This window comes from Kitasatospora sp. NPDC040550, assembly GCF_055594965.1.
Genome location: NZ_JBVIWC010000004.1, coordinates 265,195 through 380,537, shown reverse-complemented (window position 1 = coordinate 380,537; position 115,343 = coordinate 265,195). Strand labels below are relative to the sequence as shown.

74 protein-coding genes and 3 pseudogenes (2 of these 77 only partly in view) are annotated in these 115,343 nt (G+C 74.2%); 31 read left to right on the top strand and 46 right to left on the bottom strand.

Annotated elements, in window-relative coordinates; genetic code table 11:
* The 3 genes in view from ACZ58X_RS09340 to ACZ58X_RS09330 are tightly spaced (at most 49 nt apart) and all read right to left on the bottom strand, a layout consistent with a single transcriptional unit that may run on beyond the window.
* Positions 1-534, bottom strand: partial view of a GntG family PLP-dependent aldolase gene (locus tag ACZ58X_RS09340; protein ID WP_470333106.1) — the 5' portion only. 507 nt of this gene lie to the left of the window's left edge; 534 of the gene's 1,041 nt are visible here — the first part of the coding sequence; the start codon lies at positions 532-534; the stop codon falls past the left edge of the window.
* A gap of 49 nt (positions 535-583) precedes the next feature.
* On the bottom strand, positions 584-1,867 hold the full coding sequence (locus ACZ58X_RS09335) for a cytochrome P450 (protein ID WP_470333038.1): 1,284 nt from the start codon (positions 1,865-1,867) through the stop codon (positions 584-586).
* Complete coding sequence (locus tag ACZ58X_RS09330) at positions 1,864-3,807, bottom strand: non-ribosomal peptide synthetase (RefSeq protein WP_470333037.1); 1,944 nt, start codon at positions 3,805-3,807, stop codon at positions 1,864-1,866. The genes ACZ58X_RS09335 and ACZ58X_RS09330 overlap by 4 nt, the downstream gene beginning before the upstream one ends.
* 416 nt (positions 3,808-4,223) lie before the next feature.
* Between ACZ58X_RS09330 and ACZ58X_RS09325 the strand changes: the two genes are divergently transcribed.
* Positions 4,224-5,501 carry a lysine N(6)-hydroxylase/L-ornithine N(5)-oxygenase family protein gene (locus tag ACZ58X_RS09325; protein ID WP_470333036.1) on the top strand — a complete coding sequence of 426 codons (1,278 nt, stop codon included), beginning with the start codon at positions 4,224-4,226 and terminating at the stop codon, positions 5,499-5,501.
* A 108-nt stretch (positions 5,502-5,609) separates the two neighbouring features.
* Complete coding sequence (locus ACZ58X_RS09320; RefSeq protein WP_470333035.1) at positions 5,610-6,263, top strand: FMN-binding negative transcriptional regulator; 654 nt, start codon at positions 5,610-5,612, stop codon at positions 6,261-6,263.
* An 83-nt stretch (positions 6,264-6,346) separates the two neighbouring features.
* Here the strand turns inward: ACZ58X_RS09320 and ACZ58X_RS09315 are convergent, their stop codons facing one another.
* Genes ACZ58X_RS09315 through ACZ58X_RS09305 form a run of 3 tightly spaced genes read right to left on the bottom strand, consistent with a single transcriptional unit; the run spans position 6,347 to position 10,397 of the window.
* Positions 6,347-6,559 (bottom strand): MbtH family protein, encoded by a 213-nt coding sequence (locus tag ACZ58X_RS09315; RefSeq protein WP_470333034.1) that lies wholly within the window; start codon positions 6,557-6,559, stop codon positions 6,347-6,349.
* A 32-nt stretch (positions 6,560-6,591) separates the two neighbouring features.
* Positions 6,592-7,980: a serine hydroxymethyltransferase gene (locus tag ACZ58X_RS09310; protein ID WP_470333033.1), complete on the bottom strand. Its 1,389-nt coding sequence runs from the start codon at positions 7,978-7,980 to the stop codon at positions 6,592-6,594.
* Between the two features lie 14 nt (positions 7,981-7,994).
* A complete protein-coding gene (locus tag ACZ58X_RS09305) occupies positions 7,995-10,397 on the bottom strand; it encodes a non-ribosomal peptide synthetase (protein ID WP_470333032.1) in 2,403 nt (800 codons plus the stop codon).
* A 298-nt stretch (positions 10,398-10,695) separates the two neighbouring features.
* Here ACZ58X_RS09305 and ACZ58X_RS09300 point away from each other — a divergent pair, with 298 nt between their 5' ends.
* Both ACZ58X_RS09300 and ACZ58X_RS09295 read left to right on the top strand, forming a co-directional pair.
* Positions 10,696-12,069 (top strand): condensation domain-containing protein, encoded by a 1,374-nt coding sequence (locus ACZ58X_RS09300; protein ID WP_470333031.1) that lies wholly within the window; start codon positions 10,696-10,698, stop codon positions 12,067-12,069.
* On the top strand, positions 12,066-14,447 hold the full coding sequence (locus ACZ58X_RS09295; RefSeq protein WP_470333030.1) for a non-ribosomal peptide synthetase: 2,382 nt from the start codon (positions 12,066-12,068) through the stop codon (positions 14,445-14,447). The genes ACZ58X_RS09300 and ACZ58X_RS09295 overlap by 4 nt, the downstream gene beginning before the upstream one ends.
* A gap of 82 nt (positions 14,448-14,529) precedes the next feature.
* Here ACZ58X_RS09295 and ACZ58X_RS09290 read toward each other — a convergent pair whose 3' ends face one another.
* From ACZ58X_RS09290 to ACZ58X_RS09280, 3 genes are read right to left on the bottom strand one after another with little or no spacing between them, the layout of a single operon-like run.
* Positions 14,530-16,068 (bottom strand): AMP-binding protein, encoded by a 1,539-nt coding sequence (locus tag ACZ58X_RS09290; RefSeq protein WP_470333029.1) that lies wholly within the window; start codon positions 16,066-16,068, stop codon positions 14,530-14,532.
* 29 nt (positions 16,069-16,097) lie between these two features.
* Positions 16,098-17,345 (bottom strand): NAD(P)/FAD-dependent oxidoreductase, encoded by a 1,248-nt coding sequence (locus tag ACZ58X_RS09285; RefSeq protein ID WP_470333028.1) that lies wholly within the window; start codon positions 17,343-17,345, stop codon positions 16,098-16,100.
* Complete coding sequence (locus ACZ58X_RS09280; RefSeq protein ID WP_470333027.1) at positions 17,342-20,644, bottom strand: non-ribosomal peptide synthetase; 3,303 nt, start codon at positions 20,642-20,644, stop codon at positions 17,342-17,344. Before ACZ58X_RS09280 ends, ACZ58X_RS09285 begins: the two co-directional genes overlap by 4 nt.
* A 194-nt stretch (positions 20,645-20,838) precedes the next feature.
* Here ACZ58X_RS09280 and ACZ58X_RS09275 point away from each other — a divergent pair, with 194 nt between their 5' ends.
* The 4 genes from ACZ58X_RS09275 to ACZ58X_RS09260 all read left to right on the top strand — a co-directional run bounded on the left by ACZ58X_RS09275 (position 20,839) and on the right by ACZ58X_RS09260 (position 33,746).
* Entirely contained in the window at positions 20,839-26,418 is a 5,580-nt protein-coding gene (locus tag ACZ58X_RS09275) for an amino acid adenylation domain-containing protein (protein WP_470333026.1), read from the top strand.
* A 64-nt stretch (positions 26,419-26,482) separates the two neighbouring features.
* A complete protein-coding gene (locus ACZ58X_RS09270) occupies positions 26,483-27,235 on the top strand; it encodes a thioesterase II family protein (protein WP_470333025.1) in 753 nt (250 codons plus the stop codon).
* Positions 27,232-28,506, top strand: coding sequence for an MFS transporter (locus tag ACZ58X_RS09265; RefSeq protein ID WP_470333024.1), 1,275 nt, complete (start codon positions 27,232-27,234; stop codon positions 28,504-28,506). Before ACZ58X_RS09270 ends, ACZ58X_RS09265 begins: the two co-directional genes overlap by 4 nt.
* Positions 28,507-28,580: 74 nt before the next feature.
* The gene (locus tag ACZ58X_RS09260; RefSeq protein WP_470333023.1) at positions 28,581-33,746 is read left to right on the top strand and encodes an amino acid adenylation domain-containing protein; all 5,166 of its coding nucleotides are present in this window, start codon (positions 28,581-28,583) and stop codon (positions 33,744-33,746) included.
* Positions 33,747-33,822: 76 nt separating this feature from the next.
* Here the strand turns inward: ACZ58X_RS09260 and ACZ58X_RS09255 are convergent, their stop codons facing one another.
* The 8 genes and pseudogenes from ACZ58X_RS09255 to ACZ58X_RS09220 form a co-directional block, all read right to left on the bottom strand.
* Complete coding sequence (locus tag ACZ58X_RS09255) at positions 33,823-36,141, bottom strand: pyridoxal-phosphate dependent enzyme (RefSeq protein ID WP_470333022.1); 2,319 nt, start codon at positions 36,139-36,141, stop codon at positions 33,823-33,825.
* Positions 36,131-37,120: a GHMP family kinase ATP-binding protein gene (locus ACZ58X_RS09250; protein ID WP_470333021.1), complete on the bottom strand. Its 990-nt coding sequence runs from the start codon at positions 37,118-37,120 to the stop codon at positions 36,131-36,133. Before ACZ58X_RS09250 ends, ACZ58X_RS09255 begins: the two co-directional genes overlap by 11 nt.
* Positions 37,117-38,616 (bottom strand): lyase family protein, encoded by a 1,500-nt coding sequence (locus ACZ58X_RS09245; protein ID WP_470333020.1) that lies wholly within the window; start codon positions 38,614-38,616, stop codon positions 37,117-37,119. The genes ACZ58X_RS09250 and ACZ58X_RS09245 overlap by 4 nt, the downstream gene beginning before the upstream one ends.
* Positions 38,613-40,109 (bottom strand): condensation domain-containing protein, encoded by a 1,497-nt coding sequence (locus tag ACZ58X_RS09240; RefSeq protein ID WP_470333019.1) that lies wholly within the window; start codon positions 40,107-40,109, stop codon positions 38,613-38,615. The genes ACZ58X_RS09245 and ACZ58X_RS09240 overlap by 4 nt, the downstream gene beginning before the upstream one ends.
* Before the next feature lie 80 nt (positions 40,110-40,189).
* Entirely contained in the window at positions 40,190-40,948 is a 759-nt protein-coding gene (locus ACZ58X_RS09235; protein ID WP_470333018.1) for a thioesterase II family protein, read from the bottom strand.
* Positions 40,949-41,471: 523 nt separating this feature from the next.
* Positions 41,472-41,612 carry a hypothetical protein gene (locus ACZ58X_RS09230; protein WP_470333017.1) on the bottom strand — a complete coding sequence of 47 codons (141 nt, stop codon included), beginning with the start codon at positions 41,610-41,612 and terminating at the stop codon, positions 41,472-41,474.
* A 98-nt stretch (positions 41,613-41,710) separates the two neighbouring features.
* Positions 41,711-42,160, bottom strand: a pseudogene (locus ACZ58X_RS09225) (AAA family ATPase); the annotation flags it as partial.
* A 107-nt stretch (positions 42,161-42,267) separates the two neighbouring features.
* Positions 42,268-43,950, bottom strand: coding sequence for an ADP-ribosyltransferase domain-containing protein (locus tag ACZ58X_RS09220; RefSeq protein ID WP_470333016.1), 1,683 nt, complete (start codon positions 43,948-43,950; stop codon positions 42,268-42,270).
* Between the two features lie 166 nt (positions 43,951-44,116).
* Between ACZ58X_RS09220 and ACZ58X_RS09215 the strand changes: the two genes are divergently transcribed.
* Complete coding sequence (locus ACZ58X_RS09215; protein WP_470333015.1) at positions 44,117-44,884, top strand: macro domain-containing protein; 768 nt, start codon at positions 44,117-44,119, stop codon at positions 44,882-44,884.
* A gap of 115 nt (positions 44,885-44,999) precedes the next feature.
* Here ACZ58X_RS09215 and ACZ58X_RS09210 read toward each other — a convergent pair whose 3' ends face one another.
* Positions 45,000-45,698, bottom strand: coding sequence for a TetR/AcrR family transcriptional regulator (locus tag ACZ58X_RS09210; protein ID WP_470333014.1), 699 nt, complete (start codon positions 45,696-45,698; stop codon positions 45,000-45,002).
* 103 nt (positions 45,699-45,801) lie between these two features.
* Here ACZ58X_RS09210 and ACZ58X_RS09205 point away from each other — a divergent pair, with 103 nt between their 5' ends.
* Positions 45,802-46,815 (top strand): zinc-binding dehydrogenase, encoded by a 1,014-nt coding sequence (locus tag ACZ58X_RS09205; RefSeq protein WP_470333013.1) that lies wholly within the window; start codon positions 45,802-45,804, stop codon positions 46,813-46,815.
* Between the two features lie 88 nt (positions 46,816-46,903).
* On the opposite strand, the gene ACZ58X_RS09200 is transcribed toward ACZ58X_RS09205, so the two are convergent.
* Together ACZ58X_RS09200 and ACZ58X_RS09195 are read right to left on the bottom strand one after the other, a co-directional pair.
* On the bottom strand, positions 46,904-47,635 hold the full coding sequence (locus tag ACZ58X_RS09200; protein ID WP_470333012.1) for a hypothetical protein: 732 nt from the start codon (positions 47,633-47,635) through the stop codon (positions 46,904-46,906).
* Positions 47,636-47,664: 29 nt separating this feature from the next.
* Complete coding sequence (locus ACZ58X_RS09195) at positions 47,665-48,729, bottom strand: SUKH-4 family immunity protein (protein WP_470333011.1); 1,065 nt, start codon at positions 48,727-48,729, stop codon at positions 47,665-47,667.
* Positions 48,730-48,961: 232 nt separating this feature from the next.
* On the opposite strand from ACZ58X_RS09195, the gene ACZ58X_RS09190 reads away from it, so the two are divergent.
* Positions 48,962-51,772, top strand: coding sequence for a penicillin acylase family protein (locus ACZ58X_RS09190; RefSeq protein WP_470333010.1), 2,811 nt, complete (start codon positions 48,962-48,964; stop codon positions 51,770-51,772).
* 54 nt (positions 51,773-51,826) lie between these two features.
* On the opposite strand, the gene ACZ58X_RS09185 is transcribed toward ACZ58X_RS09190, so the two are convergent.
* Positions 51,827-52,129: a hypothetical protein gene (locus ACZ58X_RS09185; protein ID WP_470333009.1), complete on the bottom strand. Its 303-nt coding sequence runs from the start codon at positions 52,127-52,129 to the stop codon at positions 51,827-51,829.
* 115 nt (positions 52,130-52,244) lie between these two features.
* Here ACZ58X_RS09185 and ACZ58X_RS09180 point away from each other — a divergent pair, with 115 nt between their 5' ends.
* Together ACZ58X_RS09180 and ACZ58X_RS09175 are read left to right on the top strand one after the other, a co-directional pair.
* Positions 52,245-53,462, top strand: a complete 1,218-nt coding sequence (locus ACZ58X_RS09180) for a threonine synthase (RefSeq protein WP_470333008.1) — start codon at positions 52,245-52,247, stop codon at positions 53,460-53,462.
* A gap of 272 nt (positions 53,463-53,734) precedes the next feature.
* Positions 53,735-55,063, top strand: coding sequence for a hypothetical protein (locus tag ACZ58X_RS09175; RefSeq protein ID WP_470333105.1), 1,329 nt, complete (start codon positions 53,735-53,737; stop codon positions 55,061-55,063).
* A gap of 102 nt (positions 55,064-55,165) precedes the next feature.
* Here ACZ58X_RS09175 and ACZ58X_RS09170 read toward each other — a convergent pair whose 3' ends face one another.
* From ACZ58X_RS09170 to ACZ58X_RS09145, 6 genes are all read right to left on the bottom strand, one after another.
* A complete protein-coding gene (locus ACZ58X_RS09170) occupies positions 55,166-56,221 on the bottom strand; it encodes a zinc-binding dehydrogenase (protein ID WP_470333104.1) in 1,056 nt (351 codons plus the stop codon).
* Positions 56,222-56,277: 56 nt separating this feature from the next.
* A complete protein-coding gene (locus ACZ58X_RS09165; protein WP_470333103.1) occupies positions 56,278-57,942 on the bottom strand; it encodes a phytoene desaturase family protein in 1,665 nt (554 codons plus the stop codon).
* Positions 57,943-57,956: 14 nt separating this feature from the next.
* Complete coding sequence (locus ACZ58X_RS09160; protein ID WP_470333007.1) at positions 57,957-59,651, bottom strand: phytoene desaturase family protein; 1,695 nt, start codon at positions 59,649-59,651, stop codon at positions 57,957-57,959.
* Positions 59,638-68,901 (bottom strand): amino acid adenylation domain-containing protein, encoded by a 9,264-nt coding sequence (locus ACZ58X_RS09155; RefSeq protein ID WP_470333006.1) that lies wholly within the window; start codon positions 68,899-68,901, stop codon positions 59,638-59,640. The genes ACZ58X_RS09160 and ACZ58X_RS09155 overlap by 14 nt, the downstream gene beginning before the upstream one ends.
* A 182-nt stretch (positions 68,902-69,083) precedes the next feature.
* Positions 69,084-69,956, bottom strand: a complete 873-nt coding sequence (locus ACZ58X_RS09150; RefSeq protein WP_470333102.1) for a sterol desaturase family protein — start codon at positions 69,954-69,956, stop codon at positions 69,084-69,086.
* Positions 69,957-70,281: 325 nt separating this feature from the next.
* On the bottom strand, positions 70,282-71,727 hold the full coding sequence (locus ACZ58X_RS09145; RefSeq protein ID WP_470333005.1) for a helix-turn-helix domain-containing protein: 1,446 nt from the start codon (positions 71,725-71,727) through the stop codon (positions 70,282-70,284).
* Positions 71,728-72,057: 330 nt separating this feature from the next.
* On the opposite strand from ACZ58X_RS09145, the gene ACZ58X_RS09140 reads away from it, so the two are divergent.
* From ACZ58X_RS09140 to ACZ58X_RS09130, 3 genes are all read left to right on the top strand, one after another.
* Positions 72,058-75,261 (top strand): M28 family peptidase, encoded by a 3,204-nt coding sequence (locus ACZ58X_RS09140; protein WP_470333004.1) that lies wholly within the window; start codon positions 72,058-72,060, stop codon positions 75,259-75,261.
* A gap of 310 nt (positions 75,262-75,571) precedes the next feature.
* The gene (locus ACZ58X_RS09135; RefSeq protein WP_470333003.1) at positions 75,572-76,534 is read left to right on the top strand and encodes an ankyrin repeat domain-containing protein; all 963 of its coding nucleotides are present in this window, start codon (positions 75,572-75,574) and stop codon (positions 76,532-76,534) included.
* A 96-nt stretch (positions 76,535-76,630) separates the two neighbouring features.
* The gene (locus ACZ58X_RS09130; RefSeq protein ID WP_470333002.1) at positions 76,631-77,872 is read left to right on the top strand and encodes a cytochrome P450; all 1,242 of its coding nucleotides are present in this window, start codon (positions 76,631-76,633) and stop codon (positions 77,870-77,872) included.
* Between the two features lie 77 nt (positions 77,873-77,949).
* Here the strand turns inward: ACZ58X_RS09130 and ACZ58X_RS09125 are convergent, their stop codons facing one another.
* Together ACZ58X_RS09125 and ACZ58X_RS09120 are read right to left on the bottom strand one after the other, a co-directional pair.
* Positions 77,950-78,384: an SSI family serine proteinase inhibitor gene (locus ACZ58X_RS09125; RefSeq protein ID WP_470333001.1), complete on the bottom strand. Its 435-nt coding sequence runs from the start codon at positions 78,382-78,384 to the stop codon at positions 77,950-77,952.
* Positions 78,385-78,605: 221 nt separating this feature from the next.
* Positions 78,606-79,001 carry a cupin domain-containing protein gene (locus ACZ58X_RS09120; protein WP_470333000.1) on the bottom strand — a complete coding sequence of 132 codons (396 nt, stop codon included), beginning with the start codon at positions 78,999-79,001 and terminating at the stop codon, positions 78,606-78,608.
* A gap of 52 nt (positions 79,002-79,053) precedes the next feature.
* Between ACZ58X_RS09120 and ACZ58X_RS09115 the strand changes: the two genes are divergently transcribed.
* A complete protein-coding gene (locus ACZ58X_RS09115) occupies positions 79,054-80,124 on the top strand; it encodes a helix-turn-helix domain-containing protein (protein ID WP_470332999.1) in 1,071 nt (356 codons plus the stop codon).
* On the opposite strand, the gene ACZ58X_RS09110 is transcribed toward ACZ58X_RS09115, so the two are convergent.
* The gene (locus tag ACZ58X_RS09110) at positions 80,114-80,854 is read right to left on the bottom strand and encodes an alpha/beta fold hydrolase (RefSeq protein ID WP_470333101.1); all 741 of its coding nucleotides are present in this window, start codon (positions 80,852-80,854) and stop codon (positions 80,114-80,116) included. The two genes, ACZ58X_RS09115 and ACZ58X_RS09110, sit on opposite strands and share 11 nt — an antisense overlap.
* Entirely contained in the window at positions 80,776-81,672 is an 897-nt protein-coding gene (locus ACZ58X_RS09105; RefSeq protein ID WP_470332998.1) for a CPBP family intramembrane glutamic endopeptidase, read from the bottom strand. Before ACZ58X_RS09105 ends, ACZ58X_RS09110 begins: the two co-directional genes overlap by 79 nt.
* A gap of 111 nt (positions 81,673-81,783) precedes the next feature.
* Between ACZ58X_RS09105 and ACZ58X_RS09100 the strand changes: the two genes are divergently transcribed.
* Together ACZ58X_RS09100 and ACZ58X_RS09095 are read left to right on the top strand one after the other, a co-directional pair.
* Positions 81,784-83,190, top strand: coding sequence for a sensor histidine kinase (locus ACZ58X_RS09100; RefSeq protein ID WP_470332997.1), 1,407 nt, complete (start codon positions 81,784-81,786; stop codon positions 83,188-83,190).
* Positions 83,178-83,831 carry a LuxR C-terminal-related transcriptional regulator gene (locus ACZ58X_RS09095; protein ID WP_470332996.1) on the top strand — a complete coding sequence of 218 codons (654 nt, stop codon included), beginning with the start codon at positions 83,178-83,180 and terminating at the stop codon, positions 83,829-83,831. The genes ACZ58X_RS09100 and ACZ58X_RS09095 overlap by 13 nt, the downstream gene beginning before the upstream one ends.
* A gap of 27 nt (positions 83,832-83,858) precedes the next feature.
* On the opposite strand, the gene ACZ58X_RS09090 is transcribed toward ACZ58X_RS09095, so the two are convergent.
* The 6 genes and pseudogenes from ACZ58X_RS09090 to ACZ58X_RS09065 all read right to left on the bottom strand — a co-directional run bounded on the left by ACZ58X_RS09090 (position 83,859) and on the right by ACZ58X_RS09065 (position 93,840).
* The gene (locus ACZ58X_RS09090; protein ID WP_470332995.1) at positions 83,859-84,833 is read right to left on the bottom strand and encodes a serine/threonine dehydratase; all 975 of its coding nucleotides are present in this window, start codon (positions 84,831-84,833) and stop codon (positions 83,859-83,861) included.
* Positions 84,834-85,037: 204 nt separating this feature from the next.
* Positions 85,038-85,178: pseudogene (locus ACZ58X_RS09085) on the bottom strand (haloacid dehalogenase); the annotation flags it as partial.
* A gap of 70 nt (positions 85,179-85,248) precedes the next feature.
* Positions 85,249-85,944 (bottom strand): DUF7158 domain-containing protein, encoded by a 696-nt coding sequence (locus ACZ58X_RS09080; protein ID WP_470332994.1) that lies wholly within the window; start codon positions 85,942-85,944, stop codon positions 85,249-85,251.
* Entirely contained in the window at positions 85,941-90,125 is a 4,185-nt protein-coding gene (locus ACZ58X_RS09075; protein WP_470332993.1) for a glycoside hydrolase family 38 N-terminal domain-containing protein, read from the bottom strand. The genes ACZ58X_RS09080 and ACZ58X_RS09075 overlap by 4 nt, the downstream gene beginning before the upstream one ends.
* Before the next feature lie 34 nt (positions 90,126-90,159).
* Positions 90,160-92,613, bottom strand: coding sequence for an endo-beta-N-acetylglucosaminidase (locus ACZ58X_RS09070; RefSeq protein ID WP_470332992.1), 2,454 nt, complete (start codon positions 92,611-92,613; stop codon positions 90,160-90,162).
* A gap of 201 nt (positions 92,614-92,814) precedes the next feature.
* The gene (locus tag ACZ58X_RS09065) at positions 92,815-93,840 is read right to left on the bottom strand and encodes a LacI family DNA-binding transcriptional regulator (RefSeq protein WP_470332991.1); all 1,026 of its coding nucleotides are present in this window, start codon (positions 93,838-93,840) and stop codon (positions 92,815-92,817) included.
* Between the two features lie 131 nt (positions 93,841-93,971).
* Here ACZ58X_RS09065 and ACZ58X_RS09060 point away from each other — a divergent pair, with 131 nt between their 5' ends.
* The 7 genes from ACZ58X_RS09060 to manA all read left to right on the top strand — a co-directional run bounded on the left by ACZ58X_RS09060 (position 93,972) and on the right by manA (position 103,921).
* The gene (locus ACZ58X_RS09060; protein ID WP_470332990.1) at positions 93,972-95,261 is read left to right on the top strand and encodes an ABC transporter substrate-binding protein; all 1,290 of its coding nucleotides are present in this window, start codon (positions 93,972-93,974) and stop codon (positions 95,259-95,261) included.
* A 182-nt stretch (positions 95,262-95,443) separates the two neighbouring features.
* Positions 95,444-96,316, top strand: a complete 873-nt coding sequence (locus ACZ58X_RS09055; protein ID WP_470332989.1) for a carbohydrate ABC transporter permease — start codon at positions 95,444-95,446, stop codon at positions 96,314-96,316.
* Between the two features lie 4 nt (positions 96,317-96,320).
* Positions 96,321-97,238, top strand: coding sequence for a carbohydrate ABC transporter permease (locus tag ACZ58X_RS09050; RefSeq protein ID WP_470332988.1), 918 nt, complete (start codon positions 96,321-96,323; stop codon positions 97,236-97,238).
* Between the two features lie 56 nt (positions 97,239-97,294).
* On the top strand, positions 97,295-98,569 hold the full coding sequence (locus ACZ58X_RS09045) for a glycoside hydrolase 5 family protein (protein WP_470332987.1): 1,275 nt from the start codon (positions 97,295-97,297) through the stop codon (positions 98,567-98,569).
* 91 nt (positions 98,570-98,660) lie between these two features.
* Complete coding sequence (locus ACZ58X_RS09040; protein ID WP_470332986.1) at positions 98,661-101,714, top strand: alpha-mannosidase; 3,054 nt, start codon at positions 98,661-98,663, stop codon at positions 101,712-101,714.
* Positions 101,715-101,781: 67 nt separating this feature from the next.
* Positions 101,782-102,708 (top strand): ROK family protein, encoded by a 927-nt coding sequence (locus tag ACZ58X_RS09035; RefSeq protein ID WP_470332985.1) that lies wholly within the window; start codon positions 101,782-101,784, stop codon positions 102,706-102,708.
* A gap of 22 nt (positions 102,709-102,730) precedes the next feature.
* Positions 102,731-103,921, top strand: coding sequence for a mannose-6-phosphate isomerase, class I (manA, locus tag ACZ58X_RS09030; RefSeq protein WP_470332984.1), 1,191 nt, complete (start codon positions 102,731-102,733; stop codon positions 103,919-103,921).
* 4 nt (positions 103,922-103,925) lie between these two features.
* Here manA and ACZ58X_RS09025 read toward each other — a convergent pair whose 3' ends face one another.
* From ACZ58X_RS09025 to ACZ58X_RS08995, 7 genes are all read right to left on the bottom strand, one after another.
* Entirely contained in the window at positions 103,926-104,321 is a 396-nt protein-coding gene (locus ACZ58X_RS09025; RefSeq protein WP_470332983.1) for a DUF2267 domain-containing protein, read from the bottom strand.
* Positions 104,322-104,694: 373 nt separating this feature from the next.
* Positions 104,695-105,327: an acyl-CoA thioesterase gene (locus ACZ58X_RS09020; protein ID WP_470332982.1), complete on the bottom strand. Its 633-nt coding sequence runs from the start codon at positions 105,325-105,327 to the stop codon at positions 104,695-104,697.
* Positions 105,324-105,635: a hypothetical protein gene (locus ACZ58X_RS09015; protein WP_470332981.1), complete on the bottom strand. Its 312-nt coding sequence runs from the start codon at positions 105,633-105,635 to the stop codon at positions 105,324-105,326. Before ACZ58X_RS09015 ends, ACZ58X_RS09020 begins: the two co-directional genes overlap by 4 nt.
* 265 nt (positions 105,636-105,900) lie before the next feature.
* Positions 105,901-106,875 (bottom strand): DUF6528 family protein, encoded by a 975-nt coding sequence (locus ACZ58X_RS09010; RefSeq protein ID WP_470332980.1) that lies wholly within the window; start codon positions 106,873-106,875, stop codon positions 105,901-105,903.
* Positions 106,876-106,987: 112 nt separating this feature from the next.
* Complete coding sequence (locus ACZ58X_RS09005) at positions 106,988-108,379, bottom strand: NAD(P)/FAD-dependent oxidoreductase (protein ID WP_470332979.1); 1,392 nt, start codon at positions 108,377-108,379, stop codon at positions 106,988-106,990.
* 105 nt (positions 108,380-108,484) lie between these two features.
* Positions 108,485-108,967, bottom strand: a complete 483-nt coding sequence (locus tag ACZ58X_RS09000; protein WP_470332978.1) for a flavoprotein — start codon at positions 108,965-108,967, stop codon at positions 108,485-108,487.
* A 20-nt stretch (positions 108,968-108,987) separates the two neighbouring features.
* Positions 108,988-109,452 (bottom strand): ATP-binding protein, encoded by a 465-nt coding sequence (locus tag ACZ58X_RS08995; protein ID WP_470332977.1) that lies wholly within the window; start codon positions 109,450-109,452, stop codon positions 108,988-108,990.
* Between the two features lie 216 nt (positions 109,453-109,668).
* Between ACZ58X_RS08995 and ACZ58X_RS08990 the strand changes: the two genes are divergently transcribed.
* From ACZ58X_RS08990 to ACZ58X_RS08975, 4 genes and pseudogenes are all read left to right on the top strand, one after another.
* Positions 109,669-110,931 carry a helix-turn-helix domain-containing protein gene (locus ACZ58X_RS08990; protein WP_470332976.1) on the top strand — a complete coding sequence of 421 codons (1,263 nt, stop codon included), beginning with the start codon at positions 109,669-109,671 and terminating at the stop codon, positions 110,929-110,931.
* Positions 110,928-111,425: pseudogene (locus ACZ58X_RS08985) on the top strand (NUDIX domain-containing protein); the annotation flags it as partial. The gene ACZ58X_RS08990 and the pseudogene ACZ58X_RS08985, both read left to right, overlap by 4 nt.
* A 30-nt stretch (positions 111,426-111,455) precedes the next feature.
* Positions 111,456-111,812, top strand: a complete 357-nt coding sequence (locus ACZ58X_RS08980; protein WP_470333100.1) for a hypothetical protein — start codon at positions 111,456-111,458, stop codon at positions 111,810-111,812.
* Positions 111,813-112,127: 315 nt separating this feature from the next.
* Positions 112,128-112,754 (top strand): HAD family hydrolase, encoded by a 627-nt coding sequence (locus ACZ58X_RS08975; RefSeq protein WP_470332975.1) that lies wholly within the window; start codon positions 112,128-112,130, stop codon positions 112,752-112,754.
* Between the two features lie 42 nt (positions 112,755-112,796).
* Here ACZ58X_RS08975 and ACZ58X_RS08970 read toward each other — a convergent pair whose 3' ends face one another.
* Entirely contained in the window at positions 112,797-113,156 is a 360-nt protein-coding gene (locus ACZ58X_RS08970) for a hypothetical protein (RefSeq protein WP_470332974.1), read from the bottom strand.
* Positions 113,157-113,552: 396 nt separating this feature from the next.
* On the bottom strand, positions 113,553-114,548 hold the full coding sequence (locus ACZ58X_RS08965) for an FAD-dependent oxidoreductase (RefSeq protein ID WP_470332973.1): 996 nt from the start codon (positions 114,546-114,548) through the stop codon (positions 113,553-113,555).
* 217 nt (positions 114,549-114,765) lie between these two features.
* On the opposite strand from ACZ58X_RS08965, the gene ACZ58X_RS08960 reads away from it, so the two are divergent.
* Positions 114,766-115,343 carry the 5' portion of a LysR family transcriptional regulator gene (locus tag ACZ58X_RS08960; protein ID WP_470332972.1) on the top strand. Its footprint extends 355 nt past the window's final position, so only the first 578 of its 933 coding nucleotides appear in the window; the start codon lies at positions 114,766-114,768; its stop codon lies off the right edge, out of view.

Here is a 115,343-nt window from a genome sequence, read left to right as displayed (position 1 = left end):
GGCGATCGCCGCGTTGACCACCCGGGCACCGTCCAGGTGCACGGCGACGCCGCGCTCGTCCGCGAAGCGGCGCACCTCGGCCAGGTAGTCGAGCGGCAGCACCACGCCGCCGCAGCGGTTGTGGGTGTTCTCCAGGCAGATCAGCGAGGGCAGCGCGAACTGCGGGTCGTCCGGGTCCTTCGGGAAGGCGGCGGCCAGGTCGGCCAGCGCGATGGTGCCGTCGGCCTGGTTGGGCACCGGCTCGTAGACGACCCCGCCGCAGACCGCGGCGCCGCCCGCCTCGTACAGCCAGATGTCGCTCTCGGCGCCGACCACGGCCTTGGTGCCGCGCGGGGCGTGGGCCATGATCGAGGCGAGGTTGGCCATGGTGCCGCTCGGGAAGAAGCAGGCGGCCTCCTTGCCGGTCAGTTCGGCGGTGCGGCGTTCGAGCTCGTTGACCGTCGGGTCCTCGCCGTAGACGTCGTCGCCGAGCTCCGCCTCGGTGATCGCGGTGAGCATCTCGGGCGTCGGCAGTGTGAAGGTGTCACTGCGCATCTCGATCACGGCGGGAAGGTCCTCTCGTTCCGGCACGGTGCGGGGTGGATCAGCTCGTCGGGACGGGCTCGGCGAGCTGCCGGGCGGCGCCGGGGCGCAGCCTGGCGGTCACCGGGAGGTGCTTGATCCCGGCGATGAAGTTGGAGGCCAGGTGCTCGACCGGGCCGGCCGGTTCGAAGCGCTCGACCAGTTCGGTGACCTCGGTGAAGAACTCGCCGAGGGCGATCCGGGCCAACGGGGCGCCCACGCAGTAGTGCGGGCCGAAGCCGAAGGCGACGTGCCGGTTGGGGGTGCGCGCCAGGTCGAAGCGGTACGGGTCGTCGAAGACCGTCTCGTCGCGGTTGGCCGAGCCCAGCCAGGCGACCACGGCCTCGCCCTCCCGCACCGGTTCGCCGCCGAGGACGGTGTCCTCGGTGGCGTAGCGCATGGCGTGGGTGGCCGGGGAGGCCCAGCGCAGGCCCTCCTCGACGGCGGAGGCGACGGTGGCCCCGCCGTCGAGCAGCCGCCGGTACTGGTCCGGGTGCTCCAGCAGGGCGTTGACGGTGGTCGCGATGACGTGCGGCGCGGTCACGTTGGCGCCGAGCAGCACGTTGTAGCAGTTGTAGATGACCTCGTCGAGCCGGATCGTGCGGTCCCCGACGGTGAGGTGCTGGAGCAGCCCGACCAGGTCCTCGCGCGGGGTGCGGTCGGCGGCCACCTCGGCGAAGTAGTCGAAGAGTTCGTGGTGGGCGGAGACCAGCTGGTGGCCGCCGGAGTCGTCCCGGGAGGACGGGTCGGCGGGGGCGATCGCGACGGTGGTGAGCCTGGTCAGTTCGGGCCAGTCGGCCTCGGGCAGGCCCATCAGGGCGCCGGTGAACATCATCGGGAAGGCGGTCATCGCGGCCGCCAGGTCCCAGGGTTCGCCGCTCGCCAGCGGTGCCAGCAGCAGCCGGGCCATCCGGCGGATGGCCGGGCGGCGGGCGGCGAGTTCGCGGGCGGAGAGCGCCTGGGCGACGGGGCGGCGCAGGTAGCCGTGGATCGGCGGGTCGCTGGCGACCATCATCCGGTCGGCGGCCGGGTCCTGCTCGCCGAGGACGGAGAGCATGTTGCCGCGCCGCGAGGTGTAGAGCGCGTGGTCGCGCAGCACGGTGCTGGTCTCGGCGTGGGCGGTGACGGAGACGTAGCCGCGGCCGCTCGGGACGGTGAGCCGGGTGACCGGGGCCTTGTGGCGGTAGTGGCGCCAGACCGCGTGCGGGTCGCCGGTGGCGTAGAAGTGCGGGTCGCTCAGGTCGACGAGTTCCGGGTCCGGCGCCCCGTCCTGCCGCCCGTCGCCGCCGGGGCCGGTGATCCTCACTGCGCGGCCCCGGCCGGGCCCGGCGCGGCGGCGGTCGACGGCGGCTGCGCGGCGGTGGCGGTCGGCGCCTGCGCGGGGGCCGCGGACGGGCCGTCGGGTTGTTCAGCGGCCGGAACGAACCGGGCATCGGAGGCGAGTTCCGGCCGCTGGCTCCTGATGTGTTCCGCCAGTCCGGCGACGGTGGGGTTGAGGTAGAAGGCGCGGGCCCGGATCACCGCCTCGAACTCTGCGGTGATCTCCCGGGTGATCCGGCTGGCGGTCAGCGAGTGCCCGCCGAGGTCGAAGAAGTCGTCGTCGACGCCGACCGGTTCGACGTCGAGGACCTCCTGCCAGAGCACGGTGAGGCGGTGCTCGACCGGGTCGGCGGGCGCCCGGTAGGGCACCTCGCCGTCCGGGCGGGCGCGGCCGCGCCGGGCGGCCAGGGCGTCCCGGTCGACCTTGCCGTTGGGCTTGAGCGGCAGCCGGTCCACCCAGACCAGGGCGGTGGGGATCATGCCGGCCGGGAGCTCCTCGGCCAGGGTGCGGCGCAGTTCCACCGAGGAGACGGCGTAGGGGCCGCTGTAGAAGCCGACCAGCCGGCGGTCGCCTGGGCCGTGGTCCTGGAGGACGACGGCGGCGTCCTGGACGTCGGGGTGGCGGCGCAGCCGGGCCTCGATGTCGTCGGACTCGATCCGGACGCCGTTGACCTTGAGCTGGCCGTCGGCCCGCCCGGCGAACTCGTAGGCGCCGTCGGGGCCGCGCCGGGCGAGGTCGCCGGTGTCGTACATCCGGGCGCCGGGGGTGGTCGCGTACGGGTCGGGGAGGAAGCGGTCGGCGGTGAGGCCGGGCAGTCCGAGGTAGCCGTGGGCGAGGCCGGTGCCGTTGACGAAGAGCCGGCCGACGGTGCCGTCGGGCACCGGGTCCAGCCGCTCGTCGAGGACGACCATGCCGGTGCCGTCGATCGGTCCGCCGATCGGGACGCCGCGGTCGCCGAGCGGTTCGCGGACGGGGTGGGTGCTGGTGAAGGTGGTGTTCTCGGTGGGGCCGTAGGCGGCCGAGACGAGGGTGTCGGGCAGGGCGGCGGCGGCCCGGTCGACGTGTTCGGCGGAGAGCACCTCGCCGCCGGTGAACAGCCGGCGCAGGGCGGGCAGGTCGGTCAGGCCCGCCTCGACCGCCTGGTGGAACAGGGCGGTGGTGAGGAACAGCACGGTGGTGCCGGTGTCCCGGGCGGCCTTGACCACCTCCGCCGGTCCGAGCCGGCCGGCCGGGGCGAGCGCCAGGCAGCCGCCGTTCAGCAGCGGGCCCCAGATCTCCAGGGTGGAGGCGTCGAAGGCGACCGGGGCGAGCTGGAGGAAGACGTCGTCGGGCCGGGCGTCCAGGTAGCCGGCGTCCAGCACGAGGCGCAGCACGGCGCGGTGCGGCACGCAGACGCCCTTGGGGCGGCCGGTGGAGCCGGAGGTGTAGGCGACGTAGGCGAGGTCCTCGGGGGTCAGGTCCTCGGGGGTCCGTCCGCCCGGTGCGGCGGGGGCCTCCCCGGCGGCGGGGCCGTCGGCCACGTCGAGGTGGTCGAACGCGCCGTCGAGCTTCGCCCGTCGGTGCTCGTCGGTGACCACCAGCGACACCTCGGCGTCGCCCAGGATGGTGTGCAGCCGGGCGGGCGGGTCCCCCGGATCGACGGCGACGTAGGCGGCGCCCGCCTTGAGGATGCCGAGCAGGGCGACGACCAGCCGGGGCGAGCGCTCCAGCAGGACGCCGACCCGGTCGCCGCGGCGCACGCCCCGGCCGCGCAGCCGGGCGGCGAGGGCGCCGGCGGCGGCGTCGAGGGCGCCGTAGTCGAGGTCGCCGGTCTCGCCGCGGACCGCGGTCGCGGTCGGCGCGGCGGCCGCGACGGCGGCGAAGCGGCTCGCAAGGGTCCACCCCTGCTGGGGAACTGACTCGGTCGTGCCCGGTGATTCCAACATGGTGCGGTCGCGGATCCCTTCGCGCGAAACCCTTGCCCTGTCAGTTCTTGACGAGAAGTCAGTGAATGGAGTTCGGATAGCGGGTAACGAACTCTTTTGCCGAGTCATGGACTTGGGGTACGGCTATGCCCCCACCTCGAACGCTTCGGATGCTATTCAGCGTGACGATGCGCCGTCAAGAGCGGACCGGATCTCTCCGCCCCCGCAACGCCAACTCACCACGGGTGATCGGGATTTTCCCCTTTTGCTTGCACTGCACGTGGGCCAGCTCCTACTGTCATGGAGTGATCAGGAGTCGCGGCAGCGTGCTGCCCTGAGCACCGTCATCGGTCGACCGGACTCGACGTCGACCCAGACAGGCCATCCCCAAAAGGGAGAGAGCAGGGAAGTCCGTGGGTGAGCGGCAACGTTCCGGCGTGGTCGCCGGATCCGACATCGTCGACGTGGCCGGAATCGGCTTCGGCCCCTCGAATCTGGCCCTCGCGGCCGCCATTTCGGAGATCGCCGACGGGGCCCCGGTCACCGCGCGCTTCTTCGAGGCGCAGCCGCGCTTCGGCTGGCACCGGGGCATGCTGATCGAGGGTGCGACCATGCAGGTCTCGTACCTCAAGGACCTCGTGACCATGCGCAATCCGACCAGTCCGTACTCCTTCCTGTGCTATCTGCAGGCCAAGGGCCGGCTGGCGGACTTCATCAACACCAAGTCCTTCTACCCGCTGCGGGTGGAGTTCCACGACTACCTGGAGTGGGTCGCGGAGGGCTTCGCGGACCTCGTCTCCTACGGTTCGCGGGTGGTGGCGGTCGATCCGGTCGCCGGCGAGCAGGGCGTCGAGTTCCTCGACGTGGTCTTCGTCGCGGCCGACGGCACCCGGCAGGTGCAGCGCGCCCGCAACCTGGTGATCGCCGCCGGGATCGAGCCCAAGCTGCCCGCCGGCCTGCCGCACTCGCCACGGATCTGGCACACCTCCCGGTTCCTGCCGGAGGTGGAGCGGATCGCACCGCAGGACCCGCGCTCCTTCGTGGTGCTGGGCTCGGGCCAGAGCGCGGCGGAGGCCATCGAGCACCTGCACGCGCGCTTCCCGCGGGCGCAGGTGCACTCGGTGCACTCCCGGTACGGGTTCAGCGTCGCCGACGACAGCCCGTTCGCCAACCAGGTGTTCAACCCCGAGGCGGTGGACCGTTTCCACACCGCACCGGACGACGTCCGGCAGCGCCTCATCGAATATCACGCCGGCACCAACTACTCGGTGGTGGACGCCGATCTGCTGCAGTCGCTGTTCCAGCAGGCGTACCTGGAAAAGGTGGCCGGAAATCCCCGGCTGAATTTCCACAACGTCTCCCGGGTGCGCGAAGTGACGGAAACTCCGGACGGCCTGCGGATCGACGTGGAATCACTGTCCTCCGGCACCAGCACCATCATCGAGGCCGAGGCGCTGGTGTGCGCCACCGGCTACACCCGTACCGACCCGGCGGTCTTCCTGGACGGCCTGCTGCCGCACTGCGGGCTGGACGACCAGGGCCGGCTGCGGCTCGACCGCGAGCACCGGGTGGTGACCGACGAGAGCGTGCGGTGCGGGATCTACGTCCAGGGCTTCGGCGAGCACAGCCACGGGCTCTCCGAGACCCTGCTGTCCCTCTCCGCCGTCCGGGCCGGGGAGATCGGCGACATGCTCGTCAAGGCACTGTCCGGCTGACCCGCGCACCGGCCGGCCGACCCGCGCACCGACCGGTCCCTCCCGGCCGGCCGTCGGCCGGTCGGGAGGGACCGGGCAACGCCGCAACACTGAGACCGAGGAGTACGAGTGTTCACGCCGAAGCTCTACCAGGTGGACGGGGACGACTGGCCGCTGCGGGTCATCGAGCGGCACCCGCTCGCCGTGCTGACCGGCAACGGGAACCCGACGCCCAACGCCACCCACGTGCCGGTGATCGTGCCGCCCGACGCCGCCCCGGGCGACCCGCTGCTGGGCATGCGCCTGTGGACCCACATGACCCGGGTGAACCCGCACTGGCAGCAGCTCGTCGCCGACGGCGGCGGCCCGGCGAAGCTCGTCTTCCACGGGCCCAACGGCTACGTCACCCCGACCCTCTACGCGGCCCCGATGGTCGCGCCGACCTGGAACTACGTGGCCGTCCACCTGGAGGGCACGATCGGACTCGCCGAGGACGACGAGACCCTGACGATCGTGCACACCACCGCGCAGACGCTGGAGGACCGGTTCGGGGACGGCATGCCGCTCGCCCCCTCGCTGGAGTACCACCGGCAGATCGTCGGAGCGGTCGGCGGCATCCACTTCACCGTGACCAAGGTCGAGGTGATGTTCAAGCTGAGCCAGGAGAAGGACCCGGAGGTCCAGCAGCGGGTGCTCGACCGCTTCGCCGGCAGCGACTCCGGGCTGCACCGCGAGGTGGCCGACACCATGCGGGCGCTGCGGCTGGGCGCCGACGAGCGCTGACCCGGGAGGGTCCGGACAACGCCGGAGGGCCCGGGGTGGTTCACCACCACCCCGGGCCCTCCGGCGTTCCCGGCCAGGGCCGGTCAGCCCTGGCTGCCCTCCATGGCCCGCCGCAGGCTGAGCGGGCGCATGTCGGTCCACACCTGGGCGACGTGCTCCAGGCACTCCTGGCGGGTCCCCTCGAAGCCCTCCGCCCGCCAGCCGGCCGGGACCTCCCGGTCGGCGGGCCAGACGGAGTACTGCTCCTCGTCGTTGCGGACCACCAGGTGCCGGCGGTCGTCGTCGGGCTCGCTCATCTGTCGTGTTTCCTTCCGGAGGGGCGGGGACCCTAGCCGACGGCGTAGCCGGGCAGGGGGAACTTGGCGGCCAGTTCGGCGACCTGGGAGGCGACCGAGTAGCGGACGTCGTCGGGCAGTTCGTAGCTGCGCGGCCCGAGCGGCGTGACGGCGGACAGCACGGTGTCGATCAGCTCGGCGCAGCGCGCCGCCTCGGCCCCGGACATCCCGCGGTGCGCGGCGCTGTTGGAGCCCAGCCGCACGCCGCCGCCGACCAGCGGCGGGGTGGTGTCGCCGGGCACCCGGTTCTTGTTGACCACCATCCCGCACGCCTCCAGCGCCTCCTCGGCCACCAGGCCGCTGAGGCCGCGGGGGCGCAGGTCGACCAGGACGGTGTGGTTGTCCGTCCCGCCGGAGACGATCGGGTAGCCGCGCCGGCCGAGTTCGCCCGCCATGCCGCGGGAGAAGGAGACGATCCGCTCGGTGGTGGCCGCGAAGGCCGGGGTCGCCACGATCGCCAGCGCGCGGGCCTTGGCCGCGATGCTGTTGAGCGCGGGCGCGCCCTGGTAGTACGGGAAGATCGCGCGCTGCAGGAAGGAGCTGAGGTCGCCGTTGCCCTTGGGCGCCGGGGCGTCGTGGTCCCGGCCGACCAGGATCAGGCCGCCGCGCGGGCCGAACAGCTGCTTGTGGGTGCAGGCGGTGGTGATGTGGGCGTGGTCGACCGGGCTCGGGTGCAGGCCGGTCGCGACCAGACCGGCGACGTGCGAGATGTCGGCCATCAGGTAGGCGCCGACCTCGTCGGCGATGGCCCGGAAGCGGGCGAAGTCGACGATCCGGCTGTAGGCGGTGGCCCCGCAGATGATCACCCGGGGCCGGTGCTCCCGGGCCAGCTCGGCCACCTGGCCGTAGTCGATCAGCCCGTCCGCGTCCAGCCCGTAGCCGACGGCGTCGAAGTACTGTCCGGCGTACGCGGCCGGGCTGCCGTGGGTGAGGTGGCCGCCCTCGGCCAGGTTCATCCCCAGCAGGGTGTCCCCGGGGTTCAGCAGGGCCGACAGCACCGCGTAGTTGGCGGTGGTCGCCGAGTGCGCCTGAACGTTGGCGTAGCGGGCGCCGAAGACGCTCTTGGCGCGCTCGATCGCCAGGCTCTCGATGTCGTCGATGACGCCGCAGCCGGCGTGGTAGCGGCGGCCCGGGTAGCCCTCCGCGGTCACGTTGACCGCGGTCGAGGCCTGGGCGGCCAGCACCGAGGGGTCGACCACGCTGGAGGAGGCCACCAGCGACAGGGTGGCGTTCTGCCGGGCCTGCTCACGGGCCAGTACCCGGTGGAGTTCCGGGTCGTCGGCGGCGAGCTTCTCGGCACCGGCGACCAGCAGGTCGCGCACGGTGTCCTCGGTCTCGTCCGCGTCCTCCGGGGCGCGGCCGGGGGCGGGTGAAACTGACATGGGACCGTCCTTCGTCAGAGCGGCCGGGCGAGTTCACGTGCCAACTCGGCCACGGTGGGAAAGTCGAACAGGGTCCAGACGTCGAGGTCCACCCCGAGGGCGGCCCGGATCCGGGTCGCCAGCTTGACGGCGGCCAGCGAGTGGCCGCCCAGCTCGAAGTAGTCCTCGTGCGGGCCGACCTCGGCGATGCCCAGCGACTGGGCGAACAGCGCGCGTAGGGTCGTCTCCAGGTCGGACCCGGTGTCCTCGGCGCCCTCCGCGTCCCCGGCGCCGTCGGCGGGGGCGGGGGCGGGGGCGGGGGCAGCCTGGGCCGGGTCGGCCGGCCGGGCCGAACCGGCCAGCGCACGGCGGTCGAGCTTGCCGTTGGTCGAGGTGGGCAGCGCCGCCAGCTCGGTGAACTGCTTGGGCACCATGTAGCCGGGCAGCAGCTCGGCCAGCGCGGAACGGCACTTCTCCGGGTCGAAGGCGCCCGGCCCGGCGGGCACCACGAAGGCGGCCAGCCTCCGGGCGCCGTCCTCGCCGACCGGGAGCACCGCGGCCTGTCCGACCCCCGGCAGACCGCGCAGCACGGTCTCGATCTCGCCGAGTTCGATCCGGAAGCCGCTGATCTTGACCTGGTCGTCCAGCCGCCCGAGGTACTCGATCTGCCCGTCGGTGCGGTACCGGGCGAGGTCGCCGGTGCGGTACAGCCGCCCGCCCGGGGTGAAGGGGTCGGTGACGAACCGCTCCCGGGTCAGTTCCGGCTGCCGGTGGTAGCCGAGGGCGACCTGGACGCCGCCGATGCACAGCTCACCCGCGACGCCGACCGGCACCGGTTCGAGCCGCTCGTCGACGACGTAGAGGCCGGTGTTGGCGATCGGGCGGCCGATCGGCACGTCCCGCCCGGCGAAGTCCGGCGCGGCCTGCCAGTGCGAGACCTCGATGGAGGCCTCGGTGGGCCCGTAGAGGTTGTGCAGTTCGCAGTCCAGCTGCCGGAAGAAGGCCCGGACGGTGGTCGGGGTGAGCGCCTCGCCGCTGGCGAAGACCAGCCGCAGGCCGGCGCAGTGCCCGGCCAGGTCGTCCTCCTCCAGGAAGGCGTCCAGCATGGAGGGCACGAAGTGGATCACGGTGACGCCGCGGTCGCGGACGGTCCGCTTGAGGTAGCGGGTGTCCCGGTGCCCGCTCGGGCGGGCGACCACCAGGCAGGCGCCGGAGACCAGCGGCCAGAGGAACTCCCAGGCCGAGACGTCGAATCCGAACGGGGTCTTCTGCAGCACCCGGTCGGCCGGGCCGAGCGGGAAGCGCCGGCACCGCCAGTGGACGGTGTTGAACACGCCCGCGTGGCGGTTCAGCACGCCCTTGGGGCGGCCGGTGGAGCCCGAGGTGTAGATCAGGTAGACGGGGGTGTCGCCGGTGATCTCCGGGCGGCCGCGCTCCGGCGCCAGTGCGCCCTCGCGCTCGGCCTGGTGGACCGTCAGGGCGGTGACGCCGGGCCGGGCGAGCGCCTCGACGTCCTCGGGGCGGCACAGTACGGTGGCGGCGCCGGAGTCCTCGACCATGTACCGCACCCGGTCGGCGGGGAGTTCGGGGTCGAGCGGCACGTAGGCCAGCCCGGCCTTGAGCACGCCGAGGATCGCCACCACCAGCTCGGCCGAGCGCTCCAGGTGGATCCCGACGAAGCCGGAGCTCGCACCCGCGTTCAGCCGGCGGCTCACCAGGGCGGCCCGCCGGTCGAGTTCGGCGTAGCTGAGCACCGCGCCCTCGAACTCCACGGCGGGCGCGGCCGGGGTGGCCCGCGCCTGCTCCTCGAAGGCCGCCACCACGGTCGAGTCCGGGTACGGGGTCCGGGTGCCGTTCCAGTCCGCGAGGATCCGCTCGCGCTCCCGCGCCGAACCGAACCGGGCCCGGCGGACCGGCCCGGCGGGGTCGCTGACCAGCGCGGCCAGCAGCCGGGCCGTGTGCTCCAGCACCCGGTCGGCGGTGGCCTCGTCGAGCAGCGCCGGGTCGTACCCGGCCTCCAGCAGGGCGCCGGCCCCGGCCGGGCGCAGCCGGACGGTCAGCGGGGCCCCGGTGCCGTCCACCTGCCGTTCCGCCGTAGCGACCTGACGCTTCACCTGCTGCCGGATCCCGCGCAGGTCGGCGTCCTCGTCGACGGAGATCCGCACCGGCCCGGACCCGTCGAGCGTCAACTCGACGTCCTGCTGCCCGGCGTAGTGGTGCAGCAGGACCGCGAGCACGGCGGCGAGCACCGCGTCCGCGCCGCCGTCGGCGTCCTCCGCCAGGCCCAGGAATCGCTCCAGGACCGGATCCGGAACCGGGTGCGTACGCGAACTGCCGTGTTCGGTCGGGTGATCGGCGAGCCACCGGTCGCACGGCAACCGCACCAGGCCCACGGCCGCCGTTGTGACGAGGCCGCCGGCCACGTGTGTGCCGGTCATTCGCGACTCCCGGAAGTGAGCATGCACCGGACAGGTTCGAGATCAAGGGATACCGCACCGGCCGAGGTATGACAACCAACTGCCTTTCCCGTTGGAGTTTTCCGGCCCACCCCCGGGGAGGATCTTCCGCAGAGTGCGTACGGCTGACAGACTGGAGCGATGATCGCCCGCCCGCCGGTGATCGCCCGCCCGCCGGCGCACTCCCTCCCGGCGCGGCCGAGGCAGTGCGGGCGGCTCCGCCCGCCCTCCCCGAATCCCGACCTCGCCCCCGACGTCCCGACACTTCGATGGGAGCACGATGCCCGGTTCCGTCGGCGCGGCCGACCCGGCCGAGCGGTACGAACTGTCCTCCGGCCAGGAGGCGCTGTGGATGTTCGAGCAACTGGTGCCCGGCACCGCCGCCTACCACGTCCCGCTGGCCTTCCGGCTGCGCGGCCCGCTGCGGCCCGAGCTGCTGCGGGCCGCGCTGACCCTGGTGGTGCGCCGGCAGGAGGTGCTGCGCACCGCCTTCCGCGCGGACGACGGCGACCCGTACCAGCTGGTGCTGCCGCCCGGTGAGGCCGAGTTGCCGCTGCGCGAGGTCGCCGACGGGGCCGAGCTGGCGGCCGCGCTGCACCGGGAGGCGCGCGAGCCCTTCGACCTGGCGGCGGGCCGGCCGTTCCGGCTCCGGCTGTTCCGGCTCGGACCCGAGGAGCACGTGCTCAGCCTGGTGATGCATCACATCGCCACCGACGGCTGGTCGTTGCGGGTTCTCCTCCACGAACTCTCCGCCGGGTACACGGCACTGCTGGCCGGGCAGGACCCGGAGGCGGCGCTGCCCGAACTGCCGGTGCCCTACCGGCGGTACGCCCGCTGGCAGCGGGAGTGCTTCCAGGGGCCGGAGCTGGAGGAGCTGCTCGGCCACTGGGAGAAGGAGCTGCGCGACGTCCCGGTCGTCGACCTGGCCGCCGGGCGGCCGCGCCCCCGGCGGCCGTCCTTCGCGGCCGACCGCCTGGTCGTACGGCTCGACCCGGCCCTGCACGGCGCGCTCACCGACCTGGCCCGGGCCGCCGGGGGGTCGCTGTTCTCGCTGCTCGGCGCGGCCTTCGCGCTCGCCCTGACCGAGCGCACCGGCCGCCCCGACACCGCGTTCGCCACCCTGCTCGCCGGCCGCGGCGAGCCGGAACTCGAACCGCTGATCGGCTACTTCGTCAACATGGTGGTGCTGCGCGCGGACCTCGCGGACGACCCCGCCTTCTGCGAGCTGGCCGCCCGGCTGAACGTCTCCAGCGTGCGGGCCATCGACTACGAGGTGCCGTTCGGCAGCGTGGTGCGCCGCCTCGCCCCCGCCCGCCGGCCCGGGCGCAACCCGCTGGCCCAGATCACCCTGCAACTGCGCACCGGCGGCAGCGCTCCCGGCCGCCCCGAGCTGCCGGGCGTGGTCAGCGAGGACGTCGACCTGTACCCCGGGCAGCACGCCTTCGACGCCACGGTGACCTTCATCGAGGACGGCCCGGACTTCCTGCTCAGCATCGAGTACTCGACCGAGGCGTTCGACGCGCCGTGGGCCGCCGGCCTGGCCGACCAGCTGCGGGAGCTGCTGCGGACGGCCGTGGACCGCCCCGGCGCCCGCGTCTCCCGGCTGCTGGCCGCCGTCGCCCCTCACCAACCACCTCAGGGAGCCTCCTCATGACCGAGCACGCCGATCCCCTCCTCCCGGTGCTGTGGCGGGCCCGCACCGACGCCGTCGAGTCCGCGCCGCTGACCGGCCTGAGGATCGGGGCCCCCGCGGACCTCGCCGCCGGGCTGTGCGCGCTGGTGCTGCGCTACGGCGGCCTGCGGCCGGTCACCCTCTGGGGCCGCGCCGACGGCGCGGACACCTGGACGCAGTGGCGGGTCGACCCCGCCGAACTGGCCGGAACCGGACCCTCCGCCCCCACCCTGGGGGCCTGCCGGGCCGCCTTCGCCCGGCGCGGGGCGGCGTTCGACCACGGGCTGGAGCTGTCGGTGGACCCGCAGTCCTCGCCGGCCGTGTTCGCCCTCTCCCCGGCCGCCGACGGCAGCTGGACGCTCCGCCTGCGCGCCACCGCCCGGCCGGACGACGAGCAGGCCCTGGACCGGGTCGCCGCGCACCTGGCCGCCTACCTCGCCGCCCCCGACGGGCTGCGGATCGACCAGGTCGAGCACCTCACCGCCGCCGAGCACGAGCTGGTCACGGAGGTGAACCGCCCGCAGCCGCCGCTCACCGAGCCGCTCTGCCTGCACCACCGGGTGGAGCGGCAGGTGGCCGCGGACCCGGAGCGGACCGCCGTGGTCCAGGGCCCGCTGAGCCTCACGTACGGCGAGCTCGACGCCCGGGCCAACGCCCTGGCCGTCCGGATCGCCGGCCAGGGCGTCGGGCCCGGCGGGCGGGTCGGGGTGGCGGCGACCCGCAGCGCGGAGCTGGTGGTGGCGGCGTACGCGGCGTTGAAGACCGGCGCCGCCTTCGTCCCGCTGGACCCGATGCTGCCCGCCCACCGCCGCGAGGTGCTGCACCGGCTGGGCCGGGTGGACGTGGTGGTCGCCGACGCGGTGGGCGCCGCCCATCCGGCCACGGGTGTGCCGGTGATCGCGCTCGGTCCGGTCGAGGACCTGCCGACCGCCCCCCGGGAGGCGCTCCCTGAGGTCGACGTGACCGGCCGGGACCTGGCCTACGTGATCTTCACCTCCGGCTCCTCCGGCGAGCCGAAGGGCGCCCTGCTCGACCACGTCGGCCGGACCAGCATGATCCTCGACCTCAGCTCCCGCTACGGCCTGGGCCCCGGCGACCGGATCCTCGGCGTCTCCTCCCCCAGCTTCGACATGACGGTCTACGACATGTTCGCCGCGCTGATGACCGGCGCCACGCTCGTCCTGCCGGAGCGCGGGCGGGAGAACGACGTCGAGCGCTGGGCCGAGCTGGTCGAGCACGCGGGCATCACCGTCTGGCACTCCGTCCCGTCCTCGCTGGCGCAGTTCCTGCGCACCTGGGGTGACGAGGACCGGACCGGCGCGCTGCGGGCCTTCCTGCTGGGCGGGGACTGGATCCCGCTGGCCCAGCCGGACCTGACCCGCAAGGCGTTCCCCGAGGCCCGTTTCATCAGCCTCGGCGGCGCCACCGAGGTCTCGGTGGACAGCACCTACTACGACGTGGCCGCCGTCGACCCGCGCTGGCGCTCGATCCCGTACGGGCGGGCCATGGCCAACCAGAGCGCCTACGTGCTGGACGCCTTCGGCACGCCCGCCGCGGTGGACCAGCTCGGCGAGCTGTTCCTCGGCGGGCTGGGCGTCGGCTGGGGCTACCAGGACCGGCCCGCCTTCACCGCCGAGCGCTTCCTGCCCGACCCGTTCTCCGCCGCCCCCGGCGCCCGGCTGTACCGCACCGGCGACCTGGCCCGGCTGCGCGCGGACGGCGAGCTGGAGCTGATCGGCCGGGTCGACCACCAGGTGAAGATCGGCGGGGTGCGGATCGAGCTCGGCGAGATCCAGTCCTGCCTGCGCGAGCACCCGGCGGTGGCGGACGCCGTCGTGGTGCCGGTGCGCGACTCGGCGGGCATCGCCCAGTCGCTGGCCGCCTACGTGTCGGTGGCCGAGGCGGGCGCCGGGGCCCCCGCCGCCGCCTCCGTCGAGGACCTGCGCGCCCACCTGCGCGAGCGGCTGCCGGAGAGCATGGTCCCGGCCCGGGTGTTCGCGCTCGCCGAGCTGCCGGTCAACCAGAACGGCAAGGTCGCCCGGCCGGAGCTGGAACGGCTCGCCGCCGAGGCCGCGGCCGCGGCGGCCGCACCGGAGCGCCCCGCCGACCCGGCCGTCCGGGCCGCCGTCGGGGAGACCTGGCACGAGGTGCTGGGCCTGGCCGAAGTGCCCGGCGGCGCCGCCTCGTTCATCGACCTGGGCGGCAACTCGCTGGCCGCGATCCAGGTCGTCGGCCGGCTGAACCGGCGCTTCGGCACGGCGTTGAAGGTGGCCGACCTGATCGCCGCCGACACCGTCGCCGAGGTCGCCGCCATCGTCACCGAGCGCCGCGGCACCAGCACCCGGCCGTCGCTGCGCTGACCCCGGGCCACGCACGGAGGGCCGGTACCCGGAGCGGGTACCGGCCCTCCGTGCGTGCCGTCAGCGCTCGGCGCGGCTGTCGTCAGCGCTCCGCGAGCGTGCGGGCCACCGCGTCCCGGTCGACCTTGCCGCTGTGGGTGCGCGGCAGCGCGGCCACCGTGGTGAAGGAGCGCGGGATGTACGGGTCCGGCAGGGTGCGGCGCAGCTCGTCCGCCGCCCGGGCCCCGTCCAGCGGCTCGGAGCCGGCGTCCACCGTCACCGCGCAGTGCAGCGAGCGCGAGCCCTGCCCGTCGTCCAGGGCGACGCAGACCGCCGCGGAGACGGTCGGCAGCTCCAGCAGCCGCACCTCGATCTCCAGCAGGTTGACCCGGTAGCCGCGGATCTTGACGTCCTTGTCCCGGCGGGCCAGGAAGGTCACCGCGCCGTCCTCCAGCCGGACCAGGTCGCCGGTGCGGAAGGCCGCGGTGTGCCCCTGCGGGGTCGGGTCGACGGTGACGAAGCGCTTGGCGTTCAGCTCCGGCTGGTTGAGGTAGCCGGGCGACAACGGCGCCCCGGCCACCAGCAGTTCGCCGACGTTCGGCTCGGCCGCGTCGAGCGGGTCGATCAGCAGCTCGCAGCCCGGCAGCGGCACGCCGATCGGCGGCAGCGCGGGCCAGGAGGAGCTGGGGCCGGTCAGGGTGTGCGCCGTGACCATCGCGGACTCGCTCTGCCCGTAGTGGTTGTTCAGTCGGCACCGCGGCAGCCGGGCGAACAGCTCCCGGATGTCCGGGGTGCAGACCAGCTGCTCGCCGGCCGCGTTGACCTCGGCGAGCGCCAGGTGCTCCAGCGACTCCTCCTCGGCCGCCGCCACGGCGAGCATCTGCAGGGCGACGTACGGCAGGAAGAGCCGCTCGATCCGGTTCTCCCCCAGCCACTCCAGCAGTTCGAAGGGGTCCTGCCGCAGCTCCTCCGGCACCACCACGAGCGTGCCGCCGCCGCACAGGGTGCCGAGCACCTCCTGGAAGGAGACGTCGAAGTTGAGCGGGGCGAACTGGGCGGTGCGCAGGTCCCGGCGGACGGAGTGGCTGCGCTGCCAGTCGGCCATGGTGTCCAGGCAGCTGTGCGGCACGGACACGCCCTTGGGCAGGCCGGTGGAGCCGGAGGTGTAGATGATGTACGTCCACAGCTCGGGGCGGCAGTCCACCTTCGCGGCCGTGCCGGCGGTCGGCAGGCCGGCGATCGGCAGGCTGGGCACCGGCACGTCGAACTCCGGCGGCGCGTCCGCGTACAGCAGCAGGCCGGCGCCGCTGTCCTTGAGCATGTGGGCCAGCCGCGCCGCCGGGTACTCGCTGTCCAGCGGGAGGTAGGTGGCGCCCGCCCACATGGTGCCGAGCAGCGCGGCCACCACGGCGGCGCTGCGCCGGCCGGTGACCGCGACCCGGTCCTCCGGGCCGATCCCGGCGGCGGCCAGGCCGTCGGCGATGCCCTTGACCCGGGCCAGCAGCTCGCCGTAGGTCAGGCTGAGTTCGCCGTCGACCACGGCGGTCCCGGTGGGCCTGGCGAGGGCCTGCTCCTCGAACGCGGCCAGCAGGCAGGGCGGGTGGGACTCGCCGCCCCAGAGCGAGAGTGGAGCGGGACTCATGCGGTTCCTCCAGGCGGGAAGGGGACGGATCAGGACTGGACTTCGTGGTCGAGGCCGCCGAGGTCGTCGTCGACGTCGTCGAAGAGCTCGTCGTCGTCGAACAGCGCGTCGTCGTCGAAGAGTTCGTCGATGCCGAGCATGCCCGCGACGACGGCGAAGTAGCGGCCGGTCAGCTCGGGGGAGGCCGCGATGGTGCGCAGCATCTCCAGCCGGGACGGCGTCACGGTGAGCCTGGCCAGCTCCAGGGTGCTCTGGTACGGCTCGGTCAGCTCGTCGTCCCGGCGGCGGGTGAACCGGGCGAGCGCGGCGTCCGGCCGGGCCGGGTCGGCCGTCTCCGCCGCCAGCTCCTCGGCCAGGAAGGCGGCCTGGAGCAGGGCGTTGGTGATGCCGCGGGCGCTGATGGTGTCCAGGTGGTGCCCGGCGTCGCCGACCAGCACCCAGCCGGGGCCGTGCCCGCGGCGGAAGTAGTTCTGCTGGTCGCCGGTGCCGATGATCGCCTCGACCTGGTCGGCCTCGGCGACCTGCTGGTACAGCTCGGGCGCGGTGGAGCGGACGGCCGCCAGGTGGTGGCGGAACGGGTCCTGCTTGACCTCGGCGAAGCGGTCCTGCGGGAAGTAGGTGGAGATCAGGGTGACGTCGTCGTGGGTGGGGATCCGGACGATCCAGTTGCCGGGGCTCTCGTGGAAGCCGAAGCCGGTGCTGATGCCCGTCCAGGCGGTGTAGTACACGCAGCTGGCCCGCGGGTCGCTCACCTCCAGTGGCGCGTCCACGAGTTGGGCCACCCGGGAGCGCATCCCGTCGGCCCCGACCACCAGCCGGGCGTGCTCGGTGCGCACACCGGCGGCGGTGCGGAAGCGGACACCGGTGACCCGGCCGTCGGAGTGCACCAGCTCCTGGAGGTTGGCCCGGTCGACGAACTCGACGCCCGCCTTGACGGCCGCGTCGACCAGCAGCTGGTCCAGCACTTGGCGGCGCGGGGCGAAGGCGGCCGGGGCGCCCGGCATCACCGGCGCCGGGGCGGCCAGCCGGACGCCGCCGACCTCGTAGCTGATGGTGTCCAGCACCGGGCAGCCGGAGTCCAGCAGCGCCGGGAGGACGCCCCACTCGGAGAGCTTGGCCACGCCCGGCTGGTGGATGAACAGGGTGGACATGGTGTCCGAGGGGAAGGCGGCCCGGTCGATCAGCAGCACCTTGCGGCCGGCCCGGGCCAGCAGCAGGGCGGTGGCGGCGCCCGCGACCCGGGCGCCCACCACCACGGCGTCCCAGCCGCCGCTCACCGCTCGGCCCCGGCGGGCTGCGCCTGCGCCTGCGCCTCGGCGGGCTGCGGACCGGCGGGCTGCGTGTCGGCCCCGGACTGCGCCTCGACGGGCTGCGCGTCGGCGGCCAGCTTCTCCGCGACCAGCTCCTCCAGCGTCCGCGCCGTGGCCCGGACCGTCGGCTCCGAGTAGAGCGTGACCAGCGGGAACTCCACGCCGAGCCGCTGGCGCACCCGCGCGGTGAACCGGGTGGCGATCAGCGAGTGCCCGCCCAGCATGAAGAAGCCGTCCTCGGCGCCGATCCGCTCGACGCCGAGCAGCTCCCGCCACACCCCGGCGACGAACTGCTCGGAGGGCGTGCGCGGCGCCTCGCCGCCGGAGGCCTGCGAGCCGGCCGGCGGCTCGGGCACCGTCAGCGCCCTGCGGTCCACCTTGCCGTTGGCGTTCAGTGGGAAGGCCCGCTCGACCACCAGCTGGGCGGGGATCATGTACTGCGGCAGCCACTCCTTGGCGTGCTCGCGGACGGCGTCCAGGGTCGGCGGGTCGGCCGGGTCGACGGCGGTGACGAAGGCGACCAGCCGCTGTGCCGGGCCCTGCGCCGCGATCACCACCACGGCCTCCTTCACCCGCGGGTGGCCGAGCAGCGCCGTCTCGATCTCGCCGAGTTCGACCCGCATGCCGCGGATCTTGACCTGGTGGTCGCTGCGCCCGACGAAGCGGAAGCCGCCGTCGGGGTGCAGCAGGCCCTGGTCGCCGGTGCGGTAGAGCCGCTCACCGGGGCGGAACGGGTCGGGCAGGAAGGCGCCGGCGGTGCGGGCCGGGTCGTTGAGGTAGCCGCGGGCCAGGCCGAGGCCGCCGATGTACAGGTCACCCACCACGCCGACCGGCACCGGCCGCAGTTCGTCGTCCAGCACGTGCACGGTGTTGTTGTCGAACGGGCGGCCCAGGTTGACCGCTCCGGTGGCGGACCCGTCGGCCGGGCCGCAGGTGTGGCAGGTCGAGTCGATCGACACCTCGGTGGCGCCCCAGGTGTTGTGCAGCGCGCCCGGCATCAGCCGGTGGAAGCGCTCGACGGTCGACGGGGTGAGCGCCTCCCCGCTGGAGGTGGTGTTGCGCAGCAGCGGCGGGACCCGCCCGGGCACCTGCTCCACCAGGTCGAGCACCGCGTTCAGCATGCTCGGGACGACCTGGAGGTACACCGACTCGTAGCGGGTGGCGGCCTCCAGCACCGCCACCGGGTCCCGGTGGCGGCCCGGTTCGAGCACGGCCACCCGGCCGCCGACCGAGAGCGGCCAGAAGATCTCCAGGGCGGCGTCGTCGAAGGTCAGCGTGGTCTTGTGGAGCACCGTCTCGCCCCGGGCCAGCCGGTGCTTGCGCTGCATCCAGACCATCCGGTTGACCCAGCCGCGGTGCCGGCTGGCCACGCCCTTGGGCATGCCGGTGGAGCCGGAGGTGTAGTAGACCGAGACCAGGTTCTCCGGGTGCGGGCGGAGGCCCTCGGCCGGGGCGCCGGGCACCCCGGGCGGGTCGACGTCGGAGCGGGAGAGGTCGGCGAGGTCGAGGTCCAGGTCCGCCGGGTCGACGGTCACCGCGCCGACCGAGGCCGCGTCGACCTCCTCGGCCAGGGCCCGCGCCGCCAGCAGCACCGGCGCGCCCGCGTCGGCCAGGATCTGCCGGATCCGGGCCGGCGGGCTGGCCGGGTCCAGCGGCAGGTAGGCGCCGCCGGCCTTGAGGATGCCGAGCAGCCCCACCACCATCTCCGCCGAGCGCTCCAGGCAGATGCCGACCGCGCGCTCGGGGCCGACGCCGCGCGCCCGCAGCTCCCGGGCGAGCGCCTCGGCCCGCCCGTCCAGCTCGCGGTAGCTGAGCCGGGCCGTTTCGGAGACCACCGCGACGTCGTCCGGGGTGCGCGCCGCCTGCGCCTCGAACAGCTCGTGCAGGCAGGCGTCGGCCGGGAACTCGGCGGTGGTTCCGTTCACCTCCCGGTCGAGCCGGATTTCCGCCGCGGAACGCAGTTCGATACGGGACAGCGGTACCTGCGGATCGGCCAACGCCCCCTCCAGCAGGGCGCGGTAATTCGCGCCGAGCCGGGCGACGGTCGCTTCGTCGAACAGGTCGCTGTCATAGGCGATGACACCGGCCACAGAACCGTCCGCGGCTCGTGCGAGGTCGAACTCCAGGTCGGTCTGGACGAATCCGGTCGGTACGTTCCAGCGGCGCGTCCGCAGGCCGTCCAACGGGAGGGGGGCCGGGGACTCCTGGTGGTATCCGAATACCGCCTGAACCAGCGGCGAGTGGCTGACCGAACCCTGACTGGCCGTCACCTTGACGATTTCGTCGAAAGGCACCGACTGGTGGCGGAATCCCCCGATGAAGGTGGAACGGCAGCGCTGGAGATACTCCGAGAAGCTCTCCCCGCGCCGGCTCCGGCTGCGCAGCGGGAGGATGTTGACGAAGAATCCGACCGTCTCGTCGAGGGCGGAGTCGTCCCGGTTGGTGACGGGCGCGCCCACCACCACGTCGCGCTCCCCGGTGTAGGCGTGCATCAGCAGGGTGAAGGCGGCCAGCAGCACCACGTAGTCGGTGGTGCGGTGCCGGGCCGCGGTCTGCCGCACCCGCTCGGCCAGGTCGGCGTCCAACGCGAAGTCCAGCAGTTCGCCGCGGAACCGCTGGCGGGCCGGCCGGGGCCGGTCCAGCGGGAGTCGCAGCAGGTCGGGGGCGCCGGCCAGGTGCTCGGCCCAGTAGGAGAGTTGGCGCTCGGCCAGGCCGTCGGCGAGCCGCCGGGCCAGCTCGGCGCCGTACTCGGCGTAGTCGTGCCCGGCCGCCTCGGCGGCCGGCGGGCGCCCGGCCAGCACCTCCGCGTAGCCGCGGCCGATCTCGGCGGCGATCACCGCGTTCGACCAGCCGTCGGTGACGATGTGGTGCAGGTTCAGGAGCAGCGTCCACTCCGCGTCCGCCGACCGGAACAGCCGGAAGTCGAAGACTCCGGGGCGCTCCAGGTCGAACGGCTCCGCGGCGGCCTCCCGCACCCGGGCCCGGAGGGAATCGGGATCCCCCCTCAGGTCGTGCACGGGAAGGCTGAACTCCAGGTGGTCGACGACGACTTGCACGGGCTGGTCGTCGACCACGGAAAAACCGGTGCGCAGCGCGGCGTGCCGGGATATCAGTGCACGGATTGACTGTTCCAGCGCGGGGACATCGAGTCCCCCCCTGATCTCGTGCGCCACCGGGCCGTTGTAGAGCGGGAGCCGCGGATGCAGGCTGTGCAGGAGCCACAGCCTGCGCTGTTGCGGCGAGATCGGAACGACACGCTCGGGCATGGGTTGATCCCCCGCTCTCATCACTGCAAGATGCCGCGAGACTACCCTACTCGATGCGATCATGACAGAGGTCAAATCCCTTACGGGCGAGGCAAGATCTTGCCCCTTGCCGAGCCATTTCCCGCCTGTATGCTGACGTTCCTGGGGGACGCGGAGGTGTCTCCATACCCAGGAGGAAAGGGCGTCTACGAGCCGTGGACAGCGAGTTCCCCGCCCAATCGGACGCCGCGGACGAGGATCCGTTCCCGGCGTCGAAGGTCCAGGAGCAACTCTTCCTCGCACAGCAGACCGTGGGTGACGCACCGACCTTTCACATCCCGTGCTTCTGGGAAGTCCGGGGACCGGTCGACATCGGTGCACTCCGGAATGCCGTGACCGCCGTGCTCGCACGGCACGAGGCACTGCGCACCACTTTCCGCATTCACGAACAGGGACTCCTCCAGGTCGTCCATCCGGAACCGGGACTGGAATGGCGCCTGGCCACCTGCCGGGACGCGGAGGAACGCGAACAGCGGATGGCGCACGCCGCCCGCGCCCCCTTCGACCTGGAACGCGGCCCGCTGGTCCGGGCCGGTGTGCTGAGCTGCGCCGACGGCAGCCACGTGGTGGCGCTCTGCTGCCACCACACCGTCTTCGACGGCTGGTCGGCCAAGCTGGTGCGGGACGAACTGGTGGCCCACTACCGGGCGTTCACCACCGGCACCGAGCCCGACCTGCCCGAGGTCGAGTACCAGTACGGCGACTACTCGCTCTGGCACGACGAGTGGCTGGAGAGCCCGGCCGGAGAACGCGCCCGGCGCGCCTGGGTCGAACTGCTCGCCGGTGAACTCCCCGTCCTGGAACTGCCGGGGGACGTCCGTCCGGCCGGCCGCGCCGCCCCCGCCGACCGCGAGGCCGCCGCCACCGCCCCCGGCGGCACCGCCGACCTCCCGCTGCCCGGCCCGGCCGTCGAACGGCTCGCCGCGCTCGCGACCGAGCTGCGCACCACGCTGTTCACCGTCCTGCTGGCGGCCTACGACCTGCTGCTCGCCGACCGCACCGGCCTGCGCGACATCATCGTGGGCACCCCGGCGCTCAACCGCAGCCGGACCGAGTTCCAGCGGACCGTCGGCTGCTTCGTCAACATGATCGCGGTCCGCACCGACCTCGACGGCCCGCGCACCTTCCGCGAGTTGGTGGAGCGGGTGCGCGCCGCCGTGCTGCGCTCCCAGGACCTCCAGGCGGTGCCCTTCGAGACGGTGGTCAAGGACGTCCGGCCGCCCCGGCACCAGGACCACTCGCCGGTCTTCCAGGTCGCCTTCACCGTCGGCGAGGACTTCTTCGAGCCGGTCCGGGCCGGGGAGTTGGAGTTCCGGCCGGTCGAGGTCCCGTCGGTCACCGCCAAGTACCAGCTCGCCCTCCAGGTCAACCGCACCCCGGACGGCGCGGTCGCCGAGTTCGAGTACCGGGCCGACCGCTTCTCGCCCGGGTGGATCGCCGACTTCGGCGCCCGCTACGCCCGGGTCCTGGAGCTGGCCGCGAAGCAGCCGGACCGCCCGCTGAGCGACTTCCTCGGCTCCGCCGCCCCGTCGGCCGCCGCCGGACTCGCCACCCCGGGCCGTGAATCCGCCGAGGCCGACGACGACGTCGAGGCCGACGCCGAGGCCTCCGACGCCGACCCGGCCCAGGCCGCAGCCGACGCCGCCCCGCGCGACGAGACCGAGCGGGTGCTCACCGAGGTCTGGGCCGAGGTGCTGGGCCGCCCCGCCGTCGGCATCGACGACAACTTCTTCGAGCTCGGCGGCGACTCCATCAGCAGCGTGCAGATCGTCGCCCGGGCCGGCGCCCGCGGCCTCGGCTTCCGGGTCCGCGACCTGCTTCGCAACCAGACCGTCCGCGAGCTGGCCCCGCTGGTCCGGGCCACCGAGCCGGCCGGCGGCGGCGCGCCCGCCACCGGGCCGTTCGACCTGGTGGCGGCCGAGGACCGGCCCCGGCTGCCCGCCGACGCCGTCGCCGCGTACCCGCTGACCGCCCTGCAGTCCGGCATGCTCTACCGCAGCGGCCAGCAGGCGCACACCGCGATGTACCACGACGTACTGGTGAGCCGGCTGCGGGTGGCCTTCTCCGCCGCGGCCTGGCGCACCGCCGTGGCCCAACTGCTTGAGCGCCACGAGCTGTTGCGCACCTCCTTCGCGCCCGGCGGCTTCACCGAACCGCTCCAGGTGGTGCACGGGCGGATCGCCCACCCGCCGGTCAGCTTCGAGGACCTGCGCGGCCTGCCGGAGCCGGAGCAGCGGGCCCTGATCGACCAGCGCACCGACTGGGAGGGCCGCAACCTCTTCGACTGGGAGCGCCCGCCGCTGATCCGCTACCACCTCGCCCGGCTGGCCGAGGACGAGGTCCAGCTGTGGACGGTGGTCCACCACGCCGTGATCGACGGCTGGAGCGAGCGGATCCTGTTCGGCGAGCTGCTCTCGCTCTACCTCGCCGCGCTCGCCGGCGGCCCGGCCGCGCTGCCGCCGCCGCCCCGCGCCCACTACCGCTCCTTCGTCGCCCTGGAGCGCGCCGCCGTCCGCGACCAGCGGCAACTCGCCTTCTGGCAGGAGCAGCTGGACGGCCTCGCGCTCGGCTCCGTCCCGGCCGCCCCGGGCACCGGGGTGCCGGACATGACGGTGGTGCCGCGCGAGCTGCCCGCCGAACTGTCCGCCGGGCTCGGCGTGCTGGCCGCCCGGCTGCAGGTCCCGGTGCGGATCGTGCTGCTCACCGCGCACCTGCGGGTGATCGCGCTGCTGACCGGCGCCGAGGACGTGGTCTCCGGCGCGGTCTACAACGGCCGGATAGCCGAGCCGGACGGGGACCGGGTGGTCGGGCTGTTCCTGAACACCCTCCCGGTGCGCTGCCGGGTGGCCGCCGGGAGCTGGTCCGAGCTGATCCGGCAGGTCGCCGCGACCGACCTCGCGATCCAGCCGCACCGCCGCTTCCCGATGCCGGAGCTGCGCGGCCGGGTGGCCGGCGCGGCCGCCTTCGAGACCTTCTTCAACTACACCCACTTCCGCAACGAGTCGGACGTCCCGACCGACGAGGTGGAGGTGCTGGACGAGTACAGCCACACCCCGACCGACTTCCTGCTCGGCTCGGAGTTCTACCGCGACACCTCGACCGACCTGATCGGGCTCGGCCTGCGCTACGACGCCGACCGGATCGCCGCGGCCGACGCCGACCGGTACTTCGGCTACCACGTGGCCGTGCTCCGGGCCATGCTGGCCGACCCGGCCGCCTCCCCCACCGCCGCCCCGCTGCTGGCCCCGGCCGAACTCGCCGAACTGGCCGAGTGGAACCGGACGGAGCGCGGCCGCCCCGGCCCGCAGCTGCTGCACGGGGCGATCACCCGGCGGGCCGCCGAGCGGCCCGAGGCCCCCGCCGTGCTGTTCCGCGACCGGGTGCTGGACTACGCCGAACTGGACGGCCGGGCCAACACCCTGGCGCACCGGCTGGCCGCCCTCGGCGTCCGGCCCGGCGACCACGTCGGGATCGTCCAGGAGCGCTCCCCGGAGCTGGTGGTCTCGCTGCTCGCCGTGCTCAAGGCGGGCGGCGCCTACGTCCCGCTGGACCCGGCCGACCCGGCCGGGCGCACGGCCGCCCTGCTGGCCGAGTCCGGCTGCCGGACGGTGCTCACCGCCGCCGGCACCGAGGACTTCGAACTTCCGGACGTGCTGGTCGAGTTCGTCCCGGACGACCTCGCGGCCGGCGCCCTGCCCCCCGAGGTCGCGGTGCGGCCCGCCGACCCGGCGTACGTCATCCACACCTCCGGCTCCACCGGCCGCCCCAAGGCCGTGGTGGTCTCCCACCGGGCGATCGCCAACCGGCTGGACTGGATGCAGGAGGAGTTCCGGCTGACCACCGAGGACCGGGTGCTGCAGAAGACGCCGTACACCTTCGACGTGTCGGTGTGGGAGTTCTTCTGGCCGCTGCGCGAGGGCGCCGCGCTGGTCGTCGCCGAGCCCGGCGGCCACTGGGACCCGGGCTACCTCGAACAGGTGCTGGCCCGGCAGTCCGTCACCGTGGCGCACTTCGTCCCCTCGATGCTGCGGGCCTTCCTGGACGCCGCCGACCTCTCCGCCGCCACCGCGCTGCGCCAGGTCGTGTGCAGCGGCGAGGCGCTGCCGGCCGAGCTCCAGCGGGACTTCCTGGACCGCTCCAAGGCCGCCCTGGCGAACCTGTACGGCCCCACCGAGGCGGCCGTGGACGTGACGTACTGGCACTGCGTGCGCGAGGACGCGGACACCGTGCCGATCGGCCGGCCGATCGCCAACACCCGGATCCACCTGCTCGACCCGGCCGGCCACCCCGTCCCGGTCGGCGTGACCGGCGAGCTGTACATCGGCGGCGTCGGCCTGGCCGACGGCTACCACGGCCGACCGGACCTCACCGCCGAGCGCTTCGTCGAGCACACCTGGCCGGACGGCGGCACCGAACGCCTCTACCGCACCGGCGACCTCGCCCGCCGCCGCCCCGACGGCGCGATCGAGTACCTGGGGCGCGGTGACGCCCAGGTGAAGGTCCGCGGCATGCGGGTCGAGCCCGGCGAGGTCGAGGCCGTGCTGACCGCGCACCCGGACTGCGGCTCGGCCGCGGTGACCTTCGACGGCGAGCGGCTGGTCGGCTACTACACCGCCCGGCCCGGCGCCGAGCTGCCCGCCGGGGAGCTGCGCCGGCACGCCGAGCGCCTGCTGCCGGGGCACATGGTGCCCGCGGTCTGGGAGCCGCTCGCCGAGCTGCCGCTGACCGTCAGCGGCAAGGTCGACCGCAAGCGGCTGCCGGCCCCCGGCCGGGCCGCCCGCAGCGCCGCGCCCGCCCGTCCGCTCGACCCGGCCGAGGGCCTGGTCGCGGCCGCCTGGACGGACGTGCTGGGCACCGCGGACTTCGGCGTCGACGAGGGCTTCTTCCAGGTCGGCGGGCACTCGCTGGCCGCCGTCCGGCTGATCGGGCGGCTGCGCCGGGACTTCGAGCGCCGGCTGACCGTCGCCGAGCTGTTCACCCACGACACGGTGGAACGCCTGGCCGCCCTGCTGTCCGCGCCCGCCCCGGCCGCGGCCGGGAACGGCTGGGAGGTGCTGGCGCTGCGCCCCGGCCCCGCCGAGCCGCTGTGGCTCTTCCCCCCGGTCGGCGGCAGCGCCCTGGGCTACCTGGCCCTGGCCGGCGCGCTCGACCCGCGGCTGGCCGTGTCCGGGCTGGACTGCGCCGAGCCGGTCGGGAGCACCGTCGAGGAGATGGCCTCGGCCGCCGTGGCCCGGATCGTCCGGGACCACCCGGCCGGGCCGGTCCACCTGGCGGGCTGGTCCTTCGGCGCGGTGCTGGCCTTCGAGGCCGCGGGCCTGCTGACCGCGGCCGGGCGGGAGGTGACGCTCTGCATGGTCGACGCCGCCTTCCCCACGCCCGGACAGCTCGACGGACTGGACGACGACCGGACCACCGAGGCGCTGCTCCAGGACACCCTGGCCCTCACCGGCGCCCCGCCGGACGAGTCCGGCAGCGAGGCCTGGCAGGCGCGCCACCGCGTCTTCGCCGCCAACCTGCGGGCGCACCACGCCTACCGGCCGCGCCGCCACCCCGGCGACGTGGTCTACCTGGAGAGCCGGGACGGCCTCGCCCTGGGCAGCGCCGAGGCCTGGCGGGCGGTGGTGGACGGCGGGTTCCGGCTGCACCGCCTCGACACCGACCACTACGGCCTGGTCCGGCAGCCGCACGTACGGGCCGTCGCGGACGTCCTCGGCGCCAACGCGCTCGGCGGCTGACCGGCACCGCCCCCGCACCACCGCCCCACCACCGAATCGACGGGAACAAGGAGTTCACGGCGCCATGCAGACCGACGCGGGCAAATGGCTGTTCCGCCCCCCATCCGAGGACGCCCCGGCACGGATCTTCCTCTTCCCGTACTCGGGCACCGGCGCGTCGATGTACCGCGCCTGGCCCGAGCGGATCGGCGAGGTCGAGGTGTGCCTGGTGCAGCTGCCCGCGCGGGAGAACCGCCTGCGCGAGCCGCACCCGGTCACCTACCAGAACCTGGCCACGGCCGCCGCCGCGGCGCTGGCCCCGCTGGTGGACCGCCCGACCGGCTTCTTCGGGCACTGCGGCGGCGCGCTCTCCGCCTTCGCCACCGCGCTCGAACTGGAGCGGGTCCACGGCAAGGAGCTGACCGCGCTCTTCATGTCCTCCCAGCTCGCCCCCGACGAGGACCCGTTCGGCCGCTGGCTGTGGCTGGAGCGGGACGACCTCGCGGTCGAGCTGAACGTCCTCGCCGAGGCGGCCGGGACCAGGATGGACCCGGACTTCCTCGACGTGGCCCTGGACGTGCTGGAGGAGGACCTCGCCGCCCAGCGCCGCTACCGGCTGGACGCCCCCGAGCCGCTCGCCTGCGCCGTGCACGCGGTCGGCTGGGAGCACGACGTGGAGATCCGCCCGGAGCAGCTGGACGGCTGGAGCCGGTACGTCCCGGCGGCCCGGCACCACCGGCACCTGCTGGACGGCGGCCACCACGCCTTCCTGGCCGCCCCGCAACCGCTGCTCGACCTGATGGGCCGCGCGATGACCTCGGAAGGACCGGCGGCATGAAGCTCAACGGACTGTGGGACCACGCGGACTTCCGCAGACTCTGGGCCGGCCAGACGCTCTCCATGCTGGGCACCAACATGGTGGCGGTGGCCGTCCCGCTGATCGCCGCGGTCAGCCTGGGCGCCTCGGTGTTCCAGATGGGCCTGCTGCTGGCCACCGAGTTCCTGCCCTACCTGCTGATCAGCCTGTTCGTCGGGGTCTGGCTGGACCGGCGGCCGAAGAAGATGATCATCGTGGCGGCGGACGCCGTCCGCTCGCTGATCCTGCTCTCCGTCCCGCTGCTGTCCTGGGCGGACCTGCTGAGCGTCCCGCTGCTGCTCGTGGTGGTGTTCGGCACCGGCGCCTGCAGCACCGTCTCGGACATCGGCAACGCCTCCATCCTGCCCGCCCTGGTCGAGCGCGAGGACCTGGTCGAGGGCAACAGCAAGCTGGAGATGAGCAGTTCGGTCTCCAACATCGGCGGCCGGACCTTCGGCGGCCTGCTCGTGCAGCTGCTCACCGGCCCGGTGGTCATCATGGTCAACGTCTTCGCCTTCGGGCTGGCGGCGGCCTGCACCCTGCGCATCCGCAAGAAGGAGCCGGTACCGGAGCGCCCGGCCGACGGCCCGCCGTCCTCGATGTGGAAGGAGATCGGCGAGGGCCTCTCCTTCATCTTCGGCAACGCGACCCTGCGCACCCTGGTGCTGGTCACCTTCCTGATCAACTTCTCCGCCATCGCCATCGACCCGGTGTTCCTGGTGTTCATCACCCGCACCCTGGACCTGCCCGGCATCCTGGTCGGCGCGCTGCTGGCCGGCACCGGCGTGGGCTCGCTGCTGGGCGCCCTGTTCGCGGCCCGGCTGGGCAGGCTGCTGCCCTTCGGCCGGATGGTGGTCTGGTGCACCGTGGCGATGACCGGCGTCGAACTGGTCATCCCCGCCGCGACGGTGATGCCCACCGGCATCGCCTTCGCGATGCTGATGTTCGTCCAGGTCGCCTACGCCGTGCTGGTGATCGCCAGCGCCGTCAACATCCGCAGCTACCGGTCGGCGATCACCCCGGACGACATGCAGGGCCGGATGAACGCCTCCACCCGGATGATCGTGATGGCCGGCACGCCGTTCGGCGCCATGGCCGGCGGCGCGCTCGGCACCTGGCTGGGCACCCAGTGGGCGATCGTGGTCTGCGCCGGCGGCATCGGCATCGCCGCCGTCCTGCTGGCCCTCTCCCCGGTGCGCAGGGCCACCGGCATCCCCACCGAGGTCCCCGCCCCGGCGCCCGCCGCCGCCTGACGGCCCGTCGGATCGACGCGCCCGGCCCGGCATCCTTACGCAACCCCCACGACCAGGAAGGCCAGGAAGGTCTCGTGAACGACACCGACGCGGTCGGCCGCGCCACACTGGACGCCGTCTTCGCCCAGGCGCTGGCGGAAGAGGCGGGCTCCGCGGCCGCCGCCCCCGCGACCGCCGCCGTCCCGGCCCCCCGCCCGGGCGACGGGCGGGAGCCCGCGTCGCTGGCGCAGAAGCGGCTCTGGTTCCTGGAGCAGCTGAACGGCCCCAACAGCACCTACAACGTGCCGTTCCGGCTCCGGCTGGTCGGCGAGCTCGACACCGGCGCGCTGCGGCTGGCCGTCGGCGACCTGGTGGCCCGGCACGAGGGCCTGCGCACCACCTTCGCCGGCGACGAGGACGAGGTCTTCCAGCTGCTCCTCGACCCGGACGAACTCCCCTGGGAGCAGCTGGACCTGACCGAGCTCGGCGAGCCGGCCGTGGTCGCGCTGATCGAGGAGGAGAGCCGGCTCCCGTTCGTCCTGGCCGGCCGGCCGCTGTTCCGGGCGAAGCTGATCCGCTCCGGTACGGAAGGGGCGGCGCCGGTCCACCACCTGGCCGTCACCATGCACCACGCGATCACCGACGGCTGGTCGGAGGGGCTGTTCTTCCGGGAGCTGGGCGCCTGCTACACCGCCCGGGCCGGCGGCCCGCCGGCCGGCCTGGCGCCGCTGCCGGTGCGCTACGCCGACTACTCGGCCTGGGAGGCCGAGCCCGCCACGGTGGAGCTCTACCGCGGCCAGCTGGCCTTCTGGCGCGAGCAGTTGGCCCGACTGCCGGAGGAGGCCGGGATCCCGGCCGACCTGCCGCGGCCGGCGCTGCTCAGCGGCGAGGGTGCCAGCGTCACGGTGCCCGTCCCGGCCGACCTCCAGCGGCGGCTGGCCGCCTGGGGCGCAGGGCACGAGGCCTCGCTGTTCGCCACCGCGGTGACGGTGCTGGCCGCGCTGCTGCACCGCTACAACGGCGAGGAGCGGGTGGTCGTCGGGGTGCCGGTGGCCAACCGGCCGCGGGCCGAGTGGGAGCCGGTGATCGGCTACTTCGCCAACACCCTGGCCGTGCCGGTGGACCTCGCCGGCGATCCGACCCTGCGCCAACTGCTGGGCCAGGTAAGGACGGTGGCGGCGGAGGCGCTGTCCCACCAGAACGTGCCGTTCGACCGGGTGGTGGAGGCGCTCGGCGTGGTCCGGGACCCGTCCCGCAACCCGGTGTTCCAGGTGATGTGCAGCGTCAACCAGGTGGTGCCGCCGCCGGAGCTGCCGGGCCTGGCGGTGGAGATCGTGGAGATGCGCAACGACTCCGCCAAGTTCGACCTGGAGCTCGCGGTGAGCTACACCGCGGACGAGGTCGGCTTCGCCTTCGACTACGCCACCGACCTGTTCGAGCGGGAGACGGTGGAGCGGCTCGCCGCCGACTACCTGGTCCTGCTGGAGGCCTTCCTGGCCGAGGGCGCGGCGAACGTCGGCGCGGTGGCGCTGGGCGCCCACGGGCCGGCCGAGGCGGACGGCGCCGAGGCGGAGGTCCGCGACCGCTACGGCAACCGGGCGCCCACCGGGGTGTACGGCGAGCTGCTGCTGGCCGGCGAGCCGAGCGGGCGCCGGGCCCGGGTGCTGGCCGACGGCCGGGTCGAGGACGCCGTCGAGCCGACGGAGCGGGCCGAGCGGGCCCGGCCGGCCACCGACGGCTCCGCGGCCCCCGCGACCGCCACCGAGCGGGCGCTGGCCGCGATCTGGTCCCGGCTGCTGGGCACCGAGCAGGTCGGCCGGGACACCGACTTCCTGCGCGACGGCGGGGACTCGCTGCTGGCCACCCGGCTGGTCGCCCGGATCCGCCGGCAGTGGTCGGTCAAGCTGTCCGTCCGCCACGTCCTCAAGACCCCGGTCCTCGCCGACCTGGCCAAGCTGCTGGACGAGGCCGCCGCCGCCCCCGCCGAGACGTCCGCCCGCAGCGCGATCCCGGCCGCCGCCGGGCCCCGGCCCGAGCTGCTGCCGCTGTCGATGGCCCAGCGCGGGATCTGGATCGTCAACCGGCTCGGGCAGCAACAGGCCTTCTACCACATGCCGCTGGCGGTGCGGATCGAGGGCGAGCTGGACCTCACCGTGCTCACCGCCGCCGCCGCGGACCTCGGCCGCCGGCACGAGGTCCTGCGGACGGTCTTCCCCGCCGACGCGGGCGCGCCGCGCCAGTCGGTGCAGCCGCCCGAGGCCGTCGCCCAGGTGGTCCGGGCCCGTGCCATTCACCCCAACGGCCTCCAGCAGGCCCTGCGGGACGCACTGGAGACCCCGTTCGACCTGACCACCGAAGTCCCGCTGCGGCTGCACGTGTTTAGCACCGGCCCGCGCTCCCACGTGCTGCTGGTGGACGTCCACCACATCGCCTGCGACGGCCTCTCGCTCGCCCCGCTCTGCCGCGACCTGGCCACCGCCTACGCCGCCCGGGCCGCCGGCCGGGCCCCCGACTGGCACGAACTCCCCATCCAGTACGCCGACTTCGCGCTCTGGCAGGCGCAGCAGCTGGGCCGGGCCGAGGACCCGGGCAGCCCCTTCGGCCGGAGCCTGGAGTTCTGGACCAAGACCCTGGCCGGGCTCCCCGAGGAGCTCGCCCTGCCCGGGGCGCGCCCGCGCCCGGCCGCGCCGAGCTTCCGCGGCCTGCCCACCCGGGTGGAGGCCGGCCCCGAGCTGTACCGGCGGATCACCGCGGCCGCCCACGAGCACGGCGCCAGCGTCTTCATCGTGCTCCAGACCGCCCTCGCCGCGATGCTCACCCGCCTCGGCGCCGGCACCGACATCCCGCTCGGCACCCCCACCGCGGGGCGCTCCGACCAGGCGCTGGACGACCTGATCGGCTGCTTCATCAACACCGCGGTGCTGCGCGCCGACACCTCCGGCGACCCGAGCTTCCGCACCCTGATCGCCCGGGTGCGGGAGACCAACCTGGCCGCGCACGACCACATGGACCTGCCCTTCGACGAAATCGTCACCGCCCTCAACCCGCCCCGCCGGCACGGCCGCAACCCGCTGTTCCAGGTGATGGCCAGCCTCAACGGCGAGCCCGAGCCGGTCCCGGCGCTCGGCGGACTGCCCACCGAGCCCTTCGACCTCGGCACCCCCGCCACCCCGTTCGACATCACCGTGGAACTGACCGAGGACCGCGCCCGCGCCACCCTCAGCGGTGTGCTCACGGTCAGCGCCGACCTCTTCGACGAGGCCGCCGGGGCCGCCCTGGCCCAGCGGCTGCTGCTCGCCCTGGAGGCCGCCACCGCCCATCCCGACCTGCCGCTCTCGCACTGGGAGCTGCTACTCCCGGGCGAGCGCGAGGCCGTCCTCGGCAGCTGGAGCACCGGCCGGCCCGGGCCCGGCGCGGCCACCTTCGCCGAGCAGTTCGAGCAGGCGGTGGCGGCCGCGCCGGACGCCCCCGCGCTGGAGACCGACGACCTCACCCTGAGCTACACCGAGCTGGACGAGCAGGCCAACCGGCTCGCCGCCGAACTGGTCGCCCGCGGCGTCGGACCGGAGAGCACCGTCGCCCTCGCGCTGCCCCGCAGCGGGGAACTGGTGCTCGCCGTGCTGGCGGTCGCCAAGGCGGGCGGCGCCTTCCTGCCGCTGGACGTCCGGTTCCCGGTCGAGCGGCTGTCCTTCATCCTCGCGAACGCCGGGGCCGCGCTGGTGGTCACCGACGAGGACGGCGCCGCCGCGCTCCCGGCCGACGCCCCGCCGACCCTGCTGCTGGACGACCCCGACCTGCTGGACGCGCTCGGCGAGCGCTCCGGCGAGCGCCCGGCCACCACCCCGGTGCACCCGGCGAACGCCGCGTACGTGCTGTACACCTCCGGGTCCACCGGGCAGCCCAAGGGCGTCGTGGTCACCCACACCGGGCTGGCCCCGCTCGCCGAGCAGCTGCACCGGGCCGTCCTGCTGCCCGAGACCGCCGCCGCGGCGGCCGGCGGGGAGCAGCCCCGGATGCTCCAGCAGGTGTCGCCCACCTTCGACATGTACGTGATGGAACTCCTGATGGCCTTCCGGTCCCGGGCCGTGCTGGTGGTGGCGCCCCCGCACCCGGTGCTCGGCGAGGAGCTGGCCGTCCTGCTCGAACAGCGGCGGATCAGCCACGCCGTGCTGACCCCGACGGCGCTGGCCGCCCTGCCCGCCCGCGACTACCCCGCGCTGCGCGCGATCGTCAGCGGCGGCGAGGCGATCGGCACCGACCTGGTGGCCCAGTGGGGGCGCGGGCACCGGCTGCACAACGCCTACGGGCCGACCGAGACCACCGTGCTCGGCACCCTGTCCGGCCCGCTGCGCCCGGAGGTCGGGCCGCCGCTCGGCGAACCGATCACCGACTCCCGGCTGTTCGTCCTGGACGCGGCGCTGCGCCCCGTCCCGCCGGGGGTCACCGGCGAGCTGTACCTCGCCGGGGCGAGCCTGGCCCGCGGCTACCTGGGCCGCCCGGACCTGACGGCCGACCGCTTCCTGCCCTGCCCGTACGGCGCGCCCGGCGAGCGGATGTACCGCACCGGCGACCTGGCCCGGTGGACGGCCGACGGCGAGCTGCACTACCTGGGGCGGGGCGACGGGCAGGTGAAGATCCGCGGGGTGCGGATCGAGCTCGGCGAGATCGAGTCCGTCCTCGGGGCGCACCGCAAGGTCGCCAACTCGGCCGTGGTGGTGGACCGTTCGGCGGCCTCCGGGCCGCGCCTGGTCGCCTTCGTCTCCCCGGCGGACCCGGCCGACCCGGCCGCCCGGCCCACCCCGGCCGAACTGCGGGCGCACTGCACCCGCTCGCTGCCCCGGGCCCTGACGCCGGCCCGGTTCGTGGTGCTCGGCGCGATGCCGACGCTGCCCTCCGGCAAGACCGACCGCAAGGCGCTGAGGATCCCCCCGGAGGAGGGCGCCGAGGGCCACCGCACCCCGCCGGGCACCGCCACCGAACGGGCGCTGGCCGCGATCTGGCAGCAGTTGTTCGAGACCGGGCGGATCGGGATCGAGGACGACTTCTTCGTCCTCGGCGGCCACTCGCTGGCGGCGATCCGGATGCTCGCCGAGATCCACCGCGACCTCGGCGTCGAACTGCCGCTGAGCGCCTGCTTCGAGCACCCGACGATCGCGGCGCTGGCGGCCCTGATCGACCGGACGCCGAAGCCGGACGCCGCCGAGGAACCGGCCGTGGTGCGCCGGCGCCGCCCGGGCCCGCGGCCCGCGCCCGGGGCCTGAGCCCGGGGCCTGAGCCACGACGGGAGGGCCGGCGGGCCGCTGAGCGGTCCGCCGGCCCTCCCTCGTCCGCCGTCGGCTACTCGGCCTCGACCACGACCGTCAGCTCGGCCAGCGCGGCGTCCAGCGCCCCGCCCACCTCCTCGGGGCCGTCCCCGACCGCGATCACGTGCCCCAGCCGGTCGTACGCCTCCCGGACCGGCCGCACCGCGCGCCCGGCGGCCGCCGTCACGGTGACCCGCTCCACCCCGGCGACCGCCGCCGCCCGCGCCACGCCCTCGACGGCCGTCAGCCGGCCCTCCCCGGGGGCGATCAGGAAGCGGATCCCCGCCGAACGGGACCGCTCCGGGGTCAGGTTCAGCGGCAGCCCGGCGGCGGCCCGGATCTGCTGGTCCAGCAGGTCGATGCCGGTCGCGGGCCGGATCAGTTCCGGGATCATGCCGCCGGCCAGCCGGGCGTTGATCTCGATCACGGCCGGCCCGTCGGCGGTCAGCCGCAGTTCGACGTGCGCCGGGCCGCGCTCCAGGCCGACCGCCGCCAGGGCGCGCCGGGCGGTGTCGGCCATCGCCGCCGCCGTCTCCTCGGGCAGCACGGCCGGGAACAGGTGCCCGGTCTCCACGAAGTACGGCAGCTCGCTGACGGTGCGCTGGGTGATGCCGACGCAGTGCGTCTCGCCGTCCGCCCGGAACATCTCGGCGCTGAACTCCGGCCCGGTCAGGTACTCCTCCACCAGCACCGTCCCGGCGCTGGCCTGGCCGCGCACGTTGCGGGTGACGGCCAGCAGCTTGCGGGCCTGCTCGGCGACGGTGGCGACGTCCTCGCACCAGAGCACCTCGTGCGAGCCGGACTCGTCCACCGGCTTCACCACGCAGGGCAGGCCCACCGCCGCGACCGCCGCCTCCACCTCGGCCGGGTCGCGCACCTCGGCGAACCGGGGCTGGCGCACCCCGTGCGCCAGCAGGGTGCGCCGGGTCGCCGACTTGTCCCGGCAGGCGGCCAATGCCGCCGCCGGGTTGGCCGCCACGCCCAGTCCCTCGGCCAGCGCGGCCGACTGGACCAGGTAGTACTCGCTGGTCGTGGTCACGCCCGCCACCTCGCGGTCGCCGGCCGCCACCTCGGCGGCCTTGCGCAGCGCCTCCGGGTCGTCGGTGTCGCAGACCACCACCCGGGCGCCGGTCTCCGCCAGGCCCTGGTAGCGGGCCGGGTCCACCACGAACAGCACCGGCTCCAGGCCGAGCCGCACCGCCGTGGTCAGCGCGAGCATGCCGGTGCCGGTGGTGTTGGACTCCACGAAGAACAGCAGCGGGCGCTCCCGGCGGGATATCCGCGCGTACGACCAGGTGCTGACCAGCTCGCCGTAGCGGACGGGGGTGGGCTCGGTCGCGATCACGGGGGTCCCGGCGGCCCCGGTGCCGGCCGTGGAACCGGCCCTGGAGCCAGGGGTGGAGCCGACGGTGGAGCCGTCCGTCGAGCCGGACACGGCGGCGTCGGCGGCGTACACCGTGTCCACGTAGCGGTCGCCGCGGTCCGGCATGATGCCGACCAGCTTGGTGCCGGGCGCGGCGTGCGCCGCCAGGTGGGTCAGCACCCGGTAGACCGAGCCGGAGGTGTTCCCGGCGAAGATCTTCTGCTCCCGGGCCAGCGCCCGGGTCGCGGCGAAGGCCTCGTCGTCGGAGAGCCAGTGCACCTCGTCGATCAGCCGGTAGTCGATGTTGTCCGGGTAGAGGCTGTTGCCGAGGCCGGACTGGCGCCGGGTCGGGACGTCGGGCTGGCCGAACAGCACGCTGCCGACGGCGTCCACGCCGACCACGGTCAGCTCGGGGAAACGTTCCAGCAGGGCCCGGGACGTCCCGCACAGCGACCCGCCGCTGCCCACCGAGCCCACCACCACGTCCACCGTGCCGAGATCGTCCACCAGCTCCTCGGCCAGGCCCCGGTAGGCCGCCGGGTTCTGCGGGTTGGAGTACTGCTGCGGCCAGAACGCGCCCGGCAGACCGGTCATCAGCTCGGCCAGCAGGTCCAGCCGGGCCGACTGCCAGCCCTGGTCGCCCATCGCCGACACCACGTGCACCTCGCAGCCCAGGGTGCGCAGCTTGGCCAGGGTGATCGGGTCGATCCGCGGATCGGTGACGATGTGCACCGGGTGCCCGAGGTGGGTGCCCACCAGCGCCAGGCCGAGCGCCATCGTCCCCGAGGAGCTCTCCACGATCGGCGCCCCGGGCCGCAGGGCCCCGGAACGGCGGGCCTCGGTGACGACCTGCCGGGCCACCCGGTCCTTCATCGCGAAGGTGTTCGCCAGCTCCAGCTTGGCGTACACCTCGACGCCCTCCGGCGCGGGCACCCGCAGCCGGACCAGTGGCGTGTGGCCGATGGCGTCGACGATCGATTCATGCCGCATCAGCAAGCTCCATGTCCTGAAGGGTGAGGGCCCGCACCGTGGTGGTGGTGCCGGGCAGGGTCGAACAGGCCGCCAGGGCGGCGGCGAGCCGGGGCCCGTGGTCGGCGTCGTTCTCGTCCAGCAGGACGCCCAGCAGGGTGCCGCTGTGCGCGCACACCACGCCCGCGGCGCCGACCCGTTCGGCGATCGCCAGCACCGCGTCGAGGTTGCGCTTGGGTGCCAGGCGCTGGTTCAGCACCGCGCTGCGGGTGGTCACCGCCCCCACCCGGGCGAGGTCCCCGGCCCGCACCGCCGCACCCAGCTCCGCCAGCAGCTCCGCGTACTCGGCGCGCTGCGCCGGGGAGAACACCTTCGGCACCCGGTTGAACGCCACCGTGTCCAGCAGCCCGCCCTCGTCCACCGCGACCACGGTCGCCGCCGGCAGGCCGCCCAGGCGCTCGCGCAGCCGCACCTCGCGGTGCTCGAAGGCCACCACCTCGGGGTGCATCACCCCGTCGGTCGGCTCGATCGGGCGCAACCAGCGCTCCACCTCGGCGGGCGAGGTGTCCAGGCCCACCGCGGCGCCGACCGCCCGCACGGTGGCCACCAGGTCGGCCGAGGAGCTGGCCATGCCCTTGCCGACCGGCAGGTCGCCGTCCAGCAGCAGCACCCCGCCGGCCGGGCGCCCGCAGGCCGCGAGCATCGCCTCGGCCACCCGCCGGGTCTTGGTCTTGTGCGAGGGGAACACCCGCAGCGGGCCGCCCGGGTCGAGCCGGAAGCGGGCTCGCGCCCAGCGGTCGACCGGCAGCGTCACCAGGAACTCCTGGCCGCCGGGCAGGGCGCCCTGCAGCAGCTCGCCGAAGGTGCCGAAGGCGCGGGCCGAGCCGGTGCGCAGGTCGACGCCGGGGCGGGGGGAGGCGAAGGACGGCCGACGCGGCGGCGGGACGGCGCCCGCGGACGGGACCGCCGGGGCCGGGCGCGCGGCGGAGGGCGGGGTCACCGCTGCGCCGGGGTGTCCGCCGGGGCCGCGAGCAGCGCCGCAACCTCGTCCGCGGCCGCCCGTACGACGCCGGCCCGCTCCGCCCAGCCCTCGGTCAACCGCTCCTGCTCGGCGCCGAGTTCGGCGAGGGTCGCGCGGACCTGGTCGGGGTGGGTCGAGCCGACCGAGGTCTTGGCCCGCAGGCCCGCCTCGACGCTCAGCGAGGCCGCCAGCAGCGCCTGCGGCCCGGCCAGCCGGTGCCCGGCCTCCTCCGCGACCGCCGCCAGCAGCGCCGCGTCCCCGTCGGCCGGGGCCAGGCCCTTGTCCAGCGCGGCCTTGATGTAGCGCCCGGCGATGATCTGCGCCGTCCGCCAGGGCACCCCCTCGTCCAGGGTCAGCCGGTTGGCCAGGGTGAAGCCGCCGAGGAACTCGCCCTCGCAGGCCGCCCGCATCCGGTCGGTGCGGAACACCAGCCCGGTGACCACGGCGTGCGCCAGCCGCAGGGTCGAGCGCAGCGCCTCGGTCTGCGCCCGCAGGTGGGCGCCGGCCTCCTTGGACACCTCGACGGTGTTGGTGTACGGGGTGTTGCGCTGGGCCGCCGCCAGTTCGGCCGCGCTGCCCGCGACCAGCGCACAGCGGCCGCGGATCCGCTCCAGCACGGGGAAGTTCTTCTTCTGCGGCATCGCGGCGGAGATCCCGGACAGCTCGTCCGGGAGGTCCAGGAAGCCGTGGGCGCTGCCGCCCCAGGCCATCAGGTCGGTGGTGAAACGGCTCAGCGCGACGGCGAAGTTGGCCGCCTCCGCCGCGATCGCCAGCGCCCAGCCGCGCGAGGCGACGGCGACCAGGGCGTGCGGCTGCGGCCGGGCGAAGCCGAGCAGTCCGGCCATCCGGGAGCGGTCCCAGTCGAGTTCCTGCCCGGCCATGCTGCCGGCGCCCAGCGGGCAGGCGTCGATCTCGTCGTACGCGGCCAGCAGTCGGCGCACGGCGGTCAGCGTCTCGCTGGACAGCGCGGCCAGGTAGAAGCCGGGGCTGATCACCTGGGCGGCCTGGGCGTGGGTGTAGCCGGGCATCGGCACCTCGACGGCGCCCGCGGCGAGCGTCCGGACGGCCGCGTCGAAGGCCAGCAGGTCGGCGGCCAGCGCCCGGACCTGCTCACGGGCGGACAGCAGCTGGGCGCAGACCTGGAGGTCGTTGCGGCTGCGGTCGGCGTGCCAGGCGGCGAACGGCGCGACCGGGCCGGCCGCGACGTGCCGCTCCAGGGCGAAGGAGATGTCCGACATGTTCTCGCTCGGGTTCGCCCGGATGCCGTCCTGGTCGACCGAGTCCAGGCGGGCGGCGATCGCGGCGGTGCCCGCCCCGTCGACCAGCTCCATCCGCCGGTACTCCAGCAGCAGCACCTTCTCGATCGCCACGTAGTGCCGCAGCAGGTGCTCGGCCTCGTAGGCGAACTGGGGTGCCAGCACCTCCTCGTGCCACACCTCGCTCGGGATGCCGACGATCCGACCGGTCACCGTCATTGCGTGCTCCTCAGAAGAACCGATGGGGCGGACCGGCCCTCGCCCGGACCCTCCGGCCCGGCCGGTCCGAGGCTGCCGGTGGGGAAACTCTCGGCCCGGCCGTCCCCGGCCGCGCCGGGTGTCCGGCGGGCGGCGGCCGCGGGCAGCCCGGTCAGCGGGGCGGCCGGATCGGCGAGGCCGGCGGCGAGCAGCGCCAGGTAGTCGTCGAGCAGTGCGCGCGCGGTGGCGGGGGCGAACAGCTCGGTGTCGTACACCAACCGGGCTGCGCGGTCGGCCACTTCGAGCAGCAGGTCGTCCTCGGCGTAGCCGCTGGGGCCGCCGAGCTCCCCCTCGGCGAGGTTGAACGCCAGCTGGTGGACGGGCGCGCCCGGCGCCTGCTCGGCGGACAGCTGCGCCAACTCCGGCACGGGCAGCTCCTGGTGCCGCCAGGCGGCGGACGCGACGTCCTGGACGCGCTCCACCAGCGCGGCGAAGGACGGGTCGCCGGAGGTGTCCAGCCGCAGCACCACCTGCCCGGCCAAGGCCCCGACCAACGACAGCGTCTCGGGCCGGCGCCGGCCCGAGACGGGCACGCCGATCAGGTGGTCGGTGCGGCCGGAGCGGTGCTGCAGCAGCGCCGCGTAGCCGGCCAGCAGCACCGGGGCCGGCGACCCGCCGAGCCGCTGGGCGCCCGCCCGCAGCGCGGCCGCCAGGCCGTCCGGGAACTCGGCGCGGACCTCGGCGCCCGCGAAGGCCCGGGCGGCCGGGCGGGGCCGGTCCAGCGGGAGGCCGTGGCCGGTCGGCCGTCCGGCCAGCCGGGAGCGCCAGAACTCGGCCGGGTCCGTGTGAAGTTCCCGTCGCCCCTGCGACTCCCGTCGGTCCCGCTCGTACTGCCGGTCCCGCTCGTGCTGCCGGTCCCGCTCGTACTGCCGGTCCGCGTGGTCGGCGAAGTCCAGCAGCCGGTCCGGCAGCACCGGGGCCCGGCCCTGCTCCTCGGCGGCGCACAGCTCGGCGAGTTCCGCGTTCAGCAGGAACAACGAGGCCGGGTCGCACACCAGTTGGTGGGCGACCAGGACCACCGCCCAGTCCGCCTCGCCGAGCCGGACCGCGACGGCCCGCCACAGCGGCGCCCGGGCCGGGTCGAAGGGCAGCACGGCGGCCTGGTCGGCGATCTCGGCCAGCCGTTCGGCGCGCTTGCCGTCGTCCGGGCCGCTGAGGTCGGTGAACTCCACCGGCAGCTCGATCCCCGGGTGCACCACCTGCCGCAACTCGCCGTCCAGCACCCGCACCGAGGTCCGCAGCGCGGTGTGCCGGGCGGTCAGCGCGACCAGCGCCGAACGGACCTGCGCCTCGTCGACCGCGGCGTCCAACCGGAAGGTGTCGGCCACGTGCTGGAGCAGCAGGCCCCCGGAACGCCGGCCGGTCCGCCAGACCAGTACCTGGCCGTGGGCCGCCCGGGCGATCCGCTCCCCCTCCGCGCCGGGCCCGGCCGACCCGGTGGTTCCATCCGCCATCGCAGTTCCTGACCTCGTCGTTCCAACCGTCGCGGACTGGGGCCTGCCCGTCTCGCGGCCCCCTGCCGGGGCCCGCGGCATCACGCCACGGGGCTCCCGATCCCGGCACGAACGGCCCGGCTGATGGCGTCCAGGTTGTCCTCGAGGAAGAAGTGACCGCCCGGCAGGACGTGTTGGGCGAACGGTCCGGTGGTGTGCGCGGCCCAGCCGGCCGCGTCCTCGGGCCGGGCCGAGGCGTCCTCGTTGCCGACGAAGGCGGTGATCGGCACCGGCACCGGTGGTTCGTCACCGCAGTCGTACGCGTCCAGCCAGCCGAAGTCGGCCCGGCAGACGGGCAGCACGAGCTCCAGCAGCTCCGGCTCGTCCAGTACGAAGGCGGGCAGCCCACCGCCGCGGACCAGCCGCTGGAGCATGGCGTCGTCGGGCAGCGCCGACAGGCCGTCGAAGATGTCGTCGCCGCGCGGCTGGTCGGGCCGCGGGCAGCCCGACACGAAGAGGTGGACGGGCAGTTCGGCCCCGGCCCGGCGCAGCCACCGGACCACCTCGAAGGCCAGCAGGCCGCCCATCGAGTGGCCGAACAGCGCGTACGGGCGGTCGGCGGTGGCCGCGACGGCCTCGGCGATCCGCTCCACCTCGACGGCCGCGGGCTCACCGAGGCGGCGCTCCCGGCCCGGCAGCGCCAGCGCGGCGACCTCGACCTCGGGGCCGAGCGCGGCCGGCCAGCGGGCGTAGATGGACGTGGCGCCGCCCGCATAGGGGAAGCAGACGAGCCTGACCGGCGCCTCCGGACGCAATTCTCGGGAAACGAACCATTTGTCGGGGAGTATCTGGCCGTTCACGGGCGCCATCCAGGAAGTCCGGCTTTTGGCCCGAGGTCGTCCGGAAAGTCCATGGTCTCCGAAGCGGCCTTTCTGGAAAAGATGTCAGAACTCATTCGATCCGTCACTGGATCGCCGCTCTGCGGAGGCCGGTTGTGCCGCCTGGTCGGTTCTGCCATCGAGGATGATGAATAGTGTGCCGATCAACCGCTGATGACTGTACCTCAGCTGAGTGAGCACGCTCAATAGTTGGCGATAACCGGCCAGCCCCCGGCAGCTCCCCCTCCCGAATGGGCCGTTTCGACAACCCGCCCACCGCGCCCGGGAATCGGGGGCGCAACTCGCGGGGAACTCGCATTGGCTTATCCGACGGCACCCCGCGCGGTACGGCCCGGCGGCGGGCGGGCACCGACCGCGCGGCGGCCGGGCCGGACGGGGCGAGGGCCGCCGCCGCCCGGGCGGTCGGTCCACGAACCCGAACACCCGGGCGACCGCGGGGCGAACGGGCGTCGGCACACCGGGGCGGGGGCGGTGGCCAGCCGGGTCAGCTCCCGGCCAGCGGGCCCGGGAGCGGGCGGGTGTGCAGGAGGTCCAGCCGGGACACCGCGCGGGTCAGCACCACGTACAGCCGGTGCAGTCCGCGCGGCTCGGCCTCGACGATGGCGGCCGGCTCCAGGACGATCACGTGGTCGTACTCCAGCCCCTTGGCGAGCGAGGCCGGCAGCAGGGTGACCCGGACCGCGCCGGCCGCCTCCTCGGCCGGGGCGTTCGGGATCCCGGCCGGCCCGGGCTCGACGGCGCCCAGCCGAAGCGTCGGCGCCCGGCGAGCCCGAGCGGGTCGGTGGCGCTCGCCCGGTAGAACGCCCGGGAGACCGGGGCCCGCCAGTCGATCACCAGCGGCGGCACCGTCGGATCCTCGGAGATCCGTTGCCGGCCGACGTAGTAGCGCTGCCCGCGGTGGTCCCCGGCCTCGGGCCCGTCGCCGAAGTCGAGGCGGCCGAAGAAGGCGGGGCGGTCCGGCAGCTCCCGCATCCGCTTGGCGCGGGTCCACAGGTAGCGGCCCAGCGCCTCGGCGCTGGCACCGTCACCCGAGACGTCCTCTCCGGCGACGACCTGGTGGGCGGCGTCCTCGGCCTGCCGGGCCGTGGCCGCCCGGCAGGCCGCGACGTGGGCCCGCTCGCGAGCCAGTTCGCCGTCGAGGCCCTGGGCTCGTGCCGTCGCTCGTGCCGTCATCGCTCTTCCTCCGCACTCGACTCGACTGCTGTCCGGAGGAGCTAGCTCAGCTAACTCGGTAAATATATTAACTTGGTCGGATTCCCGCTCCTGGACGGGCCGGCGGCTCAGGACACCAACGGCGCCTCCGCGACCTCGGTCAGCGTCACCGTGCACAGCCCGCCGCGCTGGGCCTGCACGTCGGTGACCTCCAGCTGGGTGCCGGGCAGCAGGATGTACTCCTCCTCGCCCGTGAACGCCGAGAACCGCTGGATGCCCGTGGCGCGCAGCGGCCGCACCTCGAACAGCGTCCGCTTGCCCCGGCTGCCCAGGAAGGACTTCGCCACGCCCGGCTCGGACGTGCAGGAGGACACCCCCCACCACGTCACCGTCCGCCCCAGCGGGTACTGCTTGCGCAGGTCCAGCGCCACCCCGCGCCAGAGCGGCTCCGTCCGCACCGGCAGCTGCGACACCGCCGCGAACAGCAGCCGCAGGTACGGCAGGTACGGCACCAGCCGGGCCCGGTCCGGGGAGCGCAGCACCGCGTTGATCTCCCGGTAGAACGCCGACTCGCAGGTGTACAGGTACAGCGCGGCGATCGCGTCCGCGGACAGCCCGTCGGGCACCCCCGCGCCGCCACGCCCGGCCGCCTGCCCGGCCGCACGCTCGGCCGCCCACTCGTCCGCCCGCCGCTTGCCGAACTCGTGCGACAGCGTGACGTGCCGGTCCAGGCCGCGCAGCAGCTCGGCCACCGGGGCCACCGCTGCCCGGAAGTCCATCAGCGGAGTGTCGAACACCCCGCTGATGGCCGGGAGTTCGAGACCCTCGTCCTTCACCCCGGCGAGCCGGTCCAGGTACAGCTGGTGCAGCTCCATGGTGGACGCGATGAACGCGCCCATCCGCTCGGCGACGCCGCCGTCCGCGCCCCCGACCGCCGCCGCGCCGGCGTCCCAGCCCTTGCTCGGCAGCCAGTCGATCCCGTCGGCACCGAGCGAGCCGAGCGCGGCGTTCACCGCGGCGAAGTGCTCGTTGTCGCAGAAGATGTCGCCCTGGGCCGCCGGGTTGGCGTGGTCGATGTGCCGGACCTCGACCCCCGGGTACTTCTTCTCCAGCCGCTGCACCACGCTCTTCAAGCTGCGCGCGTGCGCGCCCCACCAGGCGAAGACCACACCCCGGTCCTCCTCCCCCGCCTGCTGCTTGGCCCGCAGGATCTCCTCCACGATCCGCTCGGCCACCGGCCGCCAGAACCCGGTGTGCTGCTCCGGGCCCATCGCGCCGTCCGCGCTGGCGGTCAGCGCCGCGTTCAGCAGCAGCACGCCCTGGGTCAGCATCGCCTGGAACCACTCCGGCGGCTGGACCGTCTCCTCCTTCTTCAACAGCGCGCGGATGTCCGCGATCGGCGTCTTCTTGGGAATGCCGTACTTCCACATCGCCGCGGCCTTGATGATGCAGCGGATGCTGATCACCCGGCCGAACTGGCTGTCCTTCCAGTCGTGGAAGGCGTTGTCGAACATCGCGATGCCGGTGGCGCTCTCCGGGCGCGGGTACGGGTTCTGCCCGAAGACCACCACCTTCCACCGGTGCGGGGCATGCGGCTTGAGCGCCTGGAAGGTCAGCTCCCGGACCGGCACGACCTCCGGGCTGCGCGCCGGGCCGATGAACGAGGCCGCACCGGGCTGCGCCTCGATCACCGGCTTGAGCACCGGGAGCCACGGCTCGCCGCCGCCGCGGAACAGCTCCGCGAGGGCCAACGGGTCGTTCGGGTCGTTCGTTTCGGGCTGGTTGGCGGCGGAGGCGTCGGCAGCGCTCATGGTGGTACTCCGGCTGGTCGGGTCACGGAAGGCATCGGATGACGGTCCGTCAGCTTTCCGGCGGACGACACATTCCTAACAGCCGGCACTGACAGTCCGACCCGACGGCCCGACCCGACGGCCCGACCCGCCCGGACGAGCTCGGACGACCCCGGACGGATTGTCAGTGGCACCCGCTAGCGTCGGCAACGACAAGGCCGACGACAAGGCCAACGACAGGGAGAACCCCTCCCCGTACGACAGGAGTTGCAGCATGACGACGGACCACGCGCAGTCCCCGCTCAGGGTGGTGCTGACGGACCTCAACGCCTCGGTGGTCGAGTCCTGGCGGGCCGCCTTCGCCGACACCCCCGGCATCGAGATCCGGCAGGGCTCGATCCTCACCGAGCAGGTCGACGCCTGGGTCAGCCCGACCAACTCCAAGGGCCGGATGGACGGCGGGGCGGACGCCGCGATCAAGCGCCACCTGGGGGCGGGCATCCAGTTGAAGGTGCAGCGGAGGATACGCAGCGCCCACGCGGGCACCCTGCCGGTGGGCAGCGCGGTCTGCGTGCCCTCCGGGGCGGTCAACCCGAAGTTCCTGATCTCGGCGCCCACGATGCAGGCCTCCTCGCAGAACGTGAGCGAGACCTTGAACGTCGCCCTCGCCTGCGCCGCCGCCTTCCAGGCCGTCCACCGGCAGAACCGGCTGGCGCCGGACAGCATCCGGTCGGTGGCCCTGGTCGGCATGGGCGCCCAGACCGGCCGGGTGCCGGCCCGGGTGTGCGCCAACCTGATGTGGACGGGCTACACCCTCTTCCAGGACCACCGGTTCGAGGACGACGACGAGCTGCGCGCCACCATCCTCGCCCAGCTGGACGACCTGGAGCAGGCACCCGCCACCACCCGGGTCCGCATCGCGACGCCCCCGACCCACGGCCGCTCCCGCAGGTAGTCCCCGGTAGGCCGAGCGGCGCGGCAGCCCGGCACCGAGCGGCAGTCCGACACCGCGCGGCAGCCCGGCACCGAGCGGCAGTCCGGCACCGAGCGGCACGCCCCCCGTCGGGCCCTCAGTCCGCGACGAGCGCCAACCGGATCCAGCGCTCCGCCTCCACCGTCGCGGTCGCCACGTCGAAGGCCTCCGGCGCGGCCGCGGCCTGCACGACCAGCCCCTTGAGCAGCCCCACGAAGGCGAACGCGAAGGCCCCGGCAGCCGACCCACCGCCCGTCCCGGCCCGCAGCTCGCCGTCCGCCACGCCCTGGCCGACCACGTCCACCACCCAGGCACGCGTCCGGGCGTCCAGCTCCGCCACCGCCGGCGTCAGCTCGGAGGTGCCCGCGAGCGCCTCGGCCCCCAGCACCACGAAGGCCCGGCCCAGGTCGGTCGGGTTCCGCACGCCCTCCAGCACGCCCCGGGCGAAGCGGCACAGCTCCTCCGCCGCCCCGCCGCCAGTGCGCTCGGGCGCGGCCGCCGCCATCGCCTCGGCCAGCGCCTCCTCCTGGAGCCGGGCGAGCAGCGCGGCCTTGGAGCCGAAGTAGTGGGTGGCCAGACCCCGGCTGAACCCCGCCTCCTCCCCCACCCTGGCCAGGGTGACCCCGGTGCTGCCGTGCTCGGCGATCAGCCGGGCGGCGGCGGCGATCAGCGCCGCCTCGGCGTGGGCGCGCCGTTCCGCCTGGGTACGGCGCGGCTGGGCGCCCTGCGGAGCGGTCGCGCGGGCCGTCGTCGTACGGGCGGTCGTGCCGGTGGCCGGGTCATCGTGCGTGGGCATGGCACCATGCTAGGGTTGAACTTGCTTGTTGGTTAACAAGCAAGTTTGGGATGGCACGGCCCCCTCCCCCGGCCCCGCCACCCCCGGCAGAAGGGAAGTCCCGATGACCGCCACGATGCTCGCCGGCCGCCTCGACGTCACCAAGGGCGCGTTCGCCGTCGAGGAGGTGCCCGTCCCGACCCCCGGCCCGGGCGAGGTGCTGATCAAGGTCGAGGCCGCGGGCGTCTGCCTCTCCGACGTCCACCTCATCGACGGCACCCTCAAGCCCTTCCTCCTCCAGGGCGACAAGGTCACCCTCGGCCACGAGGTCGCGGGCACCGTGCACACCCTCGGCGAGGGCGTCACCACCGCCGCCGTCGGCGACCGGGTGCTGCTCCAGGCCGGCGAGACCCGCAACGGCCGGGTGCACACCCGCGGCGTGGACTACGACGGCGGCTGGGCCGAGTACGCCCTCGCCACCGCCACCACGCTCGTCCCGATACCCGACGAACTCCCCTTCGAGCAGGCCTGCTTCATCCCCGACGCGGTCTCCACCCCCTGGGCCGCCATCACCGGCACCGGGGCCGTCCGCCCCGCCGAGCCGGTCGGCGTCTGGGGCGTCGGCGGACTCGGCGCCCACGGCGTCCAACTGCTGCGCGCCATCGGCGCCTTCCCGATCGTCGCCGTCGATCCGCTCCCCGCCGCCCGCGAGCGCGCCCTCGCCTTCGGTGCCGACGCCGCCCTCGACCCCGCCGACCCGCAGTTCGCCGACCGCCTGCGCACGGCCACCGCCGGCCGCCCCCTCGCCGCCGCCTTCGACTTCGCCGGCGTCGCGCCGGTCCGCGAACAGGCCGTGGCCGCCCTCGGCGAACGCGGCCGCCTGGTCCTGGTCGGCCTCACCGACAAGCCGCTGACCATCACCAAGGGCACCATGGTCAGCTACCTGCGCCAGCAGATCCTCGGCCACTACGGCTCCGACGGCCAGGACGTCGTCGACCTGGTCAACCTGGTCCGCGGCGGCCGCCTCGACTTCGCCCGCTCGGTCAGCGGCACCTTCCCCCTCGCCGACGCCGCCCGCGCCGTCGAGGCCCTGGAGCGCAAGGAGGGCAACCCCATCCGCCTCATCCTCACGCCCTGACCGGTACCCCACCCCCGCACCTGCCCGACTGAGCCGGGCACGGCACCCGGGTCGGCAGCCGTCCCACGGCTGCCGACCCGCACGCGTCCTACTCCACCGGCGACACGTGCAGCACCGGCTGCACCGGCTGCACGGACACGGCCTCGACCGGCCTCCCCGTCGCCTCCCGGTAGTACCGGACCCGGAACACCCCGGACAGACCCGCCGTCACCGCCAACCCACCGCCCAGGCACACCACCGCGCCCGCGACCAACAGCGCACCGAGCACCCGGTCCTTCGAGGTGAGGCCAAGGACCAGGACCACCAGCGACGGCATCAGGGTCAGCACCACCGGCAGGGCCAGCCAGCCCGAACCCCGGGCACTCGCCCAACCCTCACGCCGGTACACCTCCCGGGACCTCCGCAGCGCCTCGCGGATCCCGGCACCGTCGAGCACCAGCGCCGGCAGCACCAGGTAGCCCGCCATCAACCAGCCGGCCCCGACCAGCAGCACCGCCCCCGCCAGGATGGTGAGAGCCCCGCCGACCGCCCAGCCCGCGATCACCGGCAACCGCCCCGCCGCCCGCGCACAACTGGAGCCGACCCCCACCGCCCGCCCCCGCAGAGCGTCATCGGCCGCGATCAGCATCGCCGCATTGCCGAAGGTCACCAGGAACAGCAGCAGCACCAGCCCGGCGACCCCGACCACCAGGCTCCCCCCGAGCAGCACCTCCGCCCACACCACCAACGCGGCGACCCCACCCACCACCGCCACCGTGAGCCCCGGCAGGAGCAGCAGCCTCTTCCGCCGCCACACCACCGCGGCCAATCGCCGGTCCACCGGCCGACCCCCTACTCCAGCTGCTCCGACTACTCCAACAAACTGCCCATGTGCCCGTCGTCGATCCGGATCGGCCAGAAGTGCTCCTCGCTCGCGAAGGCCTCCGGGTCGATCGCCCGCAGCGCCTCCTCGGCCGCGCCGTCGAACAGCTCGCACGGGTCGAACACCGACCAGGGGGCTTCCTTCCGCTCCTGGTACGCCTCCTCCCGTGCGGCGCGCAGCCGGTGGAAGGTCCAGAGCGTGTACAGCAGCGCGGAGAGGTCGCGGTGCAGGTAGGCGGCCGTCCCGCCGTCGCCCCACCCATCGGTGAGCTCGATCCGCCCGGTCGCGCCGTCGAGCAGTACGTCGAACTCGTACATCCACCCGGCGAGCACCGGGAACCCCCGCTGGTACGCCCGGTCCGAGGGCTCCTCCTCCTCGTCCTCCTCCGGCTCGTAGCCCTCCAGCGGCCCCTCGGCGTCCACGGAGAGCACGCAGTCCTCGGACACCGGCAGCCCGACCTCGACCAGCAGCCGCCTCGTCGGACCGTGCGTCACGCTCGCGGGCAACTCGTCCTCCCCGAACCGGCGGACGGTTCCCTCCCCCTCCGCCGTCGCCAGGTCCGCCACCAAGGCCGGAGTGACGGCATACGCCGACTCCCCCGTCCCGTCGGCCCCGGCGCCCCATGCCAGCGAACGCACTGCCAGCGCCGCCTCCCAGTGCGCGGGCCGGCCGGCCGTCCGCCGGTACAGCTCCGGATCGGCCTCCCGCAGCAACCGCCGCCCGGCCTCCTCGACCTCGGCAACCGCCGCCGGCCCGAACTCCCGTCCCCCGCCGAGCCCCTCGATCACCCGTGCCAGCGCGATCAGGCACTCCACGCTGCTGGCGAGCAAGTCCCGGCGCAGCACCCCGTCATCGCCCGGCCGCCCGAGGAACACCTCCCCGCCCACCCCGTCCAGCAGCACCGCCGCGGGCCCGTCCCAGCCCTCGTAGCACGCTTCCCCCAGCAGGGCGAACCCCTCGACCTCCCGCAGCGGCTCCTCCCCCGCGGCTCCGAGATCCAGGTACGCCCGCCCCCAGCACGGCTCACCAGCCGCCGGCAACTCCCGCCCCACCACACACCCCTCGCCCCGCCGCCCCGCGCCGGAAGATCATCCACTACCGCGAGCGACCCTAACCGACCCCACCGACATCCCGGCCCGCCGGAGGCCGTCCGCTCCCTCACCCAGAGGCCCGACGTCCGCCAACTCCGGGACCTCGCGCCCGAAATGGCATGCACGCCACTAGCCAACCGGCCAGTAGCGCCCCTACCGTCGACTCCCCGTGGCTTCGACGGAGGAGCTCGCCTTGCCCCCACGCACACGCCCCCACCCCCTCCGGCTCGCGGCCGTCGCGCTCGCGTCGGCCCTGTTCGTCACCGCCGCCCTGACCGCCCCCGCCACCGCCTCCCCCACCCCGGCCCCCACCCCGGCCGCCGCCCCCGACTACTGCGGCGGCCGCTGCACCGACATCCTCCCGCCCGGCGAGAACGGCAACGCCACCCTCGCCGAGATCCTGCTCAACCGGATGTTCGGCAGCCGCCCCGCGCACACCGACGACCAGCTCGGCCCGTACTCGGCCCTCGCCTCCGGCTACCCCGGGCTGACCGAGGCCGGGTTGCGGAACTTCTTCAACGACGCCTCCTTCGACGTCCCCGCCGACCAGGTGGCCAGCACCGTCAGCCCGCGCGCGGACGTGACGATCGTGCGCGACAAGGCCACCGGCGTCCCGCACATCAGCGGCACCACCCGCTACGGCACCGAGTTCGGCGCGGGCTACGCCGCCGCGCAGGACCGGCTCTGGGTGATGGACCTGTTCCGGCACGTCGGGCGCGGCCAGCTGTCCGGCTTCGCGGGCGGCGCGGCCGCCAACCGGCAGCTGGAGCAGAGCTTCTGGCAGGCCGCCCCGTACACCGAGGCCGAGTTGCAGCAGCAGATCGACGCGCTCGCCGCCCGGGGCGGCCGGGCCACCCAGGCGCTCGCGGACGCCACCGCGTACCTGGACGGCATCAACCAGTACGCGGGCCAGGTGTACAACGCCCGGACCTTCCCCGGCGAGTACGACCTCACCGGCCACATCGACCCGATCACCAACGCCGGTTCGATCGAGCCGTTCAAACTGACCGACCTGGTCGCCCTGGCCTCCGTGGTCGGCGCGCTGTTCGGCGCCGGCGGCGGCGGTGAACTCGCCTCCGCCCAGGTGAAGTCGGCCGCCGAGGCCCGGTACGGGAAGGACGCCGGGGACGCGCTGTGGAAGTCCCTGCGCGAGTCCGACGACCCGGAGGCCGTCCGCACCCTGCACGACGGCCAGAGCTTCCCGTACGCGACGGTGCCGGACGCTCCGCAGGGCCAGGCCCTGCCGGACCCGGGATCGGTGGTGCCGGAGAAGGTGGTCTACGACGCCACCGGCTCGGCGAACTCCGCGACCACGAAGGCGGACGGCGTGCTGCCCGGCAATCTGCTCACCGCCAAGCACGGCATGTCCAACGCCCTGCTGGTCTCCGGCGCGCACACCGACGACGGCCACCCGGTCGCCGTGTTCGGCCCCCAAACCGGCTACTTCGCACCGCAGTTGCTGATGCTGGAGGAGATCCAGGGCCCGGGGATCAGCGCCCGCGGCGCGGCCTTCGCCGGCCTCAGCTTCTACGTGCAGCTCGGCCGCGGCCAGGACTACGCCTGGAGCGCCACCTCGGCCGGCCAGGACATCACCGACAGCTACGCCGTCCCGCTCTGCACCACCGACGGCTCCCCGGTCACCACCGCCGCCGACTCCTACCTCTGGCACGGGCAGTGCCTGCCCTTCGACCGGCTGGAACGCAAGGACGCCTGGAGCCCGACCACCGCCGACTCCACCCCGGCCGGCTCCTACACCCTGGTGATGTACCGCTCGAACTACGGCCTGGTGACGGCCCGCGGCACCGTCGGCGGCGCGCCCGTCGCCTTCACCTCGCTGCGCTCCACCTACCGCCACGAGGCCGATTCCATCATCGGCTTCCAGGAGTTGAACGACCCCGGCGCGGTGCACGACGCGCCGAGCTTCCAGCGGGCCGCGCAGGACATCAACTACACCTTCAACTGGTTCTACGCCGACTCCCGCGACATCGCCTACTACAACTCCGGCAGCAACCCGGTGCGCGCCCCCGGGGTGGACGCCGGACTGCCCGTACTCGCCCGACCCGCCTACGAGTGGGCCGACTTCGACCCGGCCACCAACACCGCCCGGTACACCCCGCCGGCCGAGCACCCGCAGTCCGTCAACCAGGACTACTACGTCTCCTGGAACAACAAGCAGGCGGACGGCTACACGGCGGCCGGCTTCGGCAACGGCTCGGTGCACCGCGCCAACCTGCTCGACGACCGGGTCAAGGCGCTGCTCCAGGGCGGCGGCAAGGCCGGCCGGGTCACCCTCACCCAGGCCATGGAGGGCGCCGCCCTGGCCGACCTGCGGGCCGAGGACGTGCTGCCCGACCTGATCCGGGTGCTGCGCAGCGCCCCGGTCACCGACCCGGCCGCCGCCACCGCCCTCCAGCAGCTGGAGGCCTGGCTCGCCGACGGCGCCCGGCGCCAGGAGACCGCCGCGGGCAGCCACGCCTACGCGGACGCGACCGCGATCCGGGTGATGGACGCCTGGTGGCCGCTGGTCGCCGACGGCATCATGCGGCCGGGGCTCGGCGACCAGCTGTTCTCGGCGCTGACCGGCGCGCTGCAGATCAACGAGTCCCCCTCCGGCGGCCAGACCGGCGCCACCGGCGGCGGCCCGGTCAGCGCCAACGAGGCGATCCCGCACAAGGGTTCGGCCTTCCAGTACGGCTGGTGGAGCTACCTGGACAAGGACCTGCGGGCCGTCCTCGGCGACCCGGTCGCCGGCCCGCTGGCCCGCCCGTTCTGCGGCGGCGGCGACCTCGCGGCCTGCCGCACCGTGCTGCAGACCACCCTGGCCAAGGCCGCCGCCCAGACCCCCGCCCAGGTCTACCCGGGCGACGCGGACTGCACGGCGGGCGACCAGTGGTGCGCCGACACCATCATCCAGCGCCCGCTGGGCGGGGTGACGGACGACAGGACCACCTGGCAGAACCGCCCGACCTACCAGCAGGTGGTGCAGTTCACCGCCCACCGCTGAACCGGGACGAGCGGCCGCCGGTGCCCCAGCGGGCACCGGCGGCCGTTCGCACGCTCAGCCCACCCGCTTGGTGACCTTCTGCTCGGCCTCCCGCAGATGGCCCGCCTCGTCCCTGAGCCGGACTCCCGCCAGGCGGTAGAACTCGGGGCTCTCGTGCGTGGCCATCCGATCGGCGAGCGCCGCCGCCAGCTCCCCCGTGACCTCCACCAGGTCGGCGAGCGCCCCGAGCATCACGGCGGCCTCCACCGCCGGGACCTTCTCCCGCCCCCGGTCCTTCGCCTTCGGCAGCGCGTTCTCCCGCAGCTGCCGCCGCGCCTCGTCGACCGCGTCGACCATCGCCCGTATCCCGCTGTCCATCCCGCTCCCCACACTCCGTCCGTTGTCCGTCCTCGAACATCCCCGTGAGTGTCCCCTGCCGAACGAGATTCAAAAACCCGCCCGGTAGCACCCGAAAGCCACTTAGGCTGCTTACATGGCAACCTCCGACTCCCTCGCAACCGGCCAGCGCTCGCTCGGCGACCCCACCCTCGACTACCCCCTCTGGCCCCCGCTGACCTCGGGCTGCCCGCGCACCAGCACGGAGGACGTCTCCTACCCCGTCGAGGTCGACTACGCCTACGACAAGGCCGACCCGGAGACCCTGTTCGCGCCCGTGAAGGCCCGCGGCGGCCTGGAGCGCTGGGCCCCGCTGCTGCCCCCGCTGCTCGCCCCCGGCCTCGGCGAGGGCGCCACCCCGCTGGTGGAACTCGGGCCGGGAGTGTACGTCAAGGACGAGTCCCGCAACCCGACCTGGAGCCACAAGGACCGGCTGAACCGCTGCACCACCAGCGCCGCCGTCGGAGTCGGCGCGCCCGGCATCGCGGTGGCCTCCTCGGGCAACCACGGCGCCTCGGCGGCCGCGTACGCGGCGCGCGCCGGGCTGCCCTGCGTGGTGTTCACCGGCCCGGAGACCCCGCCCGCCGTGGACGCCTTCCTCAACGCCTACGGCGCCGTGGTGCTGCCCGTCCCGTGGGAGGCCCGCTGGCCGCTGCTGCGACAGGTGGTGGAGCGCTTCGGCCTGCACCCGGTCAGCAACCTGACGACCACCCACACCGGCCACGCCTTCGGCCCCGAGGGCTACAAGACCGTCGCGTACGAGGTCTTCCAGGACGTCGGCGTGCCGAGCGCGGTGTTCGTCCCCACCGGGTACGGCGAGCTGCTCTACGGCGTCTGGAAGGGCTTCACCGAGCTGCGGCGGCTGGGCCTGGCCGACCGGGTGCCGCGGATCTACGCCTGCGAGTCGGCGGCCTCCGGGCCACTGCACCGGGCGATCGCCGAGGGCGCCCCGGCCGCGCACGTCACGGTCGGCCCGAGCAACGCCTACTCGATCGCCTCCCCGGTGAGCGGCTACCGGGGCGTGCTGGCGGTGAACGGGAGCGGCGGCGCCGCGCTGACCGTGGACGACCGGCAACTCGCCGATGCCCAGCGGGAACTGTCCCGGGCCGGACTGTGGACCGAGCTGTCCGCGGCGGCCGGCCTGGCGGGGCTGCGCAGCCTCGGCGCCGACGCCCCCGCGGACGGTCCGGTGGTCTGCGTCTCCACCTCCAGCGGCTTCAAGGACAAGGGCATGGGCAGCCGCCCGACCGCCCCGGTCACCCCGACCTGGGAGGAGGTCGAGCGCCGGCTGCGCACCGCCGGGATCACCGGCTAGCAACCACCGGCCCCGGCCCGCCGGGCGGACCACCCGACGGAACCCGGCACCGGAGGAAGCCTGCTGTTCGTCGGGACGTTCGCTGACGTAGGGTCGGCGTTCGCCCACGCACAGCAGGCTTGCTCCGCCCCAACGTTCCCGCGCCAACGTCCCCCGCCCCAACTTCTCCGCGCCAACGTCCCCGCGCCAACTCCCCCGCGTCGAAGGGCTGCCCCGTGTTCCTCTCCCCCCGTCGCCTGCTGCCGCTGGCCGTCGCCGTCGCGACGGTCCCGGTGCTCGCCCTCCCGGCGGTGCCCTCCGCCGCCGCCTCGTACGGCACTCCGACGATCACCTTCTCGGCCGGCTACCTGTCCGGCGCGGTGGGCGCCACCGGCGACCCGACGGTGGGCGTCACGGTCGCCCAGAGCGGCGCCCCCGCCTCGGCGCTGACGGTCGCGGCGTCGGCCAGCACCAAGGCCTCGGTGGCCCGGACCGGCGACGTGACGGTGACCGGCGGCGGCGCCACCCGCACCCTGGCGGTCGCCGCCCAGGGCGTCGGCTACACCGACCTGACCGTCAAGGTGACCGGCCTGGGCGGCAGGACCGCCACCCGCACCCTGCACTACGCCGCCTCGGCCGCCGTCCGGGACTCCGCCGCGAGCCGCTACCTGACCGGTTCCAGCGACGCCTCGGCCGCCGTGGACGCGGGCGGCGGCTACGTCCTGGTCGGTGACGACGAGTCCAACACCCTGCGGCTCTACGACCGCAACACCTCCGGCGCCCCGGTGCGCAGCTGGGATTTCAGCTCGGCGCTCGGCGTCAGCAAGGAGATCGACATCGAGGCCGCCGCCCGGGTCGGCGACACGATCTACTGGACGGGCTCGCTGGGCAACAACAAGGACGGCAAGGTCAAGCCCGACCGGCACACCCTGTTCACCACCAGGGTGACCGGCTCCGGCGCCGCCACCCAGCTGGCGCTGACCGGCTCCTACCAGGGCCTGCGCGACGACCTGATCGCCTGGGACAGCGCCCACGGCGACCGCTACGGCTTCGCGGCCGGCGCCGCCGAGGGCCAGGCGCCCAAGCAGGTCGACGGGTTCAACGTCGAGGGCCTGGAGTTCGCCCCGGGCAGCTCCACCACCGCGTACGTGGGCTTCCGCGCCCCGCTCACCCCGGCGGTCACCGGCGGCCGGGCACTGCTGGTGCCGGTCACCAACTTCTCGTCCCTGTTCGACGGTTCGGGCACCCACGCGACCATCGGCGAGCCGATCGAGCTGGACCTCGGCGGCCTGTCCGTCCGTGACCTGCGCCGCAACGCCCTCGGCCAGTACGTGATCGTGGCGGGCTCCTGGGCGGCCGAGGACAACTCCGCCCCGTACGCGCTCTACCGCTGGGACGGCCGGCCGGGCTCCCAGCCGGTCAAGCTGCTGGACCTGCCCACCGGCGACGCCGGCGCCTGGGAGGCCGCCCCGGACCTGCCGGACCTGGACGCCCCGGGCGCCCGCGTCCAGCTGATCACCGACAACGGGTCCGCCGACCTCTACGGCGACGGCACGGACGCCAAGGACCTCACCCACCCGGAGTGGAAGAAGTCCCGCAGCACCTGGTTCACCCTGGGCTGACCCCGGGCCGCGCAGGCCCCTGGCCCCGCGGTCCCGCGGTCCGTCAGCCCCACAGACCGGCCCCTCGGCCCCGCCAGGCCGAGGGGCCCTCTCCCGTTCCGCTCACAGCTCGACCAGCACCTTCCCCTGGCTCGCCGACCGGTCGACGTACAGGCTGCGGTAGGCGGCCGGGATGCTGTCGAAGCCCCGGTGGACGGTCTGCTGGTAGTGCAGCTCCCCGCTGCGCACCAGGGCGCCGAGGTCCCGACGCAGCGCGGCCCAGTTCTCCTCGGTGAACCACTCCAGCGCGAAGATGCCGCGGATCACGGTGCGCGGGAACATGATCATCGGCAGCAGCCGGGGGCCCGCCCAGGCGCCGCCGACCTGACTGCCCCACTGCCAGCAGACCGCGACCCGGCTGTCCACCGCGAGCATCCCGAAGACCGTGTCGGTGAGCGTGCCGCCGAGGCTGTCGAAGTAGCGGTCGATGCCGTCCGGCGCGAGCTGGGCCAGTTCCTTGGCGAGTCGCTCCGGGGCGTCCCCGTCGCGGTACTCCAGCACGGCGTCGAAGCCCAGCTCCCGCAGCCGGGCGGCCTTCGCCGGGGTCGCGGTGGTGCCGATCACCCGGGCGCCGCGGTGCCGGGCGAGCTGGCCGACCACCGAGCCGACCGCGCCGCTGGCCCCGCTGACCAGCACCGTCAGCCCGGGGCGCACGTCCAGGAACTTCTCCACCGTCCCCCAGGCGGTCATCCCGGGGCCGCCGAGCAGGCCGAGCGCGGTGGTGACCGGCAGCTGCTCGTCGTAGTCGGCGCGGTCCAGCCGGCGGAAGGCCGGGAAGACCATCGGGAAGGTGCCGGTCTGCCAGAGCCAGGACGCGCCGTTGCCGATCACGTGGCTGCGCCAGCCGCCGAAGCCCTGCACCAGGTCCCCGACGGCGAACCGCGCGGCGGGTCCGGCCTGCACCACCTCCATGATCGAGTCGGCGCCCATGTGGTCGCCGACCGGGGTGTCCAGCGCGATGCCCTGGAGGTACGGGTCGACCGACACCCAGCGGGTGCGCAGCAGCATCTCGTCCTCGGCGAGCCGGACGTCCACCTCCTCGACGACCTTCTCGTACATCCGCTCCACGTCCGGCACCCCGTCCACGTGCGCGCGGACGATCCATTTCTCGATCCGCACCTTCCCGGCGGTCAGCACGGCCTCTGCGGTCCCGGCGTACTCGTTCACGGTCTGGCTCACGAAGTCACTCCAAAGTGCCGGTCGTCGGGGCCGACCGGGTCGGTGATCAGGGTGGGCGGCGGAGCGTGGTCGTCCACCTCGGCGGTGAACGGCCGGCCGTCGTCGCGGCAGATGAACTGGACGACGTGCCGGCCGGCGGCAGCCGCGCGGATCAGCCCGCCGGTGGTCGCCCAGACGCCGGAGAGGTAGAAGTTGGCCAGGCCCGGCAGCCCGGGGCCGTTGCGCTTGATCTCCTCCTCCAGGGTCTCCCCGCCCTCCACGAAGGGCTGCCAGCCGAGCACCGTGCCGTCGTAGTTGCCGGTGTAGCGGACCTGGGTGAGCGGGGTGGAGACGTCCTTGACGGCCACCGCCTCCCGCAGCCCGGGGTGGTGGCCGTCCAGGAACTCGATGACGGCGTCCCGCACCCGGCGCTTCTCCCGCTGGTACTCCCGGCCCCGGCCGACCGGCAGGGTGTGCAGTTCCTCGCCGCGCCGCAGCCGGACGGCCTGCTCGGGGCCGGTGCTCAGGGCCCGCCACGGGGCGATGTCGCAGAAGTAGCTGGCGTAGACGACGGTGGTCCCGGCGGGCGACAGCTCGGGGTAGTGCCGGCTGCGGAACTGGATGTTGATGCTGGGGTGCCGGATGCCGGTGAGCCGGGCCGCGACGTCCTCCTCCAGCAGGTAGGTGGTGCACGGGTCGCCCGCCGGGAAGGGCGTGCGCAGGCCGAGGAAGACGGTGAGGTAGCCGGGGAAGACCATGCCCGGCTCGGTCAGCGTCTTCGTGTAGAGCCGGCGGTAGGTGTCGTTCAGGTACCGGCCCTTGAGCAGGTCCAGCATGGTGGTGCGGCCGTCGCAGGCGGCCACCACGACGTCGGCCCGCACCTCGCGCCCGTCGCTCAGCCGCACCCCGACGGCGGTGTCCCGCTCGACCAGGATCTCGGTGACCCTGGCGTTGTACGTGATCTCGCCGCCGAGCCGCCGGTAGCGCTGCTCGACCGAGCGCGCCAGCCCGAGCGAGCCGCCCTCCGGCACCCCGGCGGACTGCCCGGCGTGCGAGGCGAGTTGGAAGTACGTCGGCAGCACCGGGAAGTTGGGATGCTTCTCGTACAGCACGAAGTTGAACGCCTCGCGCAGCAGCGGGCTGCGGAACCGCGCCGAGTAGTCGCTCATCAGCACCGAGATGGAGCGCCGGATCACGTTGAAGTACGGCAGGAAGGAGGCGAGCATCCGCCAGCGCTCCCACCGGCCCATCAGTCCGACCGGCTTGAGGAAGGGGTAACGGGTCAGCGCCACGCGGAACGTGCGCAGGCCGGCGCAGAACTGCCGGATCTGCCGGGCGTCCTCGGGGGCGAGGTCCAGCAGGTGGGCCTCCAGCCGGTCCGGGTCGGAGTAGAAGCGCACCGCCCGGCCGTCCGTGGTGCGCACCACGTTGAACACGTCGAAGTTGCGCATCCGCTTGCCCTGGAGGGCGCCGAGTTCGAGCCAGATCTGGTGCATCTCGTTGCCCGGGCCGCTGCCCAGCAGCCAGCTGACGCAGCAGTCGAAGGTGAACTCGCCGCGGTCCCAGGCGGTGCAGCAGCCGCCGGGCAGTTCGTGCATCTCCAGGACCTGGCTGCGGTAGCCGTTCATCTGCGCGTAGCAGCCGGTGGACAGGCCGCCGAGGCCGCCGCCGATGATGACCATGCTCTGCCTGCCGCTCATTCGCCCGCTCCGCCTTCCGGTGCTCCGACGGTGGCCCGGTCGAGTTGCGGCAGCCGGCCCCACTTGCCGGGGTGCCAGGGTTCGCTGTCGTCGCTGGGCCAGGCCCGGAACGGTCGGCCGAGCTCCTGGCAGAGGTACTGGGCGGCGTACCGGCCGCTGGTGGCGGCTCGGATCAGGCCGCCGAGCGACGCCCACTGGCCGGCCATGGAGAAGCCGGCCAGGCCGGGCAGGCGCATCCGGTCCCGGTTGACCAGGCGGTTGGCGGTGTCCTCGGCCTCGGAGAAGGCCTGCCAGGCGAGGATGGAGCCGCCGGTGTTGCCGGTGAACCGCTCGGTGGTCACCGGCGAGGCGACGTCGACCAGTTCGATCCGGGCGCCGAGCCCGGGGTGGACGCGGTCCAGGAACTCCCGGACGAACGCCGCGACTTCCTGCTTGCGCGCCCGGTAGGCCCGGCGGTCGCGGATCCGCAGGTCCTTCCAGGACCGGTAGTCGCTGAAATAGGTGCAGTGCAGTACGGACTTGCCGGGCGGGGCGAAGCCCTCCGCGTAGTTCGAGCGCAGCTGCACCACCAGGCTCCGCTGGAGCGAGCCGGGCAGCCGGGCGGCGTCCGCCGGGCTCAACAGGTAGGTGGTGCAGTGCGGTTCGCCCGCCGGCAGCGGACCGTCCAGCCCGACGAAGGCGGAGACCACCGCCGGGTAGAGGTTGCCGGGCTTGTCCAGCAGCTCGCCGTACAGCCGGTCGGTGACGGGGCTGGAGTAGCGGCCGCGCAGCAGCCGGTCGAGCACCGTCGGCCCGTCGCAGGCGGCCACCACGTGGTCGGCGAAGTACCGGGTGCCGTCGCGCAGTTCGACGCCGACGGCGCGGTCGTCCTCGATCAGGATCCGGTCCACCCGGCAGCGGTAATCGATCACCCCGCCGAGCCGGGTGTACCGCTGCTCCACCGAGCGGGCCAGCCCGAGTGAACCGCCCTGCGGGAAGCCCGCGTTGCCGGTGTGGGCGGCCGCCAGGGTGTAGAGGTAGGGCAGCAGCGGGAATCCGGCCGGCTCCTGGAGGAACATGGTGGGGAAGGCCCGGCGCAGCAACGGGTCCTGGAAGCGCTCGGCGAACCGGCTCATCGGGGTGGCCGCGGTGCGCCAGAACAGCCGGAAGGCGGGCAGCACGGTGCGCAGGGTGCGCAGCCGTTCGGCGGTGCTGCGCAGCGGCGGTGGGGTGAGGTCCCAGGGCAGGTCGAGGGCGACGAAGCGGCGCAGGTCGCGGCAGAAGGCGCGGATCGGCGCGGCGTCGCCGGGGGCGAGGGCCAGCAGGTGGGCCTCCAGCCGGTCCGGGTCGGTGTGGAAGGTGACGGCCCGGCCGTGCTCGTCGACGACCCGGTTGAAGGTGTCGAAGTGGGTCACCGACTTGCCGTCCAGGGCGCCGAGTTCTTGCCAGACCTGGTGGGCGCCGGTGCCCTCGGCGGTGCCGATCAGCCAGTCGATGCAGTAGTCGAAGAGGTAGCCCTGCCGGGACCACGCGGTGCAGCAGCCGCCGGGCAGCACGTGCTTCTCCAGGATCCGGGTCTCCAGCCCGCTCATCTGGGCGTAGCAGCCGGTGGCGAGGCCGGCCAGGCCGGCCCCGATCACGATCACCCGGGGCGGTCCGGCGGCGGTCCGCTCCCGGCGGGGCCAGTGCGGCCCGCGGTCAGCGGCGGCCATCGGCGGTGCCTCCGGCCAGGACGGCGGCGGCCAGTTCGGCGTTGTGGGCGGCGAACTCGCCGTCCAGCATCTCGGCGTGGCTGCCGTGGCCGGCGTGCACGGCGGTTCCGGTGCTGGAGGCGCCCTGCCAGGAGCCGGGTTCGCCGCCGGTGTGGACGGCGAGCCGGTCGGGCTCGCAGACCACGTCCAGCCGGGCCCGGACGCTGCCGGTGTTGGGGGTCCGACTGCAGAACTCCAGGTAGTCCCTGGCCTGTTGCAGGGTCTCCTGGGCGACGATCCGGGAGCCGGTGTGGCGGTGCAGGTGGTCCTGGAGCTCCCGCTCGAAGACGGCCACGTGCTCCTCCCCCAGGTCGAAGGCGTCCAGGACCCGGTAGGCGTCCACCAGCAGCACCGATTCGACGGTGCGCCCGCGCCGTTCCAGCTCCTTGGCCACCTCGAAGGCGAGGTTGCCGCCGAGCGAGTAGCCGAGCAGCCGGTACGGCCCGGCCGGGTGCAGTTCTTCGACCAGGTCGGCGTAGCGCTCGGTCTTGTCGTCGCCGGTCAGGTAGTTGAAGGCGGCGATCCGGTGGCCGGGCAGGGCGGCGGCGAGCTGCCGGTAGACCAGCCCGTGGCCGCCTGCGGGCGGGAAGCAGAAGACCGTACGGCCTTCGGGCGCTTCGGCGTTGAACCACAGGTGGGGTTGGCCGCCCGCCACCTCGCCGGTGATGATCTGCTCGACGGTGCGGGCCATGCCGTGCAGGGTGGTGACCTTGAACAGCAGGCCGACCGGGATGCTGATGTTGAACTCGGTCTGCAGGTGGTGGATCAGCTCGATCAGCCGGATGGAGCTGCCGCCGAGCTCGAAGAAGTCGTGCTGGAGGCCGGCTTCGGGCACCCCGAGCAGCTGCTGCCAGTGCGCGGCGACCCGCTGCTCGTAGAGGGTGACGGGCGGTTCGTGGCGCCCGCCGCCGGTGTCGGCGGCGGGTTCGGGCAGGGCGGCGAGGTCGACCTTGCCGTTCGGGGTGAGCGGCAGGGCGGGCAGTTCGGTGAGGTAGGAGGGGATCATCACGGTGGGCAGGTGTTCGGCGAGGTGGCGGCGCAGTTCGCGGCGGTCCAGCGTGAGGCCCCGGGCGGGCACCAGGTAGGCGGCCAGGGCCGCCTCGCCCGCGCCGTCCTGGCGGACCGTCACGCAGGCCTCGGCGACCTCGGGCCGGGCGGTGAGGTGGGCCTCGATCTCGCCCGGCTCGATCCGGTGGCCGCGCACCTTGACCTGGTTGTCGATCCGGCCGAGCAGGTGGGCGGTGCCGGCGGTGTCCCAGCGGCCGAGGTCGCCGGTGCGGTAGAGCCGGCGGGGGGTGCCGTCCAGGTCCAGGACCCGGAACCGCTGGTCGGTCTGGACCGGGTCGTTCGGGTAGCCGGCCGCCACGCCCGCGCCGCCGATCCACAGTTCGCCGGGCACCCCGGCGGGGACGGGCTCGCCGTAGCGGTCCAGGACGTACAGCGCGCTGTTCGGGAAGGGCCGCCCGATCGGGACCATCCGGCCCGGTTCCAGTTCCTCGGCGTCGCCCTCGTAGTAGCTGCTGTCCACGGTGGCCTCGGTCAGGCCGTAGGAGTTGACCAGCCGGGTGGCCGGGCCGCACAGGGCGCGCAGCCGGTGGTGTTCGGCGGCCTTCCAGGAGTCGGAGCCGACCACCAGCAGCCGCAGGAAGTCCAGCCGCAGGCCGTCGCGTTCGCAGTGCGCCAGCAGGGCGCGGGCCACGGCGGGCACGAACTCGCCGCAGTCGACGGCCTCTTCGCGCATCACCCGGTACAGCCGGGCGGTGTCGAAGAGCAGTTCGCGGTCGACCAGGACGAGGGTGCCGCCGGTGCCGAGGGCCCGGGCGAGGTCGCCGGTGAACACGTCGAAGGCGGTGCCGGCCATCTGGAGGTGCACCCGGACCTCGGTGTCCAGGCGGTACTCGGCCCGCCAGCCCGCCGTGGCGGCGGCCAGCTGGCGGTGCTGGACCAGCACGCCCTTGGGCCGCCCGGTGGAGCCGGAGGTGTGGATCAGGTACGCGGGGCGGTCCGGGTCGGCGGCGGGCAGCGGCCCGGCAGCGGCGGCGGGCCGGTCCAGGTCGGCCGGGGTGACCGGCCGGGCGGGCAGCTCGGCCGCGGCCCGGTACCGCTCGTCGACCACGACCAGGGCCGCTCCGGCGTCGGCCAGCTGGTGCGCCAGCCGGTCCGCCGGGTGCCCGGGGTCGAGCGGCAGGTAGGCGGCGCCGGCCCGCCAGACCGCCAGCAGGGTGGTGACCAGCTCGGGCGACTTGTCCAGGCAGACCGCGACCACCGAGCCCTCGCCGGCGCCGAGTTCGCGCAGCCGGGCGGCGGCGCGCTGGGAGCGCCGGTCCAGTTCGCCGTAGCTCAGCCGCCGGACGGCGTCCCGGCCGGGGGCGACCACCGCGACGGCCTCCGGGTGCTCGGCGGCGGCCTTGGCGATCAGCTCGGGCAGCGGCACGTCGTGGTCGATCCGCCGCGCGGCGCCGCTGAACTCCTCCAGGACGAGCCGCCGTTCGGCCGCGTCCAGCATCCGCAGCCGGCCGACCGGCTCGCCCTCCGGGGCCCGGGTCATGGCGTCCAGCAGGTTGCGGTAGTGGGCGGCGAGGCGCTGGACCGTACCGGGCTCGAAGAGGTCGGAGTTGTACTTGAAGACGCAGTGGAAGCAGTTGTCCGCGCGGTCCTCGTAGGCGGACAGGGTGAGGTCGAACTGCCCTTCCTCCTCGGGCAGTTCGATGTACTCCAGACGGTATCCGAAGCGCTCCACGGCGACCTTGTGGGTGAGCAGGATGAACATCGCCTGGAACACCGCGGAGCGGCTCGGGTCGTGCTGGAGGCCGAGCTGCTCGACCAGCAGCGGGAACGGGTACTCCTGGTTGTCCAGCCCGCCGAGCACGCTCTCCCGCACCCGGGCCAGCAGTTCGGTGACGGTCGGCTCCCCGGCCAGGCTCACGTGCAGCGGCAGCGGGTTGACGAAGTAGCCGTAGACGGAGGCGAACTCCTCCTGGGTGCGGCCGGTGACGGGGCTGCCGACCACGATGTCCGGCTGCCCGGACCACCGGTGCAGCAGCAGGTAGTAGGCGCCGAGCAGCACCATGAACGGGGTGGCGCCGTGCGCGCGGGCCAGCTCGTGCACCCGGCCGGTCAGTTCCTCGTCGATCCGGAAGAACTCGGACGCCCCGTTGTGGGTCTGCACGGCCGGGCGCGGCTTGTCCGTGGGCAGGGCCAGCACCGGCATCCCGGCGGGCAGGTGGCCGCGCCAGTAGTCGAGCATCCGCTGCGCCTGCGGCCCGGCCAGGAACCGGTTCTGGTGGTTGAGGAAGTCCAGGTAGCGGGCGGCCACCGGGGGCAGTTCGGGGCTGCGGCCGCTGCGCAGCGCCTGGTAGACCTCGAACAGCTCCTCGATGAAGGTGAAGGTGGAGATGGCGTCCGAGACGATGTGGTGGACGGCCTTCATCAGCACCCAGCGGTCCGGTCCGCGCCGGAACAGCCGCAGCCGCACCAGCGGGTCCTCGGCCAGGTCGTACGGCCGCCGGTACTCGCGGACGATCAGCGCGTGGATCTCCTCCCAGGGGCGGCCCTCGACGTCGAACAGCGCAGTGTCGGCGACGGCTTCGGTGCGGATCCGCTGGACGGGGCGGCCCTCCTCGGCGGTGAAGGCGGCGCGCAGTCCGGGGTGCCGGGCGACCAGGAAGGCGAAGGCGGTGAACATCAGCTCCGGGTCGAGTTCGGCGCGCACCTCGACCGCCCCGCCGATGTTGTACGCGAAGCCGTCCGGGTGGAGCTGGCGCAGGAACCACAGGGCCTGCTGGTTGTGGGTGAGCGGGTAGCGGGCCTCGTCGGTGTGGAGTTCGACCTCGGCGTGCTGCGGGCCGCCGTCGGCGGCGAGCTGTTCGGCCAGCCCGGCGGTGAGCAGTTCGACCAGGTCGGCCACGCTGCCGTTGCTGAGCAGCGCCACCACCGGGAGGGCGACGCCGAGTTCGCCGTGCACCCGGGCGCGCAGCTCCATGGCGAGCAGCGAGTCCAGGCCGTGGGCGCCGAGTCGGGTGTCGGGGGTGATCCGCTCGACGGCGGTGCGCAGCACGGCGGCGGCGGCCGCGCTGAACCGTTCGGCGACCAGCTGTCGGCGGGCCTGTGGGTCGGCGGCGCGGTAGCCGTCCAGGAAGCCGCCGGTCTCGGCCGGGGCCTGTTCGGCGGCGCCGGCCGCGAGCTCGGCGACCAGCGCCGGCGGGGCGGGGTACCAGGCGAGGAAGGTGGGCCAGTCGACGACGGTGGCGACCAGCAGCTGGGCGCGGTCCTGTCCGAGGACGCGCTCCAGGACGGCGGTGCCGGCCTCCGGGGGCAGCGAGCTCATGCCGCGGGCGTCGCGGTAGTGGGCGACCAGGCCGAGTTCCTCGATCATGCCGGTGGCCCAGGGCCCCCAGTCCAGGCTGAGCGCGGGCCGGCCCTGGGCCCGGCGGTGGTGGGCGAGGGCGTCCAGGAAGGCGTTGCCGGCCGCGTAGTTGGTCTGTCCGGCGGTGGTGAGCAGCGAGGCGACGGAGGCGAACAGCACGAAGTGGTCGAGCGGTTCGTCGGCGAGCAGCCGGTGCAGCAGGTGGGCGCCGGCCACCTTGGGGGCGTACCCGGCGTCGAAGGCGGGCCGGTCCATCTGCGCCAGCAGGGTGTCCCTGACCTGTCCGGCGAGGTGGAACACGCCCCGGATCGGCGGGAGTTGGCGGCGGCGGTGGTCGGCGAGCCAGGCCGCGAGGGCCGTCCCGTCGGTGACGTCCACCGCGGCGACCAGCGGTTCGGCGCCGAGCGCCTCCAGTTCGCGCAGGAAGGCGATCCGCTCGCCGGCGGGCGTCGCGGGGTCGACGGCGTGCCAGTCGGCGCGCGGCGGCAGGGCGGTGCGGCCGACCAGGACCAGCCGCCGGGCGCCGCGCCGCACCAGGGTGCGGCAGAGCAGCCGGCCGAGCGCGCCGAACGCGCCGGTGACCAGGTAGCAGCCGTCCGGGCGCAGCACCGGCGGCAGCGGCCGGGTGAGGCCCTCGGCGGGGCGCAGCCGGCTGGTGAGTCGGCGGCCGGCCCGCAGGGCGAGTTCCTGTTCGGCGTCGGCCGGGCGGTCGGCGGCGAGTTCGGCGAGCAGGGCCGCGGCCTGGTCGGCGGCCGGCCGGGCCGGGTCCAGGTCGATCAGGCTGCCGCGCTGGGCGACGAGTTCCTGCTGCCAGAGCACCCGGCCGATGCCCCAGGCGGGGGCGCCGAGCGGTTCGACCCGGTCCTGCGGGCCGGTGGCCTGGGTGCCGCGGGTGACGATGTGCAGCCGGCCGTCGGGGCGGGCGGTGGACAGCGCCCGGGCGAGGGTGACCAGCGAGTAGGCGCCGTGGGTGGCGAGCCGGTCGAGCTGCCCGGGGTCGCCGGGGTCGAGGCCGTCGAGGGCGGGCAGGTCGAGGTTCCACAGGTGGACGACGGTCCGGTGGGCCGGGTCCAGTGCGGCGAACAGCCGCTGGAGGTCCTCGGTGGAGTCGGGCCGTACGGTGCTCCCGCCGTCCCCGGTGGCGTACGAGCTGCCGGGCCGGACGAGGTGGCAGCGGGCGCCGTGCCCGGCGGCCAGGGCGGCCAGCCGTTCGGCGAGGCCGCCGACGTCGGCGAACAGCAGCAGGTCGCCGGTGGGGGCGTCGTGCGGCGCGGCCGGGGCGTCCTGCCAGGCGAGCTCGGTGAGCCAGCCGTCGATGGTGGCCAGGCCGACCGAGGCGGCCGCCCGGGCGACGTCGGCGACCTTGAAGCCGGTGATCCGGCCGAGCGGGGCGCCGTCCTCGGCGTACAGGGCGAGGTCGCCGACGAGTTCCTCGGCGCTCTCCCGGGTGACGGTGGCGTGCGCCCAGATCGGGCGGTCGCCGATGGCGTCGAGCCGGACCTCCTCGATCGAGACGGGCAGCCGGACGCTGCCGTCCTCGGGGGCGTGCAGCCGGGTGGTGAGCAGGGTCTGGAAGCAGGCGTCGAGCAGCACCGGGTGGAGCTGGTGGTCGGCGGCGCCGGGGCCGAGCCGTTCGGTGGGGCGGATCCGGGCGAGCGCCTCGCCGGGCCCGGCCCAGACCTCGGCGACGGCGCGGAAGGCCGGCCCGTAGTCGTAGCCGCGCTCGGCCAGGCGCCGGTAGCAGTCCGGGCCGTCGAGGTGCTGCCCTTGCCCGCGCAGCGCGTCGAGGTCGGCGGCGGGGCCGTAGGAGCGGCGCTGGCCGGTGCGGACCCGGCCGCCGGCGTGCACGGTGGGTTCGCCGTCGGCCGGGGTGGCGGCGATGGTGAAGCGGGCGTCCTCGGGGGCGTAGCCGAGTTGGACGGGCACGGGTTCGGTGTCGGAGAGGAACAGTGCCCGGTGCAGTTCGACCTCGGCCAGGACGACCTGGCCGGCGCCGGTCAGCGCGCGGACGGCCTGGGCGGCCATCTCCAGGTACCCGGCGGCGGGGAAGACCGCCCGGCCCTCGATCCGGTGGTCGTCCAGGTAGGGCAGCCGCTCGGGGTCGAGCGCGGTGGTCCAGGTGGGCTGGGCGGCGGCGGTGCGGCGGCCGAGCAGCGGGTGGTCGAGCTGCCCGAGCCGGACCTGCTCGACCGGCTTGGGCTCGGTCCAGTGGCGCTCGCGCCGCCACGGGTAGCCGGGCAGCGGCACCGGGCGCCCGGCCGGGTGCAGCGCGTGCCAGTTCAACTCGACGCCGAGGGTGTGGAGTTCGGCCAGGGTACGGGCGACGCGCTCGGGTTCGTCCTGCTGCCGGCGGATCGACGGCAGGGTGTGCGCCTGCTCGGCGCACTCACGGATCGCGTGGCCGAGCACCGGGTGCGGGCCGATCTCCAGGAACAGCCGGTGCCCGTCCTCGGCCATCCGCTCGACGGCGGCCCGGAAGCGCACCGGGTGGCGGACGTTCTCCCACCAGTACCCGGCGTCCAGTTCGGGCCCCCGGGCCAGGCCCTCGCGGGCGGTGAGGTGGAGCGGCAGCCGGGCGCGCTGCGGTTTGATCCCGGCCAGGGCGGCGGTCAGTTCGGCCCGGATCGGTTCCATCCGCACGCTGTGGTAGGGGACTTCGACGTCCAGGAGACGGGCGAAGACGCCCTGCTGTTCGAGGCCGGCGGCCAGTTCGCGCAGTGCCTCGGTGTCCCCGGCGAGGGTCACCGCGGAGGGGCTGTTGACGGCGCCGAGCGAGACCAGGTCGCGGTACGGGCGGATCCGCCGCTCCGCCTCGGCCTCCGGCAGGCCGACGGCGAGCATCGAGCCCGTCCCGGCCAGCCGCTGCTGGAGCGAGCTGCGGGCGAGCACCACCCGGACGGCGTCGGCCAGGTCGTAGACCCCGGCCTCGTGGAAGGCGGCGACCTCCCCGGTGCTGTGGCCCACCACCGCGTCGGGGTGCACGCCGTGGCTGCGCCAGATGGCCGAGAGCCCCAGTTGGACGGCGAAGTTGGCGGGTTGGGCGAGCCAGGTCGCGGCCATCCGGGAGTCGGCCTCGTCCCGGCCGAGTTCGTCCAGCAGGGACCAGCCGGCCTGGGCGCGGATCTCGGCGTCCACCGCCCGGACGGCCTCCCGGTAGACCGGCTCGCTCTCGTACAGGCCCCGGCCCATCCCCCACCACTGCGGGCCCATGCCGGTGAACACCCAGGCCAGGCGCCGCTGTTCGCGCTCCCGGGCCAGGCCCCGGACGACCCGGGGGTGGGCCTCGCCGCGTTCGTGGGCGGCCAGCGCCTCGGCCAGGTCGGCGGGCCCGGAGTACACCACGGCGAGCCGCTCGGGCAGGTGCTCGCGGCGGTGCGCCAGGGTGTGGCCGAGGTCCGTGGCGCAGGCCCCGGCGGTGAGCTCCTGCCGTACGGCGGCGGCGAGTTCGGGCAGTCCGGCGGTGTCCCGGGTGCTCAGCGGCAGCACCGTGACGGCCGGGCGCCGGGCGGGGGCGACGGGGGCGGGCGGCGGCGGTTCCTCCAGCAGGACGTGGGCGTTGGTGCCGCCGAAGCCGAAGGAGTTGACGCCCGCGCGGGCCGGCCCCTGGTGCTCGGGCCAGTCGACCGGCGCGGTCGGGATGTCGAAGGGCAGCGCGGCCAGGTCGATGGCCGGGTTGGGCCGCTCCAGGTTGAGGTGCGGCGGGATCCGGCGGTGCCGCAGGGCGAGGGCGGTCTTGATCAGCCCGGCGACCCCGGCGGCGGCCTCGGTGTGCCCGATGTTGGTCTTCACCGAGCCGACGTAGCAGCGCTCCCCCGCGCGGCGGCCGATGCCGAGCACCCGGCCGAGCGCGGCCGCCTCGATCGGGTCGCCGACCGGGGTGGAGGTGCCGTGCGCCTCGACGTACTGGAGGCTGCCGGGCAGCACCCCGGCGCCGGCGCAGACCCGTTCGATCAGGGCGGCCTGGGCGTCCGCGCTGGGGACGGTGATGCCGTTGGTGCGGCCGTCCTGGTTGACGCCGCTGCCGAGGATCACGGCGTGCACCGGGTCGCCGTCGCGCAGCGCGTCGGAGAGCCGCTTGAGCACCACCACGCCGACCCCCTCGGCCCGCACGTAGCCGTCGGCGGCGGCGTCGAAGGCGCGCGAGCGGCCGTCGGCGGAGAGGAAGCCGCCCTTGGTCTCGGCGATCGTGTACTGCGGCGCCATGTGCAGCAGGGCGCCGCCGGCCAGGGCGAGTTCGGTCTCGCCGCGGAGCAGGCTCTGGCAGGCGAGGTGGACCGCGACCAGGGAGGAGCTGCACGCGGTGTCGATCGAGACGCTGGGGCCGCGGAAGTCGAAGCAGTGCGAGATCCGGTTGGACACCATCGTCATCATGGTGCCGGTGGCGGTGTGCGCGGCGATGGTGGTGAAGTCCAGATCGGCGAACTGGAGGATCTTCCAGTCCAGGGTGAAGGCGCCCATGTAGACGCCGACGTCCCGCCCGGCCAGCGCGCCGGGGCGCAGCCCGCCGTCCTCCAGCGCCTCCCAGCTCACCTCCAGGAGCTTGCGCTGCTGCGGGTCCATGTGGGCGGCCTCGCGGGGGCTGATCCCGAAGAAGGCGGGGTCGAAGGTGTCGAAGCCGTCGATGTAGCCGCCCCGGCCGCCGATCAGCCGCCCCGGCTTGGCGCGGTCCCGGCTGCCCAGGGTGCCGGTGTCGTACCGGTCGGCGGGGGTGTCGGTGAGACAGTCCCGGCCCTCGATCAGGTTGCGCCAGTAGGTCCGGTGGTCGTTGGCGTGTCCCGGCAGGCGGCAGCCGATGCCGGTGATCGCGATCCGTTCGCAGGGCACGGCGAAGGGCGAGGTGGTCATGGTCCAATCCGAGGGTGGTGGCGGGGACGGCGCGGGCACGGGCGGGGGCGGCTGCCCGGGGACCGGTCGGAACGGGTCGGCGACGCGTGGGGTGGGGGCTCTTCGATGGCGGGACTCGTCGATGGGGGAACGCGTCGATGGCGGAACTCGTCGGGCCGGCCCGACGGTTCGGGCCGGGGGTGTCAGACGGACTGCTCGGTGGTCTTCATCCGGCGCCAGGGGTGCAGCAGGGTGGCGCCGAGCTCTCCGGTGGTCGGGAACGCGGCCGGGTCGGTGAGGCCGACGGCTTCCGGGATCCGACCGGGCCGCCAGGTGAAGCTCCCGAACACGTGGTCCCACAGCGACAGGTCGGAGGCGTAGTGGCCGGCTTCGGCGAGGTCGGTGCTGTGGTGCAGGCGGTGGAGTTCCGGGCCGGCCAGGACGTGGCCCAGCCAGCCGATCCGGACGTCGATGTTGGCGTGGACGAAATACCCCTGCGCCATCACGAATATTCCGACCACGAACACCGAATCCGCCGAGAATCCGATCATCGCCAGCAGGAGTTGGACCACGGACTGGGCGAACAGCACGTCCAGGAAGTGGTTGACGCCGTTGTTGGCGACGTTCACCTTGTCCGGTACGTGGTGCACGCCGTGCAGCCGCCAGAGCCAGCGGTTGCGGTGCGACCAGCGGTGCACCAGGTAGTCCCCGAGCGAGCCGATCAGCAGGGCGAGCGGGATCTCCAGCGCGAAGGGCAGCGCCGGGCGGGCCGGCCCGAGCGCCACCACCAGCGTGGCCACCACCCCCTGGGCCAGCCCGCCGCCCACCATGCTCAGCACGAAGTACACGCCGTACCACCGCAGTTCATGCCCGCTCGGATGCCAGTCGGTCCGGTACGGGATCACCCGTTCCAGCATCGCCAGGTAGCAGATGACGGCGATCAGCACGAGCGGGGAGACCTGGTCGGGCGCCCAGCGGAAGCGCAGTGTCGCGACGGCAGTGCACAGCACCCCCAGGAGCAGCAGCGGATGGGCGAGCCGGCGTGCGATGGCGGACAGCACGCTCCCCCTAGTTATTCGCGGACTAACGAACGGAAACGTCAGAGACTCTAGCGGGAGACGCAGGCGGGGTCAGTCATTCGACGTGTTAACGCCATGAATAACCCGATCGGCGGAAAGTCTGCGCACGAAGTTGACAAATCGGCGGCGTGAACGGGGCGCAAACGGGGGCGGGGTGAGCCGGGCCGGAGTGCGTCGCGCGCGATTCCCGCACACTCCGCCGCCCACGCCCCCATCGGCGCCCACTGCTGGTCAGGGGCCGGCGCCCGGGGGCCGGCAGGGATCGGAGGGAGGACTGCGTTCGGGGGCCGGCGGGGGCCTGCACCCGGGGGCCGGCGGAGGCTCAGGCCCCGGCCAGCTCCGCCAACCGGTCGGCGGCCTGCGGCCCGTACCGCGCGAGGCGCTCCCGCAGGCCGCGCAGCTCGTGCCCGACCAGCGCCGGCAACGCGGCCGCCGGCACCGACGCCAGGGCGGGCGCCAGCAGGTCCACGGCCGTCCGCGGATCGTGCGCGCAGGCGTGGCAGTCGGCCGCCCGGACGGTGAACAGCAGCCGGCTGGACGGCAGCTGGGTCGGGCCGAGCAGGCCGAGCGCCGTCTCGGTGGCCGCCAGCGCCCGCCGGGCCAGCCGGGGATCGTCCACCGCGGCGGCGAGGTCGCGCAGCGCGGCGGCCGCGGCGGACTCCACCCGCAGCCGCATCGAGGCGATGGACAGCCACGGCACGTCCGCCTCGTCCCGGGCGTCGATGTGCTCCAGGTGCGCCCGGGCCAGCGCGATGTCGCGGACGGTGCCGCGCACGTCCCCGGTCAGGGCCCGGGCCCGGGCCCGGCTGATCCGGCCCATCGCCCCCGCCCAGGGCCGCTCGGGGGCGACCCGGTCGATCTCCCGGGCGTAGCCGAGCGCGGCCACCGGGTCGCCGTCCAGCCGGGCCAGGATGCTGAGGTCGCTGAGCGTGCCGACCTGGGTGGCCCGGTCCCCGGCCAGCCCGGCCCAGGTGAGCGCCCGGTCGAAGCAGGCCATGGCGGTGGCGTTGCGGCCGTCCTGCATCCGCAGGGCCCCGGCGGCGTGGGCGTGTTCGGCGGCCAGCCGGGCCAGCGGGCGGCGCTGGGCTGCGGGCGCGACGGCCAGCCGGGCCAGCACCACGTGCAGGGTGCGCTCGACGGCGGCGACCAGCCCGGCCAGGGCGCCGGTCTCGCCGGCCCGCAGCTGCGCCGCGAGCAGCCCGGCCAGGGCGTGCGCGGTGGCGGCGTCCAGCGGCGGCGCGGTGGCCGGGTCGGCGGTCCGGAACTCCTCGCACAGCAGGGCGAGTTCGTCCGGTGGCGGGACGGCGCAGCCCTCGGCGTCGTGCAGCGGGCAGAGCAGTCCGTAGTCCGGCAGCCGGGCCGGGGCCAGCAGGACCGGGGCCGACAGTGCCGGGTCGACGGGAGCGGGCTCGGGGGCGGAAGCCGGTCCGTCCGGCACCCCGCCGGGCAGCGGCGGCCGCAGCAGGCCGGGGGCGAAGGGGGCCAGCAGCGGCAGTCCGCCGGTCTCGGCGCGCAGGCAGGCCGCCACCAGGTCCCCGCCGGCGTCCAGCAGTTCGTCGATCCGCTCGGCCATCCTGGGGGCGACCCGGCGGGAGCCGTGCTCGATCTTGCTGACCGCCGTGTGGTCGTAGCCGATCCCCGCGCCGAGCTGCGCCTGGGTGAGTCCGGCCCGGCGCCGCCAGTGCCGCAGCCGGGCGCCGAACTCCCGCCAGGCGCCCGCCTGCTGGACGTCCGGTGGCGAGGCCGGGGCCGAACGGTTCCGCTGCACGGCTGTCCTCCCCCTGTACGCCCCCGACGCGGGGCCCTGGGACGAGTCCGACGAGGAGGACGGTACTCGATGGCTCCCGTCCCGTACATGAGGTGGTCTCAACCACTGACGGGAAAGCCCAGCTTGACGCGAAACGGCACCCGCACCTTGACGGAATTTGCCAACCCTATGCAGAGCCTGCACCAGCCATTGACCCGGGCATGACGCCATGTGAGTGTTCGGGCACCCGAGCGCGGACGGCCCGCACGGCCGTCCCCCCAGAAGCGGCCCGCGGTGCGCCACCAGCCCTTCCCGTCCGCGGTCGAGGACCCCCACTCGCGAGGAGCCTCGATGCAACGCAGAGTTTCCCCAGGACGGTTGCTCACCACGGCGACCACCCTGACCGTGCTGGCCGGCCTGATCGGCGCCACCGCCGGGACGGCCACCGCCGCGCCCACCCCCTCCCCCGCACCACCCAGCGCCCTGGCCGCCGCCGTGAACGCCGCCGACGCGGCCGCCGCGGCCGGCACCGACGCACTGGCCAAGGGGCCGGGCGAGACCTACGAGCGCAAGGCCGTCACCCCCTGGCTGAACGGCCTCTACTCGGTCTCGTACGAGCGCAGTTATCGCGGTCTCCCGGTGGTCGGCGGCGACGCCGTGGTGCTCGCCGACGGCAAGGGCACCGTGCGCGGTCTCCAGTCGGCCGCCACCGGGCCGGTCGGCGGCTCGATCACCCCGCAGATCAGCGCGGCCGACGCGGAGAAGACCGCGCGGACCGAGCTGCCCGTCGTCGACCAGGTGGAGTCCCGCCGCCTGGTCGTCCGGGTCAAGGACGGCGCCGGCCGGCTCGCCTGGGAGACCGTGCTCAAGGGCCGCACCGAGAACGCGCCCAGCCACCTGCACGTCTTCGTCGACGCCGCCACCGGCGAGGTCGTCGACAGCTACGACGACGTCGAGGCCGGCACCGTCAACAGCAAGTGGAACGGCCCCGGCCCGCTGACCATCAGCACCACCAACTCCGGCGGCTCGTACGCCCTGCGCGACCCGAGCCGGCCCGGCCTGTCCTGCTCCGACAACGACACCGGCCAGGTGTTCACCAAGTCCTCCGACTCCTGGGGCAACGGCAACCCGTCCAGCCGGGAGACCGGCTGCGGCGACGCCATGTGGGCGGCCCAGAAGGAATGGGACATGCTCCGCGACTGGCTCGGCCGCAACGGCCACGACGGCAACGGCGGCAGCTGGCCGATCAAGATGGGCCTCAACGACGTCAACGCCTACTGGGACGGCAGCTCCGTCTCGATCGGCCACAACCAGGCCGGCGAGTGGATAGCCGCCCAGGACGTCGTCGGCCACGAGTTCGGCCACGGCATCGACCAGTACACCCCCGGCGGCGCCAACAACGAGAACGGCCTCGGCGAGGGCACCGGCGACATCTTCGGCGCGCTCACCAAGGAGTACAACAACGAGCCCGCGCCGTACGACTACCCCGACTACCAGGTCGGCCGCGTGATCAACCTGGTCGGCCAGGGCCCGATCCGCAACCTCTACCAGCCCTCCCTCGTCAACAACGACCCGAACTGCTACTCCTCCTCGATCCCGAGCACCGAGGTGCACGCGGCCGCCGGACCGCTGAACCACTGGTTCTACCTGCTGTCCAACGGCTCCAACCCGGGCGGCGGCAAGCCCAACAGCCCGACCTGCAACAACTCCAGCGTCACCGGCATCGGCGTCAAGCAGGCCGGCCAGGTCTGGTACGGCGGCATGCTGCTCAAGACCAGCGGCATGACCTACAAGCGCTACCGCACCACCACCCTGACCGCGGCCAAGAACCTCGACCCGAGCTGCACCTTCTTCAACCGTGCCAAGGCCGCCTGGGACGCCGTCAGCGTGCCCGCGCAGAGCGGTGACCCGACCTGCACGCCGTCCGGCAACAACGACTTCTCGCTCGCGCTCGGCCCGGCCGCCGGCTCCGTCCAGCCCGGCTCGTCGACCACCGCGACGGTCTCCACCGCCGTCACCTCCGGCACCGCGCAGACCGTCAACCTGACCGCCACCGGCGCCCCGACCGGGGTCACCGCGACGGTCAGCCCGTCCTCCGTGCAGGCCGGCGGCTCCGCGACGCTGACCCTGTCCGCCTCCTCCGGCGCCCCCGCCGGCACCTACGTGATCACCGTGACCGGCACCGCCGGCGCGGCCACCCACACCGCCCAGTACACCCTGACCGTCGGCGGCGGCACACCCGGCGGGCCGGCCCCGGACATCGACGTGGCCAAGATCCAGGCCGACCTGGCCCAGCTGAACACCATCGCCAACCAGAACGGCGGCAACCGCCGGGCGGGCAGCGCCGGCCACAGCCAGTCCGTGGCCTACATCAAGGGCAAGCTCCAGGCCGCCGGCTTCCAGGTCAGCGAGCAGACCTGCACCTCCTGCACCTACCAGTCCAACAACCTGATCGCCGACTGGCCCGGCGGCCCGTCCGACCAGGTCACCATGCTCGGCGCCCACCTGGACAGCGTCTCGGCCGGCCCCGGTATCAACGACAACGGCTCCGGCTCCGCCGTCCTGCTGGAGAACGCCCTCGCGCTCGCCCAGCAGAACCCCACCCTCACCCGGCACGTCCGCTTCGCCTGGTGGACCGGCGAGGAGCAGGGCCTCCAGGGCTCCCAGTACTACGTCGGCCAGCTGGGCTCCACCCAGCGCTCCGCGATCAAGGCCTACTACAACTTCGACATGGTCGGCTCGCCCAACGCCGGCTACTTCATCAACAACCTCACCGCCGCGGCCTCCGCGCCGATGAAGGCCTACTGGGACTCGCTCAACCTCCAGCCCGAGGAGAACGTCGAGGGCGTGGGCCGCTCCGACGACTACTCCTTCCAGCAGGCCGGCATCCCGACCTCCGGCTACGCGGCCGGCGCCAGCGCCGTCAAGACCTCCGCGCAGGCCGCCAAGTGGGGCGGCTCGGCCGGGCAGTCCTACGACTCCTGCTACCACCAGTCCTGCGACACCACCTCCAACGTCGACGCCACCGTGCTCAAGCGCAACGCCAACGGCGTGGCCTACACCATCTGGAAGACCTCGGTCGGCGGCACCACCCCGGCCAACGACTTCTCCGTCTCGGTGAACCCGGCCACCGCCACCGTCAAGCCCGGCGCCTCCGCCACGGCCACCGTCGCCACCGCCACCACCTCCGGCTCCGCCCAGACGGTCAACCTGACCGCCTCCGGCGCCCCGGCCGGCGTCACCGTCTCCTTCACCCCCTCCTCCGTCCAGTCCGGCGCCTCCGCCACCATGACCGTCGCCACCGCGACCAACACCGCCGCCGGCACCTACAGCATCACCGTCACCGGAACCGGCTCCGCCACCCACACCACCAGCTTCACCCTGGTCGTCGGCAGCGGAACCCCCAACCCCGGCAACGCCTGGACCCCCGGCACCACCTACCAGGCCGGTGACGTCGTCACCTACAACGGCGTCAGCTACCGCTGCATCCAGGGCCACACCGCCCAGGTCGGCTGGGAGCCGCCGATCGTCCCCGCCCTCTGGCAGCAGGTGTGACCCGCCCGGGCCGCGCTGACTGACAGCCCCTGAACCGCTGCGCCGCGATCCGTCGAGGGGGACGGACCGCGGCGCAGCCGCGTCCGGGGGGCGGGGGCGGGGGCGGGACCTGGCGTGGCCTGACCTGGCGTGGCCTGGTCTGACCTGGTCTGGCCTGGTCTGGCCTGGCCTGGCCTGGCCTGGCCTGGCCTGGCCTGGCCTGGCCTCCGGCTGCGTTGTCAGACCTGTGTGCTTCCGTGTACGGAGGAGCATTCGGCGGCCACCGGACGGAGTGGCCGCCGACAGCCGGACGCGGAAGGCAGGAGGCAGGATGACGGGCTGGACGGGCTGGACGGGCGTGACCTGGGACAGCTGGCGGGACGCCGAGGAGATCCGCGCTCGCCTCGCCGCAGGCGCCGACCCGGAGGACTGGGGCTTCGGCCGGCGGCCGCTGCACCGGGCCGCGTCCTACGGTTCCCCCGAGGTGCTCACCGAACTCGCGGGCCGGGTGGCGGACGTGGACGCGTCGCAGGACGGGACCACGGCCCTGTGGGAGGCCGTCCTGGCGGGCCGGCCGGACAACGCCCGCGCCCTGGCCGCCGCCGGGGCCGACCCCTGGCGTCCCCAGCTCGGCGGCTGGTCGCCCGGGCGGCTCGCACTGGCCGGGCCGGTCCCCGACCTGTTCCCCGTCCCGGCCGGGGAGCCCGGGCTGACGGCGACCGAGCAGGCCACCACCCGGAACGCCCGGCAACTCGTCGCCGACCTCGGTGAGTTCCACCACGAGGGCACCGGCCTCGCCTGCATCGCCGGCATCGACGCCGCCGAAGCGGTCCGCCGGCTGTCCGGCGAGCCGGTGGACGAGGAGTTCATGGCGGACTTCCTCGACGACCCGTACGACCACGACCAGGACGACAGCCTGCTCCTGGTCGGCGTCACGACCGTGCCCGGCGGCTGCATCGTCACCCAGCCGTGGGGCTACACCCCGTCCACCCCGGGCGTCATGGCCCGGCTGACGGCCGGCACCCTCGGCTACGGCATGTACGCCAATCCCAAGAGCGGCAACCAGGGCCGCATCCACCGCGACGGTGTCACGGAAGGCTGGGACCTCCACCCCGGCGGCGGGCCCCTGCCCGGCCACACCCCCGAGGAGGTCTTCGCCGGGTACCTCTACCACAACAAGGCCGTCGCCTACGCCTGTGCCTTCGCGGGCCTGCACCCCACCGACGCCCGAGCCGTCACCGGGCCCGCCGACTTCTGGATACATCTGCCCGACCTGGACTACTGGGAGAGCTGACCGACTGGTCCGGCCGCGCGGCAACGCGGCTGACGTAGAGTCGGGCGCCGGGGCGAAACCGTCCCGCCTTCGTCGGCCGAGTCGAGGAGAACCCTGGTGACCACGGACACCGTGCCCGTGCCGGAACTGGCCCCCGAGGCCGTCGAGGAGTGGCGGGCGGAGGAGGCGGAACTGGTCGAGCTGCTCGCGCGGGCGCAGCGCGGCGTCGGCGGGATCGCCGCGTTCCGGCTCGGGCCGACGCCGACCGTGCTGGTGACCGATCCGGCCGCAGTGCAGCACGTGCTGGGGCGGCACCCCGACCGGTACGTGAAGCGTTCGCACCGGGCCCGGATGCTGGTCGGCGACGGCGTGCTGTCCGCCACCGGGGAGGCCTGGAAGCGGCAACGGCGGCTGTTGCAGTCGCAGTTCACGGGCACCGGGATGCGCCGCTACGAGCAGCGGATCGCCGCCGCCGCACGCCGCACCGCCGAGCGCTGGGAGGGGTACCGGCGCAGCGGGGAGACCTTCGACGTGGCCGAGGAGATGCGCGGCTTCGCCCTGGACACCGTCTGGCGGGCGCTCACCGGGCTGCCGCTGGACGACCGTACGGACGCCGAACTGCGCTCGGTGGAGCGGGTGGTGGCCGCGATGCCGACGCTGCCGACCAACGCCGCCGACGCCCGGGACACCGTCGCCGAGGACCTCGCCCGGATCGACGCGGTCGCCCAGGCCGCGATCGACGCGGCCCGCGCCGCCGCCGACCTCCCGGAGCCGGGGGTACTGCGGGTCCTGCTGGACGCCGCCGACCAACACCCCGAGTACACCGACCGGTTGATCCGCGACGAGCTGGTCACCCTGCTGGTCGCGGGCCACGAGACCACCGCCACCACACTCACCTGGCTGTTCCTGCTGCTCGACGACAACCCCGGGGCCCGGCCCGCCGACCCGCACGCGCTGGTCAGCGAGACCCTGCGGCTCTACCCCTCCGCCTGGCTGCTCCCCCGGCACGCCGTCGAGGACGACGTGCTCGCCGGCCACCACATCGCCGCCGGAACGGACGTGCTGGTCTGCCCCTACCTCACCCACCGCGACCCGGCGCTGTGGTCGGCCCCGGAGCGCTTCGACCCCACCCGCTTCGCCCCCGACGGCGCCCGCCCCACCCAGCTCGGCGCCTACCTCCCCTTCGGCCTCGGCGCCCGCGCCTGCCTGGGCACCCAGTTCGCCCTCCGGGAGACCACCGCCCTGCTGGACCTCCTGCTCCCGCTCGGCCCGCTGGAGTTCCACTCCCGCCCGAGCGGGGCCGCCTACAGCATCACCGTCCGCCCGAACGGCCCGACCCCCGCCGCCTTCCGTCGATAGTCCGGCCCCCACAGCGGGCCGTGGCCGCCCCCGGGAACGGGAGCGCCCACGGCCGGGCGCGGGGGTCACATCGGGGCTCAGAAGCCGAAGACGTCCCCGGTGTACTTGGTCAGGGCGCTGCCGTTGGCGTAGGTGTGCGACCAGGTGACGGCGGTGGCGCCCCAGTTGCCCCGGGCGGTGGCCGTGACCGGCGCCTCCTGGGCCGTGGGCAGCCAGGTCGGGTGGACCAGCAGCTTGGCGAAGTCGCCGTTGACACCGGCCAGTTCGTTGCAGGCGGCGGTCGGGGCGGCGACCGTGCCCGTGCCCGTGACGGTTGAGCCCGCCCCGGACTGCACGGCGGTACAGGACAGGTCCGCCGAGGTGGTGTTGCCGGCGGTGTCGGTCCTGGTCAGGTGGACCGAGCCGAGCTGGGTCACGTCCGTACCGAGCGCCTGGGCGGTCCCCGCGGTGAGGACCGCCGCGGCCGCACCGGCCGCCAGCAGACCGGTGACCGTCATGGCGATGCGTCGCATGAGCAGTGCCTTTCCTTCGTGCTGCCCGGACCATCCGTGCCGGGCAGGCTGTGGGCACCACACAACCAGCCGGAGGTGTGCGGGGAGTGAAGATCGCCCGAACTACGGTGTCAGGTTCACGCCAAACTTTCGGCCACCCCGGCGGGCGCGGCTCAGGCCTCGAGGCGCAGCGCCGGAGTGCCCGTGGTGCGGGACTCCGGCGCCCCGGCACTCCGGCGCCGTCAGGCGTCCAGGGCGTGGCCGGTGGTCGCGTCGACGTGGGCCGGGACGGGGTCGTGGCGGTCGCCGACGGTGGGCGTGCCGGTGGGCTCGAACATCAGGATCGCGGCGCCGTTCGGGGCGTGCGGCTTGTGTTCGGTGCCGCACGGGACGGTGAAGACGGAGCCCTTCGGGAGCAGCACGGTGCGTTCGCCGGCGGGTTCGCGCAGGGCGATGCGGAGTTCGCCGTCGAGGACGAGGAAGAACTCGTCGGTGTCGTCGTGGGCGTGCCAGACGTGTTCGCCGTGGACCTTGGCGATCCGGACGTCGTAGTCGTTGACGCGGGTGACGATGCGGGGGCTCCACAGGGCGTCGAAGCCGGCCAGGGCCTGGCCGAGGGCGATGGGTCGGTTGCTCATGCGCCCATCCTGGGCCGTCCCGCCCGCCCGGCGTGAGTGCTAGAAATGGCACATGTCGCAAGGATCCTCGCAGCCGCCACCGCACTCCCCGACGGCCGGCCCGCACCGGGTGGTCGTGATCGTCGACGCCAACTCGAACCCGTTCGAACTCGGCTGCGCCACCGAGGTGTTCGGCCTGCGCAGGCCGGAGGTCGGCCGCGAGCTGTACGACTTCCGGCTCTGCTCCCCCGAGCCCAGCACCCTGATGCGGGACGGCTTCTTCACCCTCACCGGGGTCGCCGGACTGGAGGCGGCCGACACGGCGGACACCCTGATCGTCCCGAACCGGCCCGACGTCGAGGTGCCGCGCCGCCCCGCCGTCCTGGAGGCCGTCCGGCGGGCCCACGCGCGGGGCGCACGGCTGGTCGGGTTCTGCAGCGGCGCCTTCACGATGGCCGAGGCCGGGGTCCTGGACGGGCGGCGGGCCACCGCGCACTGGCAGTGGGCGGACGACTTCCGGGCCCGCTTCCCGTCCGTCCGGCTCGAACCGGACGTGCTGTTCGTGGACGACGGCGACATCCTGACGGCCGCCGGCAGCGCGGCCGCGCTCGACCTGGGCCTGCACGTGGTGCGCCGCGACCACGGCGCCGAGATCGCCAACGCGGTGAGCCGCCGGCTGGTCTTCGCAGCCCACCGGGACGGCGGGCAGCGGCAGTTCGTGGAGCGGCCGGTGCCCGAGCGACCGGACGAGTCGCTGGCGCCGCTGCTGGCCTGGGCGCAGGAGCGGCTGGACGCACCGCTCACCGTCGCCGACCTGGCGGCGCGCGCGGCGGTCAGCCCGGCCACTCTGCACCGCCGGTTCCGCGCCCAGCTGGGCACCACGCCGCTGGCCTGGCTCACCGGGGAACGGGTGGCCCTGGCCTGCCGGCTGATCGAGCGGGGCGAGTCCCGGATGGAGGTGGTCGCGCGCCGCAGCGGGCTGGGCACGGCCGCCAACCTGAGGGTGCTGGTGCGCCGGGAGACGGGCATCTCGCCGTCGGCGTACCGGCACCGGTTCGGGCCGGAGGCGTCCCCGCGGGCGGAGGCCGCTCCGGCCCGGACGCCACCCGTCGGGGCGGCGGCCACCGACCCGCTCAGCCGGTGATCCCCGCGAGGAAGGCCGAGAGCACGCCGTGCAGCGCCTCCGGCCGCTCCAGGTGCAGGTCGTGCCCGGTGCCGGGGATGCTGACGGCCATGGTGGCGGGGCCCCGCCGGAGCATCTCCTCGGCCTCCGCCGCCGGGACGAAGCCGGACTGGCCCAGCACGACCAGGGTGGGGCAGACGATCCGCGCCCACTCCGCCAGGTAGGACCGCCGGGTGAGCTCCGCCAGCGAGTCCACCATCACCTCCCGGTCGAAGCGCGGCCACCATCCGCCGTCGCGCTCCTCCAGTCCGGCCGCCCAGCCCGCGCCGACCGGCCCGCCGCCGAGGAACTCGACGGCCGCCTCGCGGGCGGGGAACGGCGTCGGCCAGGAGTCGAGCCAGCCGCCGACCTCCCCGGCCACGTCCGGGTTCGGCCCGCCCGGACCGGCCTCCACGAGCACCAGGCCGCCGACCGGTCCGGGGTGCGCGGCGGCGGTCAGCATGGCCGTGTGCCCGCCCAGTGACTGCCCGGCCAGGACCGGGCGCCGCAGCCCCAACTGCGCCACGACGGCCACCACATCGGCGACGTAGGCGGCACGCGAGACCTCCGGCGGGCGGCGCTCGCTCGCGCCGTGTCCGCGCTGGTCGACCGCGACGACCCGGTACCCGGTGCTCAACTCCGCCGCCAGCGCGTCCCATTCACCCGCGTGCCCGGCCAGCCCGGGCCGGCACTCCGCCGGTGGGCCAGCCAGCCGACCAGCACCACGAGGGCGGTCACCGGCCAGGTCGAGATGCTCAACGGGCCGGCGAGCAGCGGGTCGACGATGCGGCCCGAGACCTCGCGGGTCAGCGGCAGCGTGAACTCGTTGAGCGACAGGTGCGCCGCGACGGCCGCCCACACCGACCCGGTGGACAGCCGGACGGAGGCGATGACCGTACCGAGCAGCATGGCCGTCACCACGGCGACGGGTATGCCCAGCAGCACCGAATGCCCGGGGTAGCTCCCGCCGAGCGCCGTCATCGGGACGTGCCAGGCGCCCCAGATCGCGCCGCCGATCAGCAGGCCCCGGGTCCGGCCGTACCGCAGCAGCCGGGGCAGCAGGTAACCCTGCCAGCCGAGTTCCTCGCCGAAGTACAGCGGTACGGACACCAGCGCGCTCAGCACCAGCGGCACGACCGTACCGGGCCCGGGCAGGTGCGCGGGGGTGTACCAGCCGCTGAGCGTGGCCACGGTCAGCCCGGCCGCGGTGAGGCCGAGCGGGATCGCCAACGCGACGGCGACGGCGCCGAGTTCGTGCCGCCAGGGGGTGGCGCGGGTGAGCCCGAGCAGCCGCACCGCCTGGCGCGGGCCCCGGCCGCGCACGGTGAGGCCGAAGGCGGTCAGGGCCGGCACCAGCATCATCAGGACCATGCAGACCGCCGCCAGCCGCGGCGTCCCCTGCGCGGCGCTCGTCCGGCGGAGTCCGTCCAGCCAGAGCGGGATCATGGTGACCCAGGCGCCGACGAAACTGATCGTCAGGAAGAGCCACAGCTCGGAGCGTGCGCCGTCCGGAGTGTTCGTTCGTTTCATGGCCGTGACGCTACGAACCGCACGGGGGCCGGGACGATCGTGCAGGCGCGTCGACCGATGGTGTAGCACGCTCCACTGCGCCGGGAGCCCGAGGAGGGGAGACTGGCGGCCGTGAACGACACTTCGATGACGCGGGCGTCGCGGGCGGGCGCGGCGCGCTCGGCGCGCTCGGCCCGTGCCGCCGGGTACTGCGCCGGCGTGTTCGTCCGCGGACTGGCCCTGCTCGGGCTGGTGCCCGTCCTCCTGTACTCGGCGGCGCTCTGCCCGGTCGGCGTGGGCCTGCTCCTCCTGCCGCCCGAACTCCGGCTGCTGCGGTGGCTGGCCGACGGCGAACGCACCCGGCTGGGACGGTGGACGGCGAGCCCGGCCGCGAGCTCCACGGCGCGTCCCACCGCGCGCTCCTCGACGACCTCCTCCACGGCACCGGCCGGACCGCGCCCGCGAAGGCGCCTGACGGCGGTCCTCTCCGACCCGGCGACCGGCCGTGACCTGCGCTGGGCGGCCGTCATGGCGGCCGTCGGCACCGTGCTCGGGCTGCTCGGCACGGCCCTGTTCCTGTTCCCGGCGGCCGTGCTCGCGCTCGTCGCCCTGTGGTGGCTGTTCCCCGCCGACGATCCGATCAGGCCGATCCTGAACGTCCCGGTCGACAGCTGGGGCTCCGCGCTCTACGCCGGGGTTCCCCAGTTCCTGCTGAGCGTGCTGCTCGCCCTGTTCGGCCCACCCCTGCTCGCCAGGACGGCGGCCACGCTGAGCCGGTGGCTGCTCGCCCCCTCGGCCGCCGCGGTCCTCGCCGAGCGCGTGTCCACGCTGGACCGGACCCGTACCGGAGCGATCGTCGCCCACGGCAACGAGCTGCGCCGCATCGAGCGGGACCTGCACGACGGCACCCAGGCCCGGCTGGTCACCCTCGCCATGCAACTCGGCCTCGCCGAACGGACGCTCGGCTCCGACCCCGCCGCGGTGGGCCCGCTGCTGACCCGGGCCCGGGAGGGCGCCGAGGAGGCGATGGCCGAGCTGCGCGACGTCCTGCGTTCCGTCTACCCGCCGGTCCTCGCCGACCGGGGCCTGGCCGGCGCGGTCTCGGCGGTCGTCGCCCGCTGCCCGGTGCCCGCCACCGTGGAGGTCGGTGAACTCGGCGACGTACCTGCCCAGATCGAGGTCGCCGTGTACTTCGCCGTCACCGAGGCGCTCACCAACGCGGCCAAGCACGCCGGTGCCGGCGCCGTGACCGTCACCCTGGCCAGGACGGGCACCACCCTGCGGGCGGAGATCACCGACGACGGCCGGGGCGGCGCGGCCGAGAGCGGCGGCGACACCGGATCCCACGGAACCGGACCGCACGGAACCGGCCTGCACGGAACTGGCCTGCACGGAACCGGGCTGCGCGGAACCGGGCCGCACGGAACCGGGCTGCGCGGCATACGGCAGCGCGTCGAGGCCGTCGACGGCGTCCTGCTGGTCCGGAGCCCGGTCGGCGGTCCCACCGTGATCACCGTGGAGTGCCCGTGCGCATCGTGATCGCCGAGGACAACGCGCTGCTCGCGCAGGGACTCACCGCGCTGCTGGAGGCCCTGGGGAACCAGGTGCTCGCGACCACCGGGGACGCCGAGTCCTTCCTGACGGCCGCCGTCAGCCACCGGCCGGACGTGGCCGTGGTGGACGTCCGGCTCCCGCCCTCCTTCACCGACGAGGGCATCAGGGCCGCGCTGCACGCCCGGGAGCGCGTCCCCGGGCTGCCGATCCTCGTGCTCTCCCAGTACGTCGAGGACACCTACGCCCGGGAGCTGCTCGCCGACGGCACCGGCGTCGGCTACCTGCTCAAGGACCGGGTCGCCCGGGTCGACGACTTCCTCGACGCGCTCCACCGGGTCGCGGCCGGCGGCACGGCGCTGGACCCGGACGTGGTCCGGCAGCTGCTCGCGACGCGCACCGACCCGCTGTCCCGGCTCACCGAGCGCGAACGCGAGGTCCTCGCGCTGATGGCCCAGGGGTACGGGAACTCCGAGATCGCCGGTCGCCTCGTGGTCACCGAGCGGGCCGTGCACAAGCACGTCGGGAACATCTTCCTGAAACTCGACCTGCCGCCCGAGGACAGCGGCGACCGGCGCGTCCTCGCCGTCCTCACCCACCTGGGAGCCCCCCAGCGCCGCGCCCGCTAGCCGCCCGGCCGGAGCCGCGTCACGACGTCACGACGCGGGCGGGACCAGGTCGGACGGGTCCGTGTTGGCCCCGCACAGCACCACGCAGACCTTCTCACCGGGCTCGGGCCGGTAGCCGCCGTCGTGGTCGCCGCCGTCACCGCCCAGGGCCGCCAGGGCGGTGGCGGCGCCGTGCTCGACGGCCACCCGGCGGTCCTCCCACAGCGCCCGGCGTGCGCGGACGATCCCGTCGTCCGGCACCAACACGCTCCGCACACCGCCCAGTTGGGCGACGCCCAGGGCCGTGGCCGAGACCCGCCGGGCCCCGAGCGAGTCGGCGGCGACCGAGTCCACCGGCACGTCGACCGGGTGGCCCGCCGCCAGCGCGGCGTTCAGCGCCCGGCTGTTCTCCGGCTCCACCGCGACCGTCCGGACGCCGTGCTCCCGGGCCGCCGTGGCGACCCCCGCGAACAGCCCGCCGCCACCCACCGCGACCACCACGGTGTCCAGGCCCGGGATCCGGTCCCGGATCTCCTCCAGCAGCGTGCCCGCCCCGGCCGCGATCAGCGGGTGGTCGTACGCGTGCGCCGCCAGCGCGCCGCCGACCGCCGCGAACTCCGCACAGGCCGCCTGGGCCTCCGCGTACTCCGTGCCCACCAGCCGCACATCGGCGCCGTAGCCGCGCAACTTGGACACCTTCACCGCCGGCGCCGTGGCCGGCACGAACACCGTCGCCCGCACTCCCAGTTGCCGCGCCGCCCAGGCACACGCCAGCCCGGCGTTCCCGCCGGAGGCGATGGTCACCCCCGCGTCCGGCAGGGTGCCGGCCTCGCCGTGGGCCCGGAGGAAGTTCTGCGCACCACGGGCCTTGAACGACCCGGTGTGCTGCATGTACTCCAGCGCCAGCCACACCTCGCCGGGCTGCTCGGCGGACGGCTCCACCGCCGCCACGGCGACGGGGCGCACCCGCCCGCCGATCCGCTCAGTGGCGGCCTTGACGTCGCCGTACGTGAGTTCCCGCATCTCGCTGCTCCCTCTCGACCGCCGGGCGAACGCCCACACGCCGCTCCGGTCCGGTCCGGCCACCGTACGACAACGGGACAGTCAGCTGGCCGCTGCGCAGGGCCGGTGACCGCCGGGCACCGTGAGGGCCGGCCGCACGGGGCGGACCGGAGGCCGCCCACGTTCCCTGCACAGACTGCGTCACGCCGACGACAACAGCATCCGGTCGCGGCCCTGCGCGATCACGGCGCCGAACTGCGCGACGAAGGTGTGCCGAGGTACGCCCAGCCAATCCGCCCAGGTGCCGTACTCCCGGGTCTCGTCCACCAAGCACTCGCCGCCATCGAACACCACTGCACGAATCATGGCGGCAGCCTAACGAAGCCCCCCTGTCGCGCCCGGGGGCCGGGCGCGACAGGGGCTTCGACCCGGCTGGTCAGTGGCGGTGGTGGTTGTCGGGCTGAGCGGGGTCGCCGGGGTGCTCCAATCCCTCGACCAGGGTGAGGCGTTGGGCGCGTTCATGGTCGAGCCAGCGGACGAACTCCGCCCTTCGTGCGGCTTCCCGGATTGCCGGGGTGGGGTCGGGGTTCTGCGGGACGGTGAGAGTGGCGAGGAGCATCGCCGTCCAGGGGCCGACGGTGACCCACTCGCCCGGCGGGGATGCGCGAAGCGCCTCGGCGAGGGCCTCCGGGAGGGTGTCGGGGTCGGCTTCGAAGCCGCCGTCGGGGAGGGCGAGGTGCCAGCGGGTGGCCGGTGGGCGGGCGGTCATGGTGCGGTAGCGGGCGAGGTCGGCGGCGGACGGCTCGATGTCGGCGGTCACGGCCGCGTAGACGGCGCGGACTGCCGCGCTGCCCTCGTAGGCGGCCGCCGTGATGGAGCCGAGTTCGACGGCGGCCTGTTGGTCGAGGCGGGCCGGGCCGTCCCCGGAGACGGGCAGGCCGCGTTCGGCGGCGACCGTCTCGCAGAGGGCCTCGGTCAGCAGTACCTGGGCGACCCACCGGGTGAGCTGGCGGTCCTCCGAACTGCCCGGCAGGGGAAGGGCGGTGGAGCGCGGACCGCCCCGCAGGGCGGCGAGGCGGGCGTCCAGGGCGGCGCGCGGGAGGGGGCGTCCGTCGAGCAGGCCGAGGGTCATGCCTCCACCACCAGGGCGACGGTGGGGGCGTACTGGCAGCGGCCGAACCACATGACCTTGGCGAGGGCCCAGTACGCGCCCGGGTCGAGGGACTCGGGCGCAGTGACGGCGAACTCGACGGTGACGGCGGCGTCGGCCGGGGCGGTGAACCCGCGCACCGGCTCGGCGATGGCCTCCCACGTCCCCCAGGGCGAGACCAGTTGCAGCTCGCCCCGGATCTCGCCGCGCGTCCGGTTGGTGAGGGTGAGCCCGAGCACGCCCCGGCCGCCGGGGGCCACGCGCAGGGTCTGGTGCGATACCTCCGCGGACAGCCCGGTGTCCCGGCCGGTCGCGGCCTTGGTGCCCTGGGCGGCCGTCCAGTCCTCGGGCGCGTGGCCGGGGACGGGCAGCAGCTCGGGGAGGTCGCCGACGGCGATGGTGACCACGTCCTCGACCTGCTGCCCGTCGTGTTCGATCCGGACGGCGGCGAAGTGCAGCCCGGGCCGGGTGTCCGCCGGCGGGGTGAGGGTGACCGGGAAGCGCAGGTGGCCGTCGGGGGCGAGCCGGTACGGGCGGCTGCCGAGGCTGGTCGCCCACCCCTCCGGGGGCAGCACCACGGCCGTGCCCTCGACGGCGGCGTCCCGCAGCTGGGAGGAGAGGGCGACCGAGAGCGTCACCGGCTCCCCCGTCGTCCGCAGCAGCCCGGGCGAGGCGCCGACCGACACCGGCAGGTAGCCGAGCGGGGCGGGGCCGCGGTTGTGCAGCCAGTAGCGGGCGTGGACGGGCTGGGCGGGTTCGGCGACCGGGCCGAGCACCGCACCCCCGGGCCGGGCCGAGACGCTGGGCGCGGCGAGCAGGGTGGCGATCATCGAGCCGGGCAGGTCGAGCCCGGCCGGGCCGAGCGGGCGCTCCAGCAGGTCGGCCGCGCGCAGGTCGGTCAGCCCGAGTGCGCCACCCAGCCCGGCCGTCCGCCCGAGGCCGGTGGATTCGACCAGCCGCACGGTCAGCTCGGGCCGGACGGGCGCCGCCGAGCCGTGGGCGATCGGGTTCCCGGCCGGCTTGAGCGCGCCGAGCAGCACCTCGCGCTGCGGCTCGACCCGCAGCCAGGACAGGGTGGCGGGCAGCGGCCCGTCCTGCGGCGCGGCCACGATCCGCGCGTACAGCGGGTGGTTGAACTCCTGGCCCTGCGCGGGCAGCGTCTGCGCCCGCCAGTCGCCGTCGCCGCCGACCAGGGCATAGCTGAACTCGTGTGTCCAGTGCTGGAGTTGGAAGGAGGTGCCGTCGGGCAGGGTGCGCCGGGGCGGGTCGATCCACACCCCGGACGGCCAGCCGGTGCAGGAGCGCATCAGCGACAGGTGCAGCGCGCCGGTGGTGTCCACCGCGAATCCGGGCAGGCCGAAGCTGAGCAATGCCACGGTGTGGTCGGCGAGTTCGTCCGTCACCGACGCCGGGCAGACGGCGGTGATCCGGGCGTCGGCGAGGTCGTCCACCAGGGCCGGCACATCGGCGACCACCAGCGCGGGCAGGGAGCGCAGGTCCCGCAGGTCCGCGTCGGGCCGCCACACCTCGGTGAGCGGTGTCAGCGCGGGCACCCACACCGCGCCGTGCGCCTTGAGTGCGGCCGCGTACTCCTCGCCCGAGCGCTCGATCAACTCCCGTGCCGCCTGGTTGACGTCCGGGCCGCCGACGACGATCCGGAAGTCCGGCAGGTTGGAGTCGACGTCCAGCCAGCCGTACCGCGCCCAGTCCGCCCCCGAGGTGGTGGCGGTGACCCCGACCCGGGCGAGTGCGACCACCAGCGGGCGGGCGTCGGCGGCTTCGTCCAGCGTCGGCACGACCACCTCGGCCACGCCGAGCGCGCGCGAGCCGGTGACCGCCCCCGCCGGGTCGGTGAGCTCCACCCGTGCGGTGGCGCCCAGCCCGAACCAGGTGTTGGCCGGGTTGTCCAGCGTCCACGGCGCCTCCGCCGAGTCCACGTCCGGCAGCGCGAAGCCGCGCCCGACGACCGCCCCGGCGACCTCGCTGACCGGCAGCCCGCCGGGGACGTCCACCGGGAAGCGCAGTCGCAGCAGCCGGTCGGCGCCGGAGTAGTCGACCGCCCTGGTGCGGCAGTCGACCCGGTCCAGTCCGCGCCACAGCGTGACCGTCTGCTCGTAGCGCAGGCCGTCGACCGTCCCGGCGATCACCAGCCGCTCGCCGAGCGGGCCGGTCTCGCGGCGTACGGAGCCGGCGCGATCCCCGGAGCCGACCACCGGCCCGCTCGGCACCAGGTGCCACGGGCCCTCGCCGAAGTCGGGGTGCTGCGGGTACTCCTCGTACACCCGCAGTTCGTTGCCGATCCGGCCGTCCTGGATCAACTCCCGTTCGTGCAGCAGGTCGTACACCGAGCGGAGACCGCCGCCACGCGCCGGGTCGGCCGTCACCCGGTACCGCTCGTTGGTGATCACTGCACCCTCGGCCTCGACCCAGGCCGGGGCCGAGGGCTCGCCGTCCACCAGCCGCCAGGTGCGCCAGCCGAGCGCGGGAACGTCGGCGGCCAGGAAGCGCAGCATTCCCCGGTCGACGGTGCTTGGCACCGCCGTGCCCGCCTCGTCCAGGATCCGCACCGGGCCCGCACCGGAGGGGAGTTCGACCGACACCAGGTCCGTCCGGTCGAAGGACAGCGTGTTGGTCACCACCAGAGCCGAGCCGACGCCCGCCGTGGCGATCCGCGCCGTCAGCGCGTCCAGCGCCGAATCCCGGACGGCCGACGCCAGGTCGTACGCCTCCCGCCAGCCGCCCAGCAGGTCCAGGTACACCTGGTCGGACTCGCTCCCCGTGATCGCGTCGTGGTGCGCCCCGTAGGCGAGTTGGCGCCACACCTTGTCGAGCGCGGCGGCGGGGTGGGCCCCGAGCCCGTTGACGACGGCCAGCGCGGCGAGCTTCTCCGCGTCCACCGCCGCGACCTCGCCCGCCCGTTGGGCCTGCTTGGTGTCGATGTAGGAGACGTCCTTGCCGGTGTACACCGGGTTCATGTCGCGGGTCTGCGGGCTGGGCCGGCGCCCGGTGGCGGCGAGTTCGGCCCGGACGGCGTCCAGGAAGTCGCGCGGGGTGGCGCAGACGAAGCGGGGCCACAGGTACTTCTCGGCCCAGGAGCGGTGGATCGCGGTGACCCACTTGTTCGGCGGGGTGTAGTCCGTGCCCACCGGCAGCAGCAGGTTCTTCGTCGCGCCGACCGGCTTGAGCTTGCGGTACAGCTCGTACACGGCCTGTTCGGCGGCGGCGAGGTCGGGCGAGGAGTCCATCCACCAGCCGGCCGAGTAGTGGTGCGGCATGTAGTGGGTGAGCACGCCCTCGCCGCCGGGGGCGATCCACTCGAACTCGCTGGGGAACTGCATCACCCGGGCGTCGTCCTTGCCCTGGCGGAAGTTCTTCTGGATCGGGCCCCACTGGTGGAACGGCCCGCGGGCCCACGCGCTGCCGGTCAGTCCGGCCGCGGCGAGGTGACCGGGGAACTGCGGGTCGTGGCCGAACACGTCGAGCTGCCAGGCGGTCCGCGGGTCGCCGCCGAGGATGTCGCGCTGGTAGCCGATGCCGTGGACGATGTTGCGGATGGTCGTCTCGGCGCCGGTGAGGTTGGTGTTGGGCTCGTTGTAGGTGCCGCCGACGAGCTCGACCTGCCCGCGCTCCAGCAGCGTCCGGAGCACCGCGCGCCGCTCCGGGTGCTGGTCGAAGTACGGTTTCAGGTAGTCGACCTCGGCCAGCACGAACTTGTACAGCGGGTCCCGCAGGGCCAGGTCGAGGTGGGCGTCGACGAGGGCGAAGCCGTTGCGCTCCCAGAGCGGCCGGGTGGTGGCGTCGGCGCCGAGCAGCTCCCACGGCGAGGTGTAGGCGGCCTGGGTGTTCCACCAGACCGGGTCGTAGTGGAAGTGGGAGACCAGGAACATCGTCCAGCCGGGCTCGGCGACCTCGACGACGCCGGTCGCCTCGCTCTCTTCCGCCCGTACGGTGACGGGCAGTTGGACACCGACGGCCGCTCCGGTGATCTCCAGGGGGACGTCGACCGGCCCCGTGCCGGTCGCCTCGCCACGGACGCCCGTCCCGCTGACGGTGATCGGGGCGGCCGGCCCCTCGACCGTCACCCGCAGGATCTGGCGCGGGGCGTCCTCGGGGCCGACGAACAGGTCGGTGCTCTCGACGGCGGTGATGGTGGTGACCGGCACGGGGTGGTCCTTTCAGTACGGAGGGGCCGGGGCCCTACTGGCCCCAGGCCTCGAACTCGTAGATGCGGGCGGCCGGATCGCCGTTCTGGGTGGGCTTGGTGACGACCAGCCGGACGTAGCGCGCGGTGGTGTCCACCGGATGGGTGGTGGTGCCGGCGGTGTTGCCGGTCACGGTGGCGACCGTCGTCCACGGGTCGGTGCTCTTCGCCCGGGTCTGGACGGAGAAGTCCCGGGTGTTGTAGGCGGCGCTCTCGCCGCCCGCCTGGGCGTGCTCGACCACGAACCTGTTCAGCTTCTTCGCCGAACCGAGGTCCACCTCCAGCCACTTGGCGCCCGTGAGCGTGCACCACTTGTCACTCGTGCCGCCGTTGACGCTCCCGTTGACGGCCTTGGCCGGGCCCTCGTTGGCGTTGCACTGCCCGGAGGCGGTGGCGGGGCGGTTGAGCGCGAGGTTCGTCGAGCCCGTCGGCGGGGTGCCGTTCCAGCCCACGGTGGTGGAGGCGACGGCCGAGTGCCCGTAGGTGGTGGAGACCGCTTCCACGTCCAGCGTGGTGGCGGCCTCGGTGCCCGCCCGGTCCAACCGGCCGACGTAGTAGGCGTCGTTGGGGGTGGCCCCCAGGAAGGTCCGGCTGCCGTCCGGGTTGCGCCGGTAGACCTCGTAGTGGTGGACGTTGCCGCCGGGGGCCGCCGTCCAGGACAGCCGCAGCGACTGGCTCACGCCGGCCGTCACGTCGCTCGCGCCGAGCACGGTCAGCCCGCCCGGCGCGGCCGGGGTCTCCACCGTTCCGTCGTAGAGGGCGACTTGGCCGACCCGCAGGTCGTAGGTCGGGTCGTTGCCGGTGACCTGGAGCGCGAGCTGGGCGATGGTGCGGCCGGCGTACCGGGAGAGGTCGAGGGTGTGCCGCTCCCAGCCCGTCCCGGTGTTGTTGCCGACGTCCACGGTGGTGAAGCTGCCCGGGGCGTCGGTGAAGGAGACCGCGGCCTTGAGCTTGGTCGGGCCGGCGGCCGGGGTCTTGACCACCAGGTCGAGCTTGCTGTTCGCGGCGACCGGCAGCCGGGTCTGGTAGAGCCGTACGGTGTTGGTGGCGTCCAGGGTGCCGGTCAGCCGCAGCGAGGAGCCGCCCTGGTAGGCGTCGGTGAAGTCGACGGACGGGCTGAGCCTGCTGCCGGTGGAGTCGACGACCCAGCGGTAGGTCGGCGGGACGTCCTGCAGCGAGAGGTTGTTCCAGCCGCCGGTGGCGACCCTGGTGCCGGCCGCGTTGTAGAAGTCGCCCTGGCCGGTGTCGAAGTTGGTGACGAAGGGCTTGGCGGTGATCGGCGAGGATTCGGCGACGTAGCCCGCCAGGCCGGGCCACCCGGTGGAGAGGTCGACCTTGGACGGGTCGTTGGCGGCGCCGACCCAGTAGCGGGCGTCCTTGGCGTAGAAGTCGGACCGGTCGGTGGCGGACTTCCAGGTCCACTCGGGGCGGTAGAGACCGAGGGAGGTGGTGTGCGGCTGCCCGGACGGGAACAGCGTGTTCCAGTCCACGGAGGTGTTGTAGCCATTCGCCTCGGTGTCGATGCCGGAGTACAACTCGTACTCGCTGCGGCCGAGTTGCCGGGCCAGGGTGCGGGAGGAGTCCAGGCCGTCGGACGTCCAGCCGAAGTTGAGGAACATCGAGTCCGAGGTTCTCTTCGGACCGTCTTGCAGGAAGGGCGAGTTGGCGGTGGTGAGGGCGTTCTGCCAGTCGACCGCACCGGAGGTGGTCATCGCGTCGTACCACATGAACTCGGTGCCGCTCTGTGCCTTGGTGTACTGCATCAGGTTGCGCAGCTCGGTGGCCAGGCCCGCATCACCGCCGCCGGTCTCCTGGTTGATGAACCAGCCGTCGAAGCCGTAGTACTGGGCGGCCTGGGCGAGTTTGTCGGCGACGGGGTAGCGGTTGCCGGACTTCTGGACGAAGTCGCGCACCCACTGGAGCTGGCCGCCGTACGCGGCGGGCGGGAAGAAGACGGTGCCGTAGACCTTGACGCCGTTGCGGTGGGCGGCGTCGATCACCGTCGGGTTGGGCGCGAGGATCAGGCCCTCGCCGGCCGAGCCGCCCCAGAACACCAGCTTGTCGACGTACTGCCAGTAGCCGAAGGCGTAGTAGTTGGGGTCGGCGGAGCCCTGGGAGGGGTTGTTGGAGGTGGGGCCGAAGGAGACCAGCGAGGCGATCTTCCCCTCCCCGGCACGGGCGTTGGTGTTGGCGGCCAGGGCCGGGTCGCTGGTGCGGGGCTGGAGCGGGACGCGGGAGCGGTTGAACCGGGCGTCCGGGTCGGTGGCCGGGTCCCAGTTGAGGATCGTGCTGGGGTACCAGTAGGAGGCGTACGGCTGGCTGCCCGCGCCGGCGGTGGCCGTGGGGGGCGGCGCGGCGGCCGTCACGGGTGCGGCCCAGGCGGAGGGGGTGGCGGTGAGTGCGGCGGTCGCGAGGACCGCGCTGAGCAGCAGGGGTAGGCGTCGTGACATGCGGGAGCTCCGATCGGGCGGAGGGGTGGGGGCGGGCCGCCGTCGCGGACGGAGGCCGGCCGCATGCGGGCGTGCCGGTGCTGAACCGAGGGGAGCCGGAGGCCGGAGGAGCGGGCAGCAGGAGCGGACCCTCTCGGCGCAGCGAGGCTAAACCGGTTCAGAACGGGTGTCAACGACCCGGACAACAACCACCCGACGGGGTCAGGAACCGCCGCCCGGTGGCGAGGTGGACTCCCGCACGGTCAGCCGGGGCGTCGGCATCTGGAGGTCCCGGCCGGGCCCGGCACCGTCCAGGGCCTCCAGCAGGCTGCGCGCGACCTGCTCGCCGAGCGCGAAGGTGTCCCGGCTGAGCGCGGTCAGCGGCGGGTGGACGATCCGGGCGAGCACCGAGTCGTCGAAGGAGACGATGGACAGCTCCCCGGGTACCGAGACGCCCATCTCCCCGGCCACGCCCAGCCCGGCGACGGCCATCACGTCGCTGTCGTAGACGATCGCGGTGGGCCGCCCGGGCCGGGAGAGCAGGGTGCGGGTGGCCGCCGCGCCCTCGGCGTCGCTGAAATCGGTGGGCACCGACAGCGCCTCCTCCAGACCGAGCCGGCGCGAGGCGTCGCGCAGCGCGCGGATCCGGCGCTGGGTGTGCTGGAAGTGCGGCAGCCCGGCGAGGTGGGCGATCCGGCGGTGCCCGATGGCGGCCAGGTAGTCGACGATGGAGAGCATCGCCTCCCGGTCGTCGGCCCAGATCCGCAGCTGGTTGCCGCCCTTGCCGGGCCCGCCCAGGACGACGGCGGGCAGCCCGAGTTCGTCCAGGACGGGCAGCCGCGGGTCCTTGACCTGGAGGTCCACCAGGATGAAGCCGTCCACCCGATGCTCGGACGCCCAGCGCCGGTAGACCTCGATCTCGGCGGCGGTGTCCTCGACCACCATCAGGTGCAGGGCGACCGAGCTGGCCGACAGCACGGCCTGGAGGCCGGAGAGCAGTTGACTGAAAAACGGCTCGACGCCGATGGTGCGGGCCGGGCGGGCGATCACCAGGCCGACGGCGTCGGAACGGGCGCCGCCGAGGGCGCGGGCGGCGCTGTGCGGGCGCCAGTTCATCTCCTCGGCGACCCGCAGGATCCGGTCCCTGGTCGCCTCGCTGACACCGGGGCGGCCGTTGAGCGCGAAGGAGACCGCGCCCTTGGAGACGCCGGCCTGGCGCGCGATGTCGGCGATCGTCGGTCTGCCCACAGGATCCGACTCCTCTCTTGACAGTCAAGTTTAGGCGGGAGCATAGTCCCTGCCAGAGCTAGACCGGTTTAGTTAAGCAGGTTCTGAACACCACCACCCATCCCAGAACCCAGGACCACCGGGAGACCCTCATGCGAAGAATCTGGGCGGCACTGACCACCACGGCCCTCACCGCGGCGGCCCTCACCGGCTGCGGACTCGGCTCCGGAGACACCAAGAGCAGCGACAACGTGGCGAGTGCGGCCGCCACCGGTGAGGTCAAGGGCAAGGTCTCGATCCAGACCTGGGCGCTCAAGCCGAAGTTCACCGACTACATGCAGGGCGTGATCGACGGCTTCAAGAAGAAGTACCCCGGCGTCGAGGTCGACTGGCTGGACCAGCCCGGCGAGGGCTACGCCGACAAGGTGCTCAGCCAGGCCGCCTCCGGCACCCTGCCCGACGTGGTCAACCTCCCGCCGGACTTCGCCTTCCCGCTCGCCAAGAAGGACGTCCTGCTGGACGTCGCCAAGGCCGATCCCAAGCTCGCGGACGAGTACGTGGCCGGCGGCGTGGGCGCCTACCGCTACCACGGCTACCAGGGCACCTTCGGCTACCCCTGGTACCTCAACACCGACGTGAACTACTGGAGTTCCGACCTCCTCACGAAGAACGGCCTGGACCCGAAGAAGCCCCCGACCAGCCTGGACGAGCTGATCGCCCAGGCCCGGGTGATGAAGGAGAAGTCCGGCGGCCAGGCCTACCTGATGAGCCGCAAGCCCGGCCTCGGCGACCTCTACAACATCGGCGTCAAGATCATGGCCGACGACGGCAAGTCCTTCACCTTCAACACCCCGGAGGCCGCCGCACTGCTCGACAAGTACCGCGACGCCTTCAAGGAGGGCCTGATGCCGAACGGGGTGCTCACCGACACCTACGCCGGCAACTCCAAGCTGTTCAGCGCCGGCACCGCGGCCTGGACCACCGGCGGCGGCAACTTCATCACCAGCCTCGCCACCGACAACCCCACCCTGGCGCCCAAGGTCGTCCCCTCCCCCGCGATGGGCACCCCGCCGCTGTACGTCCAGGGCCTGTCCATCCCGAAGAACACCAAGAACCCGGCCGCCGCGGTCGCCCTGGCCCGCTGGGTCACCAGCCCGGAGAACCAGGCCGCCTTCGCTCACCTGACCAGCGTCTTCCCGTCCACCAAGGCCTCCGCGAACGACCCGTTCTTCAGCAAGAGCGACGGCACCAACGCGGGCGACGCCAAGGTGATCGCCTTCACCTCGCTGGCCAAGGCCGAGCTGATCCAGCCGGTCGAGGTGGACGACGCCATGGGCACCGTCGTCAAGCAGCAGTTCGCCCTCGCCATCAGCGGCCAGACCAGCTCCAAGCAGGCCCTGGACACCGCCGTGGAGCAGTGCGACAAGCTGCTCAAGGGCTGACCCCACGCCGCCCGAAGTCCCGAAGTCCCGAAGTCCCGAAGTCCCACAGTCCCGCAGTCCCGTCCCCACCCACTGGCGAAGCGGCGGGTCCTCCCCCACACCCGCCGCCCCGGGTCTCGTACGTTTCCCGGGGCCCGCACCGCCCCGGGCCCCGGAAGGCCCAGCCCCAGGAAGGCATCCGCATGACCCACCGGCGCTGGTTCACTCCCTGGCTGCTCGCCGGCCCCGCGATACTCTGGCTGGCCGTGTTCAACCTCTGGCCGGCCGTCAACACGGTGATCCTCTCGTTCACCAACGCCAAGCCCATCGGCGGCGGCCGGTTCACCGGCCTGGAGAACTACGGCCGGCTGCTGGACGACACCCAGCTCGCCGACGCCCTGCTCAACAGCATCGTGTTCATGCTGGTCTGCCTCCCCCTGCTGACCGTTCTGCCACTGCTGCTCGCCCTGCTGGTCCAACGCCGGATCCCCGGCATCACCTTCTTCCGCACCGCCTTCTACACCCCGGTGATCGCCTCCGCCGTCGTGGTGGCGCTGATCTGGGGCTGGGTGCTGGACGACCGGGGCCTGGTCAACGGCCTGCTCCAGGAGGGCGGCCTGGCCGACTCCCCGGTCCCCTTCCTCACCGACCGCTGGCTGCTGCTGTTCAGCGCGATCGCCCTGACCGTCTGGAAGGGGCTCGGCTACTACATGGTCATCTACCTCTCCGCCCTCGCCAACGTCCCGCACGAGCTGCACGAGGCGGCGGCCGTGGACGGCGCGAACCCGCTGCGCCGCTTCTGGCACATCACCCTGCCGGGGGTGCGCCCGACCATGGTGCTCATCTCCGCGCTCATCTCGGTGAGTTCGCTGCGCGTCTTCTCCGAGCTGTACGTGCTCTCCAACGGGCTGGGCGGCCCCGGCGGCCGCGACATGTCGGTGGTGATGCTGATCCAGATGTACAGCCGCGGCTTCAACGGCCACCTGGGCTACGCCTCCGCGCTCAGCCTGCTGCTGTTCGTGGTCACCCTCGGCCCGATGCTGTTCCTGATGCGGCTGAACCGGAAGGCGGCCTGAACCCGTGACCACCCTCGGCTCCGAACCCACCCTCAGCCCCGAACCCACCCGCAGCTCCGAACCCACCCGCCGCACCGGGCCCGCCCGCGGCTTCAACACCCCCTCCCGCGGGCAGACCGCCGCCCGCTACCTGCTCCTGCTGCTCGTCCTGCTGCTGGTGATCGGCCCCTTCCTCTGGCAGCTGTCCACCGCCCTCAAGGGCCCCACCGAGGACGTCTACACCCGCACCCCGAGCTTCCTGCCCGACCAGCCCACCCTGGGCAACTTCGGCACCGTCGCCGACACCATCCCGGTGTGGACGTACGCCCTCAACTCGCTGACCGTCGCGGCCGTCTGCATCACCGGCAACGTGGTCGGCTGCACCCTGGCCGGCTACGCCCTCGCCCGGCTGCGGTTCCGCGGCGCCCGGCTGGTCCTCGGCCTCTTCCTGGCCACCCTGGTGCTGCCCGGCGAGGTCACCATCGTCTCCCAGTACGTCCTGGTGCGCGGCCTCGGCCTGGCCGACAGCCTGGCCGGGGTGGCCCTGCCCGGGGCGATCGCGATGCTCAACGTCCTGCTGATGCGCACCGCCTTCGCCGCCGTGCCGGCCGAACTCGACCAGGCGGCGCTGGTGGACGGCGCCAACGTGTGGCAGCGGCTGTGGCACATCGGCCTGCCGAACGTGCGCGGCATGCTCAGCGTGATCGTCATCTTCACCTTCATCGGCGCCTGGGACGACTTCCTCTGGCCGCTGATCGTGCTCAACGACCCGCAGAAGTACACCCTGACCGTCGGGCTCCAGTACCTCAACGGCACCTTCTCCGCCAACCCCCGGCTGATCGCGGCCGGCACCATGATCGCCTTCCTGCCGATCGTCGTGGTGTTCGCCGTCTGCCAGCGCTTCTTCTTCCAGGGCGTCGAGGAGGGAGCCGTCAAGGGCTGAGCCCCGAGGACGACAACACCGTCCGTACGCCCCGACCCAGTTGAGGTAGCCCACCCGTGACCACCGTTTCCGCCACCCCGCAGGCCCCGCGCTTCGGCGTCAACTACACCCCCAGCAAGGGCTGGTTCCACCACTGGCTGGACTTCGACCTGGACGCCGTGCGCGCCGACCTCGACTCGGTCGCCGCCCTCGGCCTGGACCACGTCCGGGTCTTCCCGCTCTGGCCGCTGTTCCAGCCCAACCGCACCCTGATCCGCCCGCGCGCCGTCGAACAGCTGACCGCACTCGTCGACGCGGCCGGCGAACGCGGCCTGGACGTCGCGGTGGACGGCCTCCAGGGCCACCTGTCCAGCTTCGACTTCCTGCCCGCCTGGACGCGGACCTGGCACCGCCGCAACCTGTTCACCGACCCTGAGGTCCTGCACGGCCAGGCCGCCTACCTGCGCACCCTCGCCGGGGCGCTGCGCGAACGGCCGAACTTCCTCGGGATGACGCTCGGCAACGAGATCAACCAGTTCTCCGGCGCCCCGCACCCCGACCCGGACCGGTGCACCCCCGCAGAGGCCGAGTCCTGGCTGCGCCGGATGCTCGCCGCCTGCGAGGACGGCGCGCCCGGGCGGCTGCACCTGCACGCCTCCTACGACGCGGCCTGGTACCTGGACGAACACCCCTTCACGCCCTGGCACTCGGCCCGCCTCGGCGGCGCCACCGCCGTGCACTCCTGGGTCTTCAACGGCACCGCCCAGCGCTACGGCGCCCACTCCACCGCCACCGCCCAGCACGCCGCGTACCTGGTCGAGCTGTCCAAGGCCTGGGCCGACGACCCGGCCCGCCCGGTCTGGCTGCAGGAGGTCGGCGCGCCCGCCCCGCACATCACCGCCGCCGACGCGGCCCGGTTCACCGCCGCCACCGTCGAGGCCGTGCTGGACTGCCCGGACCTCTGGGGCGTCACCTGGTGGTGCTCCCACGACGTGGACCGCTCGCTCGCCGACTTCCCCGAACTGGAGTACAGCCTCGGCCTGTTGACCACCGACCGGGCGGTCAAGCCGGCCGGCGCCCGGCTCGCCGAGGTCGCCGCCGAGGCCCGTCGCGGCTGGCAGCCGCCCAAGCCGCGCAGCACCGCCGTGGTGGTCGCCACCGGCGGCGAGGTCACCTCCCCGCGCCGCGCGGACTGCGGCCCCGGCGGGCCGGTGTACGAGGCCTTCATGCGCCTCGCCGAGGCCGGCGCCCGCCCGACCACCGTGCTCGCCGAACGCGCCGGGGACGCGGCGCACCTGGCCGCGCGCGGCATCACCGAGGTGGTCGACCCCGCCGACGTACGTTCTCCGTAGCCGCCGCCCTCCCGACCGGCCTCCCCCGCCACCGCCCGCCACACCGCCCGCCTCTGCAACCGCCCTCCCGCACGCAACGGAGCCTGCCGACATGCACGATGACCGCACCCTCGTCGAGTCCCGCCTCAAGCGCGTCCTGGAGGAGCGCATCCTCCCGGCCGTCTACCCGGAGTCCGTCCCGCTGGAGGTCGGCATCTGGACCGCCCCCGGCGAGCCCGTCCCGGTCGCCGAGGGCCTGGCCGCGCCGCGCACCCCGATCGCCGTCGGCGACGCCTGGGGCGCGCCCTGGGGCACCAGTTGGCTGACGGTGTCCGGCACGGTGCCGCGGGCCTGGGCCGGCCGGACGGTCGAGGCGCTGATCGACCTCGGCTTCGACGCCAACATGCCCGGCTTCCAGTGCGAGGGCCTGGTCTACCGCCCGGACGGCAGCCCGGTGAAGGGCCTCAACCCGCGCAACCAGTGGGTGCGGATCGCCGCCCCGGCGGCCGGCGGCGAGCAGGTGCTGCTGCACGTCGAGGCCGCCGCCAACCCGGTGATCCTGGACTACCACCCCTTTCTGCCCACCGAGTTGGGCGACAAGGAGACGGCCGGCGACCGCCCGCAGTACAAGCTCGCCCGGATGGACCTCGCCGTCTTCGACGACACCGTCTGGCAGCTGTCGCTGGACCTGGAGGTGCTCGGCGAGCTGATGGCCGAGCTCCCGGTGGACGGCGCCCGCCGCTGGGAGGTGCTGCGCGCGGTCGAGCGCGCGCTGGACGCGATCGACCTCCAGGACGTCAACGGCAGCGCCGCCGCGGCCCGTTCGGAGCTGACCGCCGTCCTGGCCGCGCCCGCCGTGCCGTCCGCGCACCGGATCAGCGCGATCGGCCACGCCCACATCGACTCCGCCTGGCTGTGGCCGCTGCGCGAGACGGTGCGCAAGGTGGCCCGGACCACCGCCAACATGACCGCACTGCTGGAGGACGAGCCGGAGTTCCGCTACACCATGTCCCAGGCGCAGCAGTACGCCTGGATCAAGGAGCACCGCCCGGAGGTGTACGCCCGGGTGCGCAAGGCGGTCGCCGAGGGCCGGTTCGTCCCGGCCGGCGGCATGTGGGTGGAGTCCGACACCAACATGCCGAGCTCGGAGGCGATGGCCCGGCAGTTCGTGCACGGCAAGCGGTTCTTCCTGGAGGAGTTCGGGGTCGAGAACCACGAGGCCTGGCTGCCCGACACCTTCGGCTTCACCGGCGGCCTGCCGCAGATCATCCGCAACGCCGGCTCCAAGTGGCTGCTGACCCAGAAGATCTCCTGGAGCCAGGTGAACAGGTTCCCGCACCACACCTTCCTCTGGGAGGGCATCGACGGGACCCGCATCTTCACCCACTTCCCGCCCGTGGACACCTACAACTGCTCCATGAAGGGCAGCGAGATCGCCCACGCGGCGAGGAACTTCAAGGACAAGGGGGTGGCCCGGCACTCGATCGCCCCGACCGGCTGGGGCGACGGCGGCGGCGGGACGACCCGCGAGATGGTCGGCAAGGCCGCCCGGCTGCGGGACCTGGAGGGCTCGGCCACCGTCCGCTGGGAGAACCCCGCCGAGTTCTTCGCCAAGGCCGAGGCCGAGTACCCGAACCCGCCGGTCTGGGTCGGCGAGCTCTACCTGGAGCTGCACCGGGCCACCCTGACCAGCCAGGCGCGGACCAAGCAGGGCAACCGGCGCAGCGAGAACCTGCTGCGCGAGGCCGAACTCTGGTGCTCCACGGCCGCGTTGCGCACCGGCGCCGAGCAGCCGTACGCGTACCCGTACGAGCAGCTGGACCGGATCTGGAAGACGGTCCTGCTGCACCAGTTCCACGACATCCTGCCCGGCTCCTCGATCGCCTGGGTGCACCGCGAGGCCGAGGCCACCTACGCGGCGCTGGCCCGGGAGTTGGAGGAGCTGATCAACGCGGCCCAGCAGGCGCTGGCCGGATCGCCGGACGGTGGACGGGAGTTGGTGTTCAACGCGGCTCCGCACGCCCGCTCGGCCGTCCCGGCGGGCGGCGCGGCCGTCGCCGTCGGCACGGGGGCGCCCTGCACGGCGGTCGAGCGGCCCGGGGGCGGGTTCACCCTGGGCAACGGCCTGCTGAAGGTGGCGGTCGACGCCGACGGCCTGATCACCTCGGTGGTCGAGCTCGCCACCGGCCGGGAGACCGTCGCCCCCGGCAGCCGGGCCAACCTGCTCCAGCTGCACCCCGACTTCCCCAACATGTGGGACGCCTGGGACGTGGACCAGTTCTACCGCAACACCGTCACCGACCTGACCGGCATCGACTCCCTCACCGCCGCGGCCGCCGACGGCCGGGCCGAGGTCCGGATCGCCCGCTCCTTCGGCTCCTCCACCGTCGTCCAGACCCTCACCCTGCACGCGGGCGAGCAGCGCATCGACATCGACACCGAGGTCGACTGGCACGAGACCGAGAAGTTCCTCAAGGCCGCCTTCCCGCTCGACGTCCACACCGAGCGGTACGCCGCCGAGACCCAGTTCGGCCACCTCTACCGGCCCACCCACACCAACACCAGCTGGGACGCCGCCAAGTTCGAGGCCTGCAACCACCGCTTCGTCCACCTGGACGAGCCCGGCTGGGGCGTCGCGCTGGTGACCGCCTCCACCTACGGCCACGACGTCACCCGCACCGTGCGCGCCGACGACGGCGGCACCACCACCACGGTCCGCTTCTCGCTGCTGCGCGCCCCGCGCTTCCCCGACCCGAAGACCGACCAGGGCCTGCACCGCTTCCGGCACGCGCTGGTCCCCGGCGCCGCGATCGGCGACGCCGTCCGCGAGGGCTACCGGATCGGCCTGCCCGCGCGCCGGGTCACCGGCACCGCCGAGCAGGTCGCGCCGCTGGTCGAGGTGGACCACGACGCCCTGGTCGTCAGCGCCGTCAAGCTCGCCGACGACCGCAGCGGCGACCTGGTCGTCCGGGTCTACGAGGCCGGCGGCGGCCGCGCCCGGGGCCGGCTCACCACCTCCTTCCCGCTGGCCGGCGCCGTCCCCTGCGACCTGCTGGAACGCCCCTGGGACGGCACCCGCGGCGAGGTGACGGTCGAGGACGGCGCGGTGCAGCTGGCCCTGCGCCCGTTCGAACTGGTCACGCTGCGGCTCAGCGCCGCCCGCTGACCGACGTACGGTGAAGGCGCCCCGGCCCGCCCGGCCGGGGCGCCGCCGACCCCACCTGGAGCCCGCCATGCCGCGCACCCCCCTGTTCGCCGCCGTCGACGTCGGCGGCACCAAGATCGCCGGGGCACTGGTCGACGGCGCCGGCCGGCTGCGGCACCGGCTGCAACTGCCCACCCCCGCCCGGGAGCCCGGCCCGGCCGTGCTCGCCGTGGTGCACAAGGTGCTGGACCAGCTGGCCGGCACCCCCGACTGGGCCGCCGTGACGGCCGTCGGCATCGGCAGCGCCGGCCCGGTCGACCTCGCCGACGGCACCGTCAGCCCGGTCAACATCCCCGGCTGGCGCGGCTTCCCGCTGGTCGCCGAGGTCGCCGCGCACCCCGCCGTGGCCGGACTCCCGGTCCGCCTGGCGGGCGACGGCGTCGCGATGGCCGCCGCCGAGCACTGGCAGGGCGCCGCCCGGGGCGCCGCCAACGCGCTCTGCCTGGTGGTGTCCACCGGCGTCGGCGCCGGACTGGTGCTGGACGGCGCCGTCCGCCCCGGCCCCAGCGGCAACGCCGGACACCTCGGCCACATCACCGTCGACCTGGACGGCGAACCCTGCCCGTGCGGCTCCCGCGGCTGCCTGGAGGGCCTGGCCAGCGGCACCGCGATCGCCCGCCGCGCCCTCGCCGAGGGCTGGCGCCCGCCCGGCGAGGACGCCACCGCCCGCGCCGTGGCCGCCTCCGCCGCCGCGGGCGACCCGATCGCGCTGGCCTCCTTCGACCGGGCCGCCCAGGCGCTGGCCGCCGGGATCGCCGCCACCGCCGCCCTGGTCGACCTCCACCGGGTGGTGGTCGGTGGCGGCGTCGCCACCGCCGGGGAGGTGCTGTTCGCCCCGCTCGCCCGCCACCTGGACCGCTACGCCGCCCTGTCCTACGTCCGAGGCCTGGACGTGCGCCGCGCCGAGCTCGGCACCGACGCCGGGCTGATCGGCGCCGCCGCGCTCTGCCGCTGACAGCCCCCGGGAGACCCCTGGCATGCCGCCCTACGCCCTGCTCCACAACCCGGTCCGCCACTACCCCTGGGGCTCCCCCACCGCCATCCCCGCCCTCACCGGCACCGCCCCCGACGGCACCCCGCAGGCCGAACTGTGGATGGGCGCCCACCCCTCCGCACCCTCCCGGGCCGGCGGCCGGGCGCTCGACGCGCTGATCGCCGCCGACCCGGACGGCCTGCTCGGGCCGGACACCGTACGGCGGTTCGGCCCGGAACTGCCCTTCCTGTTCAAGGTGCTGGCCGCCGACCGGGCGCTCTCCCTGCAAGTCCACCCGACCCGCGCCCAGGCCGAGGCCGGGTACGCCGCCGAACAGGCCCGGGGCATCCCGCTCACCGTCCCGGAGCGGGTGTACAAGGACCGCTCCCACAAGCCCGAACTGCTGTGCGCCCTGGGTGACTTCGAAGCCCTCTGCGGCTTCCGCCCGGCGGCCGGCACGGCCCGGCTGCTGGACACCCTCGGCGTGCTCGCCCCCTGGGCGGCCGCCCTGCGCGAGCGGCCCGCCACCGAGGCACTGCCCGCGCTGCTGCGCCGGGCGCTGGCCGCCGACGCTCCCCGACTCGCCGCCGTGACCGGGGCGCTGCGCCGCACCGCGGCCTCCGGCGGCCCCCTCGCGGACACCTGCGCGGCCTACGCCCGGGTCGCCGAGGAGTACCCCGGCGACCCGGGCCTGCTCGCCGCACTGCTGCTCAACCACGTCCGGCTCGGCGCCGGCCAGGCGCTGTACCTCGCCGCCGGGGTGCCGCACGCGTACCTCCGGGGCGTGGGCGTCGAGTTGATGGCCAACTCGGACAACGTGCTGCGCTGCGGGCTCACCGGCAAGCACGTCGACGTGGCCGGGCTGCTGGCCGTCACCGACTTCCGGGCCGCCGGGCCCGCCGTTCTCGAAGCCCGCCCGCTGACCGCCGTCGAGGCCGAATTCCCTTCCCCCGCCGAGGAGTTCCGTCTCTCCCGGCTACGTCCGTCGACCGCCCCCGTCCGGATCGAACTGCCCACCCCGCAGATCCTGCTCTGCACCGCCGGCCGGGCCCGACTGATCGCCCCCGGGCACCCCGGCCTCGACCTGCCCCGGGGCGCCTCGGCCTACCTGCCCCCGGGCGCCGGGCCGGTCGAGCTGACCGGGCCGGGCGCCGAGCTGTTCCGCGCCACCACCGGCGGCTCCCAGGCGCCCTAAGTCCTCACGCGGGCAGCGGGTGACCGAAGAGCAGGTCGTAGCCGTCCGGCAGCTGCTCGATCACCCGGTCGACCGGTTCCCCCGGGACGAGCTCGGCCAGGGTGCTTAGCACCGCCCCGATGTCCCACTGCGCGGTCGCGGTCGTGGCACCGTCGATCCAGCCCGCCACGGCCTCCACGAAGCGCTCGGCGGTCAGCGGCTCGGCGGCGTGCCGGGCGTCCCGGAGCAGCGTGGCGTACGTGTCGGGCAGCGCCCCGGCGAGCTCGCCGCGCTCCGCGCCCACCAGGTGCTCGCCCAGCAGGCCGAGCACGACCCGGACGGCGTGGTCCGCCTCCGCCTCGCCCCGGTACTCGCCGCACTCCACGACACGGGCGAGGAAGTCCTCCCAGGAGATGGTCATCGCGTCCTCCTTCCGGTCGGCGGGACCGGGCCGGGTCGGCGGCCGATGGTCCATCGGGGCTGCTGGTCGCAGCCCGTCACCGCCGGGGGACGTACCGGTTCCCGTGCTGCTCAGCGTACTGCGCTCCGGACCGGGCGGACCCGCCGCTGCGGGTGGGGGCCGCGGCCCCGAACGGAACCCTGACGCCCTGCCCGGACGGTGCGGAGGAAACCGGACGGAAGGGGCCGGACGAGAGGGGCCGGGAGGGGCCGGGAAGGCAGAGCCGGACGGGAGGGGCCGGACCGACGGATCGACGCCGTTGTCGATCACGCCGCCGGCCCGCGCCGTCACCGGCACGGGAGCCCACGGGTCGGCGGGCGGTTCAGCGGGCGGTTCAGCCCGCCGAGGTGCGGCACCGCCGGCGCGGGCCGCGCGGCGAGCCCACCCCGCCACCGGACCGGACCGGCACCCAGCGCACCGGGGCCGGCTCCGAGGCCTGTACCGGCGCCTGCACCGGCGCCGGCGTCCGGGCCGCCGCGGCGGCGGCAGCGGCGTCGGCAGCCCTGCGGCCGCCACGCGCCGTGTCCGGCACCGAGCCGGCCGCCGAGACCGACATAAACGCCGCCAGAAAGCGCCGCTCGTTCTGGCTGAGTTTGCGCGAACGCCCGGATTCCCGGTCCCGCGCGACCACCACGGTCCGCGCCCGCATAAATGTGAGCGGTTCCCGGCAGACATTCACCTCGACGTGTGCGGAACTCCGCCCGAGGTGTTCCACCGTCAGCCGCACCGACAAAGGCTCGGGGCGGTGGTGCAACTGTTCCAGGTAATCGATCTCGTGCCGGGCGATAATGAATCCGGACGGGAACAGCGATTGCCGGACGGCGGTCGCGTGGTGACGGAACAGGTCGTAAATCCCCTCCTGGACGTAGCCGACCAACCGGGCGTTGTTGATGTGCCCGTTCTCGTCGACGTCGCTCCACCGGGTGGGGCAGGACAGCACGTGCACGCCCGGGTGCAGGGCGCTCACTGCTCCGTCAGCCCGGCGCCGGCGACGGAGGGGAGCAGCGCCCGCTGCAACCTGGCGTAGTAGCCGGACTGTTCGGCCGCCATCCGGGCCGCGGTCCAGCCCTCCTCGGCCGCCTCGGCGGCCGCCTGCACGACCAGGCTGTCGAGCACCGTGTCGACCGACCGGCAGAGCGCGGCGACCGCCGCGAGCCGTTCGGTCACGTCCGCCGTTCCGGCCGCATTCCGGGCCGGAAAGGCCGCCAGCGAGTCGACCGCGAGCTGCAGATCGTCGATGACGTCCGACCGGCTTTCTTCCGGGGAATTCCGCATGCTTTTCTCCAGGACCAATTCGGGCCATTACGGCCCGGTAGCTGACGTTCGAATACACCTGATCGGTGTCGGCCCCCCGACGGCTTCGACGCTATCCCAGTCGGCGCAGGTCCGCAGATGGTTTTCGGACGCTGACGGGAAACTGACTTCCATTGGAGTAGTTTGCGGGGGTACACAATATGCCCCATCAGCCGAACGCGGTAAGCAGAACGGGTGGTATCGCCGACCCGCCGACCAAGATCGACTACCGTCCGTCACTGATCTGCTACCAGCCACCCCACCAGCGCGCCTTGTACAGCCGCGTGCCGGTCAACCTCCACGTCCCCTCGGGGCGGTGCAGCCGGATCACCGAGGTGCACCAGTCACAGGCCGGGGAGTGGTCCGGCGCCACCGTGAGCAGCCGCCCGGTACCGGGCTCGTCACCGATGCTCTTGACGTCCCGCTCGTCGGCCGGATCCGCCAGGCGGACGGCCGCGAACCGGTCCGCGGCCGGGTCGTAGCGCCACAGCCCGTGCAGGGTGCTCACCCAGAAGCGGCCGGGCGCCCCCAGCACCGGCGCGAGGTCGTGCCCGCCGGGGTCCGGCAGCGGGGCGGAGCGGACGGCCGTCAGGGTCGGCGCCGCCGGGGTACCGTCCACCCGCAGCCCCACCAGCGCCCCGCCGCCCAGCGCCCAGAGCAGCCCCGACCGCCCGTCCCAGAGCACCCCGTGCGCCCCGGGCAGGCGGAACTCCGTGTAGGCCGTGGCCCGCGGCCCCTGCGAGGCCGCGTACACCCGCACCCAGCCGACGCTCGCCGCGACCGCCGCGTTGCCGTCGGGGAGCAGCTCGATGCTGTGCGGGTTGGCCGACGGGCCCAGGTCCGCCGCCCACGCCGTCCGGCCGGTGCCGGTCTCCACGACGGCGGCGAGCCCGCCGGAGGCGGTGGTCAGCACGTAGTGCCGGCCCTCCCGGATCCGGCTCTTCGCCTCGTCCGGGAGTGACCAGGTACGGGCCGGTTCCAGATCGGCGAGGTCCGGCATCCCGTCCGCGCTCCACGACCACACCACCGGCAGCCGGTCCGGCCCCTGGTAGGCCGTCAACTCCTCGGCGCCCTGCAGCACCAGCACCCGGCGTGAGCCCTGGTCCACGACCACGACCTGCCACCCCGGCGACCGCGCGCCCGCCCGGCCGGCGGGCGCGCAGAGCAGCAGGGCCAGGCACAGGGCGAACAGCATTCGCATCGGGACGATTCGCTTCGGCACGCCCCCACCGTGACCGCTCCCGCGCCGCCCCGCAGGACGGCTCGGCCGAACGGCGCCGCGCCGCGTCCGGCGGTCGGCGCCCGCCGTAGGGCCGTCAGGGCCGTCAGTGCCGTCAGTGCCGTCCGGAGACCAGGTCCGCCGCCCGGGCGATCGGCGAGCTGGTGGCCCGCCCGGCCGTCTCCTGCCGGTCGGCGGCGTGGTAGGCGGCGTACATCGCCCGCACCCCCAGCCAGCGCAGCGGCTCCGGCTCCCAGCGGCGCACGGTGTGCCCCACCCAGGGCAGCGCGGTCAGCTCGGTGTCCCGCCCGAGCACCAGGTCGCGCAGGGTGCGGCCGGCCAGATTGGTGGTGGCCACCCCGCTGCCGACGTACCCGCCCGCCCAGCCGAGCCCGCTCGCCCGGTCCAGCTCCACCGTCGCGCACCAGTCCCGGGGGACGCCCAGCACCCCGGCCCAGGCGTGGTCGATCCGGGCGTGCGCGGCGGCGGGGAAGAAGTCGTTCAGGATCCGGCGCAGCTGGCGCACCGTCTCCACCTGGGTGCTGCCGTCCGAGTCCGTCCGCGAGCCGAAGCGGTACGGCACGCCCCGCCCGCCGAGGGCGATCCGGTCGTCGGCGGTCCGCTGGGCGTACATGTAGGCGTGCGCGAAGTCCCCGAGCACCTCCCGGCCCTGCCAGTTCGCCTCCGCCCAGAACTCGGCGGGCAGCGGCTCGGTGGCCACCATCGCCGAGTTCATCGGCAGCCAGGTGCGGCGCTCGCCGCGCAGCCCGGCGGTGAAACCCTCGGTGGCGCGCAGCACGTGGTCGGCGGTGACGGTGCCGTACGGCGTCACGGCGCGCGGGCGGCGGCCGCCCCCGCCGGGAGCGATCTCGGTGACGGGCGTCCCCTCGTACACCTCGACCCCCAACTCCCGCACCACCCGCGCCAGGCCCCGCACGAGCTTCGCCGGCTGGATCCGCGCCCCGTACGGGGACCACGCACCGCCCCGGACATCGGTGGCGTTGATCCGCTCCGCAGCCTCCTTCGCGGAGAGCTCCTCCACCCGGCCCTCGCCGTAGCCGCGCTCGGCCTCGACGTAGGCCCGCAGGCGCTCCAACTGCGGCCCGCTCCGCGCCACTTCGAGCACCCCGCCGTGGAGGACGTCCGCCTCGATCCGCTCGGCGGCCGCGGTCTCCACGACCTCCCCGACCGCCGCGTCCATCACCCGCTGCATCGCCGCCGCCCGGCCCCGGCCGTACCTCCTCGCGAAGGCACCGCGCCCGGCGAAGCCGTTGTACAGCCAGCCGCCGTTGCGCCCCGAGGCGCCGTAGCCGCAGAAGCGGCGCTCCAACAGGGCGATCCGCAGGGAGGGTTCGGCCTTCTTCACGTAGTAGGCCGTCCAGAGCCCGGTGTACCCGCCGCCGACGATGCAGACGTCCACGTCGGCGTCCCCCGGCAACGCGGGCCCGGGCTGCGGCACCCCCTCCGCCGCGTACCAGAACGACACCTCGCCGTTGACCGCTGCCACCGGAACCTCCCACACCGTCGCCGACCTGCCCGGACGCTACTCCGGGCCGGTCGCGGGGCAACAGCGGCACACTGCCAGGATCGGGCTGCCGGACCAGCCACCCTGTCAGTCCCCCAGCAGGTCCAGCGCGCGGGTCCAGCTGTACGACCCGGGCGTGAACTCCGCGATCCGCACGCCCATCCGCCGCAGCCGTTCCAGGCTCTCCCCGTACGCGGGGTGCGCCGCCTGCGCGGGGCTCAGGCACGGCTGGACGGCGACGGGGATGCCCCAACCGTAGGACTCGCACAGGATGCCCAGCGCGAGGGTGTCCGAGATCCCCGCGCTCCACTTGTTGAGCGTGTTGAAGGTGGCGGGCGAGACCACGAGCGCGTCCGGATCGGGCAGCGGCCGGGGGTCTCCCGGCTTCCGCCAGGCGGAGCGGATCGGATAGCCGGTCTGCTCCTCGACACCCCGCACGTCGATGAACCCCGTCGCCGACGGAGTCGCCACCACCCCGACGGACCAGCCCCGCCCCTGCGCGGCGGAGATCAACTCGCCCACCCCGCCCGCCACTCCGGCCGCACACACCACCACGTACAACATCGGCATCGCCCGCACTCCCCCTCCGGTCAAGGGACCACCACCAGATCCGCATGCACGATCTTCCCGTACGCCTCCACGGAGGCCCCCCAACGCCCGCCGGTCACGTGGTGGACCAGCGCGAGCCCCCGGTGCCCCTCCTCGTCCTCCCCCGCCACCATCAGCACGGGCAGGATGCGGGAGCCGTCCCGCACCGCCACCCGCACGGTCCGGTCGGTGAGCCTGCGGACGGTGACGGTCATCCGCGCCAGACACCCGGTCTTCACCGCATTGGTGACGAGCTCGCTGACGACCAGGGCCGCCGGCTCGACCAACTCCGGCAGCCCCCACTCCGCCAGCTTCCCCCGCACCATCCGCCGGGCCTCCCCCACCGCCTCCGCCCGGTACGGCAACAGGATCGTGGCCGGACGTACGGTCCGGCCACCGCCGGCCATCGGAACCTCCGACCGGCCGCGACCGGTCATCACGCCCTTCGCCCCGACGTGTTGTTCCATCGCGGGTCACTCCTCAGTGGGTCAGGACGGCCCTGCCGTTGCAGGGCCGCCCAGCTGGCAGCCCGCTCGTTCCCCGGGACGCGCCCGGGGAACGAGCCACACCTCAACCCAACCCACCGAACGACCCTCCGGAGGACTCCGACCTCGTGACTCCGAGCTGGAGTCACCACACTCTCCGTAGTCGTAGTATCGACCCAGCCTTCAAGGGAGCGAGTGGTGGACCGTCAACCGGACCCGCGCGAAGTCGTAGCGGGGCTCCTCGACGACGAGCGCTTCCGCTCGGCGTGCGCGGACCGCGACATGGGGGCGGTCTTCCGTCTCCTGAACTCCCGTGGCATCAGCACCCGTCGCCTGGCCGCCGCCGCGGAGATCACCCAAGGGCGCCTCTACGACTACATGAACGGCAAGACCCGCGTCGAGAAACTCTCCGTCTTCGAGCAGATCGCCGACGCGTTCCGGATCCCCGGGCACTTCCTCGGACTCGCCCGGCGGTCGTGGGAGCCCGCCGTTCCCCCGGCCCGGCCCCCGGCCCCGGTCACACGGCAGCCAGGGGCCGACGACGACCTCGCCGCCGTCGAAGCCTTCCGAGCCGCCGACCGGCAGACCGGGGGCGGGCGACTCTACTCGGCGGTCGTCCGCCACCTGTCCGCGAACGTGGCACCACGACTGGTCGACATCGACAGCAACCCCCACGTCTTCGCCGCCGCCTCCGCGCTCACGGAGATGGCCGGTTGGATGGCCCACGACTCGGGCCGCGACGGCACGGCCGCGCGCCACTTCACCCGCGCCTTCGCCCTCGCCCAGGCCGCCGACGACCTCCTGCTGGCCGCCCACATCGCCGCCAGCACAAGCCACTTGGCACTCCACAGCGGCGATCCGGTCCACGCCTCCCACTGGGCATCGATCGGCATCGACCTCGCTCGGCGAGGCCCACGCCTGCCCAGCCTCGCCGCCCGCCTGCACACCATGCGCGCCCGGGCGCTCGCGGCCTCCGACCAGTTCGGCTCCGCCCTCCACTCACTCGACAGCGCCGCTGCCGCCCTCGCTGACCGGCCGGACGCCGCACATCCCTGGCTGAGCCCGTTCGACCAGGCAACCCTGGCGAGCGAGTCCGCCCTGGTCCACTCCGACCTCGGACGGCACTCGGACGCGCTCCGGTACGGGGAACAGGCAGTAGCGCTCCGAGAGGAGGGCCGTACCCGCTCGATGGCGTTCAGCCGGATCGCCCTGGCCCGCGCCCACGCCCAACACGGCGATCTGGACGCCTCGGTCGCCGTCAGCAGCGAACTCCTCACCACCAGCCCCACCCTCGGGTCCGTGCGCGTGGTCGATCAACTCGACGACCTGGCCGCCCTCCTCCGGAACCACCGCGACTACGGCCCGGTGCGGGAATACCTGGCACGATTCGAGGAAGCGAGCAGAATCAGACTCCTCCTGCTCGCCGACATCATCCCGTCGCCCCGGAGAGGTCCATCGTGAGGCCGACCACCACCGACACCGAAGCCTGGAACGCCTACCTCGCCGAGGGCAACGCGCGACAGGCCCGCAAGCGTGTCTCGGCGGACGTCATCCTGCGCGACGACGCCGGACGGGTCCTCACCGTCAACCCGACCTACAAGCCGGCCTGGGACCTGCCCGGTGGCATGGCGGAGGCCAACGAGCCGCCCGACCGTGCGGCCGTCCGGGAACTACGGGAGGAACTCGGCCTGGACATCACGCTCCACCGCCTCCTCGTCGTCGACTGGGTCGCCCCGCACGGCCCCTGGGACGATCAGCTCGCCTTCGTCTTCGACGCCGGCGTCCTCGCACCCACCCTCGCCGCCGCCGTGCGCCCGCACGACGACGAACTCTCCGAGGCCCTCTTCCTCCCCGCGGCCGAGGCTGCCGCCAGGCTCCGTCCCCGTCAACGCCACCGGTTCCAGGCCGCTCTGCACTCACTCGCCGACGGCCGAACCCGGTACCTGCGCAACGGGATCGACCCCACCACCGAGAAGGAATCCCCCATGACCGAGGACGGCCGGATCTTCCGCGAGGCCTGGATCGCCGGGGTGCGCAAGCACTTCCCCGGCGATCCCAAGCCCGGCTACGTCTCCCCCTGGGAGGAGACCCCCGACTGGGAGCGGGCCGCTGCCGCCGCCGTGTTCGGCCAGGTGCGCGACTTCGTCACCGTGAGCGGCGGCGCCACCTCGAACCTCAGCCGCGAGCAGAAGGGCCGGTTCGTCGCCCTCTGCTGGATCGCCCAGATCCACCACCGCATCGCCGACCCCAAGCCCGCCTACACCGCCGACTGGGACGACCTCCCCACGTGGCAGCAGGAGACCGACGCCGACATCTTCGAGGCCGTCGAACGCCACCTCTGACCCTCCCGCCCGCGCCTGCGGCACCGCAGGCGCGGGCCCGGGCACGGACGCGGCCAGCCGGTGATCAGCTCGGGTAGATCGGGTCCGTGCCGTAGGACCACAGGCTGCCCGACCGGGCGAAGACCTGGATCGCGTCGCCGGAGTTGGTCGTGTGGCCGCCGTGCGAGAAGCAGTCGCCGGGATACAGGAGGGGTGTGGTCGCGGAGGCGATGGTGTTGCCGCTGGCGTCGTCCTTGATCCAGGTGACGAAGTCGTTGGCGGACGACTGGCTGTTGCAGATCTCGACCGTGCCGCACTGGCCAGTAGGCTGCCCGCATGATTCGATCCGTGGTGTTCGACATCGGTGAAACGCTGGTCTCCGACACCCGTTACTGGGCCCGCTGGGCCTCCTGGCTCGGCGTCCCGTCCCACACCATGTCGTCAATCGTGGGCATGGTGGTGGGCGAGGGCCGCGACAACTCGGACGCCATCCGCATCCTCCGCCCCGGGGTCGACATCGGCGCCGAGTGGCGAGCCCGAGTGGCCGCCGGGCACGGCGATCACCTCGACGAGACGGACCTCTACCCCGACGTGCGCCGTGCCCTCGCCCGGATCCACGATTCGGGCCGGTGGGTCGGCATCGCGGGCAACCAGAACGCCCCCGTCAGCCGCCTGCTGGCCGAACTGACCCTCCCCGCCGACGCCATCGCCACCTCCGCCGAGTGGGGCGTGGCCAAGCCGTCCCCCGATTTCTTCACCCGGCTCCTTGGCTGGGCCCCCGGTTCCCCTGACGAGATCCTCTACGTCGGCGACCACCCCGCCAACGACATCACTCCGGCCCACGCCCTCGGCCTGCGCACCGCCCACCTCCGCCGCGGCCCGATCGGCCTCACCACCCAGGCCCCCGAGGCCGATTGGACGGTCGACTCGCTCGACGCACTCGCCGACCTCCTCACCGCCTGATCCCGCCCGCGCCTGCGGCACCGCAGGCGCGGGCGGCACGGCTCAGAGGTCGACGGCGTCCGGGTAGTGGCGCCGGAGTCCCTCCAGTACCCGCTCCTCGGCGGCCCGGACCTCCCACAGCGAGCTGTCGAACTCCGTGAGCACCACCACCGGCTCGCCCTCGGCGAACCCGGTGGCCTCGGCGTCGACGAACTGGACTCCCGGGGAGACCAGGGCGAGCAGCGTCGCAGTGTCCATGCCCTCACCCTCGGAGCGCCGCTCAAGCTCCGCCGTGAGGTCCCAGTGCTCGTCGCACTCGACCCTCCAGCGCAGCCCCCGGGCCGAGTCCCCCAGCCGGGCCAGCACTTCGGCCAGCGTCACATAGTGCGGCCCCCGCCACGCCGCGAAGCTGATCCCCTTCATCCCCGCCCCCTCTCCCTCCGGGCGACCGATTCGGCGACCACTCCACCTCATCCTCCCGGCTCAGGTACCGAGCCGCGCCGGGGGGACCACCGAGGGCGGGGAGCACTGCGGGGAGGTGCGGCAGACGGTGAGCGTCGGGCAGCAGCATCGCGGAGCGGATGGCCGAGCCGCGCCGGGCCTCCACCACGGTGGCCTGCTCCGAGGTGACCTGGAAGCCGAGCGAGCGCAGCGCGTCGACGGCGGCGATCCGGACGCGTCCGGCGTCGGCGCGGACGCGGCGCTCGGCGTCGAGGGTGATCGAGGCCAAGACTCCTCCGCGGGACTGGGTTTCGGGACGGTGCGACCGCACGACGGTCCGGGAGTCTAGTCACCGACGGCCGCACCCCGCAGGACGAATCATCGGATCCGGGCGCCCGCCCCGACCAGCTCCACCACCGCGTCCGCGCACCCCCAGCTCAGCGTGACGCCCGCGCCGCCGTGCCCGTAGTTGTGCACGATCCGGAGCCCGTCCGCCGTCTGCTCGGCCGCCAGCCGCACCCCGCCCCGGCGGTCGGGCCGCAGGCCGACCGGGCAGCCGATGAGTTCGGCTCCGCGCAGTTCGGGGACGTGCGCTGCGCACCGGGCCAGGATCGCCTCGGCCGCCGCCCGGTCGCCGCGGAGGTCCCAGCTGCCCTCCTCGAAGGTGCCGCCGAGAACGACGTCCCGGCTGCGCGGGTGGACGTAGGTGTACCCGGCCGGTTCGTCCTGGATCCGCAGCGAGGCCCGCAGGCCGGGGTTGCGCACCAGGGCGAGCTGGCCGCGCACCGGCCGCACCGCGTCGTCGCCGCACAGCGGCCGGGCGCCGAGGCCGGAGGCGTTGACCACCACGGGCGCCCAGGCGCCGGCCTGTCGGAGGGTGTCGAGCCGCCGGTGGAGCACCCGGCCGCCGCCGTCGCGGAAGCGGGCGAGCAGCCAGGGCAGGTAGCGCGGCATCTCGACCGTGGGGGCGGTGAACCGCCAGCCGTCCGCGTAGGCCGGGGCGAGGTCGGCCGGCTCCAGTCGGCGCAGGTCCGGGACGCCGGCGCCCCACCAGGGGGTGCCGGCGTCCTGGCGCCGGAGCGCGGGCATCCAGGTGTCGCGCAGGACGACGCCGGGCACGCCGGCCCGGGCCTGCCGGGCGAGTTCGGCGTAGGTGGCCGCCGACCAGGCGGCCACCCGGTCGCCCGCCGCCACGCCCACCGGGTACCAGACGGCGGCGGCCACGGCCGAGACCGTGGACAGCAGCCCGTCCGCCGTCACCATCCCGACCCGCAGGCCCTGCCCCTGGAGGCGCAGGGCCGTGGTGAGGCCGATGATCCCGCTGCCGATCACGACCACGTCCAGGTCCACGCCCGGGTCCGGATCCGCATCCACGCCCGTATCAACGCCCACGCCCACGCCCACGGTGATCCCCTCCTCCCGACGCCCCGCCGGCCGAACTGGCCGCGGCGGCCGGTCTCCAGGAAAGCGGGGCGGGCGGCGAGGCGTCCAAGACCGGTTGGGTCCCCCGGCGATAAGGCGCCCTTATCACCGCCGGTGGGCGGCGCGCGGGCTCGGCGCCGGACCACCGCGGCGGGCCTATCATCGGCCGGTGGACCTCCGTCGCATGCGCTACTTCGCCGTCCTGGCCGAGGAGTTGAACTTCACCCGGGCCGCCCGCCGACTGCGGGTGGCCCAGCCCGCGCTGAGCCAGCAGATCAAGGCGCTGGAGCGGCAGCTCGGCGTGCAGCTGGTCGAACGCACCAGCAGGGGCTGCGCGTTGACCCCGATCGGCGGCGCGGTCGCCGAAGAGGCCCGGCAGCTGCTGCACCAGGTGGCCGAGGCCGACCGGCGGATCGCGGCGGTGGCCCGGGGGCAGCAGGGCAGCCTGCGGGTGGCGTACACCCGCTCGGCGCGCGGCGGCGTCTCGGACACCCTGATGGGCGAGTTCCGCAGCCGCTACCCCCGGGTGGACGTCGCCCTGCAGACCGGCTGGACGGCCCTCAACGTCGACGAGCTGCTCGCCGGGCGGCTGGACGCGGCCTTCGTCCGTCCGCCGCTGGACGTCCCCGAGCTGGCCTGCCGGGTGATCGCCGAGGAGGAGTTGCTGCTCGCGGTGCCGAGCGGCCATCCGCTCGCCCGGGGCCGCGGCCGGCTCGACCGGGGCGCGATCCGGGACGAGCCGGTGGT

What these genes read in the sequence shown, in the direction of transcription:
- ACZ58X_RS09280 (WP_470333027.1), bottom strand. Translation starts at nt 20,644, where the DNA reads ATGCCCGAGCGTGTCGTTCCGATCTCGCCGCAACAGCGCAGGCTGTGG.
- ACZ58X_RS09000 (WP_470332978.1), bottom strand. Translation starts at nt 108,967, where the DNA reads ATGCCGATGTTGTACGTGGTGGTGTGTGCGGCCGGAGTGGCGGGCGGG.
- ACZ58X_RS09055 (WP_470332989.1), top strand. Translation starts at nt 95,444, where the DNA reads ATGACCCACCGGCGCTGGTTCACTCCCTGGCTGCTCGCCGGCCCCGCG.
- ACZ58X_RS09245 (WP_470333020.1), bottom strand. Translation starts at nt 38,616, where the DNA reads ATGACGGTGACCGGTCGGATCGTCGGCATCCCGAGCGAGGTGTGGCAC.
- ACZ58X_RS09105 (WP_470332998.1), bottom strand. Translation starts at nt 81,672, where the DNA reads ATGAAACGAACGAACACTCCGGACGGCGCACGCTCCGAGCTGTGGCTC.
- ACZ58X_RS09290 (WP_470333029.1), bottom strand. Translation starts at nt 16,068, where the DNA reads ATGAGTCCCGCTCCACTCTCGCTCTGGGGCGGCGAGTCCCACCCGCCC.
- ACZ58X_RS09210 (WP_470333014.1), bottom strand. Translation starts at nt 45,698, where the DNA reads ATGCCCACGCACGATGACCCGGCCACCGGCACGACCGCCCGTACGACG.
- ACZ58X_RS09220 (WP_470333016.1), bottom strand. Translation starts at nt 43,950, where the DNA reads ATGAGCGCTGCCGACGCCTCCGCCGCCAACCAGCCCGAAACGAACGAC.
- ACZ58X_RS09120 (WP_470333000.1), bottom strand. Translation starts at nt 79,001, where the DNA reads ATGAGCAACCGACCCATCGCCCTCGGCCAGGCCCTGGCCGGCTTCGAC.
- ACZ58X_RS09185 (WP_470333009.1), bottom strand. Translation starts at nt 52,129, where the DNA reads ATGGACAGCGGGATACGGGCGATGGTCGACGCGGTCGACGAGGCGCGG.
- ACZ58X_RS09035 (WP_470332985.1), top strand. Translation starts at nt 101,782, where the DNA reads ATGCCGCGCACCCCCCTGTTCGCCGCCGTCGACGTCGGCGGCACCAAG.
- ACZ58X_RS09265 (WP_470333024.1), top strand. Translation starts at nt 27,232, where the DNA reads ATGAAGCTCAACGGACTGTGGGACCACGCGGACTTCCGCAGACTCTGG.
- ACZ58X_RS08995 (WP_470332977.1), bottom strand. Translation starts at nt 109,452, where the DNA reads ATGGAACAACACGTCGGGGCGAAGGGCGTGATGACCGGTCGCGGCCGG.
- ACZ58X_RS09270 (WP_470333025.1), top strand. Translation starts at nt 26,483, where the DNA reads ATGCAGACCGACGCGGGCAAATGGCTGTTCCGCCCCCCATCCGAGGAC.
- ACZ58X_RS09025 (WP_470332983.1), bottom strand. Translation starts at nt 104,321, where the DNA reads ATGACCATCTCCTGGGAGGACTTCCTCGCCCGTGTCGTGGAGTGCGGC.
- ACZ58X_RS08975 (WP_470332975.1), top strand. Translation starts at nt 112,128, where the DNA reads ATGATTCGATCCGTGGTGTTCGACATCGGTGAAACGCTGGTCTCCGAC.
- ACZ58X_RS09090 (WP_470332995.1), bottom strand. Translation starts at nt 84,833, where the DNA reads ATGCGGGAACTCACGTACGGCGACGTCAAGGCCGCCACTGAGCGGATC.
- ACZ58X_RS09015 (WP_470332981.1), bottom strand. Translation starts at nt 105,635, where the DNA reads ATGCGGAATTCCCCGGAAGAAAGCCGGTCGGACGTCATCGACGATCTG.
- ACZ58X_RS09135 (WP_470333003.1), top strand. Translation starts at nt 75,572, where the DNA reads ATGACGGGCTGGACGGGCTGGACGGGCGTGACCTGGGACAGCTGGCGG.
- ACZ58X_RS09155 (WP_470333006.1), bottom strand. Translation starts at nt 68,901, where the DNA reads ATGACCACCTCGCCCTTCGCCGTGCCCTGCGAACGGATCGCGATCACC.
- ACZ58X_RS09240 (WP_470333019.1), bottom strand. Translation starts at nt 40,109, where the DNA reads ATGGCGGATGGAACCACCGGGTCGGCCGGGCCCGGCGCGGAGGGGGAG.
- ACZ58X_RS09080 (WP_470332994.1), bottom strand. Translation starts at nt 85,944, where the DNA reads ATGACCCTCGGCCTGCTCGACGGACGCCCCCTCCCGCGCGCCGCCCTG.
- ACZ58X_RS09205 (WP_470333013.1), top strand. Translation starts at nt 45,802, where the DNA reads ATGACCGCCACGATGCTCGCCGGCCGCCTCGACGTCACCAAGGGCGCG.
- ACZ58X_RS09255 (WP_470333022.1), bottom strand. Translation starts at nt 36,141, where the DNA reads ATGCGGCATGAATCGATCGTCGACGCCATCGGCCACACGCCACTGGTC.
- ACZ58X_RS09330 (WP_470333037.1), bottom strand. Translation starts at nt 3,807, where the DNA reads ATGTTGGAATCACCGGGCACGACCGAGTCAGTTCCCCAGCAGGGGTGG.
- ACZ58X_RS08980 (WP_470333100.1), top strand. Translation starts at nt 111,456, where the DNA reads ATGACCGAGGACGGCCGGATCTTCCGCGAGGCCTGGATCGCCGGGGTG.
- ACZ58X_RS09040 (WP_470332986.1), top strand. Translation starts at nt 98,661, where the DNA reads ATGCACGATGACCGCACCCTCGTCGAGTCCCGCCTCAAGCGCGTCCTG.
- ACZ58X_RS09140 (WP_470333004.1), top strand. Translation starts at nt 72,058, where the DNA reads ATGCAACGCAGAGTTTCCCCAGGACGGTTGCTCACCACGGCGACCACC.
- ACZ58X_RS09310 (WP_470333033.1), bottom strand. Translation starts at nt 7,980, where the DNA reads ATGTCAGTTTCACCCGCCCCCGGCCGCGCCCCGGAGGACGCGGACGAG.
- ACZ58X_RS09305 (WP_470333032.1), bottom strand. Translation starts at nt 10,397, where the DNA reads ATGACCGGCACACACGTGGCCGGCGGCCTCGTCACAACGGCGGCCGTG.
- ACZ58X_RS09295 (WP_470333030.1), top strand. Translation starts at nt 12,066, where the DNA reads ATGACCGAGCACGCCGATCCCCTCCTCCCGGTGCTGTGGCGGGCCCGC.
- ACZ58X_RS08970 (WP_470332974.1), bottom strand. Translation starts at nt 113,156, where the DNA reads ATGAAGGGGATCAGCTTCGCGGCGTGGCGGGGGCCGCACTATGTGACG.
- ACZ58X_RS09125 (WP_470333001.1), bottom strand. Translation starts at nt 78,384, where the DNA reads ATGCGACGCATCGCCATGACGGTCACCGGTCTGCTGGCGGCCGGTGCG.
- ACZ58X_RS09300 (WP_470333031.1), top strand. Translation starts at nt 10,696, where the DNA reads ATGCCCGGTTCCGTCGGCGCGGCCGACCCGGCCGAGCGGTACGAACTG.
- manA (WP_470332984.1), top strand. Translation starts at nt 102,731, where the DNA reads ATGCCGCCCTACGCCCTGCTCCACAACCCGGTCCGCCACTACCCCTGG.
- ACZ58X_RS09180 (WP_470333008.1), top strand. Translation starts at nt 52,245, where the DNA reads ATGGCAACCTCCGACTCCCTCGCAACCGGCCAGCGCTCGCTCGGCGAC.
- ACZ58X_RS09115 (WP_470332999.1), top strand. Translation starts at nt 79,054, where the DNA reads ATGTCGCAAGGATCCTCGCAGCCGCCACCGCACTCCCCGACGGCCGGC.
- ACZ58X_RS09315 (WP_470333034.1), bottom strand. Translation starts at nt 6,559, where the DNA reads ATGAGCGAGCCCGACGACGACCGCCGGCACCTGGTGGTCCGCAACGAC.
- ACZ58X_RS09070 (WP_470332992.1), bottom strand. Translation starts at nt 92,613, where the DNA reads ATGTCACGACGCCTACCCCTGCTGCTCAGCGCGGTCCTCGCGACCGCC.
- ACZ58X_RS09160 (WP_470333007.1), bottom strand. Translation starts at nt 59,651, where the DNA reads ATGGCCGCCGCTGACCGCGGGCCGCACTGGCCCCGCCGGGAGCGGACC.
- ACZ58X_RS09165 (WP_470333103.1), bottom strand. Translation starts at nt 57,942, where the DNA reads ATGGTCATCATCGGCGGCGGCCTCGGCGGCCTGTCCACCGGCTGCTAC.
- ACZ58X_RS09060 (WP_470332990.1), top strand. Translation starts at nt 93,972, where the DNA reads ATGCGAAGAATCTGGGCGGCACTGACCACCACGGCCCTCACCGCGGCG.